This window comes from Nonomuraea sp. NPDC059007, from assembly GCF_042740555.1.
In the GTDB taxonomy this organism is placed as follows: Bacteria; Actinomycetota; Actinomycetes; order Streptosporangiales; family Streptosporangiaceae; genus Nonomuraea.
The window spans coordinates 55,955-168,832 of the sequence record NZ_JBHYJD010000004.1 but is presented as its reverse complement, the minus strand read 5'-3'; the positions used below and the strand labels follow the sequence as shown (position 1 = coordinate 168,832).

General features: G+C 70.4%; 100 protein-coding genes and 1 other RNA gene (2 of these 101 only partly in view). 65 read left to right on the top strand and 36 right to left on the bottom strand.

Features of this window, described 5'->3' with window-relative positions; translation table 11 throughout:
- A protein-coding gene (locus ACFWY5_RS08125; protein ID WP_379630902.1) for a sensor histidine kinase crosses the window boundary here: on the bottom strand, positions 1-977 show its 5' portion. 229 nt of this gene lie to the left of the window's left edge; only the first 977 of its 1,206 coding nucleotides appear in the window; the start codon lies at positions 975-977; the stop codon falls past the left edge of the window.
- 188 nt (positions 978-1,165) lie between these two features.
- Here ACFWY5_RS08125 and ACFWY5_RS08120 point away from each other — a divergent pair, with 188 nt between their 5' ends.
- Complete coding sequence (locus tag ACFWY5_RS08120) at positions 1,166-1,873, top strand: HAD family hydrolase (protein WP_379609838.1); 708 nt, start codon at positions 1,166-1,168, stop codon at positions 1,871-1,873.
- 173 nt (positions 1,874-2,046) lie between these two features.
- Here the strand turns inward: ACFWY5_RS08120 and ACFWY5_RS08115 are convergent, their stop codons facing one another.
- On the bottom strand, positions 2,047-3,678 hold the full coding sequence (locus ACFWY5_RS08115) for a penicillin-binding transpeptidase domain-containing protein (protein WP_379630901.1): 1,632 nt from the start codon (positions 3,676-3,678) through the stop codon (positions 2,047-2,049).
- An 87-nt stretch (positions 3,679-3,765) separates the two neighbouring features.
- Between ACFWY5_RS08115 and ACFWY5_RS08110 the strand changes: the two genes are divergently transcribed.
- From ACFWY5_RS08110 to ACFWY5_RS08100, 3 genes are read left to right on the top strand one after another with little or no spacing between them, the layout of a single operon-like run.
- The gene (locus ACFWY5_RS08110; protein ID WP_379609836.1) at positions 3,766-4,683 is read left to right on the top strand and encodes a LysR family transcriptional regulator; all 918 of its coding nucleotides are present in this window, start codon (positions 3,766-3,768) and stop codon (positions 4,681-4,683) included.
- Positions 4,680-5,537: a serine hydrolase gene (locus ACFWY5_RS08105; protein ID WP_379609835.1), complete on the top strand. Its 858-nt coding sequence runs from the start codon at positions 4,680-4,682 to the stop codon at positions 5,535-5,537. Before ACFWY5_RS08110 ends, ACFWY5_RS08105 begins: the two co-directional genes overlap by 4 nt.
- Positions 5,538-5,594: 57 nt before the next feature.
- Positions 5,595-7,541, top strand: a complete 1,947-nt coding sequence (locus ACFWY5_RS08100) for an acetoacetate--CoA ligase (protein ID WP_379609834.1) — start codon at positions 5,595-5,597, stop codon at positions 7,539-7,541.
- Here the strand turns inward: ACFWY5_RS08100 and ACFWY5_RS08095 are convergent.
- Positions 7,531-8,094: an NADPH-dependent FMN reductase gene (locus ACFWY5_RS08095; protein ID WP_379630900.1), complete on the bottom strand. Its 564-nt coding sequence runs from the start codon at positions 8,092-8,094 to the stop codon at positions 7,531-7,533. The two genes, ACFWY5_RS08100 and ACFWY5_RS08095, sit on opposite strands and share 11 nt — an antisense overlap.
- A gap of 89 nt (positions 8,095-8,183) precedes the next feature.
- Between ACFWY5_RS08095 and ACFWY5_RS08090 the strand changes: the two genes are divergently transcribed.
- Entirely contained in the window at positions 8,184-9,158 is a 975-nt protein-coding gene (locus ACFWY5_RS08090; protein ID WP_379630899.1) for an AraC family transcriptional regulator, read from the top strand.
- Here ACFWY5_RS08090 and ACFWY5_RS08085 read toward each other — a convergent pair.
- Both ACFWY5_RS08085 and ACFWY5_RS08080 read right to left on the bottom strand, forming a co-directional pair.
- Positions 9,115-9,747: a GNAT family N-acetyltransferase gene (locus ACFWY5_RS08085; RefSeq protein WP_379630898.1), complete on the bottom strand. Its 633-nt coding sequence runs from the start codon at positions 9,745-9,747 to the stop codon at positions 9,115-9,117. The two genes, ACFWY5_RS08090 and ACFWY5_RS08085, sit on opposite strands and share 44 nt — an antisense overlap.
- Positions 9,748-9,766: 19 nt before the next feature.
- Positions 9,767-11,131: an FAD-binding oxidoreductase gene (locus ACFWY5_RS08080; RefSeq protein WP_379609830.1), complete on the bottom strand. Its 1,365-nt coding sequence runs from the start codon at positions 11,129-11,131 to the stop codon at positions 9,767-9,769.
- A 190-nt stretch (positions 11,132-11,321) separates the two neighbouring features.
- Here ACFWY5_RS08080 and ACFWY5_RS08075 point away from each other — a divergent pair, with 190 nt between their 5' ends.
- The 6 genes from ACFWY5_RS08075 (at position 11,322) to ACFWY5_RS08050 (ending at position 17,477) form a co-directional block, all read left to right on the top strand.
- Positions 11,322-12,332: a LacI family DNA-binding transcriptional regulator gene (locus ACFWY5_RS08075; protein ID WP_379609829.1), complete on the top strand. Its 1,011-nt coding sequence runs from the start codon at positions 11,322-11,324 to the stop codon at positions 12,330-12,332.
- A gap of 50 nt (positions 12,333-12,382) precedes the next feature.
- Entirely contained in the window at positions 12,383-12,754 is a 372-nt protein-coding gene (gene rbsD, locus ACFWY5_RS08070; protein WP_379609828.1) for a D-ribose pyranase, read from the top strand.
- Between the two features lie 12 nt (positions 12,755-12,766).
- The gene (locus ACFWY5_RS08065) at positions 12,767-13,738 is read left to right on the top strand and encodes a sugar ABC transporter substrate-binding protein (RefSeq protein ID WP_379630897.1); all 972 of its coding nucleotides are present in this window, start codon (positions 12,767-12,769) and stop codon (positions 13,736-13,738) included.
- The gene (locus ACFWY5_RS08060) at positions 13,735-15,222 is read left to right on the top strand and encodes a sugar ABC transporter ATP-binding protein (protein ID WP_379630896.1); all 1,488 of its coding nucleotides are present in this window, start codon (positions 13,735-13,737) and stop codon (positions 15,220-15,222) included. The genes ACFWY5_RS08065 and ACFWY5_RS08060 overlap by 4 nt, the downstream gene beginning before the upstream one ends.
- The gene (locus tag ACFWY5_RS08055) at positions 15,219-16,208 is read left to right on the top strand and encodes an ABC transporter permease (RefSeq protein WP_379609824.1); all 990 of its coding nucleotides are present in this window, start codon (positions 15,219-15,221) and stop codon (positions 16,206-16,208) included. Before ACFWY5_RS08060 ends, ACFWY5_RS08055 begins: the two co-directional genes overlap by 4 nt.
- A gap of 441 nt (positions 16,209-16,649) precedes the next feature.
- Entirely contained in the window at positions 16,650-17,477 is an 828-nt protein-coding gene (locus ACFWY5_RS08050; protein ID WP_379630895.1) for a hypothetical protein, read from the top strand.
- A gap of 430 nt (positions 17,478-17,907) precedes the next feature.
- On the opposite strand, the gene ACFWY5_RS08045 is transcribed toward ACFWY5_RS08050, so the two are convergent.
- From ACFWY5_RS08045 to ACFWY5_RS08030, 4 genes are read right to left on the bottom strand one after another with little or no spacing between them, the layout of a single operon-like run.
- Positions 17,908-19,380, bottom strand: coding sequence for an NADH-ubiquinone oxidoreductase-F iron-sulfur binding region domain-containing protein (locus ACFWY5_RS08045; protein ID WP_379630894.1), 1,473 nt, complete (start codon positions 19,378-19,380; stop codon positions 17,908-17,910).
- Positions 19,381-19,396: 16 nt separating this feature from the next.
- Positions 19,397-20,119, bottom strand: a complete 723-nt coding sequence (locus ACFWY5_RS08040) for a hypothetical protein (protein WP_379609822.1) — start codon at positions 20,117-20,119, stop codon at positions 19,397-19,399.
- Positions 20,120-20,176: 57 nt separating this feature from the next.
- A complete protein-coding gene (locus ACFWY5_RS08035; protein WP_379630893.1) occupies positions 20,177-21,565 on the bottom strand; it encodes a DUF1996 domain-containing protein in 1,389 nt (462 codons plus the stop codon).
- A 16-nt stretch (positions 21,566-21,581) separates the two neighbouring features.
- A complete protein-coding gene (locus ACFWY5_RS08030; protein WP_379609820.1) occupies positions 21,582-22,193 on the bottom strand; it encodes a DUF4142 domain-containing protein in 612 nt (203 codons plus the stop codon).
- A gap of 109 nt (positions 22,194-22,302) precedes the next feature.
- Here ACFWY5_RS08030 and ACFWY5_RS08025 point away from each other — a divergent pair, with 109 nt between their 5' ends.
- The 4 genes from ACFWY5_RS08025 to ACFWY5_RS08010 are packed head-to-tail and all read left to right on the top strand — an operon-like array spanning position 22,303 to position 28,798.
- Complete coding sequence (locus ACFWY5_RS08025) at positions 22,303-22,845, top strand: sigma-70 family RNA polymerase sigma factor (RefSeq protein WP_184957689.1); 543 nt, start codon at positions 22,303-22,305, stop codon at positions 22,843-22,845.
- On the top strand, positions 22,845-23,024 hold the full coding sequence (locus tag ACFWY5_RS08020) for a zf-HC2 domain-containing protein (RefSeq protein ID WP_184957688.1): 180 nt from the start codon (positions 22,845-22,847) through the stop codon (positions 23,022-23,024). The genes ACFWY5_RS08025 and ACFWY5_RS08020 overlap by 1 nt, the downstream gene beginning before the upstream one ends.
- Positions 23,025-23,084: 60 nt before the next feature.
- Complete coding sequence (locus ACFWY5_RS08015; protein ID WP_379609818.1) at positions 23,085-23,879, top strand: tryptophan 2,3-dioxygenase; 795 nt, start codon at positions 23,085-23,087, stop codon at positions 23,877-23,879.
- A gap of 47 nt (positions 23,880-23,926) precedes the next feature.
- A complete protein-coding gene (locus ACFWY5_RS08010) occupies positions 23,927-28,798 on the top strand; it encodes an NAD-glutamate dehydrogenase (protein ID WP_379630892.1) in 4,872 nt (1,623 codons plus the stop codon).
- Positions 28,799-28,954: 156 nt separating this feature from the next.
- Here ACFWY5_RS08010 and ACFWY5_RS08005 read toward each other — a convergent pair whose 3' ends face one another.
- Positions 28,955-29,980, bottom strand: a complete 1,026-nt coding sequence (locus ACFWY5_RS08005; protein ID WP_379630891.1) for a hypothetical protein — start codon at positions 29,978-29,980, stop codon at positions 28,955-28,957.
- Positions 29,981-30,027: 47 nt separating this feature from the next.
- Between ACFWY5_RS08005 and prfB the strand changes: the two genes are divergently transcribed.
- The gene (gene prfB / locus ACFWY5_RS08000) at positions 30,028-31,143 is read left to right on the top strand and encodes a peptide chain release factor 2 (RefSeq protein ID WP_379630890.1); all 1,116 of its coding nucleotides are present in this window, start codon (positions 30,028-30,030) and stop codon (positions 31,141-31,143) included.
- Here the strand turns inward: prfB and ACFWY5_RS07995 are convergent.
- Positions 31,129-31,320: a hypothetical protein gene (locus tag ACFWY5_RS07995; RefSeq protein WP_379609814.1), complete on the bottom strand. Its 192-nt coding sequence runs from the start codon at positions 31,318-31,320 to the stop codon at positions 31,129-31,131. The two genes, prfB and ACFWY5_RS07995, sit on opposite strands and share 15 nt — an antisense overlap.
- A gap of 202 nt (positions 31,321-31,522) precedes the next feature.
- On the opposite strand from ACFWY5_RS07995, the gene ftsE reads away from it, so the two are divergent.
- The 9 genes from ftsE to ACFWY5_RS07950 all read left to right on the top strand — a co-directional run bounded on the left by ftsE (position 31,523) and on the right by ACFWY5_RS07950 (position 38,189).
- A complete protein-coding gene (gene ftsE / locus ACFWY5_RS07990; RefSeq protein WP_091079803.1) occupies positions 31,523-32,212 on the top strand; it encodes a cell division ATP-binding protein FtsE in 690 nt (229 codons plus the stop codon).
- A gap of 20 nt (positions 32,213-32,232) precedes the next feature.
- Positions 32,233-33,138, top strand: a complete 906-nt coding sequence (gene ftsX / locus ACFWY5_RS07985; protein ID WP_379609813.1) for a permease-like cell division protein FtsX — start codon at positions 32,233-32,235, stop codon at positions 33,136-33,138.
- 23 nt (positions 33,139-33,161) lie between these two features.
- Positions 33,162-33,629: an SsrA-binding protein SmpB gene (gene smpB, locus ACFWY5_RS07980; RefSeq protein ID WP_379609812.1), complete on the top strand. Its 468-nt coding sequence runs from the start codon at positions 33,162-33,164 to the stop codon at positions 33,627-33,629.
- On the top strand, positions 33,626-35,485 hold the full coding sequence (locus tag ACFWY5_RS07975) for a penicillin-binding transpeptidase domain-containing protein (RefSeq protein WP_379630889.1): 1,860 nt from the start codon (positions 33,626-33,628) through the stop codon (positions 35,483-35,485). The genes smpB and ACFWY5_RS07975 overlap by 4 nt, the downstream gene beginning before the upstream one ends.
- A gap of 295 nt (positions 35,486-35,780) precedes the next feature.
- Positions 35,781-36,165, top strand: a transfer-messenger RNA (tmRNA) gene (gene ssrA, locus ACFWY5_RS07970).
- A gap of 494 nt (positions 36,166-36,659) precedes the next feature.
- Positions 36,660-37,187: a hypothetical protein gene (locus tag ACFWY5_RS07965; protein ID WP_379630888.1), complete on the top strand. Its 528-nt coding sequence runs from the start codon at positions 36,660-36,662 to the stop codon at positions 37,185-37,187.
- Positions 37,188-37,457 (top strand): hypothetical protein, encoded by a 270-nt coding sequence (locus ACFWY5_RS07960; RefSeq protein ID WP_379630887.1) that lies wholly within the window; start codon positions 37,188-37,190, stop codon positions 37,455-37,457.
- A gap of 110 nt (positions 37,458-37,567) precedes the next feature.
- Positions 37,568-37,720 carry a hypothetical protein gene (locus tag ACFWY5_RS07955; protein ID WP_379630886.1) on the top strand — a complete coding sequence of 51 codons (153 nt, stop codon included), beginning with the start codon at positions 37,568-37,570 and terminating at the stop codon, positions 37,718-37,720.
- Between the two features lie 4 nt (positions 37,721-37,724).
- Positions 37,725-38,189, top strand: a complete 465-nt coding sequence (locus tag ACFWY5_RS07950; RefSeq protein ID WP_379630885.1) for a TIGR00725 family protein — start codon at positions 37,725-37,727, stop codon at positions 38,187-38,189.
- Positions 38,190-38,635: 446 nt separating this feature from the next.
- On the opposite strand, the gene ACFWY5_RS07945 is transcribed toward ACFWY5_RS07950, so the two are convergent.
- Positions 38,636-39,037, bottom strand: a complete 402-nt coding sequence (locus tag ACFWY5_RS07945; protein ID WP_379630884.1) for a hypothetical protein — start codon at positions 39,035-39,037, stop codon at positions 38,636-38,638.
- A gap of 592 nt (positions 39,038-39,629) precedes the next feature.
- Between ACFWY5_RS07945 and ACFWY5_RS07940 the strand changes: the two genes are divergently transcribed.
- Entirely contained in the window at positions 39,630-40,199 is a 570-nt protein-coding gene (locus ACFWY5_RS07940) for a hypothetical protein (protein ID WP_379609789.1), read from the top strand.
- 81 nt (positions 40,200-40,280) lie between these two features.
- Here ACFWY5_RS07940 and ACFWY5_RS07935 read toward each other — a convergent pair whose 3' ends face one another.
- Together ACFWY5_RS07935 and ACFWY5_RS07930 are read right to left on the bottom strand one after the other, a co-directional pair.
- On the bottom strand, positions 40,281-42,113 hold the full coding sequence (locus ACFWY5_RS07935; protein WP_379630883.1) for a CocE/NonD family hydrolase: 1,833 nt from the start codon (positions 42,111-42,113) through the stop codon (positions 40,281-40,283).
- Positions 42,114-42,167: 54 nt separating this feature from the next.
- Entirely contained in the window at positions 42,168-42,812 is a 645-nt protein-coding gene (locus ACFWY5_RS07930; RefSeq protein WP_379630882.1) for a TetR/AcrR family transcriptional regulator, read from the bottom strand.
- A gap of 138 nt (positions 42,813-42,950) precedes the next feature.
- Here ACFWY5_RS07930 and ACFWY5_RS07925 point away from each other — a divergent pair, with 138 nt between their 5' ends.
- Complete coding sequence (locus tag ACFWY5_RS07925) at positions 42,951-44,174, top strand: oxygenase MpaB family protein (RefSeq protein ID WP_379609786.1); 1,224 nt, start codon at positions 42,951-42,953, stop codon at positions 44,172-44,174.
- Here ACFWY5_RS07925 and ACFWY5_RS07920 read toward each other — a convergent pair.
- Complete coding sequence (locus tag ACFWY5_RS07920; protein ID WP_379630881.1) at positions 44,171-44,698, bottom strand: hypothetical protein; 528 nt, start codon at positions 44,696-44,698, stop codon at positions 44,171-44,173. The two genes, ACFWY5_RS07925 and ACFWY5_RS07920, sit on opposite strands and share 4 nt — an antisense overlap.
- A gap of 117 nt (positions 44,699-44,815) precedes the next feature.
- Here ACFWY5_RS07920 and ACFWY5_RS07915 point away from each other — a divergent pair, with 117 nt between their 5' ends.
- Complete coding sequence (locus ACFWY5_RS07915; protein ID WP_379609784.1) at positions 44,816-45,718, top strand: LysR family transcriptional regulator; 903 nt, start codon at positions 44,816-44,818, stop codon at positions 45,716-45,718.
- Here the strand turns inward: ACFWY5_RS07915 and ACFWY5_RS07910 are convergent.
- Positions 45,644-46,306: a DUF2306 domain-containing protein gene (locus ACFWY5_RS07910; protein ID WP_379609783.1), complete on the bottom strand. Its 663-nt coding sequence runs from the start codon at positions 46,304-46,306 to the stop codon at positions 45,644-45,646. The genes ACFWY5_RS07915 and ACFWY5_RS07910 overlap by 75 nt on opposite strands.
- 141 nt (positions 46,307-46,447) lie before the next feature.
- On the opposite strand from ACFWY5_RS07910, the gene sigJ reads away from it, so the two are divergent.
- From sigJ to ACFWY5_RS07875, 7 genes are all read left to right on the top strand, one after another.
- Entirely contained in the window at positions 46,448-47,404 is a 957-nt protein-coding gene (gene sigJ, locus ACFWY5_RS07905; RefSeq protein WP_379630880.1) for an RNA polymerase sigma factor SigJ, read from the top strand.
- Positions 47,405-47,420: 16 nt separating this feature from the next.
- The gene (locus tag ACFWY5_RS07900) at positions 47,421-47,609 is read left to right on the top strand and encodes a hypothetical protein (RefSeq protein ID WP_379630879.1); all 189 of its coding nucleotides are present in this window, start codon (positions 47,421-47,423) and stop codon (positions 47,607-47,609) included.
- 107 nt (positions 47,610-47,716) lie between these two features.
- A complete protein-coding gene (locus ACFWY5_RS07895) occupies positions 47,717-49,114 on the top strand; it encodes an MFS transporter (protein WP_379630878.1) in 1,398 nt (465 codons plus the stop codon).
- The gene (locus ACFWY5_RS07890) at positions 49,111-49,479 is read left to right on the top strand and encodes a cupin (RefSeq protein ID WP_379609778.1); all 369 of its coding nucleotides are present in this window, start codon (positions 49,111-49,113) and stop codon (positions 49,477-49,479) included. The genes ACFWY5_RS07895 and ACFWY5_RS07890 overlap by 4 nt, the downstream gene beginning before the upstream one ends.
- On the top strand, positions 49,476-51,221 hold the full coding sequence (locus ACFWY5_RS07885) for an ABC transporter ATP-binding protein (RefSeq protein WP_379630877.1): 1,746 nt from the start codon (positions 49,476-49,478) through the stop codon (positions 51,219-51,221). The genes ACFWY5_RS07890 and ACFWY5_RS07885 overlap by 4 nt, the downstream gene beginning before the upstream one ends.
- Before the next feature lie 8 nt (positions 51,222-51,229).
- On the top strand, positions 51,230-52,927 hold the full coding sequence (locus ACFWY5_RS07880) for an ABC transporter ATP-binding protein (RefSeq protein ID WP_379630876.1): 1,698 nt from the start codon (positions 51,230-51,232) through the stop codon (positions 52,925-52,927).
- Positions 52,928-53,134: 207 nt separating this feature from the next.
- Positions 53,135-53,536 carry a hypothetical protein gene (locus ACFWY5_RS07875; RefSeq protein ID WP_379630875.1) on the top strand — a complete coding sequence of 134 codons (402 nt, stop codon included), beginning with the start codon at positions 53,135-53,137 and terminating at the stop codon, positions 53,534-53,536.
- Positions 53,537-53,540: 4 nt separating this feature from the next.
- Here the strand turns inward: ACFWY5_RS07875 and ACFWY5_RS07870 are convergent, their stop codons facing one another.
- Complete coding sequence (locus tag ACFWY5_RS07870; protein WP_379630874.1) at positions 53,541-54,086, bottom strand: dihydrofolate reductase family protein; 546 nt, start codon at positions 54,084-54,086, stop codon at positions 53,541-53,543.
- 55 nt (positions 54,087-54,141) lie between these two features.
- On the bottom strand, positions 54,142-54,843 hold the full coding sequence (locus ACFWY5_RS07865; RefSeq protein WP_379609773.1) for a helix-turn-helix domain-containing protein: 702 nt from the start codon (positions 54,841-54,843) through the stop codon (positions 54,142-54,144).
- An 86-nt stretch (positions 54,844-54,929) separates the two neighbouring features.
- Between ACFWY5_RS07865 and ACFWY5_RS07860 the strand changes: the two genes are divergently transcribed.
- From ACFWY5_RS07860 to ACFWY5_RS07845, 4 genes are read left to right on the top strand one after another with little or no spacing between them, the layout of a single operon-like run.
- Positions 54,930-56,432: a protein kinase gene (locus tag ACFWY5_RS07860; RefSeq protein WP_379630873.1), complete on the top strand. Its 1,503-nt coding sequence runs from the start codon at positions 54,930-54,932 to the stop codon at positions 56,430-56,432.
- Positions 56,429-59,185 carry a BTAD domain-containing putative transcriptional regulator gene (locus tag ACFWY5_RS07855; protein WP_379630872.1) on the top strand — a complete coding sequence of 919 codons (2,757 nt, stop codon included), beginning with the start codon at positions 56,429-56,431 and terminating at the stop codon, positions 59,183-59,185. Before ACFWY5_RS07860 ends, ACFWY5_RS07855 begins: the two co-directional genes overlap by 4 nt.
- A 24-nt stretch (positions 59,186-59,209) precedes the next feature.
- The gene (locus ACFWY5_RS07850) at positions 59,210-59,791 is read left to right on the top strand and encodes a hypothetical protein (protein WP_379630871.1); all 582 of its coding nucleotides are present in this window, start codon (positions 59,210-59,212) and stop codon (positions 59,789-59,791) included.
- Positions 59,775-60,314, top strand: a complete 540-nt coding sequence (locus tag ACFWY5_RS07845; protein WP_379630870.1) for an OmpA family protein — start codon at positions 59,775-59,777, stop codon at positions 60,312-60,314. The genes ACFWY5_RS07850 and ACFWY5_RS07845 overlap by 17 nt, the downstream gene beginning before the upstream one ends.
- Before the next feature lie 157 nt (positions 60,315-60,471).
- On the opposite strand, the gene ACFWY5_RS07840 is transcribed toward ACFWY5_RS07845, so the two are convergent.
- Together ACFWY5_RS07840 and ACFWY5_RS07835 are read right to left on the bottom strand one after the other, a co-directional pair.
- On the bottom strand, positions 60,472-61,518 hold the full coding sequence (locus ACFWY5_RS07840) for a S1C family serine protease (RefSeq protein WP_379609768.1): 1,047 nt from the start codon (positions 61,516-61,518) through the stop codon (positions 60,472-60,474).
- 19 nt (positions 61,519-61,537) lie between these two features.
- Entirely contained in the window at positions 61,538-62,959 is a 1,422-nt protein-coding gene (locus ACFWY5_RS07835; RefSeq protein WP_379630869.1) for an AMP-binding protein, read from the bottom strand.
- Between the two features lie 67 nt (positions 62,960-63,026).
- On the opposite strand from ACFWY5_RS07835, the gene ACFWY5_RS07830 reads away from it, so the two are divergent.
- Complete coding sequence (locus ACFWY5_RS07830) at positions 63,027-64,094, top strand: hypothetical protein (RefSeq protein WP_379609766.1); 1,068 nt, start codon at positions 63,027-63,029, stop codon at positions 64,092-64,094.
- A gap of 60 nt (positions 64,095-64,154) precedes the next feature.
- On the top strand, positions 64,155-66,332 hold the full coding sequence (locus ACFWY5_RS07825) for an acyl-CoA dehydrogenase (RefSeq protein WP_379630868.1): 2,178 nt from the start codon (positions 64,155-64,157) through the stop codon (positions 66,330-66,332).
- 42 nt (positions 66,333-66,374) lie between these two features.
- On the opposite strand, the gene ACFWY5_RS07820 is transcribed toward ACFWY5_RS07825, so the two are convergent.
- The gene (locus tag ACFWY5_RS07820) at positions 66,375-67,781 is read right to left on the bottom strand and encodes a serine hydrolase (protein WP_379630867.1); all 1,407 of its coding nucleotides are present in this window, start codon (positions 67,779-67,781) and stop codon (positions 66,375-66,377) included.
- A gap of 51 nt (positions 67,782-67,832) precedes the next feature.
- Positions 67,833-69,653, bottom strand: coding sequence for a hypothetical protein (locus ACFWY5_RS07815; RefSeq protein ID WP_379630866.1), 1,821 nt, complete (start codon positions 69,651-69,653; stop codon positions 67,833-67,835).
- A gap of 85 nt (positions 69,654-69,738) precedes the next feature.
- On the opposite strand from ACFWY5_RS07815, the gene ACFWY5_RS07810 reads away from it, so the two are divergent.
- Positions 69,739-71,250 carry a hypothetical protein gene (locus ACFWY5_RS07810; protein ID WP_379630865.1) on the top strand — a complete coding sequence of 504 codons (1,512 nt, stop codon included), beginning with the start codon at positions 69,739-69,741 and terminating at the stop codon, positions 71,248-71,250.
- On the opposite strand, the gene ACFWY5_RS07805 is transcribed toward ACFWY5_RS07810, so the two are convergent.
- A complete protein-coding gene (locus tag ACFWY5_RS07805; RefSeq protein ID WP_379630864.1) occupies positions 71,245-73,272 on the bottom strand; it encodes a helicase-associated domain-containing protein in 2,028 nt (675 codons plus the stop codon). The genes ACFWY5_RS07810 and ACFWY5_RS07805 overlap by 6 nt on opposite strands.
- 162 nt (positions 73,273-73,434) lie before the next feature.
- Here ACFWY5_RS07805 and ACFWY5_RS07800 point away from each other — a divergent pair, with 162 nt between their 5' ends.
- Genes ACFWY5_RS07800 through ACFWY5_RS07785 form a run of 4 tightly spaced genes read left to right on the top strand, consistent with a single transcriptional unit; the run spans position 73,435 to position 79,904 of the window.
- Positions 73,435-73,569 (top strand): hypothetical protein, encoded by a 135-nt coding sequence (locus ACFWY5_RS07800; protein WP_281395023.1) that lies wholly within the window; start codon positions 73,435-73,437, stop codon positions 73,567-73,569.
- 10 nt (positions 73,570-73,579) lie between these two features.
- Positions 73,580-74,383 (top strand): glycosyltransferase, encoded by an 804-nt coding sequence (locus tag ACFWY5_RS07795; RefSeq protein ID WP_379609760.1) that lies wholly within the window; start codon positions 73,580-73,582, stop codon positions 74,381-74,383.
- Positions 74,380-75,510, top strand: coding sequence for a glycosyltransferase family 4 protein (locus ACFWY5_RS07790; RefSeq protein ID WP_379630863.1), 1,131 nt, complete (start codon positions 74,380-74,382; stop codon positions 75,508-75,510). Before ACFWY5_RS07795 ends, ACFWY5_RS07790 begins: the two co-directional genes overlap by 4 nt.
- Positions 75,507-79,904 (top strand): alpha-(1->3)-arabinofuranosyltransferase family protein, encoded by a 4,398-nt coding sequence (locus tag ACFWY5_RS07785; protein WP_379630862.1) that lies wholly within the window; start codon positions 75,507-75,509, stop codon positions 79,902-79,904. Before ACFWY5_RS07790 ends, ACFWY5_RS07785 begins: the two co-directional genes overlap by 4 nt.
- On the opposite strand, the gene ACFWY5_RS07780 is transcribed toward ACFWY5_RS07785, so the two are convergent.
- Positions 79,828-81,207 (bottom strand): acyltransferase family protein, encoded by a 1,380-nt coding sequence (locus ACFWY5_RS07780; RefSeq protein WP_379630861.1) that lies wholly within the window; start codon positions 81,205-81,207, stop codon positions 79,828-79,830. The two genes, ACFWY5_RS07785 and ACFWY5_RS07780, sit on opposite strands and share 77 nt — an antisense overlap.
- On the bottom strand, positions 81,204-81,923 hold the full coding sequence (locus tag ACFWY5_RS07775) for a class I SAM-dependent methyltransferase (protein WP_379630860.1): 720 nt from the start codon (positions 81,921-81,923) through the stop codon (positions 81,204-81,206). Before ACFWY5_RS07775 ends, ACFWY5_RS07780 begins: the two co-directional genes overlap by 4 nt.
- Before the next feature lie 134 nt (positions 81,924-82,057).
- Here ACFWY5_RS07775 and ACFWY5_RS07770 point away from each other — a divergent pair, with 134 nt between their 5' ends.
- Positions 82,058-82,969, top strand: coding sequence for a DUF3068 domain-containing protein (locus tag ACFWY5_RS07770; protein ID WP_379609755.1), 912 nt, complete (start codon positions 82,058-82,060; stop codon positions 82,967-82,969).
- A gap of 168 nt (positions 82,970-83,137) precedes the next feature.
- A complete protein-coding gene (locus ACFWY5_RS07765) occupies positions 83,138-84,238 on the top strand; it encodes an NAD(P)H-dependent flavin oxidoreductase (RefSeq protein WP_379630859.1) in 1,101 nt (366 codons plus the stop codon).
- Here the strand turns inward: ACFWY5_RS07765 and ACFWY5_RS07760 are convergent.
- From ACFWY5_RS07760 to ACFWY5_RS07730, 7 genes are all read right to left on the bottom strand, one after another.
- Positions 84,225-84,626 carry a hypothetical protein gene (locus tag ACFWY5_RS07760; RefSeq protein WP_379609753.1) on the bottom strand — a complete coding sequence of 134 codons (402 nt, stop codon included), beginning with the start codon at positions 84,624-84,626 and terminating at the stop codon, positions 84,225-84,227. The genes ACFWY5_RS07765 and ACFWY5_RS07760 overlap by 14 nt on opposite strands.
- Before the next feature lie 38 nt (positions 84,627-84,664).
- Positions 84,665-85,570, bottom strand: a complete 906-nt coding sequence (locus ACFWY5_RS07755; protein ID WP_379609752.1) for an RNA polymerase subunit sigma-70 — start codon at positions 85,568-85,570, stop codon at positions 84,665-84,667.
- A gap of 12 nt (positions 85,571-85,582) precedes the next feature.
- Positions 85,583-86,011 (bottom strand): type II toxin-antitoxin system VapC family toxin, encoded by a 429-nt coding sequence (locus ACFWY5_RS07750; protein WP_379610110.1) that lies wholly within the window; start codon positions 86,009-86,011, stop codon positions 85,583-85,585.
- Positions 85,980-86,258, bottom strand: coding sequence for a type II toxin-antitoxin system Phd/YefM family antitoxin (locus ACFWY5_RS07745; protein WP_379609751.1), 279 nt, complete (start codon positions 86,256-86,258; stop codon positions 85,980-85,982). Before ACFWY5_RS07745 ends, ACFWY5_RS07750 begins: the two co-directional genes overlap by 32 nt.
- Positions 86,259-86,290: 32 nt before the next feature.
- A complete protein-coding gene (locus ACFWY5_RS07740; RefSeq protein ID WP_379609750.1) occupies positions 86,291-87,100 on the bottom strand; it encodes a crotonase/enoyl-CoA hydratase family protein in 810 nt (269 codons plus the stop codon).
- Between the two features lie 43 nt (positions 87,101-87,143).
- Positions 87,144-87,776 (bottom strand): class F sortase, encoded by a 633-nt coding sequence (locus ACFWY5_RS07735; protein WP_379609749.1) that lies wholly within the window; start codon positions 87,774-87,776, stop codon positions 87,144-87,146.
- A 182-nt stretch (positions 87,777-87,958) separates the two neighbouring features.
- The gene (locus ACFWY5_RS07730) at positions 87,959-89,746 is read right to left on the bottom strand and encodes a hypothetical protein (RefSeq protein WP_379630858.1); all 1,788 of its coding nucleotides are present in this window, start codon (positions 89,744-89,746) and stop codon (positions 87,959-87,961) included.
- Positions 89,747-90,035: 289 nt separating this feature from the next.
- On the opposite strand from ACFWY5_RS07730, the gene ACFWY5_RS07725 reads away from it, so the two are divergent.
- From ACFWY5_RS07725 to ACFWY5_RS07700, 6 genes are all read left to right on the top strand, one after another.
- Positions 90,036-91,580, top strand: coding sequence for an acyl-CoA synthetase (locus ACFWY5_RS07725; protein ID WP_379630857.1), 1,545 nt, complete (start codon positions 90,036-90,038; stop codon positions 91,578-91,580).
- Complete coding sequence (locus tag ACFWY5_RS07720) at positions 91,570-92,466, top strand: Zn-ribbon domain-containing OB-fold protein (RefSeq protein ID WP_379621952.1); 897 nt, start codon at positions 91,570-91,572, stop codon at positions 92,464-92,466. The genes ACFWY5_RS07725 and ACFWY5_RS07720 overlap by 11 nt, the downstream gene beginning before the upstream one ends.
- Positions 92,466-93,449, top strand: coding sequence for a lipid-transfer protein (locus ACFWY5_RS07715; RefSeq protein ID WP_379621950.1), 984 nt, complete (start codon positions 92,466-92,468; stop codon positions 93,447-93,449). The genes ACFWY5_RS07720 and ACFWY5_RS07715 overlap by 1 nt, the downstream gene beginning before the upstream one ends.
- Positions 93,449-94,597: a thiolase domain-containing protein gene (locus ACFWY5_RS07710; RefSeq protein ID WP_379621958.1), complete on the top strand. Its 1,149-nt coding sequence runs from the start codon at positions 93,449-93,451 to the stop codon at positions 94,595-94,597. Before ACFWY5_RS07715 ends, ACFWY5_RS07710 begins: the two co-directional genes overlap by 1 nt.
- The gene (locus tag ACFWY5_RS07705) at positions 94,597-96,171 is read left to right on the top strand and encodes an acyl-CoA synthetase (protein WP_379630856.1); all 1,575 of its coding nucleotides are present in this window, start codon (positions 94,597-94,599) and stop codon (positions 96,169-96,171) included. Before ACFWY5_RS07710 ends, ACFWY5_RS07705 begins: the two co-directional genes overlap by 1 nt.
- A 69-nt stretch (positions 96,172-96,240) precedes the next feature.
- Positions 96,241-96,864 carry an HAD family hydrolase gene (locus ACFWY5_RS07700; RefSeq protein ID WP_379630855.1) on the top strand — a complete coding sequence of 208 codons (624 nt, stop codon included), beginning with the start codon at positions 96,241-96,243 and terminating at the stop codon, positions 96,862-96,864.
- Here the strand turns inward: ACFWY5_RS07700 and ACFWY5_RS07695 are convergent.
- Together ACFWY5_RS07695 and ACFWY5_RS07690 are read right to left on the bottom strand one after the other, a co-directional pair.
- Positions 96,845-97,471 carry a LysE family translocator gene (locus ACFWY5_RS07695; RefSeq protein WP_379621944.1) on the bottom strand — a complete coding sequence of 209 codons (627 nt, stop codon included), beginning with the start codon at positions 97,469-97,471 and terminating at the stop codon, positions 96,845-96,847. The two genes, ACFWY5_RS07700 and ACFWY5_RS07695, sit on opposite strands and share 20 nt — an antisense overlap.
- A gap of 840 nt (positions 97,472-98,311) precedes the next feature.
- Positions 98,312-99,184, bottom strand: a complete 873-nt coding sequence (locus ACFWY5_RS07690) for a LysR family transcriptional regulator (protein WP_379621942.1) — start codon at positions 99,182-99,184, stop codon at positions 98,312-98,314.
- Positions 99,185-99,283: 99 nt separating this feature from the next.
- On the opposite strand from ACFWY5_RS07690, the gene ACFWY5_RS07685 reads away from it, so the two are divergent.
- The 5 genes from ACFWY5_RS07685 to ACFWY5_RS07665 all read left to right on the top strand — a co-directional run bounded on the left by ACFWY5_RS07685 (position 99,284) and on the right by ACFWY5_RS07665 (position 104,250).
- A complete protein-coding gene (locus tag ACFWY5_RS07685; RefSeq protein WP_379630854.1) occupies positions 99,284-99,805 on the top strand; it encodes a cysteine dioxygenase in 522 nt (173 codons plus the stop codon).
- Positions 99,806-99,935: 130 nt separating this feature from the next.
- The gene (locus ACFWY5_RS07680; protein ID WP_379621938.1) at positions 99,936-100,964 is read left to right on the top strand and encodes a LacI family DNA-binding transcriptional regulator; all 1,029 of its coding nucleotides are present in this window, start codon (positions 99,936-99,938) and stop codon (positions 100,962-100,964) included.
- Between the two features lie 15 nt (positions 100,965-100,979).
- A complete protein-coding gene (locus tag ACFWY5_RS07675; protein WP_379630853.1) occupies positions 100,980-102,461 on the top strand; it encodes an ABC transporter substrate-binding protein in 1,482 nt (493 codons plus the stop codon).
- A gap of 2 nt (positions 102,462-102,463) precedes the next feature.
- Entirely contained in the window at positions 102,464-103,441 is a 978-nt protein-coding gene (locus tag ACFWY5_RS07670; protein ID WP_379630852.1) for a carbohydrate ABC transporter permease, read from the top strand.
- Positions 103,438-104,250 carry a carbohydrate ABC transporter permease gene (locus ACFWY5_RS07665; RefSeq protein WP_379621932.1) on the top strand — a complete coding sequence of 271 codons (813 nt, stop codon included), beginning with the start codon at positions 103,438-103,440 and terminating at the stop codon, positions 104,248-104,250. The genes ACFWY5_RS07670 and ACFWY5_RS07665 overlap by 4 nt, the downstream gene beginning before the upstream one ends.
- A gap of 124 nt (positions 104,251-104,374) precedes the next feature.
- Here ACFWY5_RS07665 and ACFWY5_RS07660 read toward each other — a convergent pair whose 3' ends face one another.
- Entirely contained in the window at positions 104,375-106,180 is a 1,806-nt protein-coding gene (locus ACFWY5_RS07660) for a substrate-binding domain-containing protein (RefSeq protein WP_379630851.1), read from the bottom strand.
- Between the two features lie 117 nt (positions 106,181-106,297).
- Between ACFWY5_RS07660 and ACFWY5_RS07655 the strand changes: the two genes are divergently transcribed.
- From ACFWY5_RS07655 to ACFWY5_RS07635, 5 genes are read left to right on the top strand one after another with little or no spacing between them, the layout of a single operon-like run.
- Positions 106,298-106,864: an ATP-binding cassette domain-containing protein gene (locus tag ACFWY5_RS07655; protein ID WP_379621928.1), complete on the top strand. Its 567-nt coding sequence runs from the start codon at positions 106,298-106,300 to the stop codon at positions 106,862-106,864.
- The gene (locus ACFWY5_RS07650) at positions 106,861-109,104 is read left to right on the top strand and encodes a YhgE/Pip family protein (RefSeq protein WP_379630850.1); all 2,244 of its coding nucleotides are present in this window, start codon (positions 106,861-106,863) and stop codon (positions 109,102-109,104) included. The genes ACFWY5_RS07655 and ACFWY5_RS07650 overlap by 4 nt, the downstream gene beginning before the upstream one ends.
- Positions 109,101-109,667, top strand: a complete 567-nt coding sequence (locus ACFWY5_RS07645) for a TetR/AcrR family transcriptional regulator (RefSeq protein ID WP_379621924.1) — start codon at positions 109,101-109,103, stop codon at positions 109,665-109,667. Before ACFWY5_RS07650 ends, ACFWY5_RS07645 begins: the two co-directional genes overlap by 4 nt.
- Before the next feature lie 23 nt (positions 109,668-109,690).
- Positions 109,691-110,152, top strand: a complete 462-nt coding sequence (locus ACFWY5_RS07640) for an RrF2 family transcriptional regulator (RefSeq protein WP_379621922.1) — start codon at positions 109,691-109,693, stop codon at positions 110,150-110,152.
- A 22-nt stretch (positions 110,153-110,174) separates the two neighbouring features.
- Positions 110,175-111,326, top strand: coding sequence for an MFS transporter (locus ACFWY5_RS07635; RefSeq protein WP_379630849.1), 1,152 nt, complete (start codon positions 110,175-110,177; stop codon positions 111,324-111,326).
- A 16-nt stretch (positions 111,327-111,342) separates the two neighbouring features.
- On the opposite strand, the gene ACFWY5_RS07630 is transcribed toward ACFWY5_RS07635, so the two are convergent.
- Positions 111,343-112,209 carry a CPBP family intramembrane glutamic endopeptidase gene (locus tag ACFWY5_RS07630; RefSeq protein ID WP_379621918.1) on the bottom strand — a complete coding sequence of 289 codons (867 nt, stop codon included), beginning with the start codon at positions 112,207-112,209 and terminating at the stop codon, positions 111,343-111,345.
- A gap of 95 nt (positions 112,210-112,304) precedes the next feature.
- Here ACFWY5_RS07630 and ACFWY5_RS07625 point away from each other — a divergent pair, with 95 nt between their 5' ends.
- On the top strand, positions 112,305-112,878 hold the 5' portion of the coding sequence (locus ACFWY5_RS07625; protein WP_379630848.1) for a poly-gamma-glutamate hydrolase family protein. 113 nt of this gene lie beyond the right edge of the window; only the first 574 of its 687 coding nucleotides appear in the window; the start codon lies at positions 112,305-112,307; its stop codon lies beyond the right edge, outside the window.

Here is a 112,878-nt window from a genome sequence, read left to right as displayed (position 1 = left end):
TTCACGTAGGCCCCGGTCGCGGTGAAGGCGGCGAACACGGAGGCCGCGACGCCGCGCCCGGCGTGCTTGAGCACGTTCGTCAGCGCCTCGCCGACGACCTGCTGGGCGGCCAGGAGCACCTCGTCCGGCGCGGTGTCCGGCTCGCCCTCGACGCGTACCGCGATGCCGGGGACGCCGCTGCGCCGCATCCGCTGGACCAGGCCGTCGATCACCTCGCGCCACGGACGTGGGCAGGAGCCGGCGCGCAGGGCGCTCACCAGTTCCCGCATGTCGTGCAGGGCGGCGCGGCCGCATTCGGCGATCTGCGCCAGGGCGGTCTTGGCGCCGGCCGGATCGGCGTCGAGCCCGAGCCGGGCGCCCTCGGCATGCGTGATCATCACGGTCACGTTGTGCGCCACGCTGTCGTGCAGGTCGCGGGCGATGCGCAGCCGTTCGCGGTCGACCGCCGCGCGGGCCTCGCCCTCCCTGGCCCGCTCGGCGAGCAGCAGCCGCTCCCTGATGCCCTGCATGACCATGCGCTTGGCCAGCACGTACCGTCCGGCGAACCACACCAGCACGATGAACAACAACTGGTTGGCCATCCACGGAAACGGCATCATCGACCTCGGGTAGGCCAGCGCCCAGATGACGTGGCCCGTGCAGGTGAGGATCAGCGCGGGCAGCGAGATCGCGAGGCCGCGGCTGACGGCCACGGTCGCCAGCGCGATGCAGACGCCCAGGTCGGCCAGCAGCGGCGGCCAGCCGTTGAGCATCTGGACCAGCGCGAGCGCGGACACCAGCGTGAACACGCCCACCGGATAGAGATGGCGCCACATCATCGGTGCCAGCAGGGCGATCGTCATCGCCAGGTCCGCCCAGGGCTGGTGGGGCGGCCACAGGTCGGCCAGCACCCAGCTCGCGACGGCCAGCGGGACGATCCAGATCAGATCACCCGCCAGGAATCGGGCCGTCGGCCGGAGGCGTGCTGTGGCACTCACGGGGTCAATATAAGTTTTCCCAGGTCAGAAGCTTGATCAATTCTTGCGTGTCGCCATGATGAGCGGGTTTCTTCTCACAAAGCATCACTACCGGCAATCATGCTTAAATGCCCTCGCGGGGCAGCTTCGCGGGGGCGGGAGCCGTACCCTGACATGAACCCCCTCAGGAGGCTGCCATCAACCGCCTTGTGCTCTGGAACATCGACCTCACGCTGGTCGACGTCGCGATCGTGACCCGCGACGCCTACGCGGAGGCCTTCCGGGTCGTGACCGGGCGGCCCCTGGTCAAACTCGTACCGGCACTGGGGCGGCCCGACTCCGAGATCGTCTTCGAGACGCTGGCCGTCAACGGGATCGTGGCCGAGGACGCCCACCTGCCCAAGTTCCTGTCGGCGCTGGCCATGGCCTTCGCCGACCGGCGTAAGCGGCTGGCCAAGGAGGGGCGGATGATGCCCGGGGCCAAGGACGCGCTCAAGGCCGTGGCCCGGCTCGACGGGGTGATCCAGACGGTGCTGACCGGCACCATCAAGAGCAACGCCGTGCACAAGCTCAAGGCGTTCGGGCTGGACAAGCACATCGACTTCGACCTCGGTGGCTATGGCGAGGAGGTCTACCCGAAGGCCACCTTGTTGCAGGTGGCGCAGGGGCGGGCCAAGCAGCGGGCCGGCACGCCGTTCACGGTGGCCAACACGGTGGTGATCGGCGACTCGACCCGCGACGTGCAGGCCGCCAAGATCGGTGGGGCGGCGATGATCGGGGTGGCTTCTGGGCGCTCCATGGCCTCGGAACTCCGTGAGGCGGGGGCCGACCTGGTCCTGCCCGACCTGACCAACGCCTCCGAGGTGGTCGCCGCCGTCGCCGGCCTCACCTCCCCTCTCGACCGCAAAGCCGTCTGACTTCCCGGCGGCACCCCCACCGAGCAGAACTACCCGGCACCCAGAGGGGCGGCGGAACACCCAAAGCCCGCGATGCCGCGATCCGCGAGCCCGGCACCCACCACCAGCGACCCGTGATCCCGGGGTCTGTGGGCAGGGTGCTGTTGGGTGGTCCTTGCCGGGGGTGTGGGTGGTTAGGTCTGGGTGGGGAGGTTGTTGAGGAAGTAGGCGGCTATGGGGGCGGCTACCGCGGAGCCGGCGCCGCCTCCCTCCACGATGACGGAGAACGCCAGGTCCCCCTTGTAGCCGATGAACCACGAGTGGGCCGGTGGTTCCTTGCCTGAGCCGTACTCGGCGGTGCCGGTCTTGCCGGCCGTACCGGCGGGGAAGGGGGCTGCCTGGGCGGTGCCCTCGGAGACGACGGCGGGCATCAGGGTGCGCAATGCCTTCACGATGTCGTCCTCCAAAGGGCGGCGGGACTCGCCTTCGGTCGGGACCAGTTCGGCCGGTACGAGGCGGGGCGGGCGCCACGTGCCGGAGGCGATGGCGGCGGCCACGGCGGCCATGTTCAGGGGCGAGGCCAGGACGCGGCCCTGGCCGATGGAGGCGGAGGCGAGGTCGGTGTCGTCCTTGGCGGCGGGGAAGTCGGCCCGCACCGCGGGTACGCCGGGGTCGATGGGGACGCCGAAGCCGAAGTCCCCGGCCACCTTGGCCAGCCGGGAGGCGCCGAGCGAGCCCACGGTCATGGCGCCGAACGTGGTGTTGCACGAGTGGGCGAAGGCGTCACGGAACGGCAGGCTGCCGTAGTCCTTGTAGCCGGCGTTGTGGAAGGGGAAGCCGCCGATGTTCTGCTCGGCGGGGCACTTGACCGTCTGGGCGGCCGAGACGCCGTCGGCGACCAGCGCGGAGGCGGTGACGACCTTGAAGGTGGAGCCGGGCGGGTACTTGCCCATGAGCGCCCGGTCGAACCCGCCCCGGTTGTTGACGACGGCCAGGATCTCGCCGGTCGAGGGGCGCAGGGCGACCAGCGCGGCGGGCTTCTTGGTGAGCCGGAGCGCCTTCGCCCCGGCCGCGTGTACGCGCAGGTCGAGCGTGGTCTGGAACGGCTCCCGCTTCGCCGCGCTGACCTCTTCGAGGGTTTTGACCAGTTTGTCGCCGTCCTCGTACAGGTTGATCTTGGCGGTGTTGGGCACGCGTAGCCGGTCGACGTACTTCGTCTTCAGCCCGGCCACGATCTGCTGCACGGAACCGGGTACGTCCGCGGCGTCGATGCGCCTGCCGCCGGCGGCCAGGACGGGCACGGTCTCGTCCTTGCCGGTCACCAGCCGCAGCGACCGGCCGGGCTTGAGCTCGGGGTGGATGGTGGCGGGCGTCCAGGCGACCATCCAGCGCCGGTCCTTCTCGACCAGATGGAGTTTGCCCTCGTAGTCCAGGTCGGGCCCCCGCCCGGTGAGCCTGGCCCCGAAGCTCTCGTAGCCGAGGTCGGCGGCGCTCGCGGCGAACACCCCGCCGGTCCTGGTCGCGGTGAACGACTGCCGTTCCAGCTTGAGGTCGCGGCGTACCTTCTCGTGCCACTCGACGAAGTCCTTGGGCGGATCGGCCACCAGCGCCTTCATGGCGGCGTAGTCGTTGCTCGACCAGGCCGACAGATAGGCGTCGGCGGTCTTCTCCGCCGAGCCCTCGGTACGCAGGGCCCAGACGACGCCGCCCGCCGCGACGGCGGGCACGAGCACCCCCGCGACCACCCACGGCCACCTGCGCCGCCGTCGCCGCGGTGGTCCCTCCTGCCGCAACTCGCCCAGCATCGGTCCCCCTGTCATAGCCATGACGCAGAGAACACCAGACACCACCAAACCATGTCCAATATGGATATAGGCCCAGAGTAGATATAAATCTGGATATCATCGCTGGCCATGGACCTTGTCCGGCACCTGCGCTACTTCACCGTGGTGGCGGAGGAACTTCACTTCGGCAACGCCGCCATCCGCCTCGGCATGGCCCAGCCGCCGCTCAGCCAGCGCATCAAGCGCCTGGAGGAGGAGCTCGGCGTGCGCCTGTTCGACCGTTCGGCGCGTCAGGTCCGCCTGACCGAGGCGGGCCGCCTCCTGCTCGGCGAGGCCCGCGAGATCGTCGCCCGCGTCGACCGCCTGCGCGAGCTGGCCAGGCACGGCGAGGGCGCGGTGCTCAAGGTGGGGGTCCCGCCCGACCTGGCCGCCGCGGTGATCGCCGCCCTGGTCGCGGGCTTCCGCGAGAGCCATCCCGAGGTACGGCTGGCGCCCGCCGAGATCTGGACCGCCGACCAGGTGGCCGCCCTGGCCGGCGGCACGATCGACGTCGGCGTCGTCCGCCACCCGGTGACCGCCCCCGGCCTGTACTTCGGCCAGACGCTCGTCCAGCCCCAGGGCGTGCTGCTGGCCGAGGGCGACGAGCTGAGCCAGCGCGCCGAGGTGCACCTGGCCGACCTGGCCGGGCGCGAGCTGCTCATGCCGCCGAAGGAGGGCGAGCCGGGCATGCACGCGGAGGCGCTGGCAGAATGCCGTCGCCGTGGGTACGTTCCCGCGCAGGTGCACGAAGGGTCGGGTCTCGGGCTGGTCATGGCAGGGGCCGCGGTCGCGTTCGGGCCACGGCAGGAGTCGCCGGGGCTGGTCTGGCGGCCGCTGATCGGCTCGCCGCTGTCCTACCGGATCTCCACCGCGTGGCGGGTGGCCTCCGACACGGTGGCCGGCTTCTCGGCGGCAGCCGTACGAACACTGAAGGAGAGCGCCGGGATGGCGGAACAGAGCTCGGCGCCCGTGCGGCGGGTCAGCCGCAGGCCGGGGGCGCTGGCATGAACGAGATCGAGCTGGGCGAGGTGTTCGCGGCGGCCGGGGTCGAGGGGTGGCTGCACGCGGTCGACATCGACGGCGGGCGCGAGTGCGGCTACCAGCAGGACGAGGCCAGGCCGATCGCCTCGGTGTTCAAGGTGCCGCTGCTCGTGGAGCTGTGCAGGCAGGCCGACGCGGGCCGGGTCGATCTGGCGGAGCGGGTGCTGGTGCCGGCGGCTGGGCGTACGTCGGGGCCGACGGGGCTCTCGGCGATGCGGGACGAGGTGACGATCTCGCTCCGCGACCTGGCGTATCTGATGATCGCGGTCAGCGACAACGCCTCCGCCGACGTGCTGGTCGAGCGGGTGGGGCTGGACGCGGTCAACGCCATGCTGGCGGGGTTCGGGCTGGACGGCACCCGGGTGACCATGAACGGCGCGACGATGCTGGACAGCATGGCCGAGGACAGCGGGCATGGCTGGCCGTTCCAGGACCTCGACGAGCTGGCGCGGATGCGGGCGCTGGACCCCGCGCGGACCAACAGCAGCACGCCGCGGGAACTGACGCGGCTGTTCGCGATGATCTGGCGGGACGAGGCGGCCTCGGCCGAACTGTGCGGGTGGATGCGCGAGGTGTTCGCGCTGCAGGTGTGGCCGCACCGGCTGGCGGCGGGCTTCCCGTACGACGATGTGGATGTGAGCGGAAAGACCGGCACTCTGCCGACTATTCGCAACGAAGCGGGGGTAGTGGAGTATCCCGATGGCGGCCGCTACGCCGTGGCCGTTTTCACCCGATCGTTCAGCCCCGCGGTGAACCAGCCGAGGGCTGACGCGGTCATCGGCACGGCGGCGCATATGGCGGTTGACCACCTAAGAAGGTAGCGGGATGTGTGGGCGGTCGAGTGTGACTTTCCACCTGGTGAACGACAGGATGGGCGCATGGTTGAGGAAGGTGCACTTGTCTGGGAGCCGACCGCCGAGGTGATCGGGCGGGCCAAGCTGACCGCCTACCTGCGCGAGCAGGACCGGATCGGCGCGCGGTACGAGGACGTGTGGCAGTGGTCGGTCGACAGCCCGGCGGAGTTCTGGCAGTCGCTCTGGGACTACTTCGGGGTGGTCGGGGAGCGTGGTGACGGGCCCGTCCTCACCGGGACGATGCCCGGCGCGGAGTGGTTCTCCGGCTCCTCGCTGAACTACGCCGAGAACGCGCTCGCCCGTGGCGAGGGCACCGCGGTCGTCTTCGTCTCCGAGGACGGCGCCCGCCAGGAGATCGGCTACGACGAGCTGCGCTCGGAGGTGGGCAGGGTCCGCGCCGGTCTGGTGCGGCTCGGCGTGGGGCGCGGCGACCGCGTCGCCGGCTACCTGCCGAACATCCCGCAGGCGCTCATCGCCTTCCTGGCCACCGCCTCGCTCGGGGCGATCTGGTCGGCCGGTTCGCCCGACTTCGGCGTGCCCAGCATCGTCGACCGGTTCCGGCAGATCGCGCCCAAGGTGCTGATCGCGGTCGACGGCTACGCGTACAACGGCAAGAGCTTCGACCGCTCGGCCGCCGTCGCCGAGATCGCCGCCGCGCTGCCCTCGCTGCGCGCGACCGTGTGGATCCCGTACCTGACCGCCGCCGAGGAGGGCCGCCCGCCGCAGCGGGCCGAGCCCGCGCCCGGCCACGCCGCCGCGGTGCCGTCCGGCGAGGTGGTCGGCTGGGAGGGGCTGCGCGCGGAGGAGGGGCCGCTGGAGTTCGAGCGCGTGCCCTTCGGCCACCCGCTGTGGATCCTGTACTCCAGCGGCACTACCGGACTGCCCAAGCCGATCGTGCACGGGCACGGCGGCGTGGTGCTGGAACACCTGAAGTCGCTCTCCTTCCACCAGGACCTCGGTGAAGGCGATGTGTTCTTCTGGTACACCACCACGGGCTGGATGATGTGGAACTACCTCATCGGGGCCCTGCTGGTCGACGCGGTGCCGGTCCTGTACGACGGGGCGCCCAACGACCTGTGGAAGATCGCCGCCGCCGAGGGGGTCACGTACTTCGGGGTCGGCGCGCCGTACATCATCGCCTCGATGAAGTCGGACGTACGGCCGGCCGGCCTCGACCGGCTGCGGGGTATCGGCTCGACCGGATCGCCCCTGCCGCCCGAGGGGTTCGCGTGGGTGGCCGAGACGCTGCCCGGCGTGCCGCTGGGCTCCTTCTCCGGCGGCACGGACGTGTGCACCGGCTTCGTCGGCGCCACCCCGCTGCACGAGATCAGGGCGGGCGTGATCCCCTGCCGGTCGCTGGGCGCGGCCATCGCCTCCTTCGACCCGACGGGCAAGCCGGTGATCGGTGAGGTGGGCGAGCTGGTGCTGACCGCGCCGATGCCCTCGATGCCGGTGATGTTCTGGAACGACCCCGGCGGCGAGCGCTACCGCGACAGCTACTTCGACGTCTACCCCGGCGTCTGGCGGCACGGCGACTGGATCAAGATCAACGAAGACGGCTCCTGCGTGATCTACGGCCGCTCCGACTCGACGCTGAACCGCGGCGGCGTGCGGATGGGCACCAGCGAGTTCTACCGGGTCGTCGAGCGCTTCGAGGAGATCGCCGACAGCCTGGTCATCGACACCGGGCAGCTCGGCCAGGAGGGCCGCCTGCTGCTCTACGTCACCCTCGCCGAGGGCGCCACGCTCACCGACGAGCTGGTGGCGGCGCTGAAGACCACGCTGCGCGAGGAGCTGTCACCCCGGCACGTGCCCAACGAGATCCGCGAGGTGCCCGGCATCCCGCGGACCCTGTCGGGCAAGAAGCTGGAGGTGCCGGTGCGCAAGATCCTGCTCGGCACCCCCGTCGAGCAGGCCGCCAACCCCGACGCCATGGCCAACCCCGAGGTGCTGCGCCACTTCAGGCCCTGACCGCGGACAGCGCCCGGCTCCAGGTGACGACCTGGTCGAGCATCATGGTGACCTGGTCCTCCTGGTGGGGGCGCGGCCTGAAGACGCTGAAGTCCTCGAAGTCGGCGTGCAGCAGCAGCTCCACCCCGGCCTGCACGTTGGCCACCTTGACCTGGCCGAGCACCTGCCGCAGGTGCTCGGCCGCGCGTACGCCGCCGCTCACGCCGTAGCCGACGACTCCGGCTGATTTGTCATGCCATTCGGCGTACAGGAAGTCGATGGCGGTCTTCAGCACGCCCGGGGTGCCCCGGTTGTACTCCGGGGTCACGAAGACGAAGCCGTCGTATCCGGCGATCGTCTCCGACCAGATCTTGGTGTGCGGGTGGTCGTAAGCGCCGGAAGCCGCCGCCGCGGCCAGCGCCTCGTCGAGGTGGGGCAGCTGATGGTCCTTGAGGTCGATCAGTTCGTACGCGGCGTCGTCGCGCTTGGTGGCCAGTTCGTGAACCCAGCGGGCGACGGCCTCGCCGTTGCGGCCGGGACGGGTGCTGCCGATGATGATGCCGATCTTCGTCATGCGTTCCAGAGTAGGAAACCGGACGAAGACCTCCAATGCGCTGCCGTCTGCATTTTATACGTGAGCGTCTCGCGAGCTATACTGCCGGTGTGGATCTGCTGAGCGACGTCATCGCCTCCATGCGCGTCGGCCGGGCGAACTCGGTCCGGGTCGAGTGGCGCGCTCCCTGGGGCCACTCCTTCCCCGCCGCGGCGGGTACGGCCGGCTTCCAGGTGGTTCTGCAAGGTTCGTGCTGGCTGCTTCCGCCCGAGGGAGAGCCCATCGCGTTGAGTGTCGGCGACGTCGTGTTCCTCCCGCAAGGCCACCCCTACGTGCTGGCCGACTCGCCCGACAGCGCGATCGCCACGGCCGACTGCGGCGACGGGGAGCGCGAGCTGTTCGCCTCCGCCGTCCTGGGCGGCGATGGTGCCAGCACGGTGCTGCTGGGCGGCGGCTACCGGCTCGACCCCTCCAGACTCCACCCGATCCTGCGCTCACTGCCCGAGGTCGTCCACCTGCCCGCCCGCCTCGGCCACCATCCCGAGCTGCGCGCCGCCGTCGACCTGCTCGGCGCCGAGATCGACCGCCCGCGCGCCGGGGCCGACCTGCTCGTCTCCTCGCTGCTCGACATGCTCCTGCTGCTGATCCTGCGCACCTGGTTCGACGGCTCGCACGAGCACTGCAAGGTGGACAACTGGGCGCGGGCGCTGACCGACCCGTCGATCCGCGCCGCCCTCGACGCCATCCACCGCGACCCCGCGGCGCCGTGGACGGTCGAGTCGCTCGGCCGGGAGGCCGGCCTGTCGCGGGCCGCCTTCTCGCGCCGCTTCACGCAGCTCGTCGGTCAGCCGCCGCTCGGCTACCTGACGTGGTGGCGGCTGGGCACCGCCGCCCACCTGCTGCGCGAGAGCGACGCGCCGCTCGGCGAGATCTCCGCGCGGGTCGGCTACGGCTCGGAGTTCGCCTTCGCCAACGCCTTCAAGCGCGAGTACGGCCTGGCCCCCGGCAAGTTCCGCCGCGAGTCGTGCCGGCTGCCGATGATCAGCGCGCTCCCAGATGCGGCAGGCACGGCTCCAGCCCGGTGACCGTGTAGCCCTCCTCCGGCTTCCAGTCCTCGCGGGCCATGCGGAAACGTTTGCTGGGCACCGCCTCGCCCTTGCGGTTGTCGATCTGGATGCCGTCCTCCCGGTAGCCGAGCTTCCTGGTCACGCCGAGCGAGGGCAGATTGTCCTCGAACGCCACCGTCCTGGCCCAGCGCGCGCCCAGCCCCTCGAAGGCCAGGTGCAGCGCCGCCTTGCGCATCTCGGTGCCGATGCCCTGGCCGTGGAAGCGGCGGCCCAGCCAGGAGCCGGTGACCACCTCGCGGGTGACCGCGAAGTCGACGGCCGCCACTTCCTGCGTGCCGACGACCTGGCCGTCGCGGACCACCACGAAGTTCGCGGTCCAGTCCTCCGGCTTCCAGGTGCCCCAGGACTTGAAGTGGTAGAGCACGGTCGCCTTGGCCCGCTCGCCGGGCTCGGCTTCCGTCCACGGGATGACGAAGGGCATGAATCCCTCCTCGTGCACGCCTTCGGCGGCCCGTTCTGCCAGCTCGTCGAGCTCGGCGAACGACGGCATGTGGAGCTGGAGGTTGGGGGTGGTGATCCGGAGACCGAACAGGGGCCAATGACGCATGCATGCAGGTTTATGCCAGCTAGACGCCCTGGGGCAACCGAAATACGCGGCCCGGGTCGTAGGCGGCCTTGACCTCGGCCAGCCGGGCGGCGTTCGGGCCGTAGTAGGCCGAGCGCCATGCGCGCAGGTCGGGGTCGATGTAGTTCACGTAGGCGTGGTCGCCCAGGAACGCGCGCATCTCGCCGTGGACGCCGCGCAGCCAGGTGCGGGAGGTGCCGTCGGCGTAGTACTGCACGCTGTAGAGCGCCGCCCGGTGCGGGAAGGCGGTGTCGCGCACGCCCACGCGGCCGATCGCGCCCCCGAACGCGTCCAGCAGGACCGCGTGCTGCCCCGGCCTGGCCACCCAGGCGACCAGCTTGGCGATGCCGGTGGCGGGGAGCCTGCCGTAGGCGAGGTGCGACTTGGCGGAGAACGTCGTGCGCGGCCCCGGCCCGCCGGCCATGATCCGCATCGCCGCCAGGTACGGCACCACCCGCGCCGAACGGGCCTCCGGCTGCCCGACCTTGGCCACCAGCGCCGCGAGGTGCCGGTTGAGCCCGGTCAGGCCGCCCAGGTAGGTTCCGGCGAGCTGGACGTGGAGGCTCCCGCGGTCGCGTACCAGGTGCAGCGTCGACCACAGCTCGTCGGGGGCGCCCGGCGCCCAGTCCTGCCAGGCGGTGAGCGCCGCGGCCGCCTTCGACCAGGGCCAGCGCAGGTAGAAATGGCCGATCTCACGCGCGGTGTGGGTGCGGAACGTGAACGAGGTGGCGACGCCGAAGTTGCCGCCGCCACCGCCGCGGCAGGCCCAGAACAGCGCGGGATGCCGGGTCGCGTCGCAGTCCAGAACCCGCCCGTCGGCGGTGACCACCCGTACGGACACCAGCCGGTCGCAGGTCAGCCCGTACTTCCTGGAGACCGCCCCGATCCCGCCGCCCAGCGCCAGCCCGCCCACGCCGACCGTGGGACAGGAGCCGGCCGGGATGCTCACGCCGTGCCTGGCCAGCTTGGTGTAGACGTCCATGAGCTTGGCGCCCGGCCCGATCGTGGCCAGGCCCGCGCGGTGGGTGACGGCGTTCATCCGCGACAGGTCGACGACGAGGCCGGAGCCGGTGGACCAGCCCGCGTAGGAGTGCCCGCCCGAACGTGCGGTGACCGCGACGCCGGTACGCCGGGCGAACGCCAGACACTTCGCAACATCTTCCGATGTTTCGCAGTACGCGATACCGCCTGGGCGGATGCGGTCGAAGGCCGGGTTGTACAGGCGCTTCGACCGGTCGTAGGCGGCGTCGCCGGGGCGAACCAGGGTGCCCTTGAGCCCGCGGCGCAGGCCCGCCCAGTCGGGTGGCGCGGCGGAGAGGGACACGGGGACCAGCGCGGCGGCGCCCAGAAAGTCACGGCGGTTCACAGCTCATGTGACGAGAACCGTGGCCGACGGGTTGGTTACGACTGCGTCACCTTCCTCTGATTCAGGGGTAACACCTGGATAACGTCCCATCTACACGTGTTGCCAACCAGGGAAAGGCCGACGAATACTGCGGAATCAACACGAGTTGATACAACCGAAGGGCGAACTCGCAGTGGTCACACGCCGTGATGTGGCACGACTGGCCGGCACCTCGGAGGCCGTCGTCAGCTACGTGCTCAACAACGGGCCGCGCAACGTCGCCCCCCATACCCGCGAACGGATCCTGCGCGCGATCGACGAGCTCGGCTACCGCCCGAACGTCGTGGCCCGGTCGCTGCGCACCAGCCGTACCCACACGATCGGGCTCGTCGTCCCCGACAACGCCAACCCGTTCTTCGCCGAGCTGGCCCGCGAGATCGAGGACGTCGCGTTCGAGCACGGCCTGACCCTGCTGCTCGGCAACGCCATGGACGACGACGAGCGCGAGGCCGCGTACGTGCGGACCCTGATCGACCGGCAGGTCGACGGGCTGATCCTCATTCCCGCCCATGGCCCGCGCGCCTGGCGGTCGCTGCTGGCCGCCTCCCGGGTGCCCTGCATCGTCCTGGACCGCGAGCTCGACGACACCCCCGCCAGCCACCTGCTGCTCGACAACGAGGGCGGCGCCCACGAGGCCACCCGCCACCTGCTCGGCCACGGGCAGCGGCGCATCGGCTGCGTGGCCGGTCCCAAGGACATCCACCCCACCGTCGACCGGGTCGCCGGGTGGGCGCGGGCGCTCACCGAGGCGGGGCTCGATCCGTCGGGGATGCCGCTGGCGCACGGGCCGTTCGGGCGGCGGCAGGGTTACCTGAGCGGGCGGGAGCTGCTGTCCAGGGAGGACCGGCCCACGGCGCTGTTCGTGACCAGCGACGAGCAGGCCATCGGGGTGATGCGCGCCGCGGCCGAGCTGGGGCTGACCGTCCCGGGTGATGTCGCTCTGTGCTCGTTCGACGGGATCGCCGCCTCGTCGTACACCGTGCCCGCCCTGACCACCATGCGGCAGCCGATCGAGGAGCTCGGCCGGCGTGCCGTCGAACTGCTCGCCGCCAAGATCGGCGGCGACGCGACGCGGGGCGAGCGGGTGGTGCTGGAGGCGACGCTGATCCGGCGCGGGTCCTGCGGCTGTCCCGACCCGGTGGGCGGGGTGGACGATGGCTGAGCCGATGTGGAACGCGTTCCGGGCCGCCATCCGGTATGGAAGGGCGTCATATGCGTCCTGACGGGCTCTGGCATCCGCGGCTGCTGCAGATCCTGTCGGCGGCCGGACACACCGACCTGATCGTGGTGGCCGATCCCGGCCTGCCCGTGCCGCCCGGCGTCGAGACGGTGGACCTCGTCTGGCGCAGGGGCGAGCCGGCCTTCCTCCCCGTCCTGCGCGAGGTGCTCGCCGAACTCGTCGTCGAGACCGCCTACATCGCCGAGGAGTCGCCCGACGGCTTCCTCGACGGCGTCCTGACCCGGCCAGAACGTATCCCGCACACCCAGCTCAAAGAGCTCGCCGCCCAGGCCCGCGCGGTCGTCAGGACCGGCGAGGCCACGCCGTACAGCAACGTCGTGCTCCAAGCGGGCGTTCCCTTCTGAAGGAGACACCAGATGAACAAGAAGATCGTCGTTGTGGCCGGTCTGGCCCTCGCGCTGGCCGCGTGCGGCAAGGAGGGCGGCACGACCGGTGGACAGAGCGCCGCCGCGCCCGAGCCCGGTGAGAAGCCGGGCGTGTGTTTGGTGATGAAGTCGCTGGCCAACGAGTTCTTCCAGCAGATGCAGAAGGGCGCGGAAGAGCACGCGGCCAAGCGCGGCGACCTCACGCTGAGCGTGGTCGGCATCCAGAACGAGACCGACATCGACAACCAGGTCGCCGCGATCGAGAAGTGCGTGACGCAGCAGGCCAAGGCGATCGTGATCGCCCCGGCCGACTCGCGCGCGCTGGTCGCCCCGCTCAAGCGTGCCGTGGACTCCGGCGTGAAGGTCGTCAACATCGACGTTCAGCTTGAGGAGGGCGCGATGAAGTCGGCCGGAATCGCGGACAAGGTGCCCTTCGTCGGCCCCGACAACCGCGAGGGCGCCAAGCAGTCCGGCATGGAGCTGGTCAAGGCCGTCGGCAAGGACGCCGAGGTGGTCATCCTGGAGGGCAACCCGGGCGCGGCCAACGCCACCCAGCGCAAGACCGGGTTCCAGGACGCGATCAAGGAGGGCGGCCTCAAACTGGTCGACTCCAAGACCGCCCACTGGGAGACGAACGAGGCCCACACCGTCTTCGGCAACATGCTCACCGCCCACCCGAACATCAAGGGCGTGCTGGCCGCCAACGACAACATGGCGCTCGGCGCGCTCAAGGCCATCGAGGAGCAGGGCAAGAAGGAGCAGATCAAGGTCGCCGCGTTCGACAACATCCCGGCCATCGCCTCCTACGTCAAGAGCGGCGCGGTCGTCTCCACCCTCGACCAGTACGGCGCGCAGCAGGCCGCCAACGGCATCGACTACGCGATGAAGATGATCGCCGGCGAGAACGTCAGCGGCTGGCAGAAGACCGAGATCAAGCTCATCACCAAGGACAACGTCGGATGATGCGGGTCACCGGCCTCGTCAAGCGCTTCCCCGGCGTGGTGGCGCTGGACGGCGTCGACCTGGACATCCGGGCGGGCGAGATCCACGCCCTGGTCGGTGAGAACGGCGCCGGCAAGTCCACGCTGGTCAAGGCGCTGGCCGGGATCCACACGCCGGACGGCGGTTCGATGACGCTGGACGGGCGGCCGTACCGGCCGGGCAGCGCCGCCGACGGACTGGCGGCGGGGATCTCGGTCGTTCATCAGGAGCTGGCGCTGCTGCCGTACCTCACCGTGGCGGAGAACCTCTTCCTGCGCGCGCTCCCGCGCAAGGCGGGAGTCGTCGACCGGCGGCGGCTGCGCGCGGACGCGGCGGCGCTGCTGGCCGAGATCGGGCTGGACGTCGCGCCCGACACGCCCGTCGAGCGGCTCGGCATCGCGCAGATGCAGCTCGTGGAGATCGCCAAGGCGATCTCCACGGAAGCCAGGCTCCTGATCATGGACGAGCCGACCGCGACGCTCACCTCGCGCGAGTCCGGGCGGCTGTTCGGCATCCTGCGCGGGCTGCGCGAGCGCGGCGTGGCGATCGTCTACATCTCGCACCACCTGCAGGAAGTGCTGGAGCTGGCCGATCGGGTGACGGTTCTGCGGAACGGCCGCAGCGTCGTGAGCCGCCCGATGGCCGGTGTCACCGCGCCCGACCTGGTGCGGGCGATGGTGGGGCGGGATCTGGCCCAGGAGTACCCGCCGCTGCCGGAGCGGGCGGAGGGCAAGGAGGCGCTCAGGGTCACGGGGCTGCGGGTGAGCGGGTTCGAGGGGCCGCTGTCGTTCTCGGTGCGGGCGGGGGAGGTGGTGGGGTTCGCCGGGTTGGTGGGGGCGGGCCGTACCGAGGCGATGCGGGCGATCTTCGGAGCCGACACCGCCCTGGCCGGAACCATCGAGCTTCACGGGCGCAAAGTCCGAATTAGGCACCCCAAGGACGCCGTGCGGCACGGCATCAGCCTGCTCACCGAGGACCGCAAATCACAGGGCCTCGTCCTGGACCTGCCCATCAGCGCCAACGTCACCCTGGCCAAGCTGCGCGGCGCCCTTCTCTCCTTCAAACGGGAACGCGCTCTCGCCCAGCAGTTGGGCAGCCGCCTGCACCTGCGCTCGGCCGGCGTCACCCAGCACGTACGCACGCTGTCCGGCGGCAACCAGCAGAAGGTCGTCCTGGCCAAATGGCTCAACGCCGGATCCGACGTGCTCATCGTGGACGAACCCACCCGAGGCATCGACGTAGGCGCCAAATACGAGATCCACGAGCTCCTGCTCGGCCTGGCCGCGGAGGGCAAAGCCCTGCTCGTCGTCTCCTCCGACCTGCCCGAGCTGATGGGCATCTGCGACCGCATCCTCGTCTTCTCCCGCGGCAAGATCGCCGGAGAGGTGGCCAGAGCCGGCTTCGACGCCGAGCACATCCTCACGCTGGCCTACTCGGGCTACCTCAAGAACGGTGAAAAACCATGATCAAACGGCTCGTCCTCGGCGAGGCGGGCATCGGTGTGGCCCTGGTGGTGCTCGCGGGATTCTTCGTCCTCGCCGCCCCGAACTTCGCCACCGAGCAGAACCTCCGCAACATCATGACCCAGATCACGCTGAACACCGTGCTGGCCGTCGGCATGACGTTCGTGATCCTGGTGGGCGGCATCGACCTGTCGGTGGGCTCGTCGATGGCACTGTGCGCCGTCGTGTCCGGCACCATGATGGCCGGATCGGCCTCCCCCGCGACCCTGGTCGCCGCCATCCTGGTCAGCGTGCTCGTCGGCGGAGTCGTCGGCTGGCTGAACGGCTTCATCTCCGAACAGTGGCGGGTCCCGTCGTTCATCGTGACCCTGGCCATGCTCAACATCGCCCGCGGCGCGGCCGAGCGCTACACCGACGCCGCCACCATCTACAACCTCCCCGCCGCCCTGAACGACTTCGGCACCCTCACCCTGATCGGCATCCCCGCCGTGTTCTGGGTCGCGGTACTGCTGGCCGGAGCCGGCTGGTTCGTCCTGTCCAGGACGGTGTTCGGCCGCCTCATCTACGCGACGGGCAACAACGAGGAAGCGGTACGCCTGTCCGGCCACAAGACGTCCCGCATCAAGATCGCCGCCTTCGTGATCGCCGGCTTCACCGTGGGCATCGCGGCGATCCTCTACATGGCCCGCCTCAACATCGCCAGCCCCATCCTCGGCCAGGGCTACGAACTCAACGCGATCGCGGCGGTCGTGATCGGCGGGGCTTCGCTGATGGGCGGACGCGGCTCCATGGTCGGCACGTTCCTGGGCGCCTGCCTGCTGGGGGTTCTCACGAACGGGCTGTTGCTGATGGGGGTGTCCGACTTCGAACGCCAGATCATCACGGGGCTGGTCATCCTGGTGGCCGTGGTCCTGGACGCCTACCGGCTGAGGCTGGCCCGCAAACTAGCCATAACCCAACCCGCCGCCCCCAACCCGGTGACGTCCTGACCTCGACCTGGTTGCTGGGTTGGCCCCGCTACCCACGTTCCGGCCCCGGGCATCTGGTTGACGTCCGGGGCGAAGCGTGGCACTGCGGGTCCAGCCGCCCTCGCCGCTGGAAACGGCGCCGGCGCTTCGGCCCTCGAGGCCATCGAGGAGCATGAAGCATGTTGTCACCGGCCGCAGCACCTGGCCCCCGGGGGGCAAGTGCGTCCAAGCTAGGGGGAGTGAAGGGCCTGCGGCAACCGGAAACTCAGCCCTTGTACCGACGGCTTAAACCCGGGGGAAATAAGGCATCGTGACCCTTACGCTTGCGCAGTGCATCAACAGGACGCTTTGGAGATCAATGACCCTTACGCTTGCGCATGCATTAGAGTTGGCCTAGAACCATCCTCTATGTAAGAACTAACAAGGCCTAGGTTAGACCGTCGAATACCCAGGGAGCCCTCGGTGGATGCGCAAGCGACGCCGGTTGACGATCAGTCGGTGGCGGGTCTGGATGATCTGGCACGGCAGGCCGCGACGGAGTTCGGGGGCCGGATCGGGACTCGCCGGCGCACGGCCGGGGCGCCACTGCGCAAGGGGTTCGTTTCGACGGAGTTCTACACCGGTCAGGGCAGCCCGCCGCTGGCCAGACTGCTGCGTGGTGGCGGACGCGGGGGCCAGCTCCGGTTGAAGCTGTACCTCAGCCTGCTCTGGCTGAGCGCAAAGGAGCCTTACGACTCCAGCCTGCCCGCGCGTGCGTGGGCCGCTCTTCTCGGATTGGCCGACCACGAGACCAGAGGGGTGCGCCGCGTCCAAGAGGCGATCCGCGACCTGCAGAGCCACAACCTGATCACGGTCCGCGACCGCGGCGGCCATCCCAGCGTGCTGACCATCCTCGATGAGAACGGCCGGGGATCGGCGTATCTGACCCCCTCCGACGTCTACAGTCGGCTGCAGAGCCTCAACGCTCGACCCGAACAGCTGCGCCCGCACCGCTACTTCCGCATCCCCTCCGCACTGTGGACCCAGGGCCACATCGCACGGCTTGGCGGGCCGGGGATCGCCATGCTGCTGGTCCTGCTGTGCGAGCAGCGCGAACCTGGAAGCGACGTCTGGTTCTCCCCTCGTGTGGCCAAGGAACGATTCGGCCTGAGCCCTTCCACCCGCACCCTGGGTCTTCAGGAGCTTCGTGACCGCAACCTGGTCGACACCCGGATGAAGGTCACCAGCGAGGACGGCACCTACATCACGTTCCAGCGCCGCCGTAACGTCCACCGCCTCACCTTCAAGTAGCGGCATGTCATCTGTGCCGAAGGGGCGGCCGTAACAACGCGTTACCTGAGCCGAGGGACTCCGAGCCACGCCTTGCGTTGTCCGGCCTTGTCGGAGGTGGCGCGGCCCAACCTGGTGGCGTCCTGACCTCCCTCCACCCACGTTCCGGCCCCGGGCATCTGGCTGACGTCCGGGGCGTGGCGTATCGACTGCGGTCATGCGCTGCCCACCCGTCCGGCCAGCCTTCTGGGCGCTGCGCCGGGTGGGTGGTCACCTGGACCAGCACCTCAACCGGGTAACAGGTTGGGGGCGGGCGTCACTTGGCCCACCACCCAACCGGGCAACGGGTGGGAAGCCTAAGGCAAGGCAGCCCGAGCGGAGCGAGGCCCTACAGGGGTCGGGCCTCGGCCCGACTGGGAGTGCGCGCGGAGCGTAGCGGAGCACCTTGCTTTCAGGCTAGGCGCAGGGCCAGGGCGGGGCACATGCCTACTGCTCGCTTGGCCTCCTTCAGCATCCATTCCGGTACCGGCCGGAAGCTCGGGTATCCGAAGTCGTCCAGGTCCACGAACTCGGGTAGCAGGTGGGCGCACAGGCCGTGGCCCTGGCAGCGGGTCCAGTCCACGTCCAGCCGGTACTCCGGCTCCGCCACCGCCTCGGGCAAAGGCAGGACGCCGCGCACCGGGCGGCCGCACGTGCCCGCGTCCTGGTGGGCCACGATGTCGTCGGCGAACACGTCCAGCGCCGACAGGATGAAGCGTGCCGTCCCGTCCGGGTGGAAGCAGGCGCCGCGTCTCTCGATCGCGCGTACGGCCCGCCGTACCGCATCAGGAGACCCCGACCCGCCCGCCAGCGAGCCCAGTGCCCGAGCCACGTCCGGCAGCCCGAGGCGGCACGGCCCGCACTGACCCGACGACTGCGCGGACAGGTACGAAGCCACCCGCGCGGCCTCCCCGAGCGGGCAGGTGGCGGTGCCGATCGGCACCACGATCCCGGCCCCGAGTTCGCCTCCGGCCAGCTTCATGCCTTCGCGGGACACGCTGGCGGCCGCGGCGGCGGCCGGGTCCAGCCAGGCGCCGTGGTAGCCGCCGACGAGCACCCCGTCGCCGGGTTCGGCGTCGCACAGGTCGAGCACGGTCGCGAGCGGCATGCCCGCGGCCACCTCGACGACCGACTCGGACGCGGCCCCGCCGCTGACGGTGAGCAGCAGGGTGCCGGGTTCGCGGGAGGTTCCGACGTCGGCGTAGCCCTCGGTGCCGAGCTCGGCCAGTACCGCGACCTGCGCGAACGTCTCGGCGTTGGACAGCAGCGTCGGCAGCCCGTCGACGCCGGAGCTGCTGGCCCGCTTCTTGCGTCCGGGCGGCGTCGCTTCGAGCCCGTTGACCCCGCGCACCAACGCGCCGCCCTCGCCGGACACGAACCGTTCCGGCAGCCCGACGACGCGGATGCGCAGGTGGCTCTCCTCGGCGCCGGCGACGGCGGCGGCCTTGCGTTCGGCCACCGCCGCCGCCATGGACCCTTCGGCCACCTCGCCCTCGACGGTGGCGATCACCACCTCGCGGGCGTGGAGCGCCTCGGCGGCGAGCACCGCGCCGTCGAGTACCAGGTGCGGGGTGCGCACGAGGAGCATGGCGTCCTTGGAACTGGCCGGCTCGCCTTCGACGGCGTTGACCAGCACGACGCTCTCGCGCGCACCGGCCGCCTCGGCGACGGCCCGCATCTTGCGAGCGAACGGGAAGGCCGCCCCGCCCCGGCCCCGCAGGTCGACCTCCTCGACCTGGGCGAGGAGGTTCTCGAGGCCACGCGGGGCGGGTGTGCCGTGGACGGTGCGGTGGGCGGGCAGGTCGAGCCGCCGGCAGTGGTCGAGACCGGCGGTGAGCCTGGCGGGGCCGAGCCGCTGAACGCGCGGCACCCTGTGCGGAATCATCGGTGGGACTCCTTTCTCAGCCCGCCGCCCGGAACTTCCGGCGAGCGGCGTCGAGGCTGACGGGCGCCTCGGTGACCTGGGGTTCGGTGCGCGTCTGCGGCACCGCTTCCGGCGTCTCCACCGGTTCCGGTACGGCCGGCGGCCGCACCATCGTGGCCACGACCCGTACCAGCAGGGCGGCGCCCACGGCCGCGAGGCAGGCCACGTACGACCAGGTCACCCACGCCGAGGGCGGCCGCCCGGCGGTCAGCCCGTGCAGGACGGCGACCGGCCACGCGAGGTACGCGCAGGCGTGCAGCGAGCGCCAGATCCAGGGCTGGGGCGAGCCGGCGAACATGCCGCGCAGCAGCCCGCTGGTGGCGGAGATGACGAGGAGCCCGGCCGCCACCGCGCCCAGTACCTGCGGCCGTTCGATCTTCAGCGCCACGTGCGTGGCCAGTGCCGCCATCCCGGCCATGGCCACGATCCGGTGGGCGAACTGCGCGTACACGCGATGGCGGGCGGACAGGAAGACCCGTTCGGTGGCGATGAGGCCGAGGGCCACGGTCGCGGTCAGCGTCACCAGAGCGATCACGCCTACGTAGAAATCGAGGAAGCCCAGCAGTTCCAGCCCGCGCGGCGATCTGGCCAGCGCGTAGCCGGACAGCAGCAGTGCGGTGATCCCGGCGGTCAGGCCGAGGCGGACCGGTCGCGTGTCCAGCTTGGACGGTGCGTGCCGGGGATTTCGTCGGTGGAGCATGCGTTCCTCCCAGGGTCGGTTGAGGGTGCGACTCGGGGGAGCGCCGTCGCCGGAGCGCTAGCAGCGGCGTCCGCGGTTGATGCAGTTGACGGCGAAGGCCATCAGCCGGTCCGGCATCACGTTGGCGAAGTCGGCGTGGTCGGTGACCGGGTTGTGCTTCTGTTCGGGGAAGGCGTCCACGGCGTAGGAGGCGCCCTGCGGCACGCTGTAGGTCAGGACCATCCGGAGCTGGGGTACGGCCCGGGTGCCCTGGGGGCATCTGCCCTGGTTGGGGAAGAGCACGTGGGTGCGGTGGTTGGCGCTGTCGGTGTTCTGGCCGTCCCAGCAGCTCGGGAAGTCCAGCACGCGGACGACCTGGCTGAAGCGCGGGCACAGCGGATATTGGGTGGTGATCCGGTTGGTGAAGCCGGTGCAGGTCCATTGGGCCCGGGCGTTGGCGCCGCCGTTCGTGGCGGCCTTGGCGTCACCGGTGATCAGCCTGAGGAACCTCGGCATCGCGACCACCCGGCTGTTGGACGCCGCGCGGAACTGCAGCGTGACCGAGCGGGGTCGCAGCACGCGGCCGACGTTTCCGTCCGGGTCGCTGACGTTGTCGTCGACCTTGCGGTCTCGGAGCACCGGCCAGAAATATGTTGATTTGTCGCCCAGGCGGCAGGTGGTGCCGGCGGCGGCGAGGCTCTGGTCGGTGGAGAAGGCGTCCGTGGACAGGTTGCCCACGTAGTCGTGCAGGTGGTGGGCGCCGTTGCGGACACCCGGCGCGACGATGAAGTTGTCGGGGTTGTTGTGGCCGTTGCCGTTGGTGCCACAGGCGGACACGAACGAGCCCCTGGCCTGTAGGAGGTTGCCGCGCGAGTTCGGCCGCACCCGCCTGATGTCGATGAAGTCCTCCACGAACGGGCCCAGGTCGGCGCAGTTCTCCTCGGCGCTCTCGCTCTCGCTGGGGGAGGGCGACGGATCCTGGCTGGGGTCCTGCGACGGATCCTGACTCGGGTCCTGTGAGGGGTTCTGGCTGGGGTTCTGGCTGGGGTTCTGCGACGGGGTGCGCGTGGGCGCCCTGCTGGGTTCCCGCGATCGGGTACGGCTGTCGGCCCGCTCGGGATCCGGCGACAGGGCCGGGGGAGCGATCCCGCCACCCGAGCCGAAGTCGTCCTGCTGATCACCTTGCTGGTTCTGGTCGCCGCTCTGAGGGTCGCCCTGCTGGTTCCGGTCGCCTTGCTGGTCGCCTTGCCGGTTCTGGTTGCCTTGAGGGTTGTTGTCCTGCTGGTTCTGGTCGTCCGGGTTCTGCTGGTCGGCCTGGCGGTTCTGGGACTGCTGGCGGCCCTGCTCGGCCGGATCGCAGTGGTCGGCTCGCGCGGGGACCACGCCGATGACGGCCGCGGACACCAGCCCGCCGGCCACCAGGGCCAGTGCGGACACGGCCGCGGCCACGGGTTTGGATCTGCTCATCGCATCTCTCCTTGGGTTAGCGCGGTGCCGGGGGTTCGGGCAGGTCGGAGTAGTTGACCAGGCCGATCGACTCCAGCAGCGTCATGTGCCTGAGCACCGCGGCGTTCGCCTTGGCGGCGAACTTCCTGACCTCGTCGTTGCGCGTTCCCGCCCGCACGGCCGCCACGACCGAGAAGACCTTCCCGTGCGCCTGGCGCAGCAGGTTGGTGTACTCGCGGTCGTAGTCGGCGGCCGAGGCGGCGGAGATCTGCGCCATCCAGGTCTGCTGGTCGGCCGAGGCGGTGCTGGGCAGCGCGACGTCGAGTTCCGCTGCCACGGCCCTGACCTCGACGTCGAGCTTGAGGTGGTCTTCGATGATGTGCCCGGCGACCTCCTTCAGCCGGGCGCTCTGGCCGCGTTGCTGGGCCTGCTGGCTGGTGGGGATCTCCCAGAGTCCGGCCTGCCGTACCTTGATCAGAAGATCGCGGTCGGCCGGCCCGAGCGGGCCCGAGTCCGTCATCGTCCAGCCCGCCTGCGCGGTCGTGCTGCCGGGAGGCAGCACGAGCAGGACCGTCACCACGGCCGCCACGGCGAACGAGCCGAGCATGAAGAACTCTCCCGCCCCCAAACGGCGGCGAAACTTACGCATGGTCGGGGATACGCGGGTTTGCGGGGGCGGGTTCACCTATTGAGGCGAGATAGTCAGAAATGACTGGAGTTATCGGAGTGACTACCGAAGTGGTAACGAAGGTGTAAAGATGTGGGCCGTGCTAGCTCACTTCGACGGTACAGACGCCGACGAGGAGCATCGCATCTTGGTGCTCTACCAGGAGTTTCGCGGCCCGCTCCTGCGCCACGTGCGCAAGGCGACCGGAAACGACCTCCAATGGGCGGAGGACGTTGTCCAGGAGACGATCGTCCGCGCCTGGCGGAACTCGGCGAGACTGCAATGGGAACCCAGCCTCATCTGGGCGTGGCTGCTGACGGTGGCCCGCCGTATCGTGATCGACGGGCGCCGCCGCCGTAGCGCCCGGCCGCAGGAGGTAGAACCCCCGGAGGTGGATACCGTCGCCGTGCCCGACGCCTCCGATCGCGCGCTGTCGGCGATCGTCGTCGCCGACGCGCTCCGCGCTCTGTCGGACGAACACCGCGAAGTCATTGAACAGACCTACCTACGGGATCGTACGATAAGTGAAGCGGCGGAGATTCTGGGGATCCCGCCCGGCACTGTCAAGTCCCGTCTCTACTACGGGATCAGGGCACTGCGCGAACTTCTGCGTGAGAAGGGGGCAGCTGGCTGATGCACCACGAGGTGGCGGCTTATGTCCTCGGTGTCCTGGACGAAGAGGAGCATGAGGCGTTCGAGCGCCACCTCGACGCGTGCCAAGACTGTCAGGTGCAGCTCAGGGAGCTGAGTGAGGTTCCCGAGCTGCTGGACGAACTGAAGCATTCCCCCACCGCCTCGGAAGACTCACATTGACGTAGGGGTTCCTTTTGAGGTGGTATCGGTACGGCCGGTAGAAGTTGGGGGAGGTGCCCGGTGGGGTTCAACGCTGATCCCCCGGACAGGCGGTTCGGCGAAGAGGGCGGGCAGCTGTCCTACGGCGGCTATTTGCGCCTGACGGAGCTGCTCGCACAGCAGCAACCCCAATCGCAGGCCCCGGACGAGCTGCTGTTCATCACCGTGCACCAGGTCTACGAGCTGTGGTTCAAGCTGCTCCTGCACGAGCTGGAGGCGGCCCGCTCGGCCATGTTCAACGGCGAGCTGTGGCAGGCCCGGCACGTCTTCCAGCGCGTGCACGCCGTCGAACGCGTGCTCGTCGAGCAGGTCCAGGTCCTGGAGACGATGACGCCGCAGGACTTCCTGGAGTTCCGTTCGAAGCTGTCACCGGCCAGCGGATTCCAGTCGGTGCAGTTTCGCGAGCTGGAGTTCCTCTCCGGCGCCAAGGACGCCCGCTACCTCGACCGCCTCAGGGACGCCAGCGAGGAAGAACTCGCCAGGCTCCGCAGGCGGCTCATCGAGCCCACGCTGTGGGATGCTTATCTCACCGCCCTCTCCCAGCGTGATCTGCCGGTCTCCGACGCGGAGATCATGGATTCGCTGCTGGCTGTGGCGAGGGACCGCCGGTCGCACGACGACCTGTGGCAACTGGCCGAAGACCTGCTGACCCATGACGAGACCGCTCAGCTGTGGCGGATGCGGCACGTCCAGATGGTCGAGCGCCAGATCGGCACCAAGTCCGGCACCGGTGGCTCGACCGGCGCGCCCTACCTGCGGGGCAGGACGCGCCTGCACTACTTCCCCTTGCTGTGGGAACTGAGAGCCTGGCTATGACCAGCCAGGCGATGTTTGGCAAACCCTCACAAAGGAGTGAGAGCGAGATGCCGCTCGACGAGGCCAAGGATGAGCTGCTCCAGCGAGCCGCCCAGAGATGCGCCGCCGGAAACGACCATGTGACCCCCGAGGAGGCGCTGGCCTTCCTGCGCGTCTACTACCGGCATGTCGCCCCGGAGGACCTGCTCGACCGCAACCCCATTGACGTGTACGGCCCGGCGATGTCGCACAAGCAGCTGGCCGAGGTGCGACCGCAGGGCAGGGCGGTGGTCAGGGCGTTCACCCCCACCTTGGAGGACAACGGCTGGGACCCCGGCCATTCGGTGGTCGAGGTCGTCACCGACGACATGCCGTTCCTCGTGGACTCGGTGACGATGGAGCTGGACCGCCTCGACATCGGCATCCATCTGGTCGTCCACCCGCAGATGCGGGTACGCCGCGATATGACGGGCAAGATGCTCGGCCGCGGCCAGGAGGACGTGACCGGTCAGATGCTGGTCGAGTCGTGGATCCACATCGAGGTCGACCGCCAGGCCGACCCCGAGGTGCTCAAGCGCCTCGAAGCCGACATCCTGCGCGTGCTGTCGGACGTCCGCCACGCCGTCGAGGACTTCGCCAAGATGCGGGCTCTGGCCGTGCAGACCGCGGAGGACCTCACGCTCAATCCGCCGCCGCTGGAGCCCGCCGAGGTCGAGGACAGCCTCGACCTGCTGCGCTGGCTGGCCGACGGGCACTTCACCTTCCTCGGCTACCGCGAGTACCGCCTGGAGGAGACCGAGGAGGGCGACGCGCTGCGCTCGCTGCCCGGCGCGGCGCTCGGCATCCTGCGCGACGACCGGGTCGGCTCGGAGAGCTTCTCCACCCTGCCGGCCGAGGTACGCGCCAAGGCCCGCGAGAAGCAGTTGCTCATCATCACCAAGGCCAACTCGCGGGCGACCGTCCACCGGGCCGCCTACCTCGACTACATCGGGGTCAAGCTCTTCTCGCCCGACGGCGAGGTCGTGGGCGAGCGCCGCTTCCTCGGCCTGTTCACGCACGTGGCGTACAACGAGTCGATCTCCCGCATCCCGGTGCTGCGCCGCAAGCTCGCCGAGGTGCTGGACAAGGCGGGACTCGCCGCCGACAGCCACGACGGCAAGGACCTCATCGAGATCCTGGAGACCTTCCCGCGCGACGAACTGTTCCAGACCTCGGTCGAGCAGCTTGTCCCGATCGCGATGGGCGTGCTGCGGCTGCGCGAGCGCAAGCAGGTCAGACTGTTCCTGCGGCGCGACGACTACGGCCGCTACATCTCCTGCCTCATCTACCTGCCGCGCGACCGCTACACCACAAAGGTCCGGCTCAAGATGCAGGAGCTCCTGCTCAAGGCACTCGGCGGCAGCACGCTCGACTACAGCGCGATGATCGGCGAGTCCGCGCTGGCCCGCCTGCACCTGGTGGTGCGCGGCGAGCGCGGCAAGCAGCTCCCGCCCCCTGGCGTGGACGTCGAGGAACTGGAGTCGCGGCTGGCCGCGATCACCCGCTCCTGGGAGGACGACCTGGCGAGCGCCCTGTCCGAGATGACCTCGGAGGAGGAGGCCCCCGGGCTCATCCGGCGCTACCAGTCGGCCTTCCCCGAGGGGTACAAGGCCGACTTCCCGCCGAAGATGGCCGTGGTCGACCTGCGCCGGCTGGAGCAGCTCGTCGGCGCGCCCGACGGCGAGGTCGGCATCAACCTCTACGAGCCCTACGACGCCGCGGAGGGCGAGCGCAGGCTCAAGATCTACAAGGTCGGCACCCCGATCTCCCTGTCCAAGGTGCTCCCGCTCATCCAGCGCCTCGGCGTCGAGGTGGTCGACGAGCGGCCGTACGAGGTCGACAGGGACAACGACCCGGCCACCAAGAACGCCTGGATCTACGACTTCGGGCTGCACTACACACCCTCGCCAGAGGTCGACCGCAACGACTTCAAGCGCCTGTTCCAGGACGCGCTCGGCGCGCTGTGGAAGGGCGAGATCCAGGCCGACAACTTCAACGCGCTCGTCCTGTCGGCGGGGCTCACCTGGGAACAGGTCGAGATCCTGCGCGTCTACGCCAAGTACCTGCGCCAGGCCGGCACCACCTTCAGCCAGCGCTACATGGAGCGCGTGCTCGGCGGCAACGTACGGCTGGCCAGGCTGCTGGTGCGCCTGTTCGAGGCCAGGCTCGACCCGCGGCGCTCCGACGACGTCCGCGCCGACCTGGTCGAGGCGCTCACCGAGGAGATCCTGGGCGCGCTGGACGAGGTGGCCTCGCTCGACGAGGACCGCATCCTGCGGGCCTACCTGGAGATGATCCAGGCCACCCTGCGCACGAACTACTTCCAGAGCGGGGCCGACGGGCAGCGCAAGGCGTACATCGCGCTGAAGTTCGACCCGCTGGCGATCAGCGTGCTCCCCCTGCCCCGGCCGAAGTACGAGATCTTCGTCTACTCGCCGCGGGTCGAGGGCGTGCACCTGCGCTTCGGCAAGGTCGCGCGCGGCGGCCTGCGCTGGTCGGACCGGATGGAGGACTTCAGGACCGAGATCCTCGGCCTGGTCAAGGCGCAGATGGTGAAGAACACCGTCATCGTGCCCACGGGCTCCAAGGGCGGATTCGTGGTCAAGCGCCCACCGGCCGGCGGCGGCAGGGAGGAGCTGATGGCCGAGGGCATCGACTGCTACCGCACCTTCATCTCCGGCCTGCTCGACGTCACCGACAACCTGGTGGACGGCAAGGTCGTGCCGCCGCCGGACACCGTCAGGCACGACGGCGACGACACCTACCTGGTCGTCGCCGCCGACAAGGGCACCGCGACGTTCTCCGACATCGCCAACAGCGTCGCCAAGGAGTACGGGTTTTGGCTCGGCGACGCGTTCGCCTCAGGCGGGTCCGTCGGCTACGACCACAAGGCCATGGGCATCACGGCGCGCGGCGCTTGGGAGTCGGTGAAGTACCACTTCCGCACCACCGGCGTGGACATCCAGCACACCGACTTCACCGTGGCCGGCATCGGCGACATGTCCGGCGACGTCTTCGGCAACGGCATGCTGCTGTCCCAGCACATCCGGCTCCTGGCCGCCTTCGACCACCGGCACATCTTCATCGACCCCGACCCCGACGCGGACCGCTCGTTCGCCGAGCGGCGCCGGTTGTTCGAGCTGCCGCGCAGCTCCTGGGCCGACTACGACGCCGAGCTGATCTCGGCCGGCGGCGGCGTGTTCGCGCGTACCGCCAAGTCCGTCCAGATCTCGCCGCAGATCCGCCAGGCGCTGGGCATCGCCGAGGGCATCACGTCGATGGCGCCCAATGACCTGATCAGCGCCATCCTCAAGGCCCCGGTCGACCTGCTGTGGAACGGCGGCATCGGCACCTACGTCAAGGCCTCCACCGAGTCCAACGCCGACGTCGGCGACAAGGCCAACGACGGGCTGCGGGTCAACGCCGCCGAGCTGCGATGCAAGGTCATCGGCGAGGGCGGCAACCTGGGCTTCACCCAGCTCGCCCGCATCGAGTTCGCGCTCAACGGCGGCCTGGTCAACACCGACTTCATCGACAACTCCGCCGGCGTCGACACCTCCGACCACGAGGTCAACATCAAGATCCTGCTCGACCAGGTCGTACGCGACGGCGAGCTGACCGACAAGCAGCGCAACCAGGTCTTCACCTCGATGACCGACGAGGTCGCCAACCTGGTCCTGCGCGACAACTACAACCAGAACGTGGTCCTGGCCGCCGCCCGCGCCCAGGGCCCCGAGATGCTCCACATCCACGCCCGCTACCTGCGCAAGCTGGAACGCGACGGGCTGGTCAACCGCGAGCTGGAGTTCCTGCCCTCGGACAAGCAACTGGCGGAACGCCGCCAGGCCAGGCTCGGCCTGACCGCGCCCGAGTTCTCGGTCCTGCTCGCCTACACCAAGCTCGTGGTCGACGCCGAACTGCTCGGCTCCGACCTGCCCGACGACCCCGCGCTGGCCTCGTGGCTGGTGTCGTACTTCCCGTCGGCGCTGCGCGAACGTTTCCGCTCGTACATGGACGCCCACCCGCTGCGCCGCGAGATCATCACCACCTGCGTGGTGAACGAGCTGGTCAACTCGGCCGGAACCACGTTCATGTTCCGCCTGGGCGAGGAGACCGGCGCCTCCACGCCGGACATCGTGCGCGCCTGGCTGGTCACCCGCGAGGTCTTCGACCTGGCCAGCTTCTTCCGCGCGGTGGAGTCGCTCGACAACAAGGCCGACACCTCCACGCAGATCGCCATGCTCCTGGAGGCGCGCAAGCTCGCCGAGCGCGGCACCCGGTGGCTGCTCAACAACCGCCGCCCGCCGATGGACCTGTCCGGTTCGGTGAACTTCTTCGTCAAGGGCGTCAACGGGCTCCTCTCGCACATCCCCAAGCTGCTCACCGGCCCCGACCTGGCCGCGTTCGAGGAGCGCCGCGACGCGTTCGTGGCCCGCGGGGTGCCGATGGAGCTGGCCGAGCGGTCGGCCTCGATGGTGCCCGCCTACTCCACGTTCGACCTGGTCGAGGTCAGCTCGCTGACGAACCGGCCGGTCAACGAGGTGGCCGAGGTCTACTTCGACCTCGCCGACCGCCTGCAGCTCGCCCAGCTCCGCGAACGCGTCATCGCGCTGCCCCGGGACAACCGGTGGAACGCGATGGCCCGATCCGCGCTGCGCGACGACCTGTACGCGGCGCACGCCTCCCTCACCCGCGACGTCCTGGCCCACACGGCGCCGGGCGCGTCACCGGAGGAGCGGCTGGCCCGGTGGTCGGAGTCCAACTCGGCGGCGGTCGGGCGGGCTCGCCAGACGCTGTCGGAGATCTGGGAGAGCGACAACTTCGACCTCGCCACGCTGTCGGTCGCGCTGCGCGCCATCCGCACGCTGGTCTCGGCCAGCAACCTGCCGCACACGGAGTGAACCTCCCGGTCCCGGGTCCCGTGCGGGCCCGGGACCGGCCGGCGGTACGGCGTGGCGGCGCGCTGCCACGTCCGACGTGAGAAGCGCCCGACGATCGGCGGCCACCCACGGCGGCGGGAGGCGCCTGCTTGGCTTGCCGTAACGGATAGAGAAGGGTCAGTCGCCTGACGCGCGGGTGACGCCGCCGTCGTGGGCGATCACCTCGGCGCGCGTCGGGGCGGACGCGGGTGGGACCGACGTCGCGTACTGGTGGATCTCCGACACCTTCAGCGAGCGCCGCAGCTTGGCGGCCGAGATCGCCCAGCGCGCGTCGTCGGGCACCGGAATGCCGTCGCTCTCCGCGCTCTTCGTCGCGGGCGTGGTCGTGGAGGTCCTGGTCAGCGTGTACTGGATGAGCGCGCCGCCGTCCTTGGTACGCAGCGCGAACACGGGGTACTCGCCCGCGCTCAGGATCGAGTCGTAGGTGAACCCGTCCTGCTCCCAGCGCGCCCGGTCCTCGGCGATCTGCGAGGCGATGTCCGTCGTGTACGGCCCCGCCGACAGCAGATCCGCGGCCACACCACCCGAGCCCGCCTCGGCCACCGTGGCATGCAGCGGCGCCATGAACTTGGGCCCGATCAGCACGCCCTTGTCGTCCGGCGGGACCGCCGTGGCGTACCCCTGGGCGTCGACCTCGACCTCCGGCACCTTCTCCCCCGGCAGCAGCCGCGCCGCCGAGCTCAGCCGCCACTTGTCGGTCGACTTCGCGAAGATGAGGAACGTCGGCTGCCCGTCGCGCGGCACCAGCACGCTGAACCACGGCGACGTCGCGTCCGCGGGGAAGCGCGGCACGAGCATCGTCGGCTGCCCCCACGTGCGCAGCGGCGGCCGGCCGCCGCTGGAGTCGAACGCCGCCGAGGTGAGGTCGCGCAGCCCGTCGCGGGTCAGGTCGACGGCGAACCTGAGGTCGCCGGCGGTGCGCAGCACGTCGTCGGTCGCGGTGATCTCGGTGAAGATCTCGCGCGCCTCGTCCGGCGTGATGGCAGGGGCCTCGGGCGAGGTCGTGGGCGTGGTGGTGACCGGCCCGCCGGAGACGTTCGCGGCCCTCGTGGGCGTGGTGTCAGGGGTGCCCGAGCAGGCGACCGTCGCGGCCAGCAGGCCGGCGGCGAGCGCCAGCACCTTCCGCCGACCGTATGCACGCACCTCGCCATGTTATTCGGGCGGGCGAGGGTCGCGTACCCTTGGGAGACGTGGCACTCATCGATCCGGCAGAAGAGATCAACGAGCTCGCGGGCACGCTCCGGAGCATTCAGGACGTGCTCGACCTCGACGCGATGCGCAAGCAGATCGCGGAGCTGGAGGAGCAGGTCGCCGCGCCGGATCTGTGGGACGACCCCGACCAGGCGCAGAAGGTGACCAGCAAGCTCTCCCACCTTCAGGGCGAGCTCAACCGGGTCGAAGGCCTCAGCCGGCGCCTCGAGGACATCGGCGTCCTCTACGAGCTGGCCGCCGAGGAAGGCGACGAGGACACCAGGACCGAGGCCGACAAGGACCTGGCCGCGCTCCGCACCGACATCGGCGCGATGGAGGTCCGCACGCTGCTGTCGGGCGAGTACGACGCGCGCGAGGCGCTGATCACGATCAACTCCCAGGCCGGCGGCGTCGACGCGGCCGACTGGGCGGAGATGCTGCTGCGCATGTACCTGCGCTGGGCCGAGCGCAAGGGCTACTCCACCGAGGTCTACGAGACCTCCTACGCGGAGGAGGCCGGCATCAAGTCCGCCACCTTCAGCGTCAAGGCCCCCTACGCCTACGGCACGCTCCGCGGCGAGCACGGCACCCACCGGCTGGTCCGCATCAGCCCCTTCGACAACCAGGGCCGGCGCCAGACCTCGTTCGCGGGCGTGGACATCGTCCCCGTGGTGGAGCAGACCGACCACATCGACATCAACGAGGACGAGCTCCGCATCGACGTCTACCGCTCCAGCGGTCCCGGCGGCCAGGGCGTCAACACCACCGACTCGGCGGTGCGCATCACCCACCTGCCGACCGGCATCGTGGTCTCCTGCCAGAACGAGCGCTCCCAGTTGCAGAACCGCGCCACCGCGATGGTCGTGCTGCAGGCCAAGCTGCTGGAGCGCAAGCGGCAGGAGGAGGCGGAGAAGATGTCGGAGCTGCGCGGCGCCACCACCACCTCATGGGGCACGCAGATCCGCAACTACGTCCTGCACCCGTACCAGATCGTGAAGGACCTGCGCACCGGTACCGAGGCGGGCAACCCGACCGCCGTGCTCGACGGCGACCTGGACGGGTTCATCGAGTCGGAGATCCGCTGGATGCGCCGTCAGGAGTCAGGCGCCAACTAGGTGCCGGGCCGCGAGGGCGAAAAAGAGAAGGACGAGCAGCACCAGGACGATCACGGCGGGGGAGAGCCCGCCGAATCCGTGCTGGTGCATCCGGTCGCGGTTGGCGCGGCAAAGTGCGCAGCGGCCCTCGATGACCGGATGGGCGCAGCGCGCGCAGACGAGGTCTTCGCAACTCATGTCAGCCCCAAGTGTAGCCGCACAATCGTTTTGTTTCCGTTATGGACGTTCCATGCCAGTCTTCCCCCTAGACTGTGCTCTGGCCAATCGGAACGTCGATCATCAGTAAAGATGGACGCCCCCGGTGGGCCGCGGCGGGAAGTGGGCATGTGCCACCCTTGCTTCCGTCCTGACCCCTAGACTGGCATGCCGTGATGCTCTCGTGATCCATTTCGATAATGTCACCAAGGTCTACGCGAACCAGAACCGGCCCGCTCTCGACCACGTCTCCGTTGACGTGGACAAGGGCGAGTTCGTGTTCCTCGTCGGTCCCTCTGGCTCAGGCAAGTCCACGTTTCTCCGCCTGATCCTCAAGGAAGAACGGCCCAATTCGGGTGCGATCCATGTCGCCGGCAAGGATCTGGCCCGACTGTCGAACTTCAAGGTGCCGCACCTGCGCCGCCGTATCGGCTGCGTCTTCCAGGACTTCCGCCTGCTCCCGAACAAGAACGTCTACGAGAACGTGGCGTTCGCGCTCGAGGTCATCGGAAAGCCGCGGCGGTTCATCCGCAAGGTGGTCCCGGAAGTCATCGAGCTGGTCGGCCTCGAAGGCAAGGCACACCGCATGCCCGACGAGCTGTCCGGCGGCGAGCAGCAGCGTGTCGCCATGGCCCGCGCTTTCGTCAACCGGCCCATGATCCTGCTGGCCGACGAGCCGACGGGCAACATCGACCCCGCGACGAGCATCGGCATCATGAAGGTGCTCGACCGCATCAACCGGACCGGTACGACGGTCGTGATGGCCACGCACGATGCGGCCATCGTCGACTCCATGCGCAAGAGGGTCGTGGAACTCGAGGACGGCAAGATCGTCCGCGACCAGTCGCGTGGCGTCTACGGCCAGGCGTACTGACAGGGAGTTACAGACACAACATGCGGGCGAACTTCATCTTCTCCGAGGTCTGGATCGGCCTCCGCCGCAACCTGACCATGACCATCGCAGTGATCATCACGGTCGCGGTCGGCATGGCGATGCTGGGTGTCGGCCTGTTGATCAACACCCAGGTCGGCATGATGAAGACCTTCTGGTACGACAAGGTCGAGATCTCGGTCTTCCTGTGCAGCAAGGACTCCGCCATGCCCGCCTGTAAGGGCAAGGGAGCCACGCCGGCCCAGGTCGAGACGCTCAAGGGCGAGATCCAGGGCATCCAGGGCGTCAAAGACGTGATCTTTGAGAACCAGGCGGAGGCCTACAAGAACTTCCAGCAGTCCTTCGGCAGCAACCAGGCGCTCGTCCAGGCCGCCCGTGCCGAGGACATGCCGGAGTCGTTCCGCGTGAAGCTGCACGACCCCGACAATTACCAGCCGGTCATCCAGGCGCTGACCGGGAAGACCGGCGTCGCCCAGGTGATCAACCACAAGGACCTGATCGGCAAGTTCTTCGAGATGCTCGACACCCTGAGATGGGCCGCCGTCATCGTGGCCATCGTCCTGGTGCTCGCCGCCGCCCTGCTGATCGGCAACACCGTCCGGTTGTCGGCCTACAACAGACGCCGGGAAACGGGCATCATGCGGCTGGTCGGGGCCTCGAACCTCTACATCCAGCTGCCCTTCGTCATGGAAGGCGTCATCGCCGGCCTGGTCGGCGGCGTCGTCGCGGCGGTCATGCTGATCGTCACGAAGGTCTTCATCTTCGAGTCTCTGACCAAGTACCTGGGCACCAGCACCGCCCTGGGCTGGGACTCCGTGGCCTCGGTCATCTCGGCCACGATGGCGATCGGCGTGTTCATCTGTGTGCTCGCATCGTTCGTGACGCTCCGCCGATACCTCAGGGTGTAGCGGAACGCCGGTACAGTCGAACCATGCCACGTGAGACCGGGCGGAAGGTCATCGCCCAGAACAAGCGTGCCCGGCACGACTTCCACGTCGAGGACACCTTCGAGGCGGGGCTCGTGCTGCAGGGCACTGAGGTGAAGTCGCTGCGCGAGGGCCGCGCCTCACTCGTCGACGGCTACGCCAGCATCGACGACGGCGAAGCGTGGCTCATGAACGTCCACATCCCCGAGTACGCGCAGGGGACGTGGACCAACCACACCGCCCGCCGTAAGCGCAAGCTGCTCCTGCACCGCAAGGAGATCGACAAGCTGGCCGCCAAGACGAAGGAGGGCGGGCTGACGATCGTGCCGCTGCAGCTCTACTTCAAGGACGGCAAGGCCAAGGTCGAGATCGGCATCGCGCGCGGCAAGAAAGACTGGGACAAGCGGCAGACCCTGGCCGATCAGCAGGCCAAGCGCGAGATGGCCAGGGCCCTACGGCAACGCAACCGATGAGCAGGGCCCGCCGTACCCTCGCCGCGGCCGTCACGCTGACGGCCGCGAGCATGACGCTGACCGGCTGCTTCGAGGAGCCGTCGGCGCACGACGCCGTGCGCGACTTCCTGGTCGGCTGGCAGTCGGAGGACTACGAGCTGGCCGCGAGCCGTGCCGACGGAGACCCGGCCGCCGTCCGCAAGGCGCTCGAAGCCGCCAAGCTCGACCTTGACGCCGCCTCCTTCCGCTTTCGGGTGAAGTCACTCAACCGGCAGGGCGACGCCTCGACCGCCCAGTTCGGCGCCGAGGTGGACCTGGGCGAGAACAGCCCGCTGTGGGAGTACGAGAGCACGCTTCCGCTGCACCTGGTCAACGGCGTGTGGAAAGTGCGCTGGTCGCAGTCGGTGCTGCATCCGCAGCTCAAGGACGGGCAGCGGCTCGCCGTACGCCCGAGCTCCGAGCCCCGCCAGAAGGTCGTCGACCGCACCGGAGAGGCGCTCCAGCGGCCCGGCAGGCTCTACGTCGTCGGCGTGACCCCGTCCGCGCTCGGCGACCAGACCTCCAGCGTCGTCAAGCAGCTGGCCGTGATCACCGGTTTCGCCGAGGACCGCCTGCTGAGCCGGGTACGGTCCTCGCCGCCCGGCGACTTCGTGCAGCTCGCCACGTTCGGCCGGGACCGCTACCTGCAGGTGCAGCAGAAGATCGCGGAGATCCGCCCGAAGGTCCACGTCCAGCCCCAGGACCAGCCGGTCGACCCGGCCCCGCCGCGCGACATCGTCGGCAAGGTCGGCGCGCTCACCCCGGAGACCGAGGTCAAGCTCGGCGGCCCGCAGCGCGCCGGCGACTCGGTCGGCCGCAACGGCCTGCAGAAGGCCTACCAGAACCACCTGACGGGCTCCACGAAGACCCAGGTGATCACTCTCGACCTCGAGACCGGCGAGGACGTCGCCGTGCTGAAGGAGTGGCCGGGCCGCCCCAACGGCCCGGTCCACACCACCCTCGACAGCCTCACCCAGCAGGCCGCCGACGCCGCGGTCAGCACCACGCAGTCCGGCACGCTCGTCGCCGTCAAGGCCTCCACCGGCGAGATCCTCGCGGTGGGCGCCAAGGACATGGGCCAGGTCAAGGACGCCCTCGGCGGCAAGTACCCGGCGGGCACCGCCTTCTCCATCGTGGCCGCCGACGCCCTGCTCAAGGCGGGCGTGAAGCCCAGCCAGCGGCTGCGCTGCCCCGCCGAGCGGACGGTGGGCGGCGCCAGGTTCGTCCTGACCGGCCAGACGCAGCAGCCCGCCGCCACCTTCCAGGAGAGCTTCGCAAGAGGCTGCGTGACCGCCCTCGCCTCGCTGGCCCGCCGGGTCGAACCCGAGCAGCTCAAGCGCAGCGCCGAGGCCTATGGCATCGGCGTCAACTGGCAGCTCCCCCTCAAGGCGTTCACCGGCAAGATGCCCAGCCTGGCCACCGACGCGGAGAAGGCCCAGGCCATCGCCGGCCAGAACGTCGAGGTCAGCCCGCTGTCCATGGCGCTCGTGGCCGCGGCGGTCAAATCCGGCACCTGGCGGCCGCCGTCGCTGGTGACCAGCCCCGACCGCCCCGACCCCGCCGCCGAGCAACTCGCCGTCAAGCCGCCCGCCAGCGTGCCGGTCGATCCCTCCGTCCGCACCGCCCTCACCGCGATGATGAAGGCCGGCGTCGCCAGCTCGCCGGCCGCGCAGGCGGGAGCAGGCAGGGTGTACGGCGTGGCCGCCGCCGTGCCGAGCCAGCAACTTGGCTGGTTTGTCGGCTGGCAGGGGGATGTGGCGGTAGCCGTACTGACCAAGAACTCCGACGCCGCCGCGACGGCGGGTCGCTTCTTCGGAGCGCTCCGTAACCCTGGGTGATTTTCTCGAGACGGTGAGCAACCAATCTGATCCCCTGCTGCGTCTTACTGGATGACTGGGCCCGCTCGGGGGGTTGCGGACTCAGTCACCGTGACGAGACAGGACTTCATCTCGGGGGAAGTCCTGCCGTCCGGACCGGCTCGACCCTGCCGGTCGACCCCGGGGATGCGTGCTGCTGTGCCGCGTCTCCGGGGTTTCGGCATGTCCGGCGGAATATGAGTTGGCGTTGGCGGTGTTGTGGGGAGTATCTTCTTGTTGCTCGGTCGCTTCGGTGGCCGTGTTGACAACAGAACATGGGGGTGACTGGCTTCGACTTCGACTTTGCAAGTCAGGGGAAGCGGGCCGAGGACGGCGGACATAACCTCGTTAACACTGTGACCGCAAACAATAAGTGCCAATAAGAAGCACTCTGAGGTCAGCCAGGGTTCCCTGGCTCTCGCTGCCTAAGTAGCGAAACCTCTGTCAGCCTGAGCACGCCCTCGGCTCAGGACCTGGCATCGTTAGAGGGCTCCACCGCTCGACCCGGCCACGGGGGAGAGCGGGAAATCAAACAGTGGCTGAGCCTGTCGGCGACGCGCCTGCGTGAGCGCCGGGGCTGAGAACACGTTAAGCAGGCTGCGCCCGGAGAAGCCCTGATTTGGGGTTGAAGGACGCGGGTTCGATTCCCGCCACCTCCACAGAAGCATGGTCTTGCCCTCTGCGCCCTTCGGGCGTGGGGGGCAAGGCTGTTTTTGTTTGGGCCCAAGGGCATGGTGCTTCGCTTCGCTCCGCGCGTTCTTCCAGTCGGGGCGGTGCCCCGACCCCTGGAGGGCCTCCCTTCGGTCGGGCGTTCTTTGAGGCCCGCCCGTTGCCCGTCTGGGTGGTTGGGCGGTTGGATCCCGCCCTGGTCATTGGGCCTCGCTTCGCTCGGGCTGTCCTATCAGGCGCGGCTTGCGCCTGGGTAAGCGTTGTGCCAGTGCCGGGTGCTTGTTCGCCAAGGACGGTGATGTCCGTGCCCAGGATGAGCATCTGCCGCGTTCGGACTAGAGCCGGCCGGGCCCACGAGGTCATGGTCGTACATCCACGCCCGGTGCGCGGGCACGAACTGCCGCCACACGCGCGCCCAGTTCAGGCCGTTGTCCGTCATGCCGGGCAGCATGACGATGGTCGGCCCGCCCTCGCCTTCGACCCGGACGTGGATCTTGCACCCCCGGACGGTGATGAAGCGGCCGGGGGCCGGGAAGCGGCGCGTGTCGGCGCGCTCGCTGAGCACCTGATAGGCGGCGCTGACGGCTCCGGCCAGGGCGAGGCCAAGGGCAGGGTCCGGCGACTGGACGAGACCGCGATGGAGCAGCTCGACGCCGACGTCGGCAGGCTCGCCGAGGACTACCTCCGCCGCCCCCTGATCACTACCTTCCGGCGCGTGGCTGGGCTGCGCGCCGACGTCTTCTCCATGCTCGACGAGCGCCACCTGTACCTGGTGGCCGGGAAGCTGTGCGCCCTGCTCGCGCACGCCTCCGCCGACCTGGGGCACCCAGCCGAGGCCGACACGCACGCCCGGACAGCGCTGGTGTGCGCGGAGCTGATCAACGACGGCCCACTGCGCGCCTACACCCGATGGGTGCAGTCCCTCATCGCCTACTGGCGGGGCGACTACCGCAGCGCCGCCGACATCGCCGCCCTGGGCCGCAACCACGCGACGACGGGTACCGCGATGCTGTGATTGACCTCGCAGGAGGCGCGGGCGCTGGCCGCCGCCGGGCTCACGGGCGAGTTCGCCGGGGCCGCCGCCCTCGCCCTGACGTGCCGTGACGCGGTGACCGGCGAACCAGACGTCGAGGCGGGGGTGTTCCGCTTCAATCCCGGCAAGGCCGCCTACTATGCCGCCGAAGCCCATACCGCCGTCGGAGACTTCCCTCGCGCGATGGTCGAGGCGAGGCGACCGAGGCGATCACCCTTCTGGAGGCCGAGGCGGCCCCTTCGCCGGAGCTGATCGCCGCCGCTCGGCTGGACCTGGCGGCGGCGCACATCGCGGCCGGAGACATCGACGGCGCTGCCGACCCCCTGCGTGAGGTCTTGAGAATGGCCCCGCAGCACCGTACGGTGCCGATCATCGGCAGGGTGGTGGCCGCTGTGAAGCGCCTCAACGAATCCGATGCGCCCGTCGCCGCTGAGCTGGCGGCCGAGGCGGAGGTCTTCACCGTGTACCCGGCCGGTCCGGCAGCGCTGCCGTCAGCAGACCCGACTGAAGGATGATCACGTGATTCAAGTATCGGTGTGCGGACCTCGCGCGGCCACCGAAGACGACTTGGCCAACGCCCGCCGGGTCGGTCGGCTACTCGCCCAGCATGGGGCCGCCGTGATCTGCGGCGGGTACACCGGTGTGATGGAGGCGGTCGCGGAGGGCGCGGCCTCGGCCGGTGGGCTGGTGATCGGTGTTCTGTCCGCCGGGACCACAGAGAACGCCAACCCTCATCTCAGCGTCGCGATCCCGACGGGGATGGGGGAAGCGCGCAACGCCATCATCGTGAACTCGGGTGACGCCGTGATCGTGGTCGGCGGGTCCTGGGGCACCTTGTCGGAACTGGCCCTCGCCCGCCGCAGGGACGCCAAGGTCGTGCAGATAGGCGGCTGGAGGATCAGCGCGGCCGATGGCTCGCCCGTTGAAGGAGTGGTTTACGCGGCCACCCCGGAAGAGGTCATCGAGGCGACCGGGCTGTTCTGAACGACGCCCGAACTGTGACCTGCGTCATAGTCGCCGGCACTTCATGATCAAACCGCGTGACCGCCGTCAGCCAGCGGCGTATGCGACACCAGCCCGCACCTCACCGGCGATCACCCGTTGCTCATCTGGACGAAGCAGGGGCTGCACGCGACACGCCGCTTTGGCTTCCGCTTCGACCTGCCGCCCGACTGGCCCGCCTGGAAATCCAGCAGCCGCGCCGACGCCCTCGGGCCACGCATGCTCCTCACACGGCAGCTCCCCGATCACCTGATGTCCCGGCCAGGACGGTACAACCTGACAATCGGCCTGTCTCTGACCGCTCGTACCAGGAGAGGGTTCATCGATCCGGGGACGCCGCGTCGCCGAGCATCGGGTGGTCATGCCCAGCTTGCGTCAAGCGACGGAACCGCGATCCGAGTCGGCCGTACGGGACATAGCCCATACATTCACGCGTCTGCTTTGGATTTTGACTGGTACGACCTTTTCAGTTGGTGTACCCGCTGCTTGGACAGGCCGGTGATTCGTGCTGTGTCGGGCTCCGACCAGCGCGCCGTTAGCTCGGCGACGACTTCTTCTCCCATTTCCAGGCTACGGGCCGCGTGTAGTTCGGCCAGCCTGCGCTCGTCGCGCCAGGCTTTCACCTTGGCTGTCAATTCGCCGGGCAGATCAAGGACGAGCTTGACGGGTGGCGGGTTCTCGGGCCAGGCCCATTCGTGAGCCTCTGCCAACTCCCGCTCCAACTGGGTCAGATTGCTGGCCACGGCCACGCCGCGCACTCGTTTTGAGTGGTCTCGGGCGGTCCAGCCGCCCTCTTCGAAAGTGACCGTGTAGGTGATGGGCTCAGTCATGATGGTTCTCCAAGTCTTCGATGGCGGCTCGCAGATCTACCAGTGCCTCAAGGTACGCGGCCGGTCGAGCGTCTGGGTTCGCCGGAACGTAGACCATTGCCGACCGCTTGCCACGTCTGATGACCACCACGGCACAGGTCTCGCGTTTGTTGTGGAACAACCAATCAGCGGTTGCCCCGGCGGCTGCGACGATGGCGTTGACCTCGGCCGTAGCGCGGAAGTGTGGGGACATTCTCGCTCATGATCTTGTGAGTCTAGCCTACTAGGAACGAACGTTCCTAGTAAAGTGGGAAGTCGACCTTTTCGATCATCTGCCGCAGCTCTGGCACCTGAAGCGCTGGGTTCGAGTAGATGGTGCTCCGCTTCGCTCCGCGAGTTCTTCCAGTCGGGGTGCGAACCCGACCCCTATTGGGCTTCGCGGCCCACCCCGCTGCCCGGCTATGTGGCTGGGCCCGCCTTTCACCAGCGAAAGCTGCCTGGATGCGGGCCGGTGTCGGCCTAGTGCGTGAGAGGTCTCTCATGGTGGTGCCAGCGGCGTCTCATCGGTCGCCGGAAGGCTGCTGGTGGTGGACAAAAGACGAGGAGACCGGACATGGGCAAGATCAAGCTGGTTCTGATGGGTTCGGTGCTCGGGATGGGGCTGGGGGCGGCGGCGCTGGCCGTACCCGCGCTGGCGGAGGAGCGGACGTGCCGTGGCTCGATTGGGGCGAGCACGCTCGACAACGTACGGGTGCCGCAGGGCGCGACGTGCACGCTGACCGGTACGCGGGTGAAGGGCACGGTCAAGGTGGAGCGGAACGCGGTGCTCGTGGCGCGCGGGGTGCACGTGATCGGCAACGTCCAGGCCGAAGGCGCGCGGGCCGTCACCGTCACCGGGGGTTCCAAGGTGGGCGGGAGCGTACAGGTCAAGCAGGGCGGGGCGGCGACGGTCCGTTCGTCGCGGGTCACCGGTGACATCCAGTACGACGCCAACAGGGGCCGGCTCCAGGCGGCCGGCAACCGGGTCGGCGGGAGCATCCAGATCGTCGGCAACCGCGGGCGGGCGCTGGTGGAGCGCAACACGGTCAAGGGCAATCTGCAGTGCAAGGAGAACAGCCCGGCGCCGAAGGGCGGCGGCAACGTGGTCGGCGGCAACAAGGAGGACCAGTGCCGCCGCCTCTGACCACGTGACCGCCTAGCCGCGGCGGGCGCGGGTAGTGACCGGCTGGTCGCGACCACATGGGCCGCGACCATAGGCGATGGGCTACTTTCCGGTGGTCAGTGGGAGTTTGATCGAGGTGCCGCCCAGTTCGACGGTGACCTTGGCGCCGGTGCCGGGTTCGGCGTCGTCGCCGCCGCCGGTGCCGCTCGGGTCGAGGTTGAAGTCGTCGTTGCTTCCGGTCAGGATCAGGCCGAGCCGGTGTCCTGCCTTGAACTCGTAGTCCTGCGGTTGCAGCTTCCAGGTGATCCGGTACGCCCTGCCGGGCACCAGCGGCGTCGAGTGGCTCAGTGACCTGTGGTTCTGCGCGTCGATGATTCCGCGGCTGACGACGTTGAAGGCGGTGGGCGCCGTGTTGTCGGCGGCCCTCAGGTAGCAGGCGTCGTCATCGTTCGTGCTCGCGCCGACGCAGTCTTCGCCGCCGATGAACTTGAGCCCCTCCCCGCGGTCCGGGCCTGCTTCGCGGTGGTTGATGCGGGTGTCGGTGCCGTAGTCGACGAGCAGGACGCCGAGGTTGGCGGCCGGCTTGTCCAGCTTGACCCGCATGCTCACCGACGGAGTTCCGGACAGCCGCGTGGCGGCCTTCAGCGGCGGGGTCAGGAAGGCCAGGCGGTTGGGGTTGGTGGTGGCGGGGGTCTCGGACATCGCGGTCTCGGTCCTGGCGACGTCGACGTAGCTGCCGGTGCCGGTGGACGGTGTCGTGGCCAGCGAGCCGTCCTGCTGCGGGCGCAGGGTGACGGTCCTGGACGGTGCGGGCCAGGCGGCCTCGGTGAGCCAGCGGCCGGGGCCGTGCTGCACGTCGATGCGGGGCCGGCGCATGATGTCGTTGTCGATGCCCATCAGCTCGTGGTCGAACCACTTGTGCAGGGTGTCGACCCATACGTCGCGGCGTGCCCAGAAGGGGTCGAGGTGACCGTACTGTGTCACCCACGCCTTGCGTTCCACGGTACGCGGCAGCTTGGCCCACCATTCGGAGAAGTGGCTGCCCACCACGTTCCGGTCCTGGAAGCCCATCACCGCGAAGACGCTGGCGCGCACGTTGCTCGCCTTGAACAGCGGTCCGTCGCGATAGTCGCGCTCGTGCCAGAACGCGTTGTAGTCGCCGGTGCCGTCGTCGGAGTCCTCCTGCATCTTCTGGCGGATGGCCCCGCACTTCTCGTCCGGGTCCTTGTCGACCCGTTTGGACTGCCAGGCCGTCCCGCCCTTGAACCAGGTGAGGGTGCCGTTCGCGCGCCACATCTCGTAGCCTCTGCTGAACGACGCCAGCGGCACGATCGTCTCCAGGCCCCGCACGCCGGTGCCGGCGATGCCGACGGCGAGTGATCCCTCGTAGGAGTGACCGATCATCCCGGTACGCCCGGTGGTCCAGGTCGCCTTGACCGGGGCGCCCTTGGCGTCGAAGGCGGTCGCGCGGCCGTTGAGCCAGTCGACGACCGCCTTGCCGCCCAGCACGTCCGACGGGCCATAGGAGGTCGGGCAGCCTTCCGACAGCCTGGTGCCGATCATGTCGACGGACACGAACGCGTAGCCGCGGGGCACGAAGTAGTTGTCGTAATACATGGGGAACTTCGTCACGTTCCCCTCAGCGTCGTACTTCTTCTTCTCGATCTCGAAGCCGACGCCGGGCTCGTCGTAGTACGGGCTTTCCTGCATGATCACCGGGACCTTGAGCCCGGAATCGGACTCCTTCGGCCGGATGATGTCGACCCGGACCAGGTCCTTCTTGCCGTCACCGTCGCTGTCGACGGTCGACTCGACGCGGACGTGCTCACGGATGGCGTCTTCGTAGGAGAAGGTGGGCTGGGTGAGGTTGTCTGAGACCTCAATCGTCGGGGCCACGAGTGCGCTCGCGAGTGCCGCGATCACTGTGTACTTCATGGCGCCAACGGTCGCGGACGGCCCTGACACCGGACCGTCGCGCCGCTGACACGCTCAGGCCGGTGGTTCCAGCATGGGGACGAGGAACCGGCGGGCCACCGCGGCCAGCTGTTCGTCGTCGTCCAGGTCGATGATCGCGCTGGGGATGGTCAGGAAAGAGGTGGAGATGCGCACCATCATCTCGGCCACGAGGTCGACGTCGAGGCGGCCCGAGACGTTGCCCGCGCGTTGCTCGCTGCGGAGCTGGCCGGCGACGAAATGCCGGACCGTGGCCAGGGTCTGACCGCCGTCGGCCGTCATGGAGGGGACCAGGAGGTCCGGTTCCGTGGCGATGAGGCCGCCGATCAGCGGGTTGCCGCGAATGGCGCGCAACGAGCTGACGAAGCCCAGAACCACCCGGTCGGCGGCGGTGCCGGCTTGCTCGATGTCGATGAGGAACCGGTCGAAGTAGCGGCGGAACTCCCGGCGTACCACGTGTTCGACCAGCGTGTCCTTGCCGTCGAAGCGCCGGTAGACCGTGATCCGCGACACCTTCGCCAGGCGGGCGACGTCCTCCATGGTGGAGCGCCTGATGCCCATCCGGCAGAACTGCTCGTACGCCGCGTCGAGGATGCGCGTCCGTAGCTCGTCGGTGTCGTCGACGCGCTCGACGGCGTCGACGTAGGCGCGCTCCAGCAATCCGGACAGCACGGATTCCACGACCACCTCCTGTAGGGGATTCTGCCTCAACCGCGGTCTTGTGATGCTCGTCACCCTGTGCTCTGATGATGATACACGGATGCAAGGGTTGTTTCTTCGTATCATCCCTTTCTCGCATGCCCTGAAAGGAGTGCGAGCATGGCAGAGTTGAGCAGGCGCGAGGCACTGATCTCGGGCGCCGCACTGGGAGCGCTCGGCGCGTTAGGGGTGTCCGCCCCGGCGCAGGCGGACTCCCTGGCCGGCGACTGGACCTGGCCCGCCAGCGGTTCGATCGCGGGCTCCGGCACCGGCGCCGACCCCCGCTGGGTGTGGGACGAGGTGGCCGATCCGCTGCTCGCCTCACTGTTCGAGCGCGGTGCCATCCCCGAGGTCAACCGGCTGCTGTACGACTGGAACCGCAACGACCAGCCGCTGCCCGCAGGACTGCCGGAGGATCTGCGGGCCTTCATCGAGCAGGCGCGTCAACTCCCGTCGTGGGCCGACCCCGCCAAGCTGGACGCCGGGGCGCGCTTCCACGCGCTCAAGGGGAACTACATCGTCGTCCTCACGATCGTCGGCGCCGGGATGCTGGCCACCGCCATCCCCAAGGAGGCCCGCGCGGTCTACTACTCCGCGGGCGGCGCGGATCTGAAGGACCGGATCGCCAAGACGAACATCCTGGCCTACGCGGTCCGGCCCCAGAACGCCTGGGGCGCCGGCGGCACGGCCGTGGTCGAGGCGGTGAAGACCCGGCTGGTGCACGCGGCGGTACGGCACCTGCTGAAGTCGTCCCCCCACTGGTCGGGCCCCATCCCGATCAGCCAGGAGGACATGCTCGTCACGTGGCACACCCTGGCGACGTACTCCATGCGCGGCCTGCGGGAGTGGAAGGTGCGCATGTCCGCCACCGAGGTCGAGGGATACCTGCACTCGGTGCAGATGCTGGGGCACATGCTCGGCATCAGGGACGAGTTCCTCCCCGCCACCTGGGAAACCTCCTACACCCAGTCGGACCTGGTCCTGCCCAGGAACATGGGGCCGACCCGGGAGGGAGTGGAGCTCAACGCCATCCTGCGGGACATGCTCGCGGAGCTGACCAGCCCGGGAGGCATCGACAAGCCGCTGGTCAACGCGTTCTCCAGATACCTCACCGGCAACCAGGTCGCCGACTGGAACGGCATCCGCCGCGAGCCGCTGTGGGACCCGGTGGTCAAGACCGCCTGGCCGCTGCTGGTGCGCTTCCGGGAGGGACTGATCGGGCTGCCGCTGGTGCCCGCAGCCGCCTGGCTCCTCGACGAGATGGTCAAGAAGTGGACCACGTACTACCTCACCCGCGGCGCGCAGACCAAGATCGTGATCCCGACGGGCAACCGGCCCGGCTAGGGGCGCGCTTCTTCGGGATACCCGGGCAGCTCTCGCAGCGCGGGTGAGGTCTCCCAGCTCGTCACTTCATGAGAGGCGTGCGCCACGAACTGGGCGAGCAGCAGCCGGCTGTTCTCCAGCTTCGCCTGGAACTCCGGCCGTGACAGGCCGGGACGGATCTCGTCGATCGCGTCGAGGGCATCCTGGGCGCTGGCCGTCACGTCGTTCTCGCCGGCGACGATCTGCGCACGGAAGAGGGCGTGCAGCGCGACTCCCTGGGCCTGGTCGCTTGCGGCTCGCGCCTCGTGGTAGGCGGATCCTCCGGAATCGTCCTGCCGTCTGTACCACCGCGTGGTCCGTGCCTGCCGGAGGGTGGTCGCCGCCGCGGCGAAGGCGCCGTAGGCCTCGATCCGCTCCTGTCTGAGCTGGGAGCTTCTGAGCCGCTTATCACCATGATCGGACGCCCGTCGTTGTAACCAGTACGTGACGATGGAACCCAGCAGAGTTCCCACAACGGCAACGGCTCCGGCCAGCACGGTCTCCATGGCCTCATACGATCACATCCACCGCCCTCGAACGCCGCGTACGGGCCGTCTTGTGGCTTGATCGTGAAAAGCGATGATTTCCGATTAAGTCAATCGCTCAAGGCTATGGTGGTACGCGTGTCCGACATCGAGTTGCGCCACCTGGCGGCGATGGCCGCCATCGCCGAGGAGGGTTCGTTCGGCCGGGCGGCCGCCCGGCTCGGCTACACCCAGTCAACGGTGAGCCAGCAGGTCGCGGCGCTGGAGAAGGCCGTCGGCGGCCTGGTGTTCGACCGGCCGGGCGGTCCCAAGCCCGTCCGCCTCACCCCGCTCGGCTCCGTGGTCCTCGGCCACGCTCGCGACCTGCTGGCTAAGGCCGGCGCGCTGAACGACGCCGTGGAAAGGTTCAAGGCGGGCGATGGCCGGATCGACATCGGCACGTTCCAGAGCGTGTCCAACGTGATCCTCCCCTCGGTGGTACGGCGGCTGCGTGCCGAGCACCCCGGCTGCGACATCAGACTGTCCGAGGAGGAGCCGGACCAGCCGCGGATCGGCGACCTCGACCTGCTGTTCTACGACGGGGTCATCGACGGCGACAGCGATCACCTCAAGCTGCTCGACGATCCGTACCTGCTGGTGGCGGGGGCCGGCGCCTTCCCCGACGGGCCGGTCGCGCTGGAGCGGCTCGACGGTGTCCCGATGGTGGCCTGGCCGCTGACCTGCGACCAGCCCTTGATGGAACAGGCCCTGGCCCGCGGCGGCGCCCGCCCGCAGTTCGTGTTCCGCAGCGCGGTCAACGACACCTTGTTGTCGATGGTGCGAGCGGGTCTGGGTTCGGCGGTGCTGCCGTGGCTCGCCATCCGCGGGGCCGGCGTCTCCTCCGACGACCGGCTCCGCGTCCACGAACTGCGGCCCTCCCCGCCGCCGCGGGAGATCTACCTGCACTGGCGGGCCGGCCGTACCCACTCACCGCTCGCTGGTCGAGCCATCGAGATCGCGGCCGAGGTCGCGGCCGAACTCGCGCCGCCGGCCAGTGCTTGACGCGTGCGGAACCGGGGCCGGGGTGAAGTGGACGGCGATGAGGAGGTTGGGGACCCAGCACAGCCAGGCGATCGCCACGTAGGCCGTGGTGAAGTCGAGGGTGATGAGCTCGGCCGAGGCCAGCCCGCCGTACCCGAGGAGCATGAGGCGCAGCGTGACGGCGGAGAAGGTGAGGGCGAAGCTGCGGATCATCCAGCGGCGGTGGTCGGCCACGCGGCCGGTGAGGATCATGCGGAGGCCGATGGCGCCGGTCACCAGCCAGCTGACGGCCAGGCCGGCGAAGCCGAGGCCGGCGATCGGGCCGCCGTGGGCGGTGGGGGCCAGGAGGAGTCCGCCGATTCCGCCGGCCAGGCAGCCCAGGAGGTAGAGGACGCCGATGGCGCGGTGGAGGCGGGGCAGGCGGCGCCGTATCGCTCCCACGAACTGCAGGGGCCCGATCGCAAGGGCGACGATCGCACCGGAGATGTGCAGTCCGAGGGCAAGGACACGTTCGGTGTAGATCTCGCGTTGCTGCGGGAAGTACACGGCCGGGTCGAAGGTCAGGTATTTCGCGGCGATGAAGACGATGAACAAGGAGAGCACAGTCATGAGGGCCCAACCGGCCCGGCTGATCCGCATGCGCACAGCATGATCCGGGAGAGATCGGCCGGGCATCGGGTGCGCCCCTGAGTACTGCCCTGGGGTCACCCCTGCCTCATCTCAGGGGGCGGTTGGAGGGGTGCGCCCAGCATGGTCGAGCATGGAGGCATGTCGCGCGAGGCCGATTTCTTCGAGAGCTTCCGAGGTCGCCTGGAGGCGATCGCCTACCGGATGCTGGGGTCGGCCGGCGACGCCGAGGACGCGGTGCAGGACACCTTCCTGCGCTGGCACGCGGCGGACCGTGAGCTGATCGAGACGCCCGAGGCCTGGCTGACGAAGGTGCTCACCAACCTCTGCCTCAGCCAGCTACGCTCGGCGCGGGTCCGGCGGGAGACCTATGTGGGGCAGTGGCTGCCGGAGCCGGTTCTGGCCGGAGACCGCATGCTCGGCCCGGCTGACACCGCCGAGCAGCGTGAGTCGGTGTCCATGGCGATGCTCACCCTCATGGAACGGCTCTCGCCCAACGAGCGCGTGGTCTACGTGCTGCGCGAGGCGTTCGGCTACCCCCACCGCGAGATCGCGGAGATCCTCGACCTGACCGAGGCGAACTGCCAGCAGGTCTTCCGGCGGGCCAAGCAGCACCTGGCCGCCGGGCGCTCCCGTGGCGAGGTCGACGCGGGGGCGGCGGAGAAGATCGTCCGAGGATTTCTGGCCGCGGCGCTCAGCGGCGACACCGAGCCGCTGGTCCGGCTGCTCACCGATGACGCGGTCAGCGTGGCCGACGGCGGTGGCCGGGTACCGGCCCGCAGGACCCCGATCGTCGGCGCGCCGGACATCGCGCGGTACCTGGCGCGCGTGTTCCGGCCGACCGACGCCAAGCGGGCCATGCTCGGCGGCGACGGTCTCGCCTTCCACGCCGTCGTCGTCAACGGCGGTCCCGCCCTGCTGGCCCAGACCGGTGACCGGGCCTTCGGCGTCTTCTGCCTCGACGTGGGCCCTGACGGGGTCGCGGCGATCCACCTTCAGGTCAACCCCGCCAAGCTTGAGCGCATCACCCGGCAGTGGGCGGCCGCCGGGCCGCATCGGCCCATCGCGAGCGCGTGGTGAGTCACTGGCCGGGGTCATGAAAAATCAGCCTTCCGGGGACCCGGCCGCCGCGGCCCGGACGCTGCTCACGATCGTCGACTCGGCCGAGCCGCCCCTGCGGGTGCTCTTCGGGCAGGGCTTCTATCCGATGATCCAGCAGGTCTACGCCGACCGGCTCAAGACCTGGGCCGACGGGCAGGACCTTTCGGCGGCGTCCCACGGCTGACTACTCCCCCCGGCGTAGTCGGGACCGCCACTGGTGCGGGGGCGGTAGCGGCAATTGACTTCACGGGTACGACGTCTCTGAGCTGCGGCTCGACCACGATTGCGGGCATGACGATATCGGTCCGCACACGCACGGGGTCCACGCTGGCGACGGTGGCGGTCGTGCAGTTCATGGTGTCGCTGGACCTGTCGGTGGTCAACGTCGGACTCCCGCAGATCGCGGCCGGCCTCGGCTTCGGCGCGGTGGGACTGACCTGGGTGATCCACGCCTACGCGCTCACCTTCGGCGGGTTGCTCCTGCTCGGCGGCAAGGCGGCCGACCGGTATGGCCGTAAACAGGTCCTTCTGCTGGGCCTCGGCCTGTTCGGCCTCGCCTCGCTCATCGGCGGCTTCGCCCAGGAACCCGGCCATCTGATCGCCGCCCGCGCCGCCCAGGGCATCGGGGCCGCCGCGCTGGCTCCGGCCGCGTTGTCGCTGCTGGCCACGACGTTTCCCGGGGGCAGGGAGCGGGTGCGCGCCTTCGGCGTCTGGAGCGCCACCAACGCCGCGGGCGGGGCGCTCGGCGTGCTGATCGGAGGTCTGCTCACCGAGTACGCGAGCTGGCGCTGGGTGATGTTCGTGAACGTGCCGATGGCCGCCGGCGCGCTGGCCCTGGCCTGGAGGGGTGTCGCCGCGGAACCGGCGCCGGTTCGCCATGGTCGTCCGGACGTGCTCGGAGCCGTCCTGGCCACGGCCGGCGTGACCCTGCTGGTGTTCGGCATCGTGCGTACCGAACACCATGCGTGGACCTCGCCGACCACGGTGACGACGCTCGCGGTCGCGATCGCGCTGCTGGTCGCGTTCGTGCGGGTCGAGCTGACCACCCGGCGCGAGCCGCTGATCCGGCTCGGTCTGTTCGCCAACCGGTCGGTACTCGGCGCGAACCTGTTCAACCTGCTGGTCGGCGGAGCCATGGCCGCGTCCTTCTACTTCGCCTCCCTCTACCTCCAGCGCGTGCTCGGAACGGGGCCGGCGCTGACCGGGCTCATGTTCCTGCCGATGGCGCTCGCGGTGGTCGCCGGGTCCGTGCTCGCGGTCAAGCTCGGCTACCGGGCCGCGCCGCGCACGCTGCTGATCGCCGGCGCGCTGCTGACCGGGGCCGGGTTCGCCTGGTTCGGGCAGATCAGCCCGGACGGTTCCTTCCTCACCCACGTCCTGGGGCCGTCGGTCGTGATCGGGGTCGGGTTCGGCCTATGCCTCGGGCCGGTCGTCTCCACGGCCACCACCGGCGTCGCGGCCCACGAGAGCGGCACCGCGTCGGGCCTGCTCAACAGCTCGCGCCAGATCGGCGCCTCGCTCGGGCTGGCCGTCCTCGGCACCGTGGCACACCACCGCACCGGCCAGGTCCTCACGCCGCAGACCCTCACCGACGGCTACGCGCTCAGCCTGACCGTCTGCGCCGCGCTCCTGGCCGCCGCCGTCCTCATCGCCCTCACCGTCCTGCGCAGGAAGGCCGTCCCGGCATGACCATCACCCCGATCGATCTGTTCGCCTCCTCTCTCCATCTCCACCAAGACGGCCAGGTCAAGGCCGGGACCCCCGGCCAGGACGGCTGGCGGCTGACCGCCTTCCACGCGAAGACCGGCGCCGACGTCCACGCCGACCACTGGGAGATCCACCCCGAGGCCGAGGAACTGGTGTCCTGTCTCATCGGGAAGATCCGCCTCTACCTGCGCCCGGAACGGCCCGGCCAGCAGGAGGAGGAGATCAGGCTGATCGCCGGAACCGCGGCCGTCGTCCCGCGCGGTCGCTGGCACCGCATCGAGCTGGACATCCCCAGCAACATCATGGCCGTCACCCTTCCGCGCGGCAGCCGGCTGGAGAAGCGATGAACGCCACCGAGTCGCCCGGCATGGCGCGGCTGCTGCGCCCCCATGCCCTGAGTTTCGCCGCCGTGGTCGTTCTGCAGGTCATCGGTGCCGTCGCGGGGCTGGCGCCGCTGCTCGCGGTCGTCGAGCTGGGCCGTACGCTGCTGTCGCCCGGCCCGCTCGACCACGGCCACGTCTGGACCGTCGTGATCGCGGGAGCGGCCGGGTTGTTCGTCCGGCTGCTGTTCACGGGCGCCTCGTCCGGGATCGGGCACCTGGTCGACGGCCAGGTTCAGCTGATGTTCCGCCGGCAACTGGCGGCGCGGCTGGGACGGGTCCCGATCGGCTGGTTCTCCCGGCGCCACAGCGGCGAACTGGCCAAGGTGGTCGGCGACGACGTGAGCGCAGTGCACCCGTTCATCGCCCACACGCCGGGCGAGCTCGTCTCCGCGTTCGTGGTGCCGCTCGTGTCGCTCGTCTACCTGTTCACCGTCGACTGGCGGCTCACGCTGATCACGCTCATCCCGGTCGTGCTGGCCCTGGCGCTGGTGCCCCTGATGATGACCCCGGCCAGGCTGCGCGAGCAGAAGGCGTTCGACGCGGCCATGGGACGGATCACGAGCTCGGTCGTCGAGTTCGTGCAGGGGATCTCGGTGGTGAAGGCGTTCGGCGGATCCGGGCGGGCCCACAGCAGGTTCGTGACGGCCGTGGACGAGTTCGTCGGCATCTTCTCCCGGCTGATCTACGGCATCTCCGGGATCGGCGCGGGCATGCAGGTGGCGTTGTCGCCGCCGTTCGTGCTGCTGGTGGTGCTGATCGGCGGCACGGTCCTGATCACGTCCGGAGGTCTCGCACCCGCCGACCTGCTGCCGTTCCTGCTGCTCGGGCTGGGACTGACCGCACCGGTGGCCGCCCTCGGCCACGGCTTCGACGAGATGCAGGCCGCCGGGCGCGCGGTCGGGCGGATCAAGGACGTGCTCGCGGTGCCGTCCCTGCGCGAGCCCGCCCGCCCGGTCGCGCCGCAGGGGTACCGGGTGGAGCTGCGCGACGTCCGGTTCGGCTACGAGGACGATCACGAGGTGCTGCGCGGGATCGACCTCGTCCTGGAGCCGGGTACGGTCACCGCCGTCGTCGGCCCGTCTGGCGGCGGCAAGTCCACGCTGGTCCAGTTGCTGCCGCGGTTCTTCGACCCGAGCCACGGGTCGGTCCTGCTGGGCGGGGTCGATCTGCGTGAGCTCGGCAGCCGGGAGCTCTACCGGTCGGTCTCCTTCGTCTTCCAGGATGTGCGGCTGCTGCGCGCCTCGGTCGCGGACAACATCGCGCTGGCCGTACCGCACGCCGATCACGACGACGTGGTACGCGCCGCGCGCATGGCCAACATCCACGAGCGTGTGCTCGAACTGCCACGGGGCTACGACACCGTGATCGGCGAGGACGTGAAGTTGTCGGGCGGCGAGGCGCAGCGGATCTCGCTGGCCCGCGCGCTGCTCGCCGACGCGCCCGTCCTCGTGCTCGACGAGGCGACCTCCTTCGCCGACCCGCACACCGAACAGGCGGTACGCCGGGCCCTGGCCCGGCTGGCGGGTGAGCGCACGATCCTGGTCATCGCCCATCGCCTGGAGACGGTCGCCGACGCCGACACCGTCGTACTGCTGGAGGACGGGGCGATAGTCGAGCGCGGCAGGCCCGCCGAGTTGCTGGCGCGGGGTGGCAGGTTCGCCGCGTTCTGGCAGTCCCACCGATCACCGCAGGGAGACGAACTCTGATGATCCGCATGCTGCTTCGTGTGCTGGGCGACGAGTACGCCCGTCCGTTGCGCCGCACCGTGGTCCTGATGACGGCGACCGCGGTGGCCGAGGGGCTGTCCTACGCGCTGCTGTTCCCGGTGCTGCGGGCGCTGTTCGGGGGCACGCCGGGGGAGGCGGTGCCCTGGCTGGTCGCGTTCGGGGTCGCGGTCGCGTTCTTCGCGGCGCTGCGCTACTTCAGTGATCTGTCCGGGTTCCGGATGGGCATCTCGCTGTTGCGCGGCATGTACCACCGGCTCGGCGGGCATCTGGCCCGGCTGCCCATCGGCTGGTACGACGCCCGGCGCGTCGGGCAGGTGTCGGTCCTGGCCGGTGAGGGCGTGCTGCAGGCGATGAGCGTGATCGCGCACCTGCTGTCGCCGTTCATCGCCGCCGGGGTGACTCCGCTGACGATCGTGGCCGTGATGCTCGCCTTCAACTGGCAGATGGGGCTGGCCGCGCTGGTCGCCGTGCCGGTGGTGGCGGCGATCCAGGTCTGGTCGGGACGCTCGATGGCCGCCGCCGACGCGCGGACCGCGGAGCGCGGCCACGAGGCGACCGGGCGGGTCATCGAGTACCTGCAGGCCCAGCCGGTGCTGCGCGCCGGTGGCCGGACCCACGAGCGGTTCCGGCTCCTGGACGACGCGCTGAGCGAACTCCAGCGGTCCTCCCGCCGCATGGTGCTGTCGGCGCTGTCCGGCGTGGTGGCCACGACGATCACCGTGCAGGCGGTCTTCACCGCGCTGCTGGTCCTGGGCGCCTACCTCGCGCTCGGCGGGGGCGTCGGGGTGGCGGAGGTGCTGGCGATCCTGGTGCTGGCCGCCCGCGGCGCCGACCCGCTGCTGGCGCTGTCGGACATCGGCGGCAAGGTACGCGGCGCGCGTGCCGAGCTGGCCAGGCTCGACGCGGTGCTGCGTACCGAACCGCTGCCGGAACCCCGCGAACCGGTCCTGCCGCGCGGCCACGACCTGGAGTTCGAGTCCGTCACGTTCCGGCACGGCGAGCGCACGGTGCTCGACGAGGTGTCGCTGTCCGTGCCGCAGGGACAGCGGCTGGCCGTGGTCGGGCCGTCGGGCTCGGGCAAGAGCACTCTGCTGCAACTGCTCGCGCGCTTCTACGACGTGGACGCGGGCGCCGTCCGGGTGGGCGGCGTGGACGTGCGCGCGATGAGCTCCGAGACGCTGATGGAGCGGATCTCCATCGTCTTCCAGGACGTCTACCTCTTCGACGGCACGATCGAGGAGAACGTACGGCTCGGCCGCCCCGGCGCCGACGACGCCGACGTACGGGCCGCCGCCACCGCCGCCCGGCTGGACGAGGTGGTCGAGCGGCTGCCCGGCGGCTGGGCGGCGAACGTCGGCGAGGGCGGCGCGCTGCTGTCGGGCGGCGAGCGCCAGCGTGTCTCGATCGCGCGGGCGCTGCTGAAGGACGCGCCCATCGTGCTGCTGGACGAGGTCACCTCCGCCCTGGACCCGGTGAACGAGGCGGCTGTCCATGAGGGGATCGAACACCTGATGGCCGGCCGTACCGTGGTGATGGTGGCGCATCGGATGCGGACCGTCCGCCGCGCCGACCGCATCGTCTTCCTCGACGACGGCGGCATCGTGGAGGAGGGCGGCCACGACGAGCTGCTGGGCCGCGGCGGCCGCTACGCCGCCTTCTGGAACGTCTCGCTGAACAGCTCCTGAGTCAGGCGCGGTCCCGGGTCGCGAGCCGGGCCAGCACCGAGGGTTCGATCCTGGCCACGGTCTCCAGCAGCAGGCCGGGCCGGACCCGGGCGGAGGCGAGCCACGATCCCATGGCATTCGGCACATTGACGTTGCTCCGTGACCGCCTATGATCCCGGTGTGGTCCTGGCGACGTTTGATCGGCCGTGGCGGCCGGCGGTGGTTCAGATGCTGTTGGTGGGGCTCTTCGGCCTGCCGATGAGCGCGGGCGTCCTTGTGGCGGGGACGTTCATCGCGGCCATCGGGCCGATCATGCTGGTGCCCGCCGTCCTGGCCGGGGTGGCGGTCCTCTACGTGGCCGGGTCCATGACGCCCCGGGGGTCGGTGCTGACCGACCGTTCCTGGGGGCGGCTGGCGTGGGCGACCGGGGTGCTGTTCCTCGGAACGGCCGGCCTCATGGTCATGGTGGCGGCCACCACCGGCAGGTACATCGAGATCAGCTGGCTGTGGATGGCGTTGTTCACCGCCGCTCCGTACGCGCTGGCCGCCGGGGTGCTGGCCGGCGGGTGGGTGTCGGTCGGCGGGGTGGTGCTGTCCGGGGCCTGGCTGGTGGGGTTCTGGCCCTGGTGAGCGCTCAGCTGGGGGCCGGGACGTAGGAGAGGTTCAGGACGCCGGTGTCGAAGGTCACGGAGTTGGTGAGCTTCAGCGGGTGGGTCGGGGTGTCCTCGAACAAACGCCGGCCTTGACCGACGACGATGGGGTGGACGAGCAGGTTCAGCTGGTCCAGGAGCCCGTGGGCCAGGAGCCAGCGGACCGTCGTCGCGGAGCCGGACATCTGGATGTCGCCCTCGGTCCGCTCCTTGAGGTCGCGGATCTTGGCGGCGACGTCGCCGGAGATGATCGTGGTGTTGTTCCAGTCGGCCTTTTCGAGGCTGTTGGACACGACCCATTTGCGGCTCTCGTTGAGCGACCTGCCGGCCTCCGGGTCGGCCTCGGCGGTCGGCCAGTAGGAGGACCACTCGTCGTACAGCGTGCGGCCCATGAGGTAGCCGGCGGCGCTGCCCATGCCCTCCATGACCACGGCGCCCATCTCATCGCTCCAGTACGGGAAGTGCCACTTGTCGGGCGACTCGACGACGCCGTCCAGGGAGATGAAGAAACTGGAGATGATCCTTGCCATGGCGGTGCTCCTTAGGTCGTTCGATACGAGTGGGAGGGTAGGCCGGAACGGGCGGTCAGGTCTTGTACAGAAGCGACAGCGGTTCCGGCTGCCGCGGGCCGGCGAGCTGCGTGGCGGTCCGGCCGATGAAGCGGGTCAGCGAGCGGGCCAGGTGGGGCTGGTCGAAGTAGCCGAGCCGGTGGACCACCTCCTGGGCCGGCCGGCCCTCCCGCAGAAGGATCGCCGCGTGCCGCGCGCGGTCGATCTGGCGTACGGCGCCGCGGGTCAGGCCGGTGGCGGCCAGGAACCGCCGCTGGAGCGTGCGGTCCGAGACCTCCGGGCGGGAACCGTCGAGCGCGGCGGCGACGATCGGGTCGCGGGCCAGGACGTCCTCGCGGACCAGCCGCCGGACGAACGCCTCGGCGTCGTCGTAGCCGGGTAGCCGCCAGGTCGAGCCCTTCAGCCAGAACGAGCTGCCGGTGGTGCCGGGGATCGTCGCGGAGTTGTCGACGAGCCGGTCGATGGGCAGGTGGGGCATCGCGGTGCCGAGGGAGAAGGTGATGCCGAAGAACGTCGCGTCCTCGGGGACGGGCGCGGCGCGCGCCCGCGTCTCGGGCCCCTGTACGGCGGCGCACGCCTGGCCCCGGTGCTCCCAGAAGACGAGGTCCCAGCGGGCCGCCGCGACGGACATCATCCGGGCGACGTCGGAGCTCCGGCTGCGCCATACCCGATCGATGTAGGGCGAGTCGGAGGCCCGGCTTTCGACCTGCAAGCCCATCGCAATCCCTCCTGGCCACCGAGCAGGCAGTCTGGCATGTGCGAAGCGTCCGGGAAAAGCGGTATCTGGCTAATGTGTGTCCTGCGATGAACGGTACGGAACGGGTGGTGGGCGGGTACACGCTGCGGCGGTTGCTCGGCCGGGGCGGCATGGGCGAGGTCTACCTGGCCACCGGCCCCACGGGCGGCATGGCGGCGGTGAAGGTGATCCATCCGCAGCTGGCCAGGGAAGAGGCGTTCCGGCGGCGGTTCGAGCGGGAGGTCGCCGCGGCGCGCAGGGTCGCCCGGTTCTGCACCGCTCCGGTCATCGACGCCGGGCTGGACGGGGAGACGGCCTACCTGGTCACCGAACACGTGAAGGGCCCGGATCTGGCCGCCGCCGTACGGGACCAGGGGGCGTTCGGCGGCTCGAACCTGGAGGCGCTCGCGGTCGGCATCGCGACGGCGCTGAGCGCGATCCACGGGGCCGGAGTCGTGCACCGCGACCTCAAGCCGTCCAACGTGCTGCTGTCGCCGCTCGGGCCCAGGGTGATCGACTTCGGCATCGCCCAGCTCGTGGACGCGCAGAGCCTGGTCAGCCAGGCCATTCTGGGGACGCCCGCGTTCATGGCGCCCGAGCAGGTACGGGCCGAGCCGGTGACGCCCGCCGCCGACGTCTACGCGTGGGGCGGGGTGATCGCGTTCGCCGGGACGGGGCGGCTGCCGTTCGGCGGTGGCGCGCCGCACGAGGTGCTGTACCGGATCGTCCACGAGGGGCCGAACCTCGACGGGCTCGACGAGCGGATGCGCGGGCTCGTGGAGTGGGCGCTGGCCAAGGACCCCGCCGCGCGGCCCACGGCTCAGCAGTTGCTGGACGCGCTGGTCGGGGCGCGGCGCTCGGCTCCGGCCGAGGCCAGCCAGGTGGTGGAGCGTACGTGGACGGGTCCGGTGAGTCCGGAGCCGCCTGTTCGTCGCGCGCGGTGGAAGTGGTGGCTGGCCGGTGGGCTGGCGGTGCTGGTCGCGGGTGGGGCGGCGGTGGTCGTACCGGCTGCGCTGGGGGAGAAGTGGCCGTATCAGGCGGGCTTCGATGAGGCCTGGGCGGTGGGGGCTTCGCAGGGCGGCGAGGCGCGGGTGGACGGCGCGGCGTACGTGCTGACGGCCAAGCCGGGGTGGCGGCTGTGGAAGTCGGCGCCCCGTGAAGAGCCCGAGCGGGGCGTGACGGTCAGCGCGCGGGCGAGGGTCGAGGAGGGCGCGGGCGAGTTCGGCGTCTGGTGCCACGGGACCGAGGGGGCGGGCGACCGCTACGAGTTCTCGGTGAGCGCGTCGGGGCAGGCCACGATCGTCAAGCGCCGCGCGGGAGCGGAACCCGCCATCCTGTACGGCCCCGCCCGCGTCAAGACCACCACCGAGACCCGCGTCACGGCCCGCTGCACGAGGGAGAGCGGCAAGGCCGCCCTGGGCATGTGGGTCAACGGCCGCAAGGTCGGCGAGGCGAGCGACACGGACCGGGCCTATCCGAACACGGTGGCGGGCGTGCACGCGGCGCCGTCCGGCGAGCGGGCGATGCGGGTGCGGTTCAGCGCGTTCACGCTGGAGCCGGTCGAGCCGTGAGTGACGCCGTGGCCTTCGGGGTGCTGGGGCCGCTCATGCTGCCGGACGGCGCGCCGCCGCCCGGCCCGGCCAAGCATCGGGCGTTGCTGGCCGCGTTGCTGCTGTCGCCCGGCCGGATGGTGCCGATCGAGCGGCTCGTGGCGCTCGTGTGGGACGGCGAGCCGCCCGCGTCGGCCGAGTCGGTGCTGCGCGTGTACGTGAGCGCGTTGCGCAAGGTCGTTGCCGGGATCCAGACCGTTCCCGGTGGTTATCTGCTGGCGGTCGAGCCGGAGCGGGTCGACTGGTACCGGTTCGAGCGGCTGGTGGAGCGGGGGCGGCGGGCCAGGGAGGCGGGGAGCCTGGCCCAGGCGGCCGATCAGCTCCGGGCGGCGCTCGGGCTGTGGCGCGGGCCGGCGCTGGCGGACGTGGATTCCGGTCCGCTGCGGCGGGCCTCCGCCGTACCGCTGGAGGAGCTTCGGTTGCGGGCGCTCGAAGAGCGCGTGGAGCTGGACCTGCGGCTCGGGCGCGGCGGTGAGGTGGTCGGCGAGCTGCGGGCGCTGGTCGGCGCCTACCCGCTGCGTGAGCGGGCCTGGGCCCAGCTGATCACGGCGCTGCGGCTGGCGGGGCGGCGCTCCGAGGCGCTGGAGGCCTATCAGGAGGCCCGGCGGGTGCTCGTGGACGAGCTCGGCCTGGAGCCGGGCGCGGAGTTGCGGCAGGCGCACGCGGACGTACTGGCCGGGCGGGAGCCGCCCGTGCCGGCTCCCAACGAGACGCCGCCCGACATCGCCGACTTCACCGGGCGGGCGGAGGTGCTGCGGTGGATCGGCGAGGCGGTGCCCGCTGCGGGCGGCGCGCCGGTTCACCTGGTGGTGCACGGGGCGCCGGGGTGCGGGAAGTCAGCCGTCGCCGTGCACGCCGCGGCGTCGGCGGGCGGCGCGTTCACCGGCGGCGTACTGTTCGCGACGTTGCGCGAGCGTGCGCCGGGGGCGGTGCTGGAGGATCTGCTGCGCTCGCTCGGGTGTCCCGAGGGCGCGGTTCCGGCCGCGCCGACCGAGCGGATCCGGCTTTATCGGAGCATGACGGCGTCGCGGCGGCTGCTCGTCGTGCTCGACGACGCTTCGGGCGAGTCCCAGGTACGCCCGCTGCTGCCCACCGGCGCCGGGAGCATGACGCTGGTCACGAGCCGCTCGCCGTTGTCGGGGCTGGAGGCGTCCCGGGCCATGGAGCTGGGCGTGCTCTCCCCGCAGGAGGCGCTCGACCTGCTCGCGGTCGTCGCCGGACGGCAGCGGGTCGCGGCGGAGCCGCAGGCGGCGGCCAGGATCGCGCTGCTGTGCGGGCACCTGCCGCTCGCCCTGCGCGTGGCCGGATCCCGCCTGGCCAGGAAGCCCGGCTGGACGCTTGAGCACCTGGCCGGCCGCCTGGGCGACTCGCGGCGCCGCCTGGACGAGCTGAGCACGGGCGACCTGGCGGTGCGGGGGAGTCTCGCGCTGGGGTACGACGGGCTGGCCGAGCGGGAGCGTACGCTGTTTCGCCGGTTGGGCGCGCTGTCGGCGCCCGACTTCGCCCCGTGGGTCTTCGGCGACCTGGAGGCGCTGGCCGAGGCGGGACTGCTGCAGTCGCGCGGCCTCGACGAGTCCGGCCAGGAGCGCTACGGCTGGCACGACCTCACCCGCCTCTACGCCGCCGAACTCCTGGCCGCGGAGGGTCGCGACGTGCTGGCCGGAGTGGCGGGGGAGATCCTCGACCGGGCAAGACGGGCCAGGCAACTGCTGCTGCCCGCCGAGCCCGGTTCCGGCCGGACCGTCGCGCGGACCGAGGAGCAGGTGCTGGAGACCACGCTGCTGCGCGAGTCGGCCGGATGGCTGCGGTCGGAGCGGCGGTTTCTGTCCGCGTGCGTGGCCGACTTCCACGACGCCGGGCTGCACGAGGCCGCCTGGCGGCTGGCCTTCTACCTGGCGCCGTTCTACGAGCTGGGCGCCCACCACGACGACTGGCACCAGACCACGGCCACCGGCCTGGACGCGGCCAGGGCGGCCGGCCACCGGCAGGGCGAGGCCCTGCTGCTGCGCGGCCTGGCCGACCTGCACCGGATCGAGGGCGACCCGCAGGCCGCCGCGGCCGCGCTGCGTGCCGCCCAGCCGCTGGTCGAGGGGCTGGAACTGGCCCGGGTCACGCTCAGGCTCGGGCTGGTGACGGGTGACGAGCGCGCGTACGCCCGCTGTCTGGCCGTCTTCGAGCAGGCGGGGGACCAGCGCGGCAGGACGGACACGCTGCGCGCGCTCGGCGCGCTGAAGGGCGATCGGGGGCTGCTGGAGGAGAGCCTGGCCGGATACCTCGCGCTGGGCGATCCGCGCGGCGAGGCCGAGGCGCTGCTCGACCTGGCGAACCTGCACCTGTCGGCGCGCAGGCTGCCGGAGGCGCGCGAGTGCGCGGAGCGCCGCCTGCGGATCAACCGGCGGCTCGGCGACCGGCTGCCGGAGGCGTACGGGCTTCTGGTTCTGGCCGGGATCTCGCGCGCAGAAGGCCGGCCGGATCCCCGGGCCGCGGCCGCCGCCCTGGAGATCTTCCGGACGTTCGGCGACCGCAAGGGTGCCGGGCAGGCCCTGCTCGCCATGGCTGAGGCGCATCTCGACCTCGATGAGGTGGATGAGGCGGTTGATGGTCTTGAGCGTGCTATGGGAGAGTTTGTCCTGCTCAGCGATCAGCGTGGCCTCACCGAAGCGGAAGGGCTGGCGCGGGAGGCGCGACGGCGTCGCGGGCTATACGGATCCTGAATGTCGCCCTCCTAGAAAGGTGACATGACGATGCGGAACAAGCTCGCCCTGCTGCTGGTGCTCCCCGCCCTGGCCAGTTGCGGGATGCTGCCCGGCCAGGACCGGCAGGGAACGGGCGGCGAGGAGAAGCAGGCGGCCGCCCAGCAGCCCACGCCCAGCGCCACCCCCACCCCCACAGGGGAGCCGGCGTCGGCCGGGGAGCTGACGGCGATCACCAGCCGGAAGATCAAGCATGACGACAACACCCTGCGCATCGACCTCACCCAGCTCAAGCGCTCGGGCAAGATCGTCACGCTGACCTGGACGGTCACCAACCTCAACACCGACGGCAGCTGGTACGTGGGCGCGAACCTCGGCAGCGACGTCCTCGACTACACCACCTCGGCCGTCTCCCTGATCGACCCGGTCAACGGCAAGCGCTACCGGGTGGCCCGCAACGGCGCCGGTGAGGACGCGGCCTGCGTCTGCAGCCGGGTCAACCAGCACCTCAAGCCCGGCGGCGGCCTGGAGATGTACGCCGTCTACGGCGCCCCGCCCGCCGACATCACCAAGGTCAACGTCGAGATGGCGGATCTCGGAGTGTTCAACGATGTCCCTGTCTCCTAGCCTCGCCGCCGCCCTGCTGATCGCGCTGTCCCCGACCCCGCCGCCGGACACCGCCACGCTCCCGGTCGAGGACCTGGTCTTCCCGGTGGAGGACATCCTCCCCGAGACCGAGTCCCTGGACGGCGCCCAGAGCGAGACCAAGCGGGGCGACGAGGTACGCGTCGCGCTGACCAGCGACGTCCTGTTCGCGGTGGACAAGTGGGTGCTGACCGCCAAGGCCAAGCAGCGCCTGGGGTCCGTGGCCGCCAAGATCCGCTCCGAGGGTGCCGGAGGCGTGGTCAAGATCGAGGGCCACACCGACGACCAGGGCCAGGACGCCTACAACCTCACCTTGTCCCACCGCCGCGCCCAGGCCGTGCGCCAAGCCGTCCAGAGCGGCCTGACCGGCGTGACCTTCGAGGTCAAGGGGTACGGCGAAGCCCGCCCCAAGCTCCCCAACACCGTCGACGGCCGCCCTCAGCAGAAGAACCGTGCCAAGAACCGCCGCGTCGAGATCGTCTTCACCGTCAAAACCCCACAGTGAACCCGATCCCCCGCACCGACACCCCGTCCCACCCCACGCCAACCCGCCCACCGCAGCCACGGCGGCTGGCACGCGGTCCTGCCATGCGGTCCTGTCATGCGGTCCGGCCACCCGGGTCGGCCATGCGGGCCAGCCACCCGGGCCTGGCACGCGGTTTCTAGGCCTTGAGTTCGCCCAGGGTGGCGGTCACGGTGTCGGTTGTGCCGTCTGGGCGGATTACTTCGACCTTGACCTGGTCGCCGGGTTTGAGGGTGGTGAGGATCTCCGACAAGTCGGACATGGTGGGAGTGGGTTTGCCGTTGACGGAGACGATCACGTCGCCGGTCTCGATGCCCGCCTTCGCCGCCGCCCCGCCCCGCTCCACCCCGGCCACCGCCACGCCCACGGGCTGCCCGTTCTCGCCCAGGACCGTACGGCCCCTGAGGCCGAGTGCCGCGCGGTGGCTGTTGGTGACCTTGCCGCTCTTCACGATCTGGCCGGCGATGTCGGCGGCCGTGTTGCTCGGGATGGCGAAGCCGATGCCCGGAGCAGCGCCGCCGCCGAGCTCCGGGTCGGTGGCCGCGAGCGTCGGGATGCCGATCACCTGGCCGCTCATGTCGACCAGCGCGCCGCCGCTGTTGCCGGGGTTGATCGCGGCCGAGGTCTGGATGGCTCCGGCGATCGTCGCGCCGGGTGAGCCCGGGTTCTGCGGCTCGCTGACCGTGCGGCCGAGCGCCGAGACGATGCCCTGGGTGACGCTGCCCGACAGGCCGAGCGGGTTGCCCATGGCCAGGACGAGCTGGCCCACGCGCAGCTTGGAGGAGTCGCCGAACGTGGCGGGCTTCAGCCCGTTCGCGTCCTCCACCTTGATCACCGCGAGGTCGCCCGCCGGGAACGACGAGACGAGCTTGGCCTTGCGCGGGGTGCCGCCGGTGGCCAGCGACACCTCCATCTCGGTGGCCTGGCCGACGACGTGGGCGTTGGTCACCACGTGGCCGGAGGAGTCGTACACGATGCCGGAGCCGAGCCCCACCTTGGTGGTGATCTGCACGATGGACGGCAGCACCTGGGTGATGACCTGTTCGTAGCCGGACTCCACCTGGGCGGCCTGAGGGGTGCCGCCGGTCGGGCTGCCGGTCGGCGTGGCCGTACCCGTGCCCTGTGGTGTGGACGCGCCGCACCCGGCGGCCAGAACGACGGCGAGACCCGCCGCGATCAACCTCATACGAGGGTATCTTCCCAGGTCAGGCGGAAAGATACTCTTTTCTGACGTCGCTCCTGCTGAGCTTGCCGGTGGGGGTTCTGGGGAGAGATGTCCGGTACTCGATGAGCCGGGGGTGCTTGAGCCGGGCCAGCCGGGGCTCGCAGTGGGCCAGGAGCGCGGCGGTCAGTTCCTCGCCCGGGGTCGCGCCGGGTACGGGCTGGACGAGCGCCACGACCTTGTGTCCCCATTCGGGATCGGGCACGCCGATCACGGCCACGTCGGCCACCGCGGGATGTTCCAGGAGCGCCGCCTCGATCTCGGCCGGGTAGATGTTGACGCCGCCGGAGATGATCAGGTCGGTCCTGCGGTCGAGCAGGAAGAGGTAGCCGTCCTCGTCCACGTAGCCGATGTCGCCGGGCGTGTAGGCGCGCTCGCGCATGGCCGCGGCGGTCTTCCCGGGATCGCCGTGGTACTCGAAGCGGTTGATGCCGCCGATGTACACCAGGCCGGGCGCGCCGGGCGCGGCCTCGCCGCCGTCCTCGTCCACGATCGTGAAGGACATCCCGTCCAGCGCGCGGCCGACCGTGCCGGGGCGCTCCTGCCACTCGCGCGAGGAGACCATCGTGGCGACCGCCGCCTCGGTGGAGCCGTAGTACTCCCACAGCACCGGGCCCAGCCAGTCGATCATCGCCTGCTTGGTCGCGGGCGGGCAGGGGGCCGCGCCGTGATAGAGGTGGGTGAGCGAGGACAGGTCGTATTTCTCCCGATCCGGTACGGCCAGCAGCCGGTGGAACATGGTCGGGACCATGAAGGCGTTCGTCACCCGGTGCTCCTGGATCAGGCGCAACGTGTCTTCGGCGTCGAAGCGCTCCGGGGCGACGATCGCGTGGCCGTACTGCAGAGCCATCATGACCTGGCCGTAGGGGGCCGAGTGGTAGAGCTGCGAGCAGACCAGGTGCACGCCGTCGGCGGGCAGGCCGAAGTGCCGCCAGCTCTTGCGCATCAGGATCGGGTACACGTCCTCTGGCGTGAGGTCGAGCAGCCGCCTGCGCACGCCCTTGGGGCGGCCGGTGGTGCCGGAGGTGTAGAGCATCATCGATCCGGCCCTGCGGTCCTCGGGCGGGGTGCCGGGCAGGTGGTCGAAGCGCTCGATGTCCGAGCTGAACAAGACGTTGGCGGGGTGGCAGTCGGTGATGATGTAGAGAATCTCGTCGAGCGTGTAGTGCCAGTTGACCGGCACGTGGTAGGCGCCGATCTGGTAGGTGGCCAGCATGACGGCCAGGGAGTCGAGGCCGTTGCGCAGGACGCTGACGACGGCGTCGCCCCGGTTCAGGCCTTCGACGCGAAGGCCGTGGGACAGGCGGTTGGCGCGTTCGTGCAGGGCGCCGTAGGTGATCGTCTCCTCTCCCAGCAGGGCGGGACGTCCGGGGTCGGCGGTGGCGATCTCGTAAAAGCCCCTCATGTCAGGGGAGACTACAGAATTAGATTCTGTCCCGGGAATAGTCGCAATCTCGTCTAGCCTCGACGTCATGGCGGACGTCGGCGACCAAGTGCCCTCTTATGATGCTCCGACCACCCCCTTTCAGCGGGTGGTCGTGCCCGCCGACGCCGAGCCCGACGACACCGTGCAGATGCCCAGGATCGTCCTGCCCGACGAGCCCGCACCTGATCCGGAACCGGAACCCGAGGTCGACGACACCACGACGGCCTATGTCCGGCGCCCCGTGATCAAGCCCGCGGAAAAGCCCACCGCGAAGCCCGTCGCGAAGCCGGCCGCGAAGCCCGTGCGGAAGCCGGTGGAAAGGCCGGTCGAGAAGTCCAAGGCCGCGGTCGAGACGGTGACCGTGCCGCGCGTGTCGCCGCCGCGCATGCCGATGATCCCGCCTCCGCCCAAGCGGGGCATCAGCGAGATCCCCTTCCGGGTCGTCTACATGGTCGGCGCCGTCATCGCCACGATCATCGCCGTCCTGCTCATCTTCGTCTTCTTCTCCGGCGACACCCCCGACGCGAACCCGGCCAGGGCCACCGCGACCGCCAGCCTGGCCGGGGCCTCCCCGTCCGAACTCGCCCTTCCTCCGGCTCCTGAGGCCAAGGCCTTCCCCGCCTACAAGGGCAAGGCCGCGGTCGTGATCGGCCTGGTGGCCGACACCAAGACGGGCATCGTGTATCCCAGGCTGGGCACGCCGTGGCAGTCCAAGTCGTACGCGCCGTACACCGTGGCCCAGCGGATCGGCAAGGTGGCGCAGCCGTACACGATGATCGTCTCGGCGAAGTACCCGATCGAGGCCCCCAAGACCAAGCCCAAGGACGAGTCCGGCTACCGCGAGCTGGCGGTGCGGGCGGCGCGCTGGTCGCTGCGCACGCAGTTCCCGGCGGGGTCGACGCTGGCCTGGACGGGCTCGCAGCCGCTGGCCACGGGCAAGGGCTGGCTGCTCGGCTACCAGGTCACCTACGGCGCCAAGTCGTCGCAGGCGGTGGTGGCCGTGGTCGAGGTGGGCAAGACGAAGCCCGCGATGATGCTGGCGACCGTGGCCGACGGCCGCAAGACGCAGTGGCGGGATCTGACGACACTTCTGAAAGGTGTGCGCCCGCTATAGACAGAAGCATCCTCTAGAATATGGTTCTGCCATGGCATGGGACGCGCTGGAGGATGAGTAATGGCGATCGGGTTGAGCGAGGAGCACGAGGCGCTCCACGAGTCTGTCACCGGCTGGGCGGAGCGCAACATCCCCGCCGAGCTGCTGCGGTCCGGCACCGAAGAGCGGCCCGCGTTCTGGCCGGGGCTGGCCGAGCAGGGGCTGCTGGGCCTGCACCTGCCCGAGGAGTACGGCGGCTCCGGCTACGGGCTGCTGGAGGCCGCCGTCGCGGTCGAGGCGCTGGCCGAGCGGATGGCGCCGGGGCCGTACGTGCCGACGGTGCTGGCCGGCGCGGTCATCCACGCCTCCAAGCAGCACGGACTGCTGTCCGGCCTGGCCGGCGGCACGCTGACCGGCGCCGTCGCGCTCGGCTCCGCGCTGACGGGCGAGCGCGCCGCCGACGGCTCCCTCGTCGTCTCCGGTACGGCCGAGCCCGTCCTGGGCGGCGCGATGGCCGACATCCTGGTCCTGCCGGTGTCCACCGGTGACGGCGAGGAATGGATCGCGCTCGACGCCTCCGCCGCCACGGTGACGGCCGTCACGTCGCTGGACATCACGCGCTCGGTGGCCAAGGTGGAGGTGGCGGCGGCAGCCGTACCGGCTGAGCGGGTTCTGGACGGGGTCGAGGGGCCCGACGTGCTCAACCTCGCCGCCATCCTGCTGGGCGCCGAGGCCACGGGCCTGGCGTCGTGGTGTGTGCGGGCCGCCTCCGGCTACGCGAAGGTACGCGAGCAGTTCGGCCGGCCGATCGGCCAGTTCCAGGGCATCAAGCACAAGCTCTCGCGCATGCTGGTGGCGCTGGAGCAGGCCAGGGCCACCGTGTGGGACGCCACCCGCGCGGAGGGCCGTGAGCTGGAGTACGCCGCCGCGATCGCCGGCGTCATGGCCCCGGACGCCGCCGTCCAGTGCGCCAAGGACGCGATCCAGACCTTCGGCGGCATCGGCTACACCTTCGAGCACGACGCCCACCTGTACTACCGCCGGGCGCTCACCCTGCGCGCGCTGCTCGGCCCGAGCGCCGAGTGGGCCGCCTCCGTCACCGCGCTGGCGCTGCAGGGCGTCACCCGCGAGATGGAGATCGACCTGCCCGAGGGCGCGGAGGAGATGCGCGCCGCGATCCGCGCCGAGATCGCCGAGCTGGCGAAGCTGGAGGGACAGGAGCAGAAGCGGGCGCTGGCCGGCCAGGGCTTCGTGATGTCCCACCTGCCCAAGCCGTGGGGCCGCGCCGCCAAGCCGCTGGAGCAGGTACTCATCCAGCAGGAGCTCAAGGCCGCCAAGGTCAGGCTGCCGCAGATGATCATCGGTGCGTGGGTGGTGCCCTCCATCGCCACGTACGGCACGCCCGAGCAGCAGGAGCGCTTCCTGCCCAAGACGCTCAGCGGCGAGATGATCTGGTGCCAGTTGTTCTCCGAGCCCGGCGCAGGATCCGACCTGGCCAACGTGCAGATGAAGGCGGAGAGGGTCGAGGGCGGCTGGCGCCTGAACGGCCAGAAGATCTGGACCTCGGTCGCGCATGTGGCCGAATGGGGCATCTGCATCGCGCGTACCGACCCGTCCAAGCCCAAGCACGACGGGATCACCTACTTCCTCGTCGACATGAAGGGCGCGGGCGTCACGGTCCGGCCGCTGACGGAGATGACCGGCGAGAACCTGTTCAACGAGGTCTTCCTCGACGACGTCTTCGTCCCCGACGACCTGGTGGTCGGCGAGGTCGACAACGGCTGGCGGGTGGCGCGCAACACGCTGTCCAACGAGCGCGTCTCGCTGTCGTCCGGCTCGGGCGGCACCGGCTCGTCGGTGTCCGACCTGCTGGGGCTGACCTCCCGCCTGGGCCGCGACCTCACCCCGGTCGAGGCCGTGGAGCTGGCCGGCGTCATCTGCGAGGGGCACTCGATCAACGCGCTCTCCCTGCGGGTCACGCTCAAGCAACTGGCCGGAGGCGAACCCGGCGCCGACGCGTCGGTGCGCAAGCTGCTGTCCACCTCCCACGCGCAGCACGTATCGGAGACCGCGGTCGGCCTGCTCGGCGCCCAGGCCGTGATCGCCGCCGACATGAAGCTCGGCGACGCCGGCTACTGGAACCGCGCCGTGCTGGCGACCAGGGCCATGACCATCTACGGCGGCACCACCGAGGTGCAGCTGAACATCATCGGCGAGCGCATGCTCGGCCTCCCCAGGGACCCCGAGCCCGGCCGCTAGCTTGAGATCGGGTACGGCCCGGCGGGGCCGTACCCGGAGCGGTCAGCGGCGCGACTCGTAGGTGTCCACCGCGCGGCCGAGCCGCGCGAGCTTCTCCGTGTAGGTCACGGGGAAGAGGCCGGGCTCGGCGGGCGGACGGTGCGCGTCCACGTACTGGGTGCCGAGGTTGGTCAGGGCGACGACGATGTAGTGCCGGCCGTCCTTGCCGGGCAGCGACCTGACGATGCCGGCGTCGGCGCCGGAGTTGCCGACCCAGCCGGTCTTGTGGGAGTAGGTCACCTCCGCCTTGGCGTTGCAGGGGCGTACGTCACGGCCGAACTTGTTGCCGGCGACGGTGACGGTCCCGTCGGCGCCGATCCAGCGGTCCGCGACGGCGTGCGGGATGCCCGCGGCCGGGTACGCGCCGCCGCACCGGTTGGCCGAGGAGAGCATGTCGTTCCAGCCCTGGGCGGCGAGGTGCCGCTTGAACACCTGGCGGGAGGACGAGCTCAGCACGGCCTCGGTCACCGGCTTGCCGGCCGGAGTCGTCCAGGCCCTGCCGGGCAGGCCGTTGACCAGGGCGAGCAGCTTGGCGGTGTCGAGCGAGCTCATGGTGACCGGGTTCGACCAGCGCCCGCCGGTGGCCGGGTTGGTGTTCTTGAACTGCAGCGTCTCCAGGCCGAGGCTCTGGAAGGTCTGGTTGAGCTCGTCGACGGCGCCCTTGTCGTGCAGGAGCTTGACGAGCGCGCAGGTGGCGGGGTTGTTGGAGGAGGTGAGGGAGGCTTCCAGGTAGTTGGCGACCGTGTTGCTGGTGTCGCCCTGGCACAGGGAGCTGGTCTCGGTGGGACGGTAGTCGTAGGTGTCGGCCAGCGCGATGGTGCCCTTGTCGGCCAGGCGCAGCACGCCGAAGGCGACCATCAGCTTCAGCACGGAGGCCGGGTAGGGCGACATGAAGTCGATCGGCGCCTGCTCACGGCCGGGGACGATGTCGATCGTGCCCTTGCCCTGGTTGGCGTACCAGCCGTTGTCGTCCCACTGGCGCCAGCGCACGGCGTCGGTGTGGAAGTTTCTGTCGACGGGAACCACGACGCCGCGCGGGTGCTGCGGGCTCATCAGCACGGTGCCGGACGACAGCGGCCTGCCGTGGCGGTCGAGTTCGAGGACGGTGACGTCGAGCTGCGGCTGCTGCGCGATCGGCTTGGGATCGGCCGAGGCGAACAGGCGGGCGTAGTCCTCGGGCGGCGTGGCCTCCTTCTCCTCGGCGGAGGAGGCGAGCACCCGTGCCTGGGACGAACCCGGCGGGGCCAGGTCGAGCACCTCCTGGAAGCGTGCCCGGTCCATGGCCTGCTGGAGGAAGCGGGCGACGTGCCCGCTCTCCGCGGCCTGCGCGGGCATCGTGGTGAGGCTCAGGAAGAGGGTGCCGGCGGCGACCCCCGCGGCGGTTCGGCGGCTCTTCTGAAGGAATGACATGTGACTTGATCTTATTTACTGATCTTGGTGGACGGCGCCGATTCGGGAATGTCAGGGGGTGACCGGCTGCAGGGGGATGGGGCTGCCGGTCTTGGCGGGCATGGGCACGCCGACCCTGATCTCGCCCACGCAGGGGCGGGCGCCGTCGGGGGAGCGGATGGTCAGCTCCTGCCCGCCGCCCTTCACCGTGGCGTACGTCCAGCCGAGGTCCTTGCCCGTCTCCGCGTCGGCGGATCCGGTGCCGAGGCCGACGGTCAGCCGGGCCGGGCGCGGGTTGAGGTAGCTGACCTGCACGGTCCAGGCGCCCTGCGGCAGGGGGAGCGGGAGGCGGAAACGTTCCGGGGCGGGGCCGATCGGGCGGCAAGCGGTTCCGGCCGGGACGGTCAGTCCCTCGATGTTGACCGGGCGCAGCCGCCCGCGCTCGTCGAAGGTCATCAGGTTGCGCAGCGGGCCGTCGAGCTGCCGGACCCAGGTGACCGGGCGGCCGGCGATCGGGCCGAGGACCTTGGAGGCCAGCGCGTAGTCGTAGAAGAAGATCGGGTAGACGACCTTGGCGGGGACGTGGGTGTCCAGGACGACGAGGCCGGCGGGCGCCCTGCGCAGGGCGATGCGGCCGGTCTCGATGTAGGACTTGACGTTCTCGCCGAGGGGCAGGCGCGTGTACTGGGTGATGGACCAGATCGAACCCGCGGCGAAGACGGCGGCCAGCGGGATCCACACGATCCGCAGCGGGCGCTCGCCCTCGCGCGGGATGAAGGCCAGCGCCACCACGACGGCCGTCAGCGAGGCCGTGGGCGCGATGTAGCGCAGCTCGAAGCCGCCCAGATCGGGCCCGAGCTGCTCGATTCTGCCGATCATGACGGGGATGACGTCGGCCAGCAGGAAGTACCCGAGCAGCATGAGCCAGGCCAGCCACGCTCGCCGCCGGAAACGGATGGTCAGCGCCACGACCAGCGCGGCCGCGCCGAGCCCGGCCCAGACGGCGGCGTCGGGGGTGGCGGCGATGGCGTAGTCGTCGCCGATCGGGTGCCAGCGCCAGGGGCCGCCCAGGGCGGAGGCCACCAGAGAGCCGGAGAACAACCGCCAGGCGAACGCCGCCGCCACGGCGAGCGGGGGCAGGCTGGGCTGGACCGTGTCGTTGGTGAGCTGCACGGAGGTGAACACGGCCGGGAACAGGATCGCCGCGTACCCGGCCACGATCGCGGCGTACAGGGCCCAGGCCGGCCACTGCCACTTCCTGATGCCGCCGAGCCAGCCCGCGGTGAGCACGAAGGCCAGGACCGGGATGAACGGGGCCTTGACGAAGAACACCATCGCGAAGACGGTCCAGCCGGCGGCGGCCAGAGCGTGGCGGAAGCGCCGCGTGCGTACGTACAGGATGTGCGCGCCCAGGGCCATCGGCAGGGCGACCTGGAACGGGAGGGTCTCGATCACCACCGCCCACCAGGACAGCGACGAGATCGTCATCGGGGTGAGCAGGTAGAAGGCGAAGGGGAGCAGGATGGCGGGGCGGGAGCCGTACAGGAGGAAGAGCAGGCGCAGCAGGGCCAGCGCGGCCGCGCCCATGAGCACGATGGTGACCACGTGCATCAGCACGTCGTTGTAGACGCCGAGGCGGCCCATCGCCCAGTGCGCGCCGAACGGGCCGGGCATGAGGTGCCCGTAGTCGGCGCGCATGAGATAGTCCCAGGTCAGGTCGTTCTCCAGGCCGCGGGCGATGAAGGTGAAGTCGTCCTGCCTGAAGTAGGTCCTGCGGACCAGGTCGAACTTCCAGACGAGCTGGACGGCGACCATGACCATCGCGGCCGCGAGCACGCCGTCGCCGCGCAGCCACTGCCTGGGCTCCACCACGGTCTCGCTCGCCGCCGTCACGCATGAAGGCTAACGACGCCGTTGATCCTGATGGAATGGGCGTTGTCCGGTTGTGATGTGGTGTTATATCGGAATGTTTCCGCAGGTGTCGCGCTATGGGTGGTGGGCCGCCCTGCTCGGCACCGGCCTGGGCGCCCTCTGCCTCGGCCCCGGACTCGCTCCCGGGTACATCCTCATCCAGGACATGGTCTTCGTCCCCGACCCGGCGTTCTCGCCGTTCACCTTCGGATTGGCGGGCGGCTCGCCCCGCGCGGTGCCCAGTGACCTGGTGATCACGGTGCTGGCCCAGGTGCTGCCGGCGGACCTGGTGCAGAAGCTCGTGCTGCTGGGCGTCTTCGCCCTGGGTTGTTCCGGGGCCGCGCTGCTGGTGCCCGGGTCCGCCCTGGCGCCCCGGCTGGTCGCGGGGGCCTTCTACGTCTGGAACCCCTACGTGGCCGAGCGGCTGCTCATGGGGCAGTGGGCGTTGCTGCTCGGGTACGCGGGGCTGCCCTGGGTGGTGCTGGCGCTGGCCCGTGGCCGGTTGCCCGCCGTCGCGCTGCTGCCCGCCGCCGTGGGCGGGTTCGCCGCGATGATCGTCACCGCCGTCACGGCCCTTCCCCTCGCACTCTCCGGCACTTCCGGTACGGCGGCGCGGTGGAAGAGGGCCGGAGGCGTGGCGTTGTTGCTGGTGGCGTTCAGCCTGCCCTGGCTGGTGACCGCGCTGACCCGGGCCGACGGGCTGACCGGTGACCCGGTGGGCGTGGACGCCTTCGCCGCCCGCGCCGACGGGCCGTTCGGCACCGTCGTCAGCCTGCTGTCGCTGGGCGGCGTCTGGAACGCCTGGGCCGTCCCCGCGGGCTTCGACCAGCCGGTCACCGCCGCGGCCCGGCTGGCGCTGGTCCTGGCGGGCATCGCGGGCTTCTGGCTGGCGCTCAGGGACACGAAGCCGCGGTTCGGGCCGGGGCTGGCGGTGGCGGCCGGTGCGGGGTTCCTGATCGCCTGCCTCGGGGTCACCGAGCCGGGCAGGGACCTGCTCAAGTGGCTCATCGGGGTCTGGAGCGGGTTCGCGGTGCTGCGTGACGCCCAGCAGTACCTCGCCCCGCTGGCCCTCCTGGCCGCCGTCGGCCTGGGCATGCTCACCGCCCGGGTGGCCTCGCGCTGGGCCGTCGCCCTGGCGGTGGTGCCGCTGGCCGTGGTGCCGACGCTGGCGTGGGGGGCGTCGGGTGCGCTGGCGGCGGTGCCGTACCCGCTGAGCTGGGTGGAGGCGCGCGAGATCATCGGCCGGGACCCCGCGAAGGGTGATGTGCTGGTGCTGCCGTTCGAGTCCTACCGGCGCTTTCCGTGGAACGGTGATCGGGCGGTGCTCGACCCGGCGCAGCGGTTCTTCGCCACCCCGGGCCGCGAGGTGATCGTCAACGACTCCGTCAGGGTCGGCGATCTGGTCGTCGGCACCGAGGACGCGCGGGCCAAGCGGGTCACCGCGGTGCTGGGCGACCCGCGGCGGCTGGCCGAGGAGGGCATCCGGTACGTGGTCGTGGATTCCGGAAGCGCGGATCTTCCGGGCGCCCGGCTGCTCATGGACCGCCCGGAACTACGGCTCTACGCCCTGGAGCTATGAGAAGCGCCTGGGCGCCCGGGTGACAGCGTCCAGCTCCAGCACGGTGGCTCCGGTCTCGGCCTCCAGCGCCGGGGTGTAGCCCGCCGCCCGCAAGGCCTCCAGGGTCTCCCGCTCCGAACCGGCGCTGATGAGGACGGTGGGGGCGATCCGCCGCAGCCCGAGCCGGCGCAGGGAACGGGCGGCGGCGAGCTCGGCCAGCAGCGCCTCGTCGTCCGAACGGACGCAGCAGCCCGAGCGCACCACTCTCATCCGGCCGTGTGTCCGGCCGACGTCGTTGACCAGGTAGACCAGCGGCTGGGGTAGCTCCCCCCGGGCGACGGCGGCCAGCGACGCGAGCAGCTCGTCCGGGCCGGTTCCCGCGTCGAGCGCGCGGCGCACCGACGCGGCGCTGAACCGCCATACGACCGCGTGCCCCTCGGATTCGCGCGTGGCGGCGGACCCGAGCAACTCGGCCAGCGAGGCCTCCGGCGGGCCGGAGACGACGGCGGTCAGGTCGGCCTGGAAACGTGCGGTCGTCGCGGGGGCAGGCAGCAGCTCGGCCAGCGCCGAGGCCAGGGCAGGCGGCGGTTCGCTCAGGACCTGCGGGTACGCGGCGCCGGAGCGGAGCAGCTCAAGGGCCGCCCGGCCGAGGTCGGTGAGCGCGCCGTGCGCGGTGACGCCGAGGTGCTCCGCCTCGTTCATCACCGAGGCCATCTGGGACAGGCTCTCGGGCGAGCCGTCCACGAGGAAGGGACGGTGCCAGCTCACCGCCTCAAGCAGGTAGGCCATGTCCAGCCGCTCGTCGAGGCCGTGGCCGCCGGGGATCACGGCCAGCGCTTCGAGCATCGCGAGGCGCAGGTCGGGCGCGGCCGGATCGTGTACGAAGGCGATCGCCACCGGGGCCTCCTCGCCATCGGGCCACCAGGTGAGCAGGCCGGGCAGCGTGGCCCAGGCCGTGATCGCCGGGAGCAGCCGCCCCGCGGGGGTACGGCCGAGCCACTCATCGTAGGCGGCGGTCGGCACGACGCGCACAGTGGGCGCCGGGGCGGGCGCCCGCCGCCGCCCGGGAGGCTTCTCGACCGGATCGGCGATGCCGCCGAGCAGATCGGCGGCGAAGCACAGGTCAACGCAGAATCTGACGATCTCCTCATCCAGGCCGAGAGACTTGGCCACCCGTTTGGTGTCGCGGACGGCGACGCCGCCGTTCTTCCGTATGGTCAGCGGGGTCGCCGCGCACGCGCCGAGCACGCGCTCCAGTTGCCCGGCGAAGGCGGTGGCCTGTGCCTGGGCCGCCGCGCGTACCCCGGTGACGGCGGGCGAGTCCGGCGGGGGCGCGGGCGGCAGCGGATCGAAGGGGGCGAGCCGGTCGCCGCGGACCGCCATCGCCACCTCGGCGGGCAACTCGGCGAGATCGTGCTGACCGGAGGGCAGGACGAGTCCGCGGGCGGCCAGCCAGTCGGTCGCCGGGTCACCCCCGCCTCCGTCGCGGAAGGTGTACTTGGTGTGGCCGTAGGGACTTGTCGCGACGAAGACGTGAGTGCCCAGATAGGGGCCCTGGAACGCGAGCGTCTCCAGCAGTTCGGCGGCGTCCGGCGGGGCGAGCGCGAGAACGCCGCCGAGCAGCGACGGCTCCGTGAGGGTCGCGACGATCTCGTTTCGGGCGGCGGTCCTGTTGGCCGCCTTGGCGAACCCGAGGCCGGCCGCGACCTGATGCACCTCGGCGGCGTTGAAGTACGCGTCGATCAGGTCGGCCGCCGGGCGGCCGAGTTTGAGACCGCCGGAGACGGGGGCCCGCACCTCGGCCGGGAGATCCAGCTCGCCCGCGCTTCGATGAAGCAGCTTCCGCTCCGCCAGCGAGGTCAGCTGCGCCTTGACGGCCCGGAGCGCGGCGGGCTCGAACATCCGTAGTACGTCCGCCTCGGGCACCGGCCGGGCGCCGCGCCACCAGGAAGCCGGCGGAAGCGGGCCGTGGCGTTCGGCGGCCGCCCAGGAGATCGCGGCGAGGATCTGGTACTCCGGCAGCGTGCAGGCCTGGACATCCACCCGTCAAGGGTAGTGGCGTCGCCGGGTTTACGGGTCAGGTTGACACCCCTGGTGGACAAGTCCGGAATATTAAGATTCCGTCTAGCTACTTCCGAGTAGCTAGAATTGGTTCTAGGTTTGTGACGGCCCCCACATCACAGCCCGCAAGAGGAGGAACCCCCCGTGATCAAGATCCTCTTAGCAGCGATCATCGGCATCGCCGTGGCCGCTCTGGTGACGACGGTGACAACCGTCTCGCTCACGGGTTCTACCGCGACGCCTGTCAACAGGCCGCTTTACAACTACGGCGACCGGTAAGCCGCACGTCATGCCGCCGTCCCGCCGAGGGGACGCGCGGGTAAGCCGTACACCACTGCTTGAGATCGTCGTCCCGGCCTACAACGAGGAACGACGACTCCCCGGGGGCCTCCTGCAGCTGTGCGCGAAGCTTGCCCAAATGCCGTTCCCGGCCGCCGTCATCGTCGTCGACAACAACAGCACGGACACCACAGCCGAGATCGTCAAGACGTGGCCGGAAGGCGAGGTTCCGGTCCGCCTGATCGCCTGCCCCGTCCCCGGCAAGGGCGCCGCGGTGCGGGCGGGACTTCTGGAGACGCGGGCCCCGCTGGTCGGGTTCTGCGACGCCGACATGGCCACCGACCTCGACGCGGTCGACGTGGCCGTCGGTCTGCTGCTCTCCGGGGAGCGCGTGGTCATCGGCTCGCGGGCGCACACCTTCTCCGAGGTCGAGAACCGCCACAGCCGTGTGCGCGAACTGGGCGCCGTGGGCTTCCGCGCGCTCGCCTCCCGTCTCGTCCGCGGGGTGAGCGACACGCAGTGCGGCTTCAAGTTCTTCGACGGCCGGCTCGCCCGCGAGGTGGCCGGACGCATGCGCACGCCCGGGTTCGCCTTCGACGTGGAGTTCCTCGCCCGCTGCGCGGCGCTGGGCTCCGCGGCGATGGAGATCCCCATCCAGTGGCACGACATGCCGGGATCGCGTTTCTCCCCGGCCCGGCACAGCGCCGGGATCCTGCTGGAACTCGGTGGGATCTGGCTACGGCTGCGCGCCGAGTCACGCGGCGTCGTACGCCCGGCGTGGGAACACGCGCCCGACCCCGTCGGATATTCGTGATCCCGTCCGAACTCGAAGGACTACGCGTCGCCGTCATCAACTGGCGGGATCCGTGGCACCCGGCCGCCGGCGGCGCCGAGACGTACGCCTGGCAGATGGCCAGGCGCTTCGCCCGCGCGGGCGCGCGGGTGCGCTTCGTGACGGCGCGCGCGCCCGGCCAGGCCCGCCACCAGACCGTCGACGGGGTACGGCTGGCCAGGATGGGCGGCCTGTTCACCGTCTACCCGCTGGTGCTGGCCTGGCTGCTGCGCCGCAGGAACAGGTTCGACGTGGTGCTCGACTGCCAGAACGGCATCCCGTTCTTCACGCCGTGGGTGCTGCACCGCCGTACCAGAGTGATCTGCGTCGTGCACCACGTGCACGACCGGCAGTTCGACGTGCACCTGCCGCGGTGGCTGGCCGTGCTGGGCCGCTTCCTGGAGGGCCCGGCCTCGCGCTGGACCTACCGCAGGCGGCGCAGCGTCGCGGTCTCCCCCTCGACGGTGGCGGCGATGCGCGTACGGCTCGGCTGGCATGGCCCGATCGACATCGTCCCGAACGGCGTCGAACCGGGCACGGATCACCGGGCGGCGCGCAGCCGTGCGCCCAAGCTCGTCTGCGTGGGCAGGCTCGTCGCGCACAAGCGCGTCGACCTGCTGCTCGACGCCGTGCCCGAGCTGCGCGAGCGCTGGCCAGAGCTGACCGTGGACATCGTCGGCCGCGGCCCCGAGGAGGAACGGCTGCGCGCGCGGCTGCCGGAAGGCGTGACCATGCACGGCTACGTGTCCGAGGACGAGAAGGAGCGGCTCATCTCGACCGCCTGGCTGCAGGTCAACGCCTCCCAAGGCGAGGGCTGGGGACTGTGCGTGCTGGAGGCCGCCGCGCTCGGCGTGCCCACGGTCGCCTTCGACGTGGACGGGCTCAGGGACGCCATCCGCCACGGCGAGACCGGCTGGCTCGTGTCCGAGGGCGCCGACCTGGCCAAGGGCATCGCCGCCGCGCTCGACGAGCTCGACGGCGCCCAGAGCGCGAGCTGCCGTGGCTGGGCGTCGAGGTTCCGCTGGGACAACAGCGCCGAACGGCTGGCAGAGCTGGCCCTGGGCCGTCCGGTCGCGCCGATGCGGGTCTTCGGTTGGGAGCCGTCGTGAACGACACCCCGGTCAGCGGGCGGGCCAGGCACCGGCTCTGGCTGGCGATCTGCTGCCTCGGCTTCGCCGTCCTGGCGTTCACCACCAGTCCCGGCGACATCATCGCGGACACCAAGATCGACCTCGCGCTCAACCCGGTCGGCTGGCTGGAACGCCTGGCCCACCTCTGGGACCTCCAGCACTTCGGCCAGCTCCAGAACCAGGTCGCCGGATACCTCTTCCCCATGGGCCCGTTCTTCGCCCTCGGCGAGCTGCTCGGCCTGGACCCCTGGATCACCCAGCGGCTCTGGCTGACGTTGCTCATGTGCGTCGCGTTCCTCGGCGTAGAACGGCTGGCCAGGCAGTTCGGCATCGGCAACCCCGGCACCCGCGTCGTCGGCGCGCTGGCGTACGCGCTCGCGCCCCGGGTGCTGTCGATCATCGGCGAGATCTCCGCCGAGTGGCTGCCCGCCGCGATGCTGCCGTGGATCCTGCTCCCGCTGCTGACCGCCGCCGAGACCGGCCAGCGGGCCAGGGCGGCGATCAGATCGGGCCTGGCCGTCGCCCTCTGCGGCGGCGTCAACGCCGTCGCCGTGCTCGCCGTGCTCATCGCCCCGGTGCTCTACATCCTGACCAGGCCCAAAGCCGTCCCGCGCTGGCGCATGCTGGCCTGGTGGAGCGGCGCGGTGGGCGTGGCCACGCTGTTCTGGTGGCTGCCGCTGCTGCTCGTGGGCCGGTACGCGTTCTCCTTCCTGCCCTACACCGAGACCTCCACCGCCACCACCCAGGTCACCTCGCTGACCAACGTGCTGCGCGGCGCCTCCGACTGGGTGCGCTACCTGACCGTCAACGGCGTGGACGCCCAGCCCGCGAGCTTCGCCATCGCGACCTCCGCGCTCATGATCGTCGTGACCGGCGTGCTCGCCGCGCTCGGCCTGGCCGGGCTCGCCCACCGCGACCTGCCCGCGCGCGGCTTCGTGATCGGGCTCTTCCTCGTCGGCGTGACCGCGCTGACCGCGGGCCACATGAGCGCGCTTGAGCCCGTCGTCGCCGAGCCCGTGCGCTGGCTGCTCGACGGTCCGCTGGCCCCGCTGCGCAACCTGCGCAAATTCGATCCTCTGGTACGGCTGCCGCTCGCCCTCGGCCTGGCCCACCTGCTCGTCAAGGTTCGCCTGCCGGTCAAGGCCGTGGCCGCGACCGCCTTCGCCTGCCTGGTGCTGCCCGTGTTCAACGTGGGCCTGGGCGCTCCCGGGCACTTCAAGGAGGTCCCGCTCTACTGGCGCCAGGCCGCCGCCTGGGTCAACGAGAATGCCGGCGGCGAAGGCGTCCTGGTCGTACCCGGCGCCAAGTTCGGCGAGTACCTGTGGGGCCGGCCCATGGACGACCCCATGCAGCCCATGTTCGCCGCCCGCTGGACGACCAGGCAGGTGACCGCGGCCGGCTCGATCGGGCTCAGCCGGCTGCTCGACGCCGTCGACCAGCGCTTCGCCGCCGGGCACGGCTCGCCCGGCCTCACCGAGGTCCTGCGCCGCATGGGCGTGCGCTACCTGCTCGTCCGCAACGACCTGAACCGGGCCGCCATCGCCGGCGCCTACCCCTCCAGGATCTACGAGGCGCTGCGCGAGTCACCCGGCATCACCCGGCTGCAGTCGTTCGGCGGCGAGGTCGGCGACACCAAGACCGACGACGCCGAGAACTCCGTCGATTGGCCCTTCCCCGCCCTGGACCTGTACGAGGTGTCGGGCAGTTCGGGTGCGGTCGGCGTGCTACCGGCCGGGGACGCGCTGGCCGTACGCGGTGGGCCGGATTCCTTGCTGTCCATGGGCGACCTCGGCCTGCTGGGGGACTCGCCCGTCCTGGTCAACGGCGACGCCGGCACCCGCGAGGCGCCGACCGTGGTCAGCGACGCGCTACGGCTGCGCGAACGCCACTTCGGCGAGATCCGCTCCAACTGGACCCAGACGCTCACCGCCGACCACCGCGAGGACTTCACCGGCGTACGCGCACTCGACCTGCTCGAAGACGGCTGGCTGGACGACACCGCCACCGCCGAGTACGAGGGCGTCTCCGCCGTGACCGCCTCATCCTCGGCCGCCGACGCCGGTGCCGTACCCGGCATCAGCAGTTCGGGACGCAGCCCGTGGGCCGCCCTGGACGGCGACTACGAGACCAACTGGGAGACCAGCGGCTGGAAACCGCCCGCGGGCGAGTGGCTGCGCCTCGACTTCCCCGCCGAACGCACGCTGCCCGGCATGAAGGTCACCTTCACCAACAACGTGCTGCTCGGCCAGTCCATCAAGACCGTGGCCGTGGAGACCGAGAACGGGCGGATCGTCCAGGACGTCCAGCAGACCAACAGCCCGCAGAGCCTGCGTGTCCCGTCCGGCACCACCGGCTGGGTACGCATCAAGGTCGTCGCCACCACGAGCCGCTCCTGGAACTTCGTCGAGCGGGTCGGCATCAGCGAGATCGCCATCCCGGGCCTGATGCCCGGCCGTACCATCCGGCTGCCGCAGGCCACCGGCGACGTCTACGTCATGGACCGCGGCGTCGACGAGCGCCCCCGCTGCATGCGCAACCAGGCCCGCTGGGTCTGCAACCCCCTCCTGGAACGCCCCGGCGAGGAGGGGGCCGGCTTCGACCGCACCTTCACCGCCGCCGAGGACGCCAAGAACGGGCTGAGCGGCTTCGCCGTCCTGCGCGACCCCGCGCTCGTCGACCGCTACACCCGCCTGACCGACGACCTCCCGTCCATCAAGGGCACCTCCCAGGTCAGCAAGGACCCGGTCGTCGCCCCCCGATCCGCCTTCGACGCCGACGCCGGCACCACCTGGATCCCCGCCGGCCCCGACGCCGAACCCGCCCTGACCATCGGCTGGAAGAAGCCGAAGACGATCTCCCGCATCCAGATCGCCCGGCCGGGCGGCGACAAGCAACCCCTGGACGTCATCGTCACCGGCGACAAGGGTGCCACCCGCGGCGCCCGCGTCGACGCCGGCGGGAACCTGGTCTTCAAGCCCATGACCACCCGCACGCTCAAACTCCGCTTCTCCGCCGCCTCCCGCCGCCTCCAGGTCACCGAGCTGATCATCCCCGGAGTGACCCCGGCCAGCCGCCCCGAGGGCATCCCGTTCCGCCTGGGCTGCGGGCAGGGCCCCACCCTTCAGCTGAACGGCAAGCAGGTCCGGACCAAGGTCAGCGGCACCTACGCCGACCTGCTGGAACAGCGCCCCGTCCGCTTCGTCAGCTGCGCCAAGGCCGCGATCTCCGCAGGCGCCAACCGCGTCAGAATCCCCGGCTGGGAGCCATGGGCGGTGTCCAGCCTGATGGTCGGCTCGCTCCAGCCCGGCTCACCCGCCGTCGCCGGCGCCGCCGTCCAGGGCACCTGGACGCCGTCCCTGCGCGAGGTACGCGTCACCGCGCCCAAGGACTCCTTCCTCATCGTCAACGAGAACTTCAACGAGGGATGGCGGGCCGAACTCGACGGCCAGACGCTGCGGCCGGTGCGGATCGACGGCTGGAAACAGGCCTGGGAACTGCCCGCCGGCACCACCGGGACCGTCCGCCTGGAGTACCGGCCTGACCGGACCTACTGGCTGGCGCTGGCGGCCGGGCTGGCGGGCATCGCGGGGCTCGCCTTGCTGGCCCTCGTCATGCGTGGGCCACGTCCTGAGCATGTCCTGCAGACCGCGCCCGCTCACCGGTCTCGGCTGGATCGGTGGCGGGTGCCGTACGTGATCGTGCTGGGGCTCGCGTTCGGCGGGTGGGTGGCAAGCTGGCCCGGCATGGCGGCCGTCCTGGCGACAACCGCCCTGGTCCTCCTAACCCGCCTCCACCCCACCCAGCCCCGCACCCCCAGGCCTTCCCACACCCCCACACCCACGGGCACACCAGCGCCCCCACACAGCCACACTCCCGCGCCCTCCCACGGCGACTCCGCCACGCCCACCCACCGCGGCGCCCTCTCGTCTGCGCAGGCCCGAACTCCCGCGCCATTGCCCGGCCACGAGCACATGCCCGTCCCGGCATCTCCGGCCACAGCGGCGTCTGTGCCTTCGCGTGGTCCGGCCGTCGTCTCCGTCTCCGCGTCCTTGCCCGGCACTGGTTCCGAAGGTGTGGTTCCTGGACAGGCGCCGGGAGGCGTACCCGAGACGCCCGCGGACCGTAGGGGCGGGCGGATCGCGGGGATGGTGGCGTCGCCGTGGCTGGGAGCGGTGCTGTTCGTGCTCGCGGCGGCGGCCGTGGCGGCCGGGATCCGGCTGGATCTGCCGGTCCTGGCCGACCAGGTGGCTCAGCTGATCGCCTGCGCGGCCATGGGAGCGCTGTTCGGGGCGCTGGTCACCGTGCCGCCCCGGACGGTTCCCGAGCCGGAGGTTCCGGCGGTGGAACAGGAACTCGCCGCCGCAGCCCGCTGAGCCGCAGGGCGTTCTCCTCAACGAGGTGGTAACTCCCCGCACTGATCAGCAGCGTCCCGATCAGCGTGAAGGTCGCGACAGGCCAGAAGTTCCCATTGAACGGCTCCGCGTCCGTCACCTTGTAATACAAAGTGATCACCGGCGCATGCCAGAGGAACACGCTGTAGGAGATCCGCCCCAGATAAGCCGAAACGGGATTCCCCAGCACCCGATGCCGCAAGGAGTCGGTACGAGGCGCCAACGCGAACGGCGCCACCACCAGCACCGCCACCGCGGTCTCCAGCATCATCCGCCAGAGCGACTGCGACAACGAAGGCAACGTCAACGTACGCGGCCCCGCCAGCTCCGTACTGAGCATCGCGTAGAGCAGCACCGCCAGCACCAGCAACTGCGGCGCCAGTGAGTCCAGCGCCCGAGACTCCTTGATCCACACCGACAGGACAGCCATGGCCATCCCAGCGGCGAAGTAGATCAGATGATGCGGCAACCACAAGGCCAGCTGCGGCTGATCCCACACATGCGCCGCCACCACCGTGGCAATCGAGATCACCGGCAGGACGGCAATGCCCCCCAACAACCGCACCGCCCGATTCCCCCGCCGCGCCCAAACCCCCAGACACCAGGCGATGAGCGGCAACGCCAGATAGAAGGCCAGCTCGATAGGCATGGTCCACATCTGGTAGAGCCCGTCAGGTGCCTGGCCCTGGCCGGTGTAGTTCTGGAGCATCAGCATCCAGGTGGCCCAGCCGTACCCGTCGAGCGAACTCCAGGCCCACAGCGCCAGCGCGGTCACCAGCCAGTAGGCAGGAAAAACCCGCAGAAGCCGCCGCCACAGATACCGCGGCGTACCAGGCGCCCGACCCCCCTCAACAAAAGCCTTGGCCCAGGGCCGAAACAACAGCAGCCCGGAAAGCAGAAAGAAGATCGGCACCGCGATCCCGAGCCGCGTGGTCATCCACGCGAACATCCCATCCCGATAGATGACCCCCGTATTCCCCCCAACATGCAACAGCCAGACCCCCAGCGCCGCCAACCCCCGAATCCCATCCAACGCCGCATCCCGCCCACTCCCACCTGCCGACTGATAGGTGGGTTCGGTGCCGTGGGGTGTTGCTCCGCCGCCTGCCGACTGGTTGGTGGGCTGGGCGGTGCCAAGGGTTGCCCCGGTGGCTGCCGATTGGTTGGTGGGTTCGGCGGGGGGTTGGGGTGTGTCGGGGGGTGGTGGCTGGTTGGCCGAGGGACTGGGGGTGGGGGTTGGGGGTGGGGTGCCGGCTACGAGTTTGTCTTCGGGGGGTTTTCTCACGGGCGTTTCCTCAGGACGAGCACCAGGTTCCACGTTGCGAACTCCCTGACGATCGGGACCTTCAGCATCGGGCGGTACCACCAGGGCAGGTAGCGGGGGATCGCGTCCACCAGCTCCACCTCTGCGGTGGTTCGGGCCCAGCGGAGGCCTGCGGCCACTGAGACGGGGTACAGACTCTCCTTGTACCGATTTTTCGGCGGCCTGCCGTGTTTTTCGTGGTATTTCCGGGCGGCCAACTCCCCACCCAAGTAGTGCCACGGCGACGTCTCGTGCCCGCCCCACGGCGACAGCCAGTTCGTGTAGGCGAGGAAGATCAGGCCGCCTGGTCTAGTCACCCGGGCCATCTCGGTGGCCATCCGCCACGGGTCCGGCACGTGCTCCAGCACGTTCGAGGAGAAGCAGACGTCCACGCTGCCGTCGCGGAACGGCAGGTCCATGGCGCTGCCCAGCAGCCCGCCGCCCGCCAGTTCGCCCGCGTTCACGTCGACGCAGACGCAGCGCGCGCCCCTGCGCCGGAACTCCCGCGCGAAGTAGCCGGGGCCGCCGCCCACGTCGAGCACGGTCCGGCCGTCCAGGTCCGCGTACCCCACGAGCTGGGCGGCGGTGTCGGCGGCCAGCGTCGTGTAGTAGGCGTCCCCGTCGCTCTGCTCGGAGCGGAAGGCGCGGAACAGCCGTAAGGACCGCGCGAGATCGGCGCGTACCGGAGTGTCTCCCATAACCCAACCCACGTTAGAACCTGTTTCTATCGATTTGGTTGCGGCTCTATACCGCCCGGTGACGCATGTCACTCACTGTCATACTTTGGTCCCCTAGCGCCGGGTCATACGACAACACGTTCTAGGAGCCGTTGATGGGTCGCATTTCCACGCTTGTTCTCATCGGGGTCGGAGCGTTCTTCATCGCATTAGCCCCGCTGGTGAAGTTCTGGGCGGCGGAAAAGATCATCGCCGCCCCGGCCAACCAGTTCGGCATCACCCGGCTGACGGCGACGGGCGCGCAGTACTTCTCCAAGCAGGACCTCAAGGTCCTCACCGCCGACCTCGACATCATCGTCACGACCCGCGGCGACGTGAAGGAGTCCAAGGACGACGTGGTCGTCTGGGACGAGGCCACCGTCGTCAACGACGTGACCAACAGGCGTCCCCAGATCGACCTGTCGGACCGCCGCAGCGCGTTCGACAAGTACACCGGCGCCGGCGTGAACTGCTGCGCCGTCAACGTCAAGAAGGCCCCGGTCACCCTTGAGGGCCAGATCTACAAGTTCCCGTTCGGCGTGGAGAAGAAGACCTACAAGGTGTTCAACTCCAGTGTGCAGAAGGCCTTCGACGCCACGTTCGTGCGCGAGGAGGCGGTGAACGGCCTGCCCGTCTACGTCTTCGAGCAGCAGATCCCCTCCACCAAGACCGAGACCCTGACCGCCCCCGCCTCCGTCCTCGGCATGACCGAGGAGGGCGACGTCCAGGTCGACCGCTACTACGACGGCAAGGTCACCTTCTGGATCGAGCCGGCCACCGGCGCGCCGGTCAAGCAGGAGCAGCAGCGCCACGAGGTGCTGAAGACCCAGGACGGCGTCGAGCGTTCGCTGGCCTTCGTGGCCACGGCGAAGATGACCGACCAGACCGTCGCCGACCTGGTCTCCAGCGCCCAGAAGAGCAAGAGCCAGATCAACCTGCTGAAGAACATCATCCCGCTGGTGCTGCTGATCGTCGGCGTCGCCTTCGTGCTCGTGGGCGTCCTGGTGGGCCGCCGCGCCGAGCGCTGACACCCGGTTTCCAGAAAGGCCCGTCCCTGCGGCAGGGGCGGGCCTCTCGTTTTCACCACGAAGCGTAGTTAGAACACGTTCTTGCAAGATGTTACCCGCCAGTACCGACGTGATGTTCTAGAGTAGAACGTGTTGCAATTAACCTGATGTCGGGATTAACGTCAGGCCATGCGGACCCGTGTCACCGAGATGTTCGGGATCGAACTGCCGATCTTCGCCTTCAGCCACTGCCGGGATGTCGTCGCCGCGGTCAGCCGGGCAGGCGGCATGGGTGTCCTCGGCGCCCTCTACTTCACGCCCGAAGAGCTCGAGATGGAGCTCAAATGGATCGACGACCACGTGGACGGCAAGCCGTACGGCGTGGACGTGGTCATGCCCGCCTCCTACGAGGGCGCGGACTTCGCGCCCGAGGAACTCGTCGGCAAGCTCCAGGGGATGATCCCCGAGGGGCACCGCGCCTTCGTGGAGGACCTGCTCCGGCGCCATGACGTCCCCGAGTCGTCGGCCGACGCGGGCAGAGTCCTGCTCGGCTGGACGGACGCCACCGCCAGGCCGCAGGTCGAGGTGGCGTTGCGGCACCCGATCGCGCTGCTGGCCAACGCGCTCGGGCCGCCGCCCGCCGACGTCGTCGAGCTGGCGCACCGGCACGGCGTCAAGGTGGCCGCCCTGGCCTCCACGCCCCGCCACGCGCTCAAGCAGGTGGAGGTGGGCGTGGACGTCGTGGTCGCCCAGGGCACCGAGGCCGGCGGGCACACCGGGGAGATCTCCACGATGGTGCTGATCCCGCAGGTCGTGGATGCCGTGGACGTTCCCGTGCTGGCCGCGGGCGGCATCGGCAACGGCCGCCAGATGGCGGCCGGGATGGCGCTGGGCGCGGAGGGCGTGTGGACCGGCTCGCTCTGGCTCACCGTCGAGGAGGCCGACACCCCGGCCATGGCCAAGGCGCGCATCCTCGAAGCCACCTCGCGCGACACCGTCCGTTCGCGCAGCTGGACGGGCAAGCCCGCGCGCCTGCTCAAGAACGAGTGGACCGACGCCTGGGAAGCCGCGGACTCCCCGGGGACGTTGCCGATGCCGCTGCAGTTCATGCTGGTGTCCGATGCGCTGCGGCGGATCGGGAGATCCGACGCCGCCGAGCTGGCCACGTTCCCGGCGGGTCAGATCATCGGCATCACCAATCAGGTCCGGCCGGTCAAGGAGGTGATGTTCGGGCTGGTCGAGGAGTACGTCGAGGCGATCGAACGGCTCGGCGGGATCACGGAATCCTGACCGAGACCGAGTCGTACCCGCCGCCGCCCGGGTAGTGCCAGGCGCCGGTCAGGGTGTCGCCGTCCGCGCTGAACGTGCCCTGGTAGTAGGCGGGCGAGCCCTTCTCGCCGCCCCAGATCGTCAGCGTGTCGCCTTCGAGTTCGTAGACGTAGTCGTAGGTCTCGCCGCCGGAGCCGTAGTAGCGGGACTTGACCTCGTCGCCGGGCTTGTCCGCGCCGAACGGCATCTCCCGGCCGATGACCTCCATGCCCAGGACGGGGCCGGTCTCGCTGTCCATCGCGATGTCCTGGACGAGGAAGTTGCGGCCTGCCAGCCAGCGGTAGGTGATCGTGCCGGTGGTGCCGCCGGAGACTTTCCAGGTGCCGATGAGCCTGTCGTAAATGTTCATGCCCGTATGACCGGGCGGCGCGCGGAAAGGAATCGGTCTCAGCCGAAGATTCTTTCCGGCAGTCCGAACGTGGGCAGCGTCTCGGGCCCGAACGTGGTGATCTCGGCGATCAGGCCGTCCTCGATGCGCAGCACGTCGAGGTTGACCGCGCCGAAGAACTCCTCGCCCGGCCGCCGCACGTAGTTGGCCACCGCGGGCATCCTGTTCGCGGTGGTGGTACGCGCCCGCCACTCGCCCCACGCCTCCTGGCCCGCCATGACCGGCGCCCACATGTCGAGGATCGCCTGGCGTCCCGGGAAGAACATCATCGCCGGCGGCATGGCCTGCAGCGCGTCCTCGCGCAACAAGGTCGCCAGCGTGCCCATGTCCGCCTTCATCGACGCCTCGACGAAGCGCTTGAGAACGACCCGCTCCTCGGGGCTCGGCTCGGTGGCGGCCGCCCAGTCGCCGCGCCGTTCGGGAAGATGCTTGCGGAGCGTGGCCCGGCCGCGCTGGAGCGCGCTCTTGACGGACGGCACCGTCATCTCCAGCGCCTCGGCGGTCTCCTCCGCGGGCCAGCCGAGCACGTCGCGCATGACCAGCACCGCGCGCTGGCGCGCGGGCAGATGCTGGATGACCGCCAGAAAGGCCAGCTCGATGGTCTCCCTCGCCACGGCCAGCTCCTCCGGGAGCTGCTGGTCGGGGTACGGCTCCAGCCACGGCACATCCGACAACGGCGCCTCCGACAGCACCACGTCCTTGCGCTTGGCGAGAAGGTCGAGGCAGACGTTGGTCGCGATCTTGTAGAGCCAGGCGCGGTAGGTGGAGCGGCCCTCGTAGGTGCCGGCCCCGCGCCAGGCGCGCAGCATCGTCTCCTGAACGGCGTCCTCGGCCTCGGTGTAGGAGCCGAGCATGCGGTAGCAGTGCACGTGCAGCTCACGCCGATACCGCTCCGCCTCCTCCACCCCGCCACCCTTTCAGACGGGAACGACCGTGACCAGGCTTTCCAGGCCGACGAAGTCGTCGGCGTTGCGCGTGTAGAGGGGCAGGCCATGGACGGACGCCACCGCAGCGATCATCAGGTCCAGGCGCCTCGGCCGCGGGTCGCGCTTGGCCGCGACCGTCAAAGCGACCAGAGTTCCGTATCGAGCCGCGGCCTCGGCGTCAAACGGCAGCGGGTCGAAGTCAACGGCCGCCGCCGCCAGCGTCTCCATACGGACCGCACGCGCGGTCTCCGTCTTCGCCATCACCACACCTTGATGGAGCTCGGCGAGGGTGATGGTGGTGATCTCCGAGATGCGCGGGAGGTCCTCGACGGGGATCTTGACCAGGTCTATGACGACACAGGTGTCGATCACCCCCTGGGGTTGGCGATCACCCACGTCGCCGGTCCCATGGGTCGTCATCGACACGATCTTCGTTGCCGAAGAACTCGTCGGCTTCCCGCCGCATTTCCGCGTAGTCGACCTCCGGAATGTGACGGCGGCGTGCGATGAGTTCTTCGGTGCTCAGGCGCCGTCTGCGCGGGATGGGGCGCAACTCGGCGATCTCGACGCCGTTACGGGTGATGTGAAAGATCTCGCCTGCTTCGACCTGATCCATGACGGCGGCCGAGTTGTTGCGGAACTCTCGTTGAGTGATGACCTTCATCATGCCATCATCGTAGCGAGGTGTAGCCCCATGTGCTACACGCCCCGGTAGGTCGCGGGGCGCTTCTCCTTGAAGGCGCGGGAGCCCTCGCGGGCGTCCTCGGAGCCGATGACCGGCCAGCCGTACTCGTCGGAGACCTTCAAGGCTTCCGGCTCGGCCAGGCCCAGGGTGTCGCGGTAGGTCCGCAGGATCGCCTGTACGGCCAGCGGCCCCGACCCGGCGATGTCGTCGGCGATCTCCCTGGCCACGGCCAGCGCCCGGCCGTCGGGGACCACGCGGTTGACCAGGCCCATCGACAGCGCCTCCGCGGCGGTCACCGACCGGCCGGTGAGCAGGAGGTCCATGGCGTGGCAGTACGGGATCTGGCGCGGCAGCCGGATCGCCGCCCCGCCCATGGGGAACAGCGCCCGCTTGGCCTCGAACAACCCCAGCGTCGCCGACTCGGCAACGACGCGCAGGTCGGTGCCGATGAGCAGTTCGGTACCGCCCGCGACCGCGTAGCCCTCGGCCGCGCAGACGATCGGCTTGGTGGGCAGGTCCTCCCGCAGCAGGCCCTTCCAGTGGAAGTTGGGGATCTGGGCGGCACGGGCCTGTACGTCCGGGTCCTGGGACGGCTGGCCCATCGCCTTGAGATCGGCTCCGGCGCAGAACGTGCCTTCGGCCCCGGTCAGCACCGCCACCCGTACGCCGGGCTCGGCCGAGACGTAGGCCCAGGCCGAGGCCAGGCCGATCAACATGTCGGAGGAGAGCGCGTTGCGGGCCTCCGGCCGGTTCATGGTGACGATCACGACGTGGCCGTCGCGTTCGATCCGGCAGTGCGGGGTGCTGATCGGCAGGAGTTCCACGGGGCAACCTCCGGAGACGCTGATGTATCAAGCGCTTGCTAGGCTACACGGTCAGGTGCGCGTAGACGATGACGTTGTCCTCGTAGTGGCCTGTCGCGGGGTCGAACGCGCCGCCGCAGGTCACCAGCCGCAACTCCGCCCCCTCCGTCGTGCCGTACACCTTCTCGGTGGGGAAGGCGTCCTTGTCCACCCGCTCCACCGAATCCACCGCGAACTCCGCCACCGACCCGTCCGCCCGCTTCACCGAGATCGTGTCGCCCTGTCCGAGCGTGCCGGCCTTGTGGAAGACCGCGGGCCGGCCGTGCGCGTCCACATGCCCCAGCAGTACGGCCGGCCCGTCCTCACCCGGCGTCGGCCGGTGCTTGTACCAGCCCACCAGCTCCGGCCGGTCCAGCGGCGGCACCTCCACCGACTGGTCGGGCTTGAGCCCCACCGGGTCGATCGGCGCGTCCTTCACCCCGATCTTCCCGATCGACACGCTGACCGGCTCCGACCGCTTCATGGCCGTGTCCGCCTCGGCGAACATCGGCGCCCGTTGCGGTGCCGCGGCCGGGCGCGCCGCCGCCTCCGCCGCCTGCGCGGGCAGCGGCTCGCCCTTGAACGAACCGGCGACCGCCAGGCCGCCGGAGAACACCAGTACGGCCGCCGCGGCCTGGACCAGCGTGCTCCTGATCATGACTGTTCCCCGATCGGTCGACGAAGGAAGGAAGGGGTACGGCCCGCGTGCTGCCGGGCCGTACCCCCGAGGAACGGCCCGGCCAGGCGGCCGGGCCGTACCCCAGAAGAGCGGCCCGGCACCAGGGCGGGCCGCGTCTGTGAGGAGGGCGGCCCGGCGTCAGGCCGGGTCGCCCTCCACGATCAGGCCTCGTCGGTGCGACGGCGGACGAACAGGGCCGAGCCCGCGCCGCCCGCGATCAGCATGCCGCCGAGCGCCACCCCGCCGTAGCCGGCGTTGCCCTGGGGCAGGCCGCCGCCGGTGTCCGCGCCGCCCTTGGGGGTCAGCGTGAAGCCGCTGGCCCGGTAACGGGGCTTGACGGTGAGCTTCGCCCAGTCGGTGGCGCCGTTGGCCAGCTTGGCCTTGAACCAGTAGGTGCCCGCGCGGGTGCTGGAGGGCACGTGGAACTTCTTCGCGCCCACGCCCGACTTGCCGACCTTCACGGTGAACCGCTTGCCGGACGGGTCGGTGATCGTCGCCTTCGTCGTCTTGCCGAACGACGAGGTGGCCACGATGGCGGTGAACTTGCCGCCCGCGTACACCTTGTCCGGGTCGAGGATCAGCGCGAGCTGGGTGTGCGGGTGCCGCTTGACCACGGTGAGGCGCGCCGAGGTGCTCTGGCCGCCGTCCAGCGAGGCCCGGACGGTGTACGCGCCGGGACGCGTGCCCTTGGGCGAGGTCAGCTTGACGTGGGCCTCACCCCAGGAGTCGACGCGCACGACGTGCTTGCGGCCGGCCGGGTCGGTGATGGTGACCGGGGTGCCGGCCTTGACGTTCGTGGTGGTGACGCCGGCGTAGTAGCTCTGGCCCGCCACGATCTTGCTCGGCGACAGGTCCAGCTCCAGCCCCGTCACCGGCACCGGCTTGACCGGGCCCTTCACGGTGATCGTGGTGGAGGCGGTCCCCACGGTACGGCCGGCGGCGTCCTTGAACACCACGTCGACCGGGTAGACGCCGGGCTTGGCGTCCGGGCGGATCGGCACGGTGCCGGTCCTGGTGGTGCCGAGCGTCATGTTCTCGGTGATCTTCGCCCAGAACGCCGGCGACTCGATGTACGCGTCGGCGGCCTTGCCGGTGACGGTGTAGGAGACCTTGTCACCGGGCTCGGCGGCGCTCGGGGTGACGGCGATGCCGTACTTGACGTCGACCGACTTCTCGACGGTCAGGGTCGTCCGGGCGGAGGAGCCGTCGGCGAAGTGCGCGTCGACCGGGTGCTCGCCCAGCTCGCCGGAGACGCGGACCTGGAAGCGGTACTCCTTGTAGCCCGCCGGAACGTTCCAGGAGCCGGGGGAGAAGGCGCGCGAGGTGATGGCCTTCACGTCCGGGCCGTCCGACTTGACGCTCACGTTGACGATGTCGCCGGGCTTGGCGCTGGCGCGGTCGACGGTGATGCTCGTCTTGACGGCGGCCTGCTTCTCGACGGTCAGCACCGCGCGGGCGGAGGAGCCGTCGGCGAAGTGGGCGTCGACCGGGTACTCGCCGGGGGTCTCCGACACGCGTACCTGGAAGCGGTACTCCGTGCGCTTGCCCGGCACGTTCCAGGACGGCGGGTTGAAGCCGCGCGAGGTGATGGCCGTGATGGCCTCGCGCGTGGAGGTGACCGAGACCGTGATGATCTCGCCGGGCTTGGCCGTGGTGGAGCTGAGGGTGATGGAGCCCTTCTGCTCCACCTCCTTCTTCTCGGGGGCCTTGGTGGAAGCCGAAGCGGACGGCTTCTGGGACGGCTTGGCCGAAGGCTTCTCTGAGGGCTTCTCGGAAGGCTTCGGGGTTGGCTTGTCAGAGGGCTTGGGCGTCTCGACCGGCGCCTCGGGAGAGCTGGTCTCGACCGGGGCGACGGGGAGGTCCGTGGGGGTGTCCGCGAGAGCCGGGCTCGCGGTGAGTACGGCGAGACCGAGGGCACCGGCAGCCGCCAGGGACTTGTTGAAGCGCATGTTCTCCCAATCGATGAGGCGGCGCGGGGTTCAGGAGACCCCCGTGCTCGGGAACACGCCGCCTCGCGACGAACATCATCTCGCAACAAAAGTGACAGAAGTGACCAAAGTGGACAAAAGCCAAGTTTCTTGACTATTTCATTACGTATAGGCAGGTAAGCGCCCAAATCGGTAACTCTAGCGGAGTCGTGGGACGTGGCGGGACTCGTGTGAAATCAAGCGCTTGCTCGGGGCTTTGTCAGCGCGTTACGCTCGCCTGAAGCTCTACCCCCCGACACGAGGGAGCGCGATGGGCACGCTCGGATTCTGGCGGCTGGCGCAGGCGGATCCCGGCTGGATCGCCGCCGTGGACCCCGACGGCACCGAGCATCGGGCCGGTGACCTCTTAGCCCGTTCCAACCAGCTCGTCCACGGCCTGCGCGAACTCGGGCTCCAGCCCGGCGACGGCATCTGCGGACTGGTGCCCAACGGCGCCGACGGACTCGTCCTCTATCTGGCCGCGCTCCAGGCGGGCTGGTACTACACCCCGGTCAACTGGCATCTCACCGGACCCGAGATCGCCTACATCGTCGAGGACAGCGAGGCCAAGGCCTTCATCGTCGACCCGCGCTACGCGGCGGAGGGCACCAGGGGCGCCCAGGTCATCGAGCCGCACCGCCGCTTCGCCGTACGGCCGATCGAGGGTTTCCGCCCGATCGAGGAGCTGACCGAGGGCCGGCCGGCGACGGCGCCGCAGGACCGCACGGCGGGCGCCACGATGCACTACACCTCCGGCACCACCGGCAAGCCCAAGGGCGTCCGGCGGAAGCTGAGCGGCCTGGACCCCGACGACGGCGCGGAGCTGATGACGTTCCTGCTGACGTTGTTCGGGATCACGCCCGGCCGGCCCAACGCGCACCTCGTGACCGCGCCGAACTACCACACCGCCGTCACGCAGTTCGGCGGTACGGCGCTGCACATGGGTCACACGCTCGTCTACATGGACCGATGGGAGGCCGAGGAGACCCTGCGGCTGTGCGAACGCCATGGCGTGACCAACTCCCACATGGTCCCCACCCACTTCAAGCGGCTGCTCGCGCTGCCCGCCCAGACGCGGGAGAAGTACGACCTGTCCTCGCTCAAGTGGATGATCCACGCGGCGGCCCCCTGCCCGGTCCCGGTCAAGCACCAGATGCTCGACTGGTGGGGCGAGGTGGTCTACGAGTACTACGCGGCCACCGAGGGCGGCGGCACCCTGGCCACGCCCCAGGAGTGGAAGGCGCATCCGGGCACGGTCGGCAAGGCCTGGCCGATCAGCGAACTGCTCATCGTGGACGACTCCGGCGAGCCGGTGCCCACGGGCACCCCCGGGACGATCTACATGAAGATGATGGGCGTCTCCTTCGAGTACAAGGGGGATCCCGACAAGACCGCCGCGAACCGCCTCAAGGACCACTTCACCGTCGGCGACATCGGTTACCTGGACGAGGACGGCTTCCTGTTCCTCTGCGACCGCAAGGCCGACATGATCATCTCGGGCGGCGCGAACATCTACCCGGCCGAGATCGAGAACGAGCTCATGATCCACCCCAAGGTCGCCGACGTCGCGGTGTTCGGCATCCCCGACGAGGAGTGGGGCGAGCAGATCAAGGCGGTCATCGAGCCCGCCGAAGGCTGCGAGCCCGGCCCCGAGCTGGCCGAGGAGATCCTCGCCTCGCTGGAGGGACGGCTGGCGCGGATGAAGTGGCCCAAGTCCGTCGACTTCATCGCCGAGATGCCACGCGAACCCAACGGCAAGCTACTCAAACGCAAGCTGCGCGCACCCTACTGGGAGGGACACGGCCGTGCCATCTGAGCCACTGGTCGCCGACCATGTCCTGGAGTTCCCCGGCGGATACACGCGTACGACGGGGCCGGTCATCGGCAGGTTTCTGACCGAACTGCGTGACGGGCGGATCGTCGGCGTCCGCACGGTGGAAGGGCGGGTGCTGGTGCCGCCGCTGGAGTACGACCCGGACAGCGGCGACCCGGTCACCGGCGAGTACGTGGAGGTCGGCCCGGCCGGCACCGTCACCGCCTGGACCTGGGTGGAGACGCCGCTGGAGCGGCATCCGCTGGACCGGCCCTTCGCCTGGGCGCTGATCCGGCTGGACGGCGCCGACACGGCGCTGGTGCACGCGGTGGACGCGGGCAACGCGAAGGCGCTGGAGGCGGGCACGCGGGTGCGGCCCGTCTGGAGCACCACCCGCAAGGGCCACATCACCGACATCTCCCACTTCGCTCCCGAGGTGACGAAGATCGTCTCGCCGGTGAAGGCCGCCTACAAGATCACCGCGAGCAGGTCGCTGACCCACTTCCTCGAAGGGATCAAGCGCGGCGTCTTCGTCGGCTGCCGGTGCACGAGCTGCCACAAGGTGTACGTCCCCTACCGCCTGTCGTGCCCGGAATGCGGGATCGCGATCACCGACGAGGTGGAACTGCCCGACACCGGCACCATCACCACCTTCGCCATCAACAACCTGCCCGACCCGCGCGCCCCCGAGGTGCCGTTCGTCTCCGCCTACATCCTGCTCGACGGCGCGGACGTCCCCATGATCGCCCTCGTCGGCGGCGTCCCCGCCCACGAGGTCCGCCAGGGCATGCGGGTACGCGCCGCATGGGTGCCCGAGGCCGAACGCACCCTGTCGATGTCCAACATCCGGTGGTTCACCCCCACCGGAGAACCAGACGCGGAGCTCTAATGCGCGATGTGGCCGTCGTCGCCTTCGCCCAGACCCACCACACCGACCACGACACCGGCGTCTCGGAGCCGGAACTGATCCTTCCGGTCATCGACGAGATCCGCGAGAAGACCGGGCTGCGCGCCTTCGGCTTCACCTGCTCGGGGAGCTGCGACTACCTGGCCGGAGCGCCGTTCTCGTTCGTCTCCGCGCTCGACGCGCTCGGCGCCTGGCCGCCGATCTCCGAGAGCCACGTCGAGATGGACGGCGCCTGGGCGCTCTACGAGGCGTGGGTGCGCCTGCAGCACGGCGACGTCGACACCGCGCTCGTCTACGGCTTCGGCAAGTCGTCGCTCGGAGACCTGCGCACGATCATGACGCTCCAGCTCGACCCGTACTACCTCGAACCGCTCGGGCTCGATCAGCTGTCCATGGCGGGCCTGCAGGCCTCGGCGCTGGGCGCGCCTCAGGAAGAGCTCGACGAGATCGTACGGCGCAGCCGTACCGACGGACGGGCCAATCCCTACGCGCTGGACCTTCCGCCGGAAGGCGGCGAGCCACCCATCACGGACGGCGCGGCGGCGGTGGTCCTGGCGGCCGGCGACAGGGCCGGGGAGCTGTGCGCGAACCCCGCCTACATCAGGGGCATCGCCCACCGGATCGAACCCCACTACCCGGGCATGCGGGACCTGTCCCGCTCGGTCTCCGCCGCCGACGCCGCCCGCGCGGCCGGGGTCGGCAAGGGCCGGGTCGAGGTCGCCGAGCTGCACGCCCAGTTCGCCCACGAGGAGATCATCCTCAGGCGGGCGCTGGAACTGCCCGCCGAGACCGTGATCAACCCCAGCGGCGGCCCGCTGGCCGCCAACCCGGTCATGGCCACGGGCCTGATCCGCATCGGCGAGGCGGCGAGCCACATCCTCGACGGCCGGGCCGCGCGCACCGTCGGCCACGCCGCAGGCGGCCCCTGCCTGCAGCACAACCTCGTCACCGTTCTGGAGGCATGATGGGTAACTCCTGCGCGGTGATCGGCGTCGGGCAGACGTACTACACGACGAAGCGGCGCGACGTCTCCATCGCCGGGCTGGTGCGCGAGGCCGCGTTGCGCGCGCTGGAGGACGCCGGGCTGACGTTCAAGGACATCGACGCGGTCGTCATCGGCAAGGCGCCCGACCTGTTCGAGGGCGTGATGATGCCGGAGGCCTACCTGGCCGACGCGCTCGGCGCCGCGGGCAAGCCGATGATGCGGGTGCACACGGCCGGATCGGTCGGCGGCTCCACCGCGCTGGTCGGCGCCTCGCTGATCCAGGGCGGCGTGCACGACCGGGTCCTCGTCGTCGCCTTCGAGAAACAGTCGGAGTCGAACGCCACCTGGGCCCTGTCGACGCACCTGCCGTTCAACGCCTCGCTGGTCGTGGGCGCGGGCGGGTACTTCGCGCCGCACATCCGCGAGTACATGCGGCGCTCCGGCGCGCCCGAGCACATCGGCACGCTCGTCGCCGTCAAGGACCGCCAGAACGCGCTGAAGAACCCCTACGCGCACCTGAAGATCCCCGGCATCAACCGCCAGATGGTCGAGTCCACGCCCATGCTCTGGGAGCCCATCCGCTATCTGGAGACCTGCCCGTCCAGCGACGGCGCCTGCGCGATGGTGCTCGCGTCGGAGTCGGCCGTGACCGGCACGCCCGCATGGGTCCACGGTACGGCGATGCGCTCCGAGCCGATCTTCCGGGCCGGTCGCGACACGGTGAACCCGCAGGGCGGCAAGGACTGCGCCGCCGACGTCTACCGGCAGGCCGGGATCGCCGACCCGCGCAGGGACATCGACGTCGCCGAGACCTACGTGCCGTTCTCCTGGTACGAGCCCATGTGGCTGGAGAACCTCGGCTTCGCCGCCGAGGGCGAGGGATGGAAGCTCACCGAGTCGGGGGCGACCGCGCTCGACGGCGACATCCCGTGGAACGCCTCGGGCGGCGTCCTGTCGTCCAACCCGATCGGCGCCTCCGGGCTGATCAGGTTCGCCGAGGCGGCACAACAGGTCCGGGGGATGGCGGGGGAGCACCAGGTGGACGGCGCCCGGCGGGCGCTCGGCCACGCCTATGGCGGGGGAGCCCAGTTCTTCGCGATGTGGGTCGTCGGACGGGAGAAGCCCTGATGGAGTTCAACCACGCGGACCTGTTCGAAGCGCTCGTGGACCGGATCGGCGAGCGCGTCGCGGTCGTCTGCGGCGACCAGCGCCGCACCTACGCCGAGCTGGACGCCGAGGCGAACCGGCTGGCGCACTACCTGGAGAGCCTGGGCGTCGGCCCCGGCCAGCATGTCGGCCTGCACCTGTACAACGGCGTCGAGTACGTGGCCGGGCTGCTGGCCGCGCTCAAGCTGCGCGCGGTGCCGATCAACGTCAACTACCGCTACGTCGAGGCCGAACTGCTCTACCTCTACAACGACTCCGACATCGTGGCGCTGGTCTACGACGTGGAGTTCGCGGGCCGGGTGGCGGCGGTGGCGCCCGAGGCGGCCAAGCTGCGCCACCTGATCTCGGTGGGCGGGGAGGTCGATGGGGCGGTGCCGTACGAGAAGGCGCTGGAAGGTCAGCCGGAGACGCGCGGCTTCCCCGAGCGCAGCGGCGAGGACGTCTACATCATCTACACCGGCGGCACCACAGGCATGCCCAAGGGCGCGATGTGGCACGTCGAGGACCTGTTCATGGCGTTCGGGGGCGGCAATCCGTACGGCGAGCCGCGCGCGACCCCGCAGGAGGTCGTCGACGGGGCCGCCAAGGCGAACCCTATGGTGATGATGGCGGCGCCGCCGCTGATGCACGGGGCGGCGCAGATGGGCACGTTCATCGCCTGGTGGATGGGGGCGACGATCGCGTACGTACGCCGGTTCGAGGCCGAGGACGTGTGGCGGACGGCCGAGCGCGAGCGGGTGTTCACGATGAACATCACCGGCGACGCGATGGCCAGGCCGCTGGCCGAGGCGCTGGCGGGCGGCTCCTACGACCTGTCGTCGTTGTTCGTGATCAGCTCGACCGGCGCGATCCTCAGCGGGACGGTGCGCGACAAGTTACAGGAACTGCTCCCGAACGTGATGATCCTCGACAACTTCGGCTCCACCGAGTCCGGCTACACCGCCTCGGGCGTGGCGGGCTCCACGCCCGAGAAGGGGCTGCGCTACCAGCCGAACGCCACCGCCAACCTGGTCGTGCTGGACGAGAATCTCAAGCCGGTTCCCGAAGGGCAGCTCGGCACCGTGGCCAAGTCGGGCCGGGTCGCCTTCGGCTACTACAACGACCCGGAGAAGACGGCCCGCACGTTCGTCACCGACGCCGACGGCACCCGCTGGCTGCTGACCGGCGACCTGGCCACCGTGGACGCCGACGGCACCGTCAACATGTTCGGCCGCGGCTCCCAGTGCATCAACACCGGCGGCGAGAAGGTCTTCCCCGAAGAGGTGGAGGCGGTGCTCAAGGGGCATCCGGCGGTCTTCGACGCGGTCGTGACCGGCATCCCGGACGAGCGCTGGGGCAGCAGGGTGGCCGCGGTGGTCGAGCCCAGGCCGGGGGCCGAGGTGGCCGCCGCCGACCTCGACGCGCACTGCAGGGAGCGGCTGTCGAGCTACAAGGTGCCCCGGACCTACGCTTTCGTGGAGGAGATCATGCGCTCACCCGCCGGAAAGGCCGACTACCGCTGGGCGCGCGAGACGGCCGAACAGGCGTGGCGGTGAGCGCCATCGCGGCAAAGCCTCTATAGAGTTCCATGACCCCCCGAAACAGTCATCTATGTCGGGGGAAGAGTGGACGCGCTGCTGTTCGACTTGTTCGGGGTCATCGCGCCGGGCCAGACCGCGCAGGACCGTGCCGGGATCGAGGCGGCGGCGGGGATCAAGGGATCGGTGTTCTGGAACGCCTACTGGGACGCGCGCGACGGCTACGACCGGGGCGAGCTGACCGGGCGGCAGTACTGGCGGGCGGTGGGCGAGCGGCTGGGAAGATCGTTCGACGACGCGGACGAGCTGGTCGCGCTGGACGTGGCAAGCTGGAGCCGGGTGGACACCGAGTTGATCGCCTACATCCGGACCCTCGCCCACCGCGGCATTCGCGTAGGTTTGCTGTCCAACATCCCCAGCGACTTGTCCCAATATTTCGCGACTTATCATGCCGAAGTCTTCAAGATCTTCGATGTCCTGGGACTGTCGAGCCGGATCGGCCACGCCAAGCCCTCACCCGAGGCGTACCTCTGGTGCGTCGAGCGGTTCGGCCTGCCCGCCGACCGGATCATGTTCGTCGACGCGCGCCCGGCCAACGTGGCGGGCGCGCTGGCCGAGGGCATGCAGGCGCACCACTACACCTCGCTGCCCACCCTGCGGGCGCACCTGCTGGCGCGCACGTACGGGATGCCTATGCCTTCTCGCCGGTGAGCAGCGCGGCGAGGCCGATGTAGATCACGCCGCTGCCCACGTCGAGGCGCCGCCTGGCCTTGATCGAACGGCGCATCCGCCCGGCCAGCGCCGAGGAGGCCAGCGCGACCACGCCGTCGGAGGCCAGGCCCAGGACCACCCAGATGGCGCCGAGCAGCAGGATCTGCGGCCCGATCGGGCCTGACTCCGGGCTGGTGAAGTTCGGCAGGAAGGCCAGGAAGAAGATGGCCGTCTTCGGGTTGAGCACGTTGACCACGAACCCCTCCCAGAACATCCGCCGGCGCGACTGGACGGGAAACTCGACCGCCTCTTCGTCGGCCGGCTTGGACAGCAGCTTCCTGACACCGAGGAAGAGCAGGTACGCGACACCGGCGAACTTCACGATCGTGAACGCCGTGGCGGAGGCGGCCAGCAGCGCGCTGATCCCAAGCGCGGCGGCTGCCACGTGGACCAGCGAGCCCGCGTGCACCCCGAGCACCGACACCATCCCCGCCGCCCGCCCCTGCGCGACGCTCCGGGTCACGATGAACAGCACCGCGGGTCCCGGCACGACCAGGATGGCCAGCGTGGCCACCGCGAACAGGGCAAGAGTCGAGATGTCCGGCATACCCCGAGCGTAGGGTCCCCACCACCACACCCGCCACAGATTTGCCCCACCCCCAACCACCACCCCCCGACCCCCGCCCCCGGCACCACCACCCAGCACCACCCCCGGCTTCGCCTCCAGCCTGGGCCCCCGACCTGACCGCCCGGCTTCGCTCCGGGCGTCACCGCCCGGCTTCGCCCCGGGCGTCACTCCGCCCGGCCTCGCCTCCGGTGTCACCCCGGGCGTCACGGCCCGGCCTTGCCCCCCGGCGTCGCTCCGGGCGTCACCGCTTCGGGCGCCAGCCCGGTGTCGCTCCGCCCGCTTCGCCTCCGGCGTCACGGCCCGGCCCTGCCTCCGGCGTCAGCCCGGGCGTCGCCGCCCGGCCTCGCCTCCGGCGTCGCTCCGCCTGGCTTCGCCTCCGGCCTGGGCTCCAGGCCTGGGCCCCGGCCTGACCGCCCGGCGTCACCGCCCGGCTTCGCCCCGGGCGTCACGGCCCGGCCTTGCCTCCGGCGTCACGGCCTGGCCTCGCCTCCGCCCGGAACCTTCGCCCTGCGTCACCGCTTCGGGCGCCAGCCCCGGTGTCGCTCCGCCTGGCGTCACCGCCCGGCGTGGCCTCCGGCCTCGCCGCCCGGCTTCGCCTTCGGCGTCACCCCCGGCTTCGCCGCCCGCCATCGCCGCCTGGCCTTGCCTCCGGCCTCACCCTGGGGGTCACCGCCTGGCCTCGCCTCCGGCGTCACCGCTTCCGGCGCCACCCCCGGCGTCGCTCCACCCGGCCTTGCCCCCGGCGTCACCCCGGGCCGGACCGCCTGGCGTCACGGCCCGGCGTCACCCGGGGCGTCACCCCCGGCTTTGCCTTTGGGTTCAGCCTGGCCAGGGGTCGGTGAGGGCGGTGAGTAGGGCCTGGGTGGCGGGTGGGTAGGGCGGGTCGCCGTAGGTGGCGGCGAAGACGTGGCGGGTTGAGCCGGGGATCTCGGCCACCTCCACCGCCGCGCTGCGGTGGGCGCTCAGGGCCAGGCCGGGTAGCACCGTCAGGCCCATTCCGGCCGCCACCAGCGCCTGCACGGCCACGATGTCGTCGCTGGTGAAGGAGATGCGCGGCTCGAAGCCCGCCTTGGCGCAGATGTCGAGCAGGTGGCTGCGGCAGCGGTCGCAGCCCGCGATCCACATGGAGTCGGCGTGCTCGGCCAGCGGGCCCGGGGGTTCGGGGGAGGGGGAGACCAAATAGCTCGGGTCGTCCAGCAGGTGCAGCATCCGGAGGCCGGTGTCCTCGGGGGCGGTGTCGTCGTAGCGGAACATGACCGCAACGTCCACCCGTCCGGCGCGGAGCAGGCGCAGGGCCTCGGGCGGCTCGGTTTCGATCAGGCTCAGCTGGAGCCCGGGGTATTCGGCCGACAGGCGGCGGACCGCTCTGGGCACGAAGGTGCCGAGGGCGGAGGGGAAGGCGGCCAGCCGTACGCGGCCGGAGCGCAGGCCCACGTGGGCGGCGAGTTCCTCCGCGGTGGCGTCCAGCCGGGTGATGATCTCGGCGGCGCGTTCGGCGAGCAGGTGCCCGGCCTCGGTGAGGCGGATGCCGCGCCCGACGCGCTGGATGAGCTGGGCGCCGGTCTCGGCTTCCAGGCGGGCCAGGTGGTGGCTGACCGAGGGCTGCGAGTAGTGCAGTTCCTTGGCGGCGGCGGTGACGGAGCCCTTGCGGGCCACGGCGACCAGGACCCGTAGCCGGGTGACATCAAGCATGTCTATGAATATCCCCAAATACTTCTGTTGGACCTATGAATCTCATTAGAGCACTGTAGAAGGGGAAGGCGGAATAACACCATTCCCTAGGGGGAAACCATGGAAATCATGCTGGCCAGGCCCGGACTCGATCAGCTCGTGTCCGGAGTCAGGGACATCGTGGCCAAGGACCTTTCGCCGAGAGACACCGCCTTCGCCGTAGCGGACTTCCTGCGGCTGAACCTTCCGGGGCTCGACGTGCTCACCGACGAGGAGCGCGCGGGGGACCCTGAGACCTACCGCTCCTTCCCGCTGCACACGCAGGAGGAGTTCTCCGTCGTGGCCGTCGTGTGGCGGCCCGGCCAGCAGACGCGCATCCACGACCATGTGTCCTGGTGTACGTTCGGCATCCTCAGTGGCGTGGAGTACGAGACGCTTTATCGGGACATGGGCGACCACCTGGTGGAGATCGGCCGGGCCGCCAACCAGCCGGGCGAGGTCAGCGGCTTCGCGCCGCCCGGCGACATCCACAAGGTCGAGAACACCAGCGACGAGATCGGCGTCTCCCTCCACGTCTACGGGGCCGACGTGGGCAGGCTCGGCTCCAGCGTCCGCCGCTACTACGACCTGCCGATCCGCTAGCGGAAAGACCCGAAGGGCCGCCCAGCACACCCGGGCGGCCCTTCGCCGTTTCAGTAAGCGGCTATTGACATCCTCCGACGTGTGGGACTACTAAATGCATTTAGTTCCCTACGTCCAACCCAGGGGTGCCATGGCCAGCGAGACACCTCCGACGATTGCCGACGTTGCGCGCCTGGCCGGCGTGTCGAAGGGCGCCGTGTCCCTGGCGCTCAACGACAAGCCGGGCGTCAGCGACGAGACCCGGCGCCGCATCAAGCAGGCCGCCCAGGACCTCAACTGGCGTCCCAGCATCCACGCGCGGGCGATGCTGAGCTCACGGGCGTTCGCGGTCGGGCTCGTGCTCGCCCGCGACACCCGGCACCTGGCCGTCGATCCGTTCTTCGCCGGCTTCCTCGGCGGGGTCGAGACCGTGTTGCAGGGCAGCGGGTCGGTGCTGGTGCTGCAGGTCGTGGGCGAGGACGAGGAGGTCGAGGCCGCCGCCTACCGGCGGCTGGTCACCGAGCGCCGCATCGACGGCGCGTTCCTGCTCGACATCCGCGACGGCGACCAGCGCCCCGCGCTCCTCGGCGAGCTCGGGCTGCCCACCGTCGCGGTCGGTCCCGCCGGCGCCGACTACGGGGACATGCCCGCGGTGGGCGTGCGCGACGGCGACGGCATCGCCGCCGCGGTCGGCCATCTCGTACGGCTAGGCCACCGCGACATCGCCTTCGTCGAGGGCGCCCCCGCCTACAGGCACTCCACCTCCCGCCTGCACGCCTGGCGCCGGGCCATGGAGGGTCACGGGCTGCCCGCCGTACTGCGGGATGCCGGGCATTTCACCGGCGACGGCGGGGCGGCGGCGACCAGGCGGCTGCTCGAACACGGACCCACCGCGATCGTCTACGCCAGCGACCTGATGGCCATCGCCGGCATGTCCGTGGTCAGGGAGAAGGGCCTGGACGTGCCCGGCGACATCTCCATCACCGGCTTCGACGACAACCCCGAGGCGGCGCACCTGCACCCGCCGCTGACCACCGTCCGCCAGGACCCGATCGGCATCGGCGCGATCGCCGCCGAACTGCTCCTGGCCAGGATCGACGGCCGGCCGGCCGATCCCGACCCCCCTTCGCCCGAGCTGATCGTGCGGGCCTCCACCGCGCCACCGCGGGTCACCCCCTAACACCGAAGGAACCCCATGTCAGAACCCCGTCACCTGTCCCGGCGCGGCTTCCTCGCCGGCGCCCTCGCCACCTCGGCCCTGGCCGCCTGCGGGACCTCCAAGAAGAGCGGCAAAGGCGCCGCTGAGCTGACCCACTGGGACCAGATGGTCAGCCAGGAGCCCTGGATCAAGAAGGAGATCGAGCTCTTCCAGGCCGCCCGCCCCGACATCGTGGTCAAGCGCGCCCAGCAGGCCAGCGGCGACCTGGAGAAGCTGCTCGACCTGGCCTGGCGCGGCGGCAACGCGCCGGACGTCTTCAAGGTGCCCACCGACAGGCTCGACGACTACGTGGAGGAGGGCCGCGTGCTGGCCCTCGACAAGTACGCGACGCTGGAGTGGCAGAAGACCTTCCCCGCCTACTCGTTCGTGGAGGGCGTCAACGCCATCAACGGCAAGGTGTACGGCGCGCCGTTCGACGGCGAGGCTCCCTGGGTGCAGCTCTACGTCAACAACAAGGTGTTCAAGGACGCCGGTCTGGTCGAGGCGGACGGCACCGTCAAGATCCCGAAGACGTGGGACGAGGTGACGCTGTTCGCCGAGCAGATCGTCAAGAAGGGCAACGGGAGCGTCCACGGGATCGGGTTCGGCAACAGCGCGTTCGCGATGATCCCGTGGTGGACGGAGCTGTTCACGGCGGGTGCCGGGTACCCGGGTTCGATGCCGCCCGGTTTCCCCGGCGGGCTCGACCCGCGTACCGGGAAGTTCACCCGGAGCACCGACCGGGTGGTCAGCGACTTCCTCACGTTGTTCCTGGAGTGGAAGACCAAGGGCTTCGTCGTGCCGAACGCGCTCAGCGTGGACGACGAGATCTCCCGCCAGCACTTCGCCCGCGGCAAGTTCGGCATGATCGTCGGCGGCGTCTGGAACCAGCCCGGCTGGACGGAGCTCGGTTTCACCGACTACTCGGTGACCACCTTGATCACGCCGGAGGCGCGGCAGAAGAGCTTCTTCTACCACGGACCCGGCAAGTACAGCCTGGCCATCTCCGCCTCCACCAAGAACCCGGACCAGGCGTGGGAGTGGTTCAAGTGGTACCACGGCCTCGACGCCGGCAGCAGGTGGGTTCAGGAGCTCAAGGGCGGGCTGTCCTCGCACCCCGAGGCCAACGACCCCAGCAAGATCGACTTCGCGCCCTTCGCCGCCTACGTCGGCATGGCCAAGCTCATCCTGCCCGGCCCCAGCCCGGCCCTGCGCAACCCGGCCACCGCCAACGTCGTACCCAAGAAGATCACCCCGGACTTCGACGCCATCACCACGGGCCTCTACACCGGGCAGATCAAGGACCTGGCCGGAGCGCTCGCCAAGCTCGCCGAAGAGCAGGAGCGCGTCTTCACCGAGGCGCTGGACAAGGCCAGGAAGAAGGGCCACAAGGTGAGCCTGGACGACTACGTGTTCGCCGACTGGGATCTCACCAAGCCCTACAAGTGGGACATCCCCGAGTACATCGGCGCCAAGTAGGAATGGCGACGGCACAGCTCACCCGGGTGAGCGCCCCCACTCCCACCACCCAGCGCCCCGGCCCCGTCCGCCGCCACGGCTGGACCTACGTCTACCTCGCCCCGTTCGCGATCCTGACCGCGGTCTTCGTGATCTACCCGATCTTCGCCTCGCTCGGCTACACCCTGTACGAGTGGGACGGGCTCGGCGATCCCACCGACTTCATCGGGCTGCGGAACTTCGCCGACGTGGCGGCCGACGAGTTCTTCTGGAGCTCCTTCCGGCACGCCGCCCTGTACACGCTGGTGCTCGTACCGGTGCAACTCGTGCTCGCGCTGGCCCTGGCCCTCGTGCTCAACAACCCCAAGCTGCGCGGCTCCACCTTCTACCGGGCCGTCTACTTCCTGCCCGCGGTCACGTCGGTGGCCATCGTCGGCATCGTGCTCAAGCTCATGCTGTCGAACTTCAGCGACGTGCTCAGCCGGCCGCTGATGGCGGTGGGCCTGACCGACCAGCCGCTCGACTTCCTCGGCGACCCCGGCACCGCGCTCTGGGCGGTGATCGTCATCGGCATCTGGAACACGCTCGGCTACAACATGGTCTACTTCCTGGCCGGGCTCCAGACCATCCCCAAGGAGCAGTACGAGGCGGCGCAGATCGACGGGGCGGGGAAGATCGCCCAGTTCGTGCATGTGACCGTGCCCGGCCTGCGCGGCGTCGGCGTGGTCATCGTCTTCCTCGCCATCATCGGCAGCCTCCAGGTGTTCGACCTGGTGATGGTGCTGACCGGCGGCGGGCCGTACTTCGCGACCGAGGTCGTGAACACCTACATCTACCACCAGGCCTTCGGCGGCAGCATCGGCAGCGGCGGCTCGGCGGAACCCAACGTCGGCTACGCCTCGGCGGCCTCGTTCTTCTTCGGGATCATCCTGCTCGTGCTCACGCTGGGACAGATGTGGGCCATCAAGGTCATGCGGGCACGGAAGGCGGCGCGCGCATGAAGGTGACACGGCACATCCTGCTGCTGGGCTTCGGCCTCGCCTACGTCTACCCGTTCCTGTGGGCGCTCGGCAGCTCGCTGAAGACGCCCATGGACTTTCTCGACGGCGGCCTCAGCCTGATCCCGGCGGAGATGCGGTGGGAGAACTACGCCAAGGCCTGGGACCAGGCCAGCTTCGGCACGTACTTCGTCAACACGCTCGTGATCTCGCTCGTCACGGTGGCCTTCACGCTGCTGCTGACCGCGATGGCCGGCTACGCGCTGGCCCGGCACACCTTCCCCGGCCGCAAGACCCTGCTGTTCGTCATCGGCGCGACGTTCCTGCTGCCGCACGGCTACACAATCATCCCGGTCTTCGACATCGTGAAGGCCCTGGGGTTGCTGGACACCATCTGGTCGGTGATCCTCGTGCAGGTCGGCGGCGGGCTGGTGTTCGGCACGTTCATGTTCATGGCGTACTTCCAGGCGATGCCCAAGGAGCTGGAGGAGGCGGCCCGGGTGGACGGCGCCGGCTACAACACGCTGTTCTTCCGGGTGATCCTGCCGCTGTCGCGGCCGATGGCGGCGACGCTGGGGTTGTTCACGTTCATCGGCTCGTGGAACAACTTCTTCCTGCCGCTGGTGTTCACCCTGGGCAAGCCGGAGCTCCGCACGCTCGGGGTGGGCCTGTACGCCTTCACCAGCCAGACCTCCACCAACTGGACCCTGCTCTGCGCGGCCGCCATCATCTCCCTCGCGCCCATCGTCGTGGTGTTCGTCGTCGCCCAGCGCTACGTGGTCGACGCCATCGCGGGCGCGGTGAAGGCGTGACCTCTCCTTCCATCCCGTACGGCAAGCCGCCCCCACGCCACCCGCCGTCGCGGGCGGGCGCCGATCGTGGGGGTCGCTTCTCACGTCGGACGAACGCACCACCGCGACGGCCCACGAAAGGGCGTCAGAAGTTGCTCACCACCGCGGTGAACACCTGGTCGATGCTCCCCGGTTTGCGGGAGTCGTAGGCGGCCGCGTTCGTGGCCTCGGAGATCTGCCTGAGCACCCCGAGGTCGGCGTCCTTGCCGTAGGCGATGGTGAACAGGCGGACCGTCTCCGCGCCCTGCTCCGTCTTCAGCTTGGGCAGCAGGTTTTTCAGGGAGATGCTCTTCTTGTCCTCGTTCTGGCCGTCGGTGAGGAAGACGACGGCGTTGATGGTGTCCTGGCTCTGGGTCTCGGACACCTGCCGGTGGGCGGCGAGCGCGGTGTCGTACAGGCCGGTGCCGCCCTCGGGGACCAGGCCCTCGATGCGCCGCTCGATCTCGTCGCGGTGCTCGGGGGTCATGGGTGCGATCTCGGCCAGGCGCAGGTGGTCCTTTTTACCGTCGCGTTTCAGGGAGAACATCCAGAGCCCCACCCGGTCGGCGGGGCCGAACTGGGGAAGCGTCTTCACGGCCGCCTGCTGGGCCAGTTCGAGCTTGCTCTTGCCGGTCTTGGGCGCCGGCGCGCCCATCGAGCCGGAGGTGTCGATGACGAGCAGCACGTTGGCGGGCTTGCGGAGCTCGGCCCAGCTCCGGAGCACCTTGTCGAGCACGTCCGGCGCGGGCGGCTTGAGCTCGGTGGCAGGCTGGCCGGGCAGCAGGCCGTTGGCCTCGGTGATCAGCTTGCCCGGGGCCCCGTCGTGGCCGCGGAAGGCGTACTCGGCGAAGCGGGCCTGTTGTTCGGGCGCCTGTAGATATTTCACGAAGTCGGCGGCGGCCTGGGCTTTCGCCGGGTTGAGCAGGGCGAAGGGGTTGTCGGAGAAGAGCGTGCCCTCCTTCGGGTAAATGGCCACCAGCGGGACCTTCGGCTTGGCGTGCTTGCCCAGCGTCTTCGGGTCGCCGGTCGGGTTGCCCTGGTTGTAGTCCCACACCGACTTCTCCTCGACGGTCACCGCCGAGATGTAGGTCAGGCCGGCGCCGGCGTCGTCGGCGCGCCGCAGGTTCGACAGGAACGTGAGCGTGGTGTCGCCGTAGTGCACGATCGAACGTTCCATCGCCTGGACGAACCTGCGCGTCCCGGCGTCGGCCACGTGCTTCTCGGTGAGGTCGCCGGACCGGCCGGTCGCGGCGAAGTAGGCGCCCACGGTCGCGTTCAGGCCGGAGGTGGAGAAGTTCGGGTTGGTCTTGCCGAGGCGGAAGCTGCCCCACTCCGGACGGCCGTACTTGGCCCAGCCCTGCCCGGACAGTTCGAGGATGTCGGACCAGCCGAGCGCCTTGGCCGGCCAGCCCAGGACCTCGGCCATGGGCCGCGGCATCGCGATGACCAGCGGTGTCCTGGCGATCGACGGGTTGTCGGCGGCGACCGGCGAGGGCTTGCCGGCGGCGGCCGCGCGCTGGCGCAGTAGCGTCAGCCAGCTGCTGCTCGCCGGTGACCACACGTCGGGGCGGGGGCCGTCGAGGCGCTTGTCCCAGGTGGTGGCCAGCGCGGTGAGCGCGCTGCCGCTGGTCTTGGTGACGACGACCACGTCGGTGCACGAACCGCCGGAGCCGCGCCGGTTGTAGGCGGCGGCCATCCTTTCGAGCAGCTCGGCCTTCTCCGGCGAGGCGAGGACCCTGAGCTTGGCGCCGCCGCCGTCGTCGCAGGCGTACTGCCGGTCCGGTCGCTGGGCGGCGTCCGTCCCGACCCCGACGAAGATCACCCGTAGTGCCACGACGAGCCCACCGGCCAGGACGGCCACGACGACGAAGCGCGCCAACCGGCGCCTGCGCCGCTGAGTCGGTGTGTACACCCCAGCCTCCCCGTGTCGCTACCTGTCCGACGAATGAGAACCCCGCGGAGTTGCAGCGCGCTTTCGTGGGTGTACGCTGAAATTTGTACTGACTGGTCAGTTCAAGAGGTGAGTGTCGTGATTGTCGCCAGCGGGTTGGCGGTGGACGGGGTGTTTCCCGAGGTCACGTTCGAGTCCGGAAAAGGGACTCTGACGGTGGTCGCGGGACCGGCGGGCAGCGGGCGGACGAGCCTGCTGCTCACGCTGGCCGGGCGCATGAAGCCGACGGGGGGCACGCTCAGCGTCGCCGGGCACACCCGGCCGCGCGCCATCCGCAAGGCCGCCGCGCTGGCGCTGGTCGACGGGGTGACCGACCTCGACCGTTCGCTCACCGTCCGGGAGCACCTGCGTGAGCGGCGGCGCAAGCCGTACACCCAAGCCTTGAAGAGGGCGGGCGTGGTCGCGGACGAGCGCGCGCTCACCCGCGAGCTCGACCGCGAGCAGCGTGTACGGCTGGGCCTGGCTCTTGCCCTTCTCGACGAGCCCCACGTGATCGTCGCCGACAACGTGGACCTCGGGCTGCCCGACGACCGGCGGCTCGCGGTCTGGCAGGCCCTGCGGGACCTGGCCGCGGCCGGGCACACCGTGGTGGCCTCGGCGGTCGAAGCCCCCGCCCGCGTCGACACCCTGGTGGAGCTGTCATGAAGGCGATGTTGCGCTCCCGGCTGACCAGGGCGGCGCTGGCGGCCGTGGTGGTGCTGCCGCTGCTGTACGCGGGCCTGTACCTGTGGTCGTTCTGGGACCCGCAGGGCAACCTCGACCGGGTGCCGGTGGCGCTGGTCATGGAGGACCTGCCGGCCACCGTGGACGGCAAGACCGTAGACGCCGGCAAGGAACTGGCCGACGAGCTGGCCGATCGCGAGGTCTTCGACTGGCGCCGCACGACCGCTCAGGAGGCGGCCGACGGCGTCAACGACGGCAGCTTCTACCTGTCGCTGACGATCCCGCGCGACTTCAGCGCCAACCTCGCCTCGCCCTCCGACGACAAGGGCACGCCGTCTCCCGCCCAGCTCGGGCTGCGGGTGGACACCGGGCGCAGCTACATCGTCGGCACCATCTCCGACGCGGTCTTCAACGAGGTGCGCTCGGCCGCCGCGCGCACCGCCGTACGCGACTACTTCGACAAGGTCTTCGTCTCCATCGGCGACATCCACGACAAGACCACCGAGGCCGCCGACGGCGCGGGCGAGCTGCGCGACGGCACGGTCAAGGCCGGTGACGGCGTCTCCCGGCTCAACACCGGCCTCGGCAGCGCCGAGGACGGTGCCAAGCGGCTCTCGGTGGGACTCAACAGCGCCAACACCGCCACCGGCAAGCTCCAGAACGGCTCCGCCAAGGTCACCCAGGGCATCGGCAAGGCCACGGACGCGATGGGCAAGCTCAAGAAGGGCCTGGACGAGCTGGGCGACGGCGCGGGGAAACTGGCCGGCGGCAACCGGCAGGCGTACGAGCGGGTGCACGCGCAACGTGGCACGGTCAACCAGCTCGCCGACAAGTACGTGCCGGTACTCAACGAGTACGGGCCCAGGGTGGCCGAGTCGGCCAACGCGGTCGCCGACGCCGCCGACCAGCTCGCCGACGGTCTGGAAGGGCTGGCCGGGCGCGCCGGCGGCAACGCCCAGGAGGCCGCCTCCCAGGCGCGGGCCGCCCTCGACCTGCTGGACGGCGAGTCCGACCCGCAGCTGCGCGGCCTGCTCAGGAGCACGGCGAACGCGGCGGAGCGCGCCGCCGAACAGGCGGGCCAGCTCCAGGAACGCCTCGGCGGCACCTCGACCCTGCCCGAACGCGCCCGCGAGCTGGCCGGGAACGCGCGCAAGATCGCCGGCCTGGCTCCCGAACTCGGCCCCAAGCTCGACCAGGTCAGGGAGCAGGTCAACGCGCTCGACGCGGGCCTGGCCAAGCTGGCCGACGGCGCGGCGAAGCTGGACACGGGCGCCGCCAAGGCCGGGCAGGGCGTCACCAAACTGCACGCCGCCGCCACCAAGCTCCAGGACGGATCCCAGCAGGTCACCGACGGGATCGGCAAGCTCGGCGGCGGGCTGGTCAAGCTCGGAGACGGCGCCACCCAGCTGCACTCGGGCGTCGGCAAGCTGCACGACGGCGCGGGCAAGGTCGACGACGGCATGACCAAGCTGACCAAGGGCTCGCAGGACCTCGCCGACGGTCTCGGCGACGGCGCCGAGAAGATCCCCGACTACTCGGAGCAGCAGCGCGAGTCCCGGACCGACGTCATGAGCGACCCGGTACGGCTGGCCAAGACGGTCGACAACGAGGTGCCGAACTACGGCACCGGATTCGCCCCGTTCTTCCTGCCCCTGGCGCTGTGGGTGGGCGCGATGATCGCGTTCATGGTGCTGAAGCCGCTCAACCAGCGGCTGCTGGCCGGCGCCTCGGGCCCGGCGCGGATCGTCCTGGCCGGCTGGCTGCCCGCCCTCGCGCTGGGCGCGGCCCAGGTGGGCGTGCTGCTGGCCGTGCTGAGGTTCGCCCTCGGCCTGGAGGCGGCGCACTGGGCGGGCGTGGCCGGGCTGTTGCTGCTGACCGCGGCGGCGTTCATGGCGATCGTCCAGGCGGTCAACGCGCTGCTCGGCGCGCCCGGCCGGGTGGCGGCGCTGGCGCTGCTCATGCTGCAGCTGACCTCGGCGGCGGGCACGTACCCGATCGAGACCTCGCCCGGGTTCTTCCAGACGATCTCGCCGTGGCTGCCGATGAGCTGGGTGGTCTCGGCGCTGCGCCGGCTCATCAGCGGCGGTGACCTGACCGTGGTGTGGCAGGCTTGCGGGGTGTTGTCAGCCTTCCTCCTGCTCGCGCTCGCGCTGACCGCGCTCGCCGTGGAGCGCAGCCGCGTCTGGTCCGTGAAGCGCCTGCACCCGGAGCTGTCGCTGTGAGTCGCGCCGACACCCGCATGAAGGTGTTCGGCGCGGCCGTCGCGCTGATCGCCGAGCAGGGCTACTCGGCCACGACGGTCGACGCGATCGCCGAGCGCGCCGGGGTGGCCAAGGGCACCGTGTTCTACAACTTCGGCAGCAAGGAAGGGCTGTTCGGCGCCCTGCTGGAGCACTCGATCGGCAAGCTGGCCGAGGCGCTGTCGGAGGCGGCGGTGGGCGCGAGCGCGCTGGAGCGCCTGGACGCGGTGGTGCTCGGGCAGCTGCGCTTCTTCGAGCAGTACGGCCCGTTCGCCCGGGTCCTGCTGGCCGAGATGTGGCGTACCGCCTGGCAGGAGGCCGTGGCCCAGCTACGCGCGCGGGCGCTCGGCGTCTACGCCGAGGTGCTGCGCCAGGCGGCCGACGGCGGCGAGGTCCGCGCCGACCTCGACGTGGAGACGGCGGCCACGGCCATCTTCGGCATGGTGTTGACGGTCTCGATCGAACGCCGGGTCATGCACCCTGAACGCCCCCTGGAAGAGACGCACGCGACGCTCGTCGAGCTCCTGCACGGCAGGGTCCGCTAACCGGGACGTGTAATATCCCGGTTATGCGGATCGGTGAAGGGGTGGAGTGGGGGCTGCACTGCTGCCTCACGCTCGCGTGGCTCGGTGAGCAGCCGGTGTCGACGGCCAAGTTCGCGACGTTGTTCGAGCTGCCGCCGGCGTACCTGAAGAAGAGGCTGCAGGCGCTGGTCAGGGCGGGCGTCCTCACCTCCGCGCCGGGGGCCAGGGGCGGTTTCCTGCTGGCCAGGGCGCCCGAGCGGATCACGCTGATGGACGTCGTGACCGCGCTGGAAGGGCCGGACGAGGCGTTCCGCTGCACCGAGATCCGGCAGCGCGGGGTGGAGCCGTCCCCGGAGTTCGCCCGGCCGTGCGGGGTGGCCACCGCCATGCGCAGGGCGGAGCTGGCCTGGCGGCGGGAGCTGGCCGGGCAGACCGTGGCCGACCTCGTGGCCACGGCGCCGCGGGGCGCGGCGGCCCGGATGCGTCAGCGGTTCGCACGTCTGTAGTTCTTTTGTGAGGAGAATGGGGATGTCTACTATCCCGATTAGAAGCTGGGTGCTGGCATTCGGGACGTTCGCGGTCGGGACCGACGCCTTCGTGGTGGCCGGGTTCCTGCCGGAGATGGCCGCCGACCTCGGGGTGTCCGAGGCGGCGGCGGGGCAGTCGGTGACGGTGTTCGCCGTCGCCTACGCGCTGGGCTCGCCGGTGCTGGCCACGCTGACCGCCCGGGTGCCGCGGCGCAGGCTGCTGGTCGCCGCGCTCGTCGTGCTCGGGCTGGCGAACCTGGGGTCGGCGCTGGCGTCCGATCTGGGCGTGCTGATGGTGACGCGGGTGGTGGCCGCGCTGGGCGCCGCCGCGTACACGCCGAACGCGGGCGCCGCGGCGGCCGCCCTGTCCGCGCCGCGACACCGGGCGCGGGCGTTGAGCGTGGTCGTGGGCGGGCTGACGATCGCCACGGCGCTCGGCGTGCCGCTGGGCAGCCTGGCCGCGCAGCAGCTCAGCTGGCGCGGCGCGCTCGCGCTGGTGGCCGTGCTCGCGCTGGCCGCCGCGCCCGCGGTCCGCGCCGTGCTGCCCGAGTTGCCCGGCAACCCGCGCGTGCCGCTGGGCGAGCGGCTGGCGGTGCTGCGCCACCCCGCCGTCGTGCGCGTGCTGCCGCTGACCGTGCTGGGGATGGGGGCGGCGTACACGGCCTACGCCTACAGCGTCCCCGCGCTGGCGGGCGTCGGGGTGGGGGCGATCGGGCCGATGCTCTTCCTGTACGGAGCGGGCGCCGTGGCGGGCAACCTGCTGTCCGGCTACGCCACCGACCGGTGGGGCGCCCGCCATGTCCTGGCCGCCGGATACACGGTCATGGCGCTCACCATGGCCGCCCTGGCCTGGCTGGCCGCCTCGGGCGTGCGGCTGCCGGTGCTGGTGGGCGTCCTGATGGCGGCGTGGGGCGCGAGCAGCTGGTGCCAGACCCCGCCGCAGCAGCACCGCCTCATCACGGCCGCGCCCGCGGAGGCCGCACTTCTGGTCTCCCTGAACTCCTCGGCGATCTACTCCGGCATCGGGCTCGGCACCGTACTCGGCGGCCTGGCCCTCAGCGCTGGAACCCTCTGGATGTACGGCGCCGCCGCCCTGCTCGCCACCCTCTCCCTGGCCTACACGGCCCGGCACGCCGACAGGGGGACGCCGTGAATCAGCGCGAAGGTCGTCATGTCAGCGCTCCCAACAGCATCTGGACGAAGACCAGGTTCGTCACCACGTGGATGAACACCGGCACCCACAGGTTGCGGTAGCGCGACCACAGGTAGCCGGTCAGCAGGCCGAACACCCCCTGGAAGGCGATGATCGTGGCGATGCCGAGCAGCGGGTTGTCGGGCTTGATCCGGGAGGTGTGCATGAACGCGAACAACAACGAGGAGGCCATGATCGCCGGCCACCTGCCGTACAGCACCTCCAGGCGGGTCTGCAGCCACGCCCGGTAGAAGAACTCCTCCAGCACGCTCGCCGTCAGCAGCGTGAGCAGGGACAGCACCACGAGCGTGACCATGTCCGGCAGCTCGCCGTGCGGCGGCGGCGCCAGCGGCCCGATCTGCGACAGCACGAACCAGGCCACCACGGCGGGCAGCGGCGCCAGCCACGTCACCGGCCTCGGGATCGCCCTGGCCTTGGGCTCGCCGCCCCGGATCAGCCGGAAGGCCACGAGCGGGATGGCCAGCAGGAAGACGACCTTCGCGGCGTGGTAGAGCAGCCCCTGGGCGAACGGCGCGGCGATCGCCATGAGAACGGCGGCGCCCACCAGAACCTGCGTCTCCCTGACCAGCCGGGCACGGGGCAACTCCCGCAGGGGCAGCGGCGGCTCGCTCTTGGGTGACACCAGCATCGCCAGCACGATCGCGGCCAGCGCGGGCACGAAGGCGGACCACAGGGAGATGCCGGGCGCGCCGGAGCCGGACGACGGAACGATCTCGGTGTGGCCGGTCAGCACCAGCCAGCCGTACGCCAGGACGAAAAGGGCGCCGCCCGCCACTGCGAAGGCGAGGCGAGAACGTGACGTCTGGGACACCGTGGAGCGCATGGGGACCATCATCGCGGGATTCGGTCAGCCTGACAGTCCCCCAAAAGCAGGATGCCCTAGCCTGCTGGTGATGATCTCCGACTGAAAGGTGTCACGTGAAGAGAGCCCTGCCCGTCGCCGTCGCCGCAGTGAGCCTCGTCGCGCTCCTCGCCCCGCCCGCCGCCGCGGCGGACACCTACAAGAACTACGCCGACCTGGCCGCGCACGAGCGCGAGGGCACGGACTACCGGCGGATCCAGCGTTTCCCGAGCGGGGCCAAGGTGGCGCACATCGCCATCCACGGCGGCGCGATCGAGTCGCCCACCACCCAGCTGGCCGACCACGCCGCCGGTTCCAGGTACGCCTTCTACTCCTTCGTCGGCCTCAAGCTCGACGGCAACAGCAAGCTCCACATCACCTCGACCCGCTTCGACGAGCCGCGCGCGCTCAAGCTGGTCGGCGCGGTCGGCACCACCGTCTCCTGGCACGCCGCGGCGGGCGACAAGGTCACCACGTACGTGGGCGGCCGGGACAAGGCACTGATCAAGAAGGTCAGCCGGGAGCTGCGGGCGGCCGGGTTCCGCGTGGCGGCCGAGGTGCCCCAGGAGATCGGCGGCGACGACCCCCGCAACATCGCCAACCGCAACCGCCGCGGGATGGGCGTGCAACTGGAGATCAGCAGGGGACAGC

What these genes read in the sequence shown, in the direction of transcription:
- ACFWY5_RS08115 (WP_379630901.1), bottom strand. Translation starts at nt 3,678, where the DNA reads ATGGCTATGACAGGGGGACCGATGCTGGGCGAGTTGCGGCAGGAGGGA.
- ACFWY5_RS08110 (WP_379609836.1), top strand. Translation starts at nt 3,766, where the DNA reads ATGGACCTTGTCCGGCACCTGCGCTACTTCACCGTGGTGGCGGAGGAA.
- ACFWY5_RS08105 (WP_379609835.1), top strand. Translation starts at nt 4,680, where the DNA reads ATGAACGAGATCGAGCTGGGCGAGGTGTTCGCGGCGGCCGGGGTCGAG.
- ACFWY5_RS08100 (WP_379609834.1), top strand. Translation starts at nt 5,595, where the DNA reads ATGGTTGAGGAAGGTGCACTTGTCTGGGAGCCGACCGCCGAGGTGATC.
- ACFWY5_RS08095 (WP_379630900.1), bottom strand. Translation starts at nt 8,094, where the DNA reads ATGACGAAGATCGGCATCATCATCGGCAGCACCCGTCCCGGCCGCAAC.
- ACFWY5_RS08085 (WP_379630898.1), bottom strand. Translation starts at nt 9,747, where the DNA reads ATGCGTCATTGGCCCCTGTTCGGTCTCCGGATCACCACCCCCAACCTC.
- rbsD (WP_379609828.1), top strand. Translation starts at nt 12,383, where the DNA reads ATGCGTCCTGACGGGCTCTGGCATCCGCGGCTGCTGCAGATCCTGTCG.
- ACFWY5_RS08065 (WP_379630897.1), top strand. Translation starts at nt 12,767, where the DNA reads ATGAACAAGAAGATCGTCGTTGTGGCCGGTCTGGCCCTCGCGCTGGCC.
- ACFWY5_RS08060 (WP_379630896.1), top strand. Translation starts at nt 13,735, where the DNA reads ATGATGCGGGTCACCGGCCTCGTCAAGCGCTTCCCCGGCGTGGTGGCG.
- ACFWY5_RS08055 (WP_379609824.1), top strand. Translation starts at nt 15,219, where the DNA reads ATGATCAAACGGCTCGTCCTCGGCGAGGCGGGCATCGGTGTGGCCCTG.
- ACFWY5_RS08045 (WP_379630894.1), bottom strand. Translation starts at nt 19,380, where the DNA reads ATGATTCCGCACAGGGTGCCGCGCGTTCAGCGGCTCGGCCCCGCCAGG.
- ACFWY5_RS08040 (WP_379609822.1), bottom strand. Translation starts at nt 20,119, where the DNA reads ATGCTCCACCGACGAAATCCCCGGCACGCACCGTCCAAGCTGGACACG.
- ACFWY5_RS08035 (WP_379630893.1), bottom strand. Translation starts at nt 21,565, where the DNA reads ATGAGCAGATCCAAACCCGTGGCCGCGGCCGTGTCCGCACTGGCCCTG.
- ACFWY5_RS08030 (WP_379609820.1), bottom strand. Translation starts at nt 22,193, where the DNA reads ATGCGTAAGTTTCGCCGCCGTTTGGGGGCGGGAGAGTTCTTCATGCTC.
- ACFWY5_RS08025 (WP_184957689.1), top strand. Translation starts at nt 22,303, where the DNA reads ATGTGGGCCGTGCTAGCTCACTTCGACGGTACAGACGCCGACGAGGAG.
- ACFWY5_RS08020 (WP_184957688.1), top strand. Translation starts at nt 22,845, where the DNA reads ATGCACCACGAGGTGGCGGCTTATGTCCTCGGTGTCCTGGACGAAGAG.
- ACFWY5_RS08010 (WP_379630892.1), top strand. Translation starts at nt 23,927, where the DNA reads ATGCCGCTCGACGAGGCCAAGGATGAGCTGCTCCAGCGAGCCGCCCAG.
- ACFWY5_RS07995 (WP_379609814.1), bottom strand. Translation starts at nt 31,320, where the DNA reads ATGAGTTGCGAAGACCTCGTCTGCGCGCGCTGCGCCCATCCGGTCATC.
- ftsX (WP_379609813.1), top strand. Translation starts at nt 32,233, where the DNA reads ATGCGGGCGAACTTCATCTTCTCCGAGGTCTGGATCGGCCTCCGCCGC.
- smpB (WP_379609812.1), top strand. Translation starts at nt 33,162, where the DNA reads ATGCCACGTGAGACCGGGCGGAAGGTCATCGCCCAGAACAAGCGTGCC.
- ACFWY5_RS07975 (WP_379630889.1), top strand. Translation starts at nt 33,626, where the DNA reads ATGAGCAGGGCCCGCCGTACCCTCGCCGCGGCCGTCACGCTGACGGCC.
- ACFWY5_RS07945 (WP_379630884.1), bottom strand. Translation starts at nt 39,037, where the DNA reads ATGACTGAGCCCATCACCTACACGGTCACTTTCGAAGAGGGCGGCTGG.
- ACFWY5_RS07940 (WP_379609789.1), top strand. Translation starts at nt 39,630, where the DNA reads ATGGGCAAGATCAAGCTGGTTCTGATGGGTTCGGTGCTCGGGATGGGG.
- ACFWY5_RS07935 (WP_379630883.1), bottom strand. Translation starts at nt 42,113, where the DNA reads ATGAAGTACACAGTGATCGCGGCACTCGCGAGCGCACTCGTGGCCCCG.
- ACFWY5_RS07925 (WP_379609786.1), top strand. Translation starts at nt 42,951, where the DNA reads ATGGCAGAGTTGAGCAGGCGCGAGGCACTGATCTCGGGCGCCGCACTG.
- ACFWY5_RS07920 (WP_379630881.1), bottom strand. Translation starts at nt 44,698, where the DNA reads ATGGAGACCGTGCTGGCCGGAGCCGTTGCCGTTGTGGGAACTCTGCTG.
- ACFWY5_RS07910 (WP_379609783.1), bottom strand. Translation starts at nt 46,306, where the DNA reads ATGACTGTGCTCTCCTTGTTCATCGTCTTCATCGCCGCGAAATACCTG.
- sigJ (WP_379630880.1), top strand. Translation starts at nt 46,448, where the DNA reads ATGGTCGAGCATGGAGGCATGTCGCGCGAGGCCGATTTCTTCGAGAGC.
- ACFWY5_RS07900 (WP_379630879.1), top strand. Translation starts at nt 47,421, where the DNA reads ATGAAAAATCAGCCTTCCGGGGACCCGGCCGCCGCGGCCCGGACGCTG.
- ACFWY5_RS07895 (WP_379630878.1), top strand. Translation starts at nt 47,717, where the DNA reads ATGACGATATCGGTCCGCACACGCACGGGGTCCACGCTGGCGACGGTG.
- ACFWY5_RS07890 (WP_379609778.1), top strand. Translation starts at nt 49,111, where the DNA reads ATGACCATCACCCCGATCGATCTGTTCGCCTCCTCTCTCCATCTCCAC.
- ACFWY5_RS07885 (WP_379630877.1), top strand. Translation starts at nt 49,476, where the DNA reads ATGAACGCCACCGAGTCGCCCGGCATGGCGCGGCTGCTGCGCCCCCAT.
- ACFWY5_RS07880 (WP_379630876.1), top strand. Translation starts at nt 51,230, where the DNA reads ATGCTGCTTCGTGTGCTGGGCGACGAGTACGCCCGTCCGTTGCGCCGC.
- ACFWY5_RS07875 (WP_379630875.1), top strand. Translation starts at nt 53,135, where the DNA reads ATGCTGTTGGTGGGGCTCTTCGGCCTGCCGATGAGCGCGGGCGTCCTT.
- ACFWY5_RS07870 (WP_379630874.1), bottom strand. Translation starts at nt 54,086, where the DNA reads ATGGCAAGGATCATCTCCAGTTTCTTCATCTCCCTGGACGGCGTCGTC.
- ACFWY5_RS07865 (WP_379609773.1), bottom strand. Translation starts at nt 54,843, where the DNA reads ATGGGCTTGCAGGTCGAAAGCCGGGCCTCCGACTCGCCCTACATCGAT.
- ACFWY5_RS07860 (WP_379630873.1), top strand. Translation starts at nt 54,930, where the DNA reads ATGAACGGTACGGAACGGGTGGTGGGCGGGTACACGCTGCGGCGGTTG.
- ACFWY5_RS07850 (WP_379630871.1), top strand. Translation starts at nt 59,210, where the DNA reads ATGACGATGCGGAACAAGCTCGCCCTGCTGCTGGTGCTCCCCGCCCTG.
- ACFWY5_RS07845 (WP_379630870.1), top strand. Translation starts at nt 59,775, where the DNA reads ATGTCCCTGTCTCCTAGCCTCGCCGCCGCCCTGCTGATCGCGCTGTCC.
- ACFWY5_RS07840 (WP_379609768.1), bottom strand. Translation starts at nt 61,518, where the DNA reads ATGAGGTTGATCGCGGCGGGTCTCGCCGTCGTTCTGGCCGCCGGGTGC.
- ACFWY5_RS07835 (WP_379630869.1), bottom strand. Translation starts at nt 62,959, where the DNA reads ATGAGGGGCTTTTACGAGATCGCCACCGCCGACCCCGGACGTCCCGCC.
- ACFWY5_RS07830 (WP_379609766.1), top strand. Translation starts at nt 63,027, where the DNA reads ATGGCGGACGTCGGCGACCAAGTGCCCTCTTATGATGCTCCGACCACC.
- ACFWY5_RS07825 (WP_379630868.1), top strand. Translation starts at nt 64,155, where the DNA reads ATGGCGATCGGGTTGAGCGAGGAGCACGAGGCGCTCCACGAGTCTGTC.
- ACFWY5_RS07820 (WP_379630867.1), bottom strand. Translation starts at nt 67,781, where the DNA reads ATGTCATTCCTTCAGAAGAGCCGCCGAACCGCCGCGGGGGTCGCCGCC.
- ACFWY5_RS07795 (WP_379609760.1), top strand. Translation starts at nt 73,580, where the DNA reads ATGCCGCCGTCCCGCCGAGGGGACGCGCGGGTAAGCCGTACACCACTG.
- ACFWY5_RS07775 (WP_379630860.1), bottom strand. Translation starts at nt 81,923, where the DNA reads ATGGGAGACACTCCGGTACGCGCCGATCTCGCGCGGTCCTTACGGCTG.
- ACFWY5_RS07770 (WP_379609755.1), top strand. Translation starts at nt 82,058, where the DNA reads ATGGGTCGCATTTCCACGCTTGTTCTCATCGGGGTCGGAGCGTTCTTC.
- ACFWY5_RS07765 (WP_379630859.1), top strand. Translation starts at nt 83,138, where the DNA reads ATGCGGACCCGTGTCACCGAGATGTTCGGGATCGAACTGCCGATCTTC.
- ACFWY5_RS07760 (WP_379609753.1), bottom strand. Translation starts at nt 84,626, where the DNA reads ATGAACATTTACGACAGGCTCATCGGCACCTGGAAAGTCTCCGGCGGC.
- ACFWY5_RS07750 (WP_379610110.1), bottom strand. Translation starts at nt 86,011, where the DNA reads ATGACGACCCATGGGACCGGCGACGTGGGTGATCGCCAACCCCAGGGG.
- ACFWY5_RS07745 (WP_379609751.1), bottom strand. Translation starts at nt 86,258, where the DNA reads ATGATGAAGGTCATCACTCAACGAGAGTTCCGCAACAACTCGGCCGCC.
- ACFWY5_RS07735 (WP_379609749.1), bottom strand. Translation starts at nt 87,776, where the DNA reads ATGATCAGGAGCACGCTGGTCCAGGCCGCGGCGGCCGTACTGGTGTTC.
- ACFWY5_RS07730 (WP_379630858.1), bottom strand. Translation starts at nt 89,746, where the DNA reads ATGCGCTTCAACAAGTCCCTGGCGGCTGCCGGTGCCCTCGGTCTCGCC.
- ACFWY5_RS07725 (WP_379630857.1), top strand. Translation starts at nt 90,036, where the DNA reads ATGGGCACGCTCGGATTCTGGCGGCTGGCGCAGGCGGATCCCGGCTGG.
- ACFWY5_RS07715 (WP_379621950.1), top strand. Translation starts at nt 92,466, where the DNA reads ATGCGCGATGTGGCCGTCGTCGCCTTCGCCCAGACCCACCACACCGAC.
- ACFWY5_RS07710 (WP_379621958.1), top strand. Translation starts at nt 93,449, where the DNA reads ATGGGTAACTCCTGCGCGGTGATCGGCGTCGGGCAGACGTACTACACG.
- ACFWY5_RS07705 (WP_379630856.1), top strand. Translation starts at nt 94,597, where the DNA reads ATGGAGTTCAACCACGCGGACCTGTTCGAAGCGCTCGTGGACCGGATC.
- ACFWY5_RS07695 (WP_379621944.1), bottom strand. Translation starts at nt 97,471, where the DNA reads ATGCCGGACATCTCGACTCTTGCCCTGTTCGCGGTGGCCACGCTGGCC.
- ACFWY5_RS07690 (WP_379621942.1), bottom strand. Translation starts at nt 99,184, where the DNA reads ATGCTTGATGTCACCCGGCTACGGGTCCTGGTCGCCGTGGCCCGCAAG.
- ACFWY5_RS07685 (WP_379630854.1), top strand. Translation starts at nt 99,284, where the DNA reads ATGGAAATCATGCTGGCCAGGCCCGGACTCGATCAGCTCGTGTCCGGA.
- ACFWY5_RS07680 (WP_379621938.1), top strand. Translation starts at nt 99,936, where the DNA reads ATGGCCAGCGAGACACCTCCGACGATTGCCGACGTTGCGCGCCTGGCC.
- ACFWY5_RS07675 (WP_379630853.1), top strand. Translation starts at nt 100,980, where the DNA reads ATGTCAGAACCCCGTCACCTGTCCCGGCGCGGCTTCCTCGCCGGCGCC.
- ACFWY5_RS07670 (WP_379630852.1), top strand. Translation starts at nt 102,464, where the DNA reads ATGGCGACGGCACAGCTCACCCGGGTGAGCGCCCCCACTCCCACCACC.
- ACFWY5_RS07665 (WP_379621932.1), top strand. Translation starts at nt 103,438, where the DNA reads ATGAAGGTGACACGGCACATCCTGCTGCTGGGCTTCGGCCTCGCCTAC.
- ACFWY5_RS07650 (WP_379630850.1), top strand. Translation starts at nt 106,861, where the DNA reads ATGAAGGCGATGTTGCGCTCCCGGCTGACCAGGGCGGCGCTGGCGGCC.
- ACFWY5_RS07640 (WP_379621922.1), top strand. Translation starts at nt 109,691, where the DNA reads ATGCGGATCGGTGAAGGGGTGGAGTGGGGGCTGCACTGCTGCCTCACG.
- ACFWY5_RS07635 (WP_379630849.1), top strand. Translation starts at nt 110,175, where the DNA reads ATGTCTACTATCCCGATTAGAAGCTGGGTGCTGGCATTCGGGACGTTC.
- ACFWY5_RS07630 (WP_379621918.1), bottom strand. Translation starts at nt 112,209, where the DNA reads ATGCGCTCCACGGTGTCCCAGACGTCACGTTCTCGCCTCGCCTTCGCA.